This window comes from Rhizobium sp. GW821-FHT14E12 (assembly GCF_058803745.1).
The window spans coordinates 1,444,883-1,559,653 of the sequence record NZ_JBXAPH010000001.1; the positions used below are offsets into that span (position 1 = coordinate 1,444,883).

105 protein-coding genes and 1 tRNA gene (2 of these 106 only partly in view) are annotated in these 114,771 nt (G+C 60.8%); 53 read left to right on the top strand and 53 right to left on the bottom strand.

Translation table 11 applies throughout. The features are described from left to right. From hisN to AC1RO0_RS07150, 3 genes are all read right to left on the bottom strand, one after another. Positions 1–512 carry the 5' portion of a histidinol-phosphatase gene (hisN, locus tag AC1RO0_RS07140; protein ID WP_498592167.1) on the bottom strand. 262 nt of this gene lie to the left of the window's left edge, so 512 of the gene's 774 nt are visible here — the first part of the coding sequence; it begins with the start codon at positions 510–512; the stop codon falls past the left edge of the window. Positions 513–928: 416 nt separating this feature from the next. Further along, on the bottom strand, positions 929–1,579 hold the full coding sequence (locus AC1RO0_RS07145; protein ID WP_498592168.1) for a pyridoxamine 5'-phosphate oxidase family protein: 651 nt from the start codon (positions 1,577–1,579) through the stop codon (positions 929–931). Between the two features lie 433 nt (positions 1,580–2,012). After that, a complete protein-coding gene (locus AC1RO0_RS07150; RefSeq protein WP_498592169.1) occupies positions 2,013–2,897 on the bottom strand; it encodes an N-formylglutamate amidohydrolase in 885 nt (294 codons plus the stop codon). A gap of 285 nt (positions 2,898–3,182) precedes the next feature. On the opposite strand from AC1RO0_RS07150, the gene cpdR1 reads away from it, so the two are divergent. Both cpdR1 and AC1RO0_RS07160 read left to right on the top strand, forming a co-directional pair. Further along, the gene (cpdR1, locus tag AC1RO0_RS07155; RefSeq protein ID WP_004117561.1) at positions 3,183–3,545 is read left to right on the top strand and encodes a response regulator CpdR1; all 363 of its coding nucleotides are present in this window, start codon (positions 3,183–3,185) and stop codon (positions 3,543–3,545) included. 84 nt (positions 3,546–3,629) lie between these two features. Continuing rightward, positions 3,630–3,704 (top strand) — tRNA-Val (locus tag AC1RO0_RS07160). Between the two features lie 142 nt (positions 3,705–3,846). Here AC1RO0_RS07160 and AC1RO0_RS07165 read toward each other — a convergent pair. Continuing rightward, positions 3,847–4,158, bottom strand: a complete 312-nt coding sequence (locus AC1RO0_RS07165; protein WP_498592170.1) for a hypothetical protein — start codon at positions 4,156–4,158, stop codon at positions 3,847–3,849. A 216-nt stretch (positions 4,159–4,374) separates the two neighbouring features. Here AC1RO0_RS07165 and AC1RO0_RS07170 point away from each other — a divergent pair, with 216 nt between their 5' ends. Then, the gene (locus AC1RO0_RS07170; RefSeq protein ID WP_498592171.1) at positions 4,375–4,605 is read left to right on the top strand and encodes a hypothetical protein; all 231 of its coding nucleotides are present in this window, start codon (positions 4,375–4,377) and stop codon (positions 4,603–4,605) included. A 94-nt stretch (positions 4,606–4,699) separates the two neighbouring features. Next, positions 4,700–5,173 carry a hypothetical protein gene (locus tag AC1RO0_RS07175; RefSeq protein WP_498592172.1) on the top strand — a complete coding sequence of 158 codons (474 nt, stop codon included), beginning with the start codon at positions 4,700–4,702 and terminating at the stop codon, positions 5,171–5,173. Positions 5,174–5,256: 83 nt separating this feature from the next. Here the strand turns inward: AC1RO0_RS07175 and AC1RO0_RS07180 are convergent, their stop codons facing one another. After that, positions 5,257–5,505 (bottom strand): hypothetical protein, encoded by a 249-nt coding sequence (locus AC1RO0_RS07180; protein WP_498592173.1) that lies wholly within the window; start codon positions 5,503–5,505, stop codon positions 5,257–5,259. A gap of 394 nt (positions 5,506–5,899) precedes the next feature. On the opposite strand from AC1RO0_RS07180, the gene AC1RO0_RS07185 reads away from it, so the two are divergent. The 13 genes from AC1RO0_RS07185 (at position 5,900) to AC1RO0_RS07245 (ending at position 28,902) form a co-directional block, all read left to right on the top strand. After that, entirely contained in the window at positions 5,900–7,000 is a 1,101-nt protein-coding gene (locus tag AC1RO0_RS07185) for a DUF475 domain-containing protein (protein WP_498592174.1), read from the top strand. Positions 7,001–7,262: 262 nt separating this feature from the next. Next, the gene (locus AC1RO0_RS07190) at positions 7,263–8,690 is read left to right on the top strand and encodes a mannose-1-phosphate guanylyltransferase/mannose-6-phosphate isomerase (protein WP_498592175.1); all 1,428 of its coding nucleotides are present in this window, start codon (positions 7,263–7,265) and stop codon (positions 8,688–8,690) included. 180 nt (positions 8,691–8,870) lie between these two features. Then, positions 8,871–12,194: a transglutaminase family protein gene (locus AC1RO0_RS07195; RefSeq protein ID WP_498592176.1), complete on the top strand. Its 3,324-nt coding sequence runs from the start codon at positions 8,871–8,873 to the stop codon at positions 12,192–12,194. 13 nt (positions 12,195–12,207) lie between these two features. Continuing rightward, entirely contained in the window at positions 12,208–14,625 is a 2,418-nt protein-coding gene (locus tag AC1RO0_RS07200) for a circularly permuted type 2 ATP-grasp protein (RefSeq protein WP_498592177.1), read from the top strand. A 4-nt stretch (positions 14,626–14,629) separates the two neighbouring features. Continuing rightward, positions 14,630–15,514: a transglutaminase family protein gene (locus AC1RO0_RS07205; protein WP_498592178.1), complete on the top strand. Its 885-nt coding sequence runs from the start codon at positions 14,630–14,632 to the stop codon at positions 15,512–15,514. A gap of 105 nt (positions 15,515–15,619) precedes the next feature. After that, complete coding sequence (locus tag AC1RO0_RS07210; RefSeq protein ID WP_498592179.1) at positions 15,620–16,825, top strand: vWA domain-containing protein; 1,206 nt, start codon at positions 15,620–15,622, stop codon at positions 16,823–16,825. A gap of 290 nt (positions 16,826–17,115) precedes the next feature. Then, positions 17,116–19,578 (top strand): glycogen/starch/alpha-glucan phosphorylase, encoded by a 2,463-nt coding sequence (locus tag AC1RO0_RS07215; protein WP_498592180.1) that lies wholly within the window; start codon positions 17,116–17,118, stop codon positions 19,576–19,578. After that, on the top strand, positions 19,575–21,782 hold the full coding sequence (glgB, locus tag AC1RO0_RS07220) for a 1,4-alpha-glucan branching protein GlgB (protein ID WP_498592181.1): 2,208 nt from the start codon (positions 19,575–19,577) through the stop codon (positions 21,780–21,782). Before AC1RO0_RS07215 ends, glgB begins: the two co-directional genes overlap by 4 nt. Before the next feature lie 26 nt (positions 21,783–21,808). Then, positions 21,809–23,071 (top strand): glucose-1-phosphate adenylyltransferase, encoded by a 1,263-nt coding sequence (glgC, locus tag AC1RO0_RS07225; RefSeq protein ID WP_498592182.1) that lies wholly within the window; start codon positions 21,809–21,811, stop codon positions 23,069–23,071. 3 nt (positions 23,072–23,074) lie between these two features. Then, the gene (glgA, locus tag AC1RO0_RS07230) at positions 23,075–24,517 is read left to right on the top strand and encodes a glycogen synthase GlgA (RefSeq protein ID WP_498592183.1); all 1,443 of its coding nucleotides are present in this window, start codon (positions 23,075–23,077) and stop codon (positions 24,515–24,517) included. A 4-nt stretch (positions 24,518–24,521) separates the two neighbouring features. Then, entirely contained in the window at positions 24,522–26,150 is a 1,629-nt protein-coding gene (locus AC1RO0_RS07235) for an alpha-D-glucose phosphate-specific phosphoglucomutase (RefSeq protein ID WP_498592184.1), read from the top strand. Positions 26,151–26,372: 222 nt separating this feature from the next. Then, positions 26,373–28,346 carry a glycogen debranching protein GlgX gene (gene glgX / locus AC1RO0_RS07240; RefSeq protein WP_498592185.1) on the top strand — a complete coding sequence of 658 codons (1,974 nt, stop codon included), beginning with the start codon at positions 26,373–26,375 and terminating at the stop codon, positions 28,344–28,346. A gap of 67 nt (positions 28,347–28,413) precedes the next feature. Then, positions 28,414–28,902 (top strand): MaoC family dehydratase, encoded by a 489-nt coding sequence (locus tag AC1RO0_RS07245; protein WP_498592186.1) that lies wholly within the window; start codon positions 28,414–28,416, stop codon positions 28,900–28,902. Between the two features lie 492 nt (positions 28,903–29,394). On the opposite strand, the gene AC1RO0_RS07250 is transcribed toward AC1RO0_RS07245, so the two are convergent. From AC1RO0_RS07250 to AC1RO0_RS07280, 7 genes are all read right to left on the bottom strand, one after another. Beyond that, positions 29,395–29,943 carry a sarcosine oxidase subunit gamma gene (locus tag AC1RO0_RS07250; RefSeq protein WP_498592187.1) on the bottom strand — a complete coding sequence of 183 codons (549 nt, stop codon included), beginning with the start codon at positions 29,941–29,943 and terminating at the stop codon, positions 29,395–29,397. Then, on the bottom strand, positions 29,936–32,929 hold the full coding sequence (locus tag AC1RO0_RS07255; RefSeq protein ID WP_498592188.1) for a sarcosine oxidase subunit alpha: 2,994 nt from the start codon (positions 32,927–32,929) through the stop codon (positions 29,936–29,938). Before AC1RO0_RS07255 ends, AC1RO0_RS07250 begins: the two co-directional genes overlap by 8 nt. After that, complete coding sequence (locus AC1RO0_RS07260) at positions 32,926–33,291, bottom strand: sarcosine oxidase subunit delta (protein WP_498592189.1); 366 nt, start codon at positions 33,289–33,291, stop codon at positions 32,926–32,928. The genes AC1RO0_RS07255 and AC1RO0_RS07260 overlap by 4 nt, the downstream gene beginning before the upstream one ends. 16 nt (positions 33,292–33,307) lie before the next feature. Next, positions 33,308–33,703 carry a hypothetical protein gene (locus tag AC1RO0_RS07265; RefSeq protein ID WP_498592190.1) on the bottom strand — a complete coding sequence of 132 codons (396 nt, stop codon included), beginning with the start codon at positions 33,701–33,703 and terminating at the stop codon, positions 33,308–33,310. 29 nt (positions 33,704–33,732) lie between these two features. Next, positions 33,733–34,986, bottom strand: a complete 1,254-nt coding sequence (locus AC1RO0_RS07270) for a sarcosine oxidase subunit beta family protein (protein WP_371108885.1) — start codon at positions 34,984–34,986, stop codon at positions 33,733–33,735. 177 nt (positions 34,987–35,163) lie between these two features. Next, a complete protein-coding gene (locus AC1RO0_RS07275; RefSeq protein ID WP_498592191.1) occupies positions 35,164–35,571 on the bottom strand; it encodes a hypothetical protein in 408 nt (135 codons plus the stop codon). 16 nt (positions 35,572–35,587) lie between these two features. Continuing rightward, a complete protein-coding gene (locus tag AC1RO0_RS07280) occupies positions 35,588–35,866 on the bottom strand; it encodes a hypothetical protein (RefSeq protein ID WP_498592192.1) in 279 nt (92 codons plus the stop codon). A 350-nt stretch (positions 35,867–36,216) separates the two neighbouring features. On the opposite strand from AC1RO0_RS07280, the gene rpsU reads away from it, so the two are divergent. The 4 genes from rpsU (at position 36,217) to AC1RO0_RS07300 (ending at position 40,549) form a co-directional block, all read left to right on the top strand. Then, positions 36,217–36,429: a 30S ribosomal protein S21 gene (gene rpsU, locus AC1RO0_RS07285; protein ID WP_003585885.1), complete on the top strand. Its 213-nt coding sequence runs from the start codon at positions 36,217–36,219 to the stop codon at positions 36,427–36,429. Between the two features lie 138 nt (positions 36,430–36,567). Next, a complete protein-coding gene (locus tag AC1RO0_RS07290) occupies positions 36,568–37,443 on the top strand; it encodes a tetratricopeptide repeat protein (RefSeq protein ID WP_498592193.1) in 876 nt (291 codons plus the stop codon). 117 nt (positions 37,444–37,560) lie between these two features. Further along, positions 37,561–38,643 (top strand): NAD(P)/FAD-dependent oxidoreductase, encoded by a 1,083-nt coding sequence (locus tag AC1RO0_RS07295; protein WP_498592194.1) that lies wholly within the window; start codon positions 37,561–37,563, stop codon positions 38,641–38,643. Positions 38,644–38,887: 244 nt separating this feature from the next. Further along, positions 38,888–40,549, top strand: a complete 1,662-nt coding sequence (locus tag AC1RO0_RS07300) for a sensor histidine kinase (protein ID WP_498592195.1) — start codon at positions 38,888–38,890, stop codon at positions 40,547–40,549. Positions 40,550–40,558: 9 nt separating this feature from the next. Here AC1RO0_RS07300 and AC1RO0_RS07305 read toward each other — a convergent pair whose 3' ends face one another. From AC1RO0_RS07305 to AC1RO0_RS07340, 8 genes are all read right to left on the bottom strand, one after another. Then, entirely contained in the window at positions 40,559–40,984 is a 426-nt protein-coding gene (locus tag AC1RO0_RS07305; RefSeq protein WP_498592196.1) for a hypothetical protein, read from the bottom strand. Between the two features lie 14 nt (positions 40,985–40,998). After that, entirely contained in the window at positions 40,999–41,253 is a 255-nt protein-coding gene (locus AC1RO0_RS07310; RefSeq protein ID WP_498592197.1) for a type II toxin-antitoxin system prevent-host-death family antitoxin, read from the bottom strand. 71 nt (positions 41,254–41,324) lie between these two features. Continuing rightward, positions 41,325–42,719, bottom strand: coding sequence for an NAD(P)(+) transhydrogenase (Re/Si-specific) subunit beta (locus AC1RO0_RS07315; RefSeq protein WP_498592395.1), 1,395 nt, complete (start codon positions 42,717–42,719; stop codon positions 41,325–41,327). 10 nt (positions 42,720–42,729) lie between these two features. Beyond that, the gene (locus AC1RO0_RS07320; RefSeq protein WP_498592198.1) at positions 42,730–43,128 is read right to left on the bottom strand and encodes an NAD(P) transhydrogenase subunit alpha part 2; all 399 of its coding nucleotides are present in this window, start codon (positions 43,126–43,128) and stop codon (positions 42,730–42,732) included. Further along, on the bottom strand, positions 43,129–44,292 hold the full coding sequence (locus tag AC1RO0_RS07325; RefSeq protein ID WP_498592199.1) for a Re/Si-specific NAD(P)(+) transhydrogenase subunit alpha: 1,164 nt from the start codon (positions 44,290–44,292) through the stop codon (positions 43,129–43,131). 109 nt (positions 44,293–44,401) lie between these two features. Further along, the gene (locus AC1RO0_RS07330) at positions 44,402–44,626 is read right to left on the bottom strand and encodes an aa3-type cytochrome c oxidase subunit IV (protein ID WP_153364628.1); all 225 of its coding nucleotides are present in this window, start codon (positions 44,624–44,626) and stop codon (positions 44,402–44,404) included. A 234-nt stretch (positions 44,627–44,860) separates the two neighbouring features. Next, positions 44,861–47,164, bottom strand: a complete 2,304-nt coding sequence (locus AC1RO0_RS07335) for a putative bifunctional diguanylate cyclase/phosphodiesterase (protein ID WP_498592200.1) — start codon at positions 47,162–47,164, stop codon at positions 44,861–44,863. Positions 47,165–47,393: 229 nt separating this feature from the next. Further along, entirely contained in the window at positions 47,394–48,500 is a 1,107-nt protein-coding gene (locus AC1RO0_RS07340) for a TRAP transporter substrate-binding protein (protein WP_498592201.1), read from the bottom strand. 296 nt (positions 48,501–48,796) lie between these two features. Here AC1RO0_RS07340 and AC1RO0_RS07345 point away from each other — a divergent pair, with 296 nt between their 5' ends. Further along, positions 48,797–49,585: a gamma-glutamyl-gamma-aminobutyrate hydrolase family protein gene (locus AC1RO0_RS07345; RefSeq protein WP_498592202.1), complete on the top strand. Its 789-nt coding sequence runs from the start codon at positions 48,797–48,799 to the stop codon at positions 49,583–49,585. On the opposite strand, the gene AC1RO0_RS07350 is transcribed toward AC1RO0_RS07345, so the two are convergent. The 3 genes from AC1RO0_RS07350 to AC1RO0_RS07360 form a co-directional block, all read right to left on the bottom strand. Then, on the bottom strand, positions 49,586–50,554 hold the full coding sequence (locus tag AC1RO0_RS07350; RefSeq protein ID WP_498592203.1) for a 2-hydroxyacid dehydrogenase: 969 nt from the start codon (positions 50,552–50,554) through the stop codon (positions 49,586–49,588). It abuts the gene before it with no gap. Between the two features lie 31 nt (positions 50,555–50,585). After that, complete coding sequence (locus tag AC1RO0_RS07355) at positions 50,586–51,608, bottom strand: LacI family DNA-binding transcriptional regulator (RefSeq protein WP_498592204.1); 1,023 nt, start codon at positions 51,606–51,608, stop codon at positions 50,586–50,588. Positions 51,609–51,728: 120 nt separating this feature from the next. Next, positions 51,729–52,241 carry a MarR family winged helix-turn-helix transcriptional regulator gene (locus AC1RO0_RS07360; protein ID WP_007700891.1) on the bottom strand — a complete coding sequence of 171 codons (513 nt, stop codon included), beginning with the start codon at positions 52,239–52,241 and terminating at the stop codon, positions 51,729–51,731. 86 nt (positions 52,242–52,327) lie between these two features. Between AC1RO0_RS07360 and AC1RO0_RS07365 the strand changes: the two genes are divergently transcribed. The 6 genes from AC1RO0_RS07365 (at position 52,328) to AC1RO0_RS07390 (ending at position 59,681) form a co-directional block, all read left to right on the top strand. Continuing rightward, positions 52,328–53,119, top strand: coding sequence for a creatininase family protein (locus AC1RO0_RS07365; protein WP_498592205.1), 792 nt, complete (start codon positions 52,328–52,330; stop codon positions 53,117–53,119). A gap of 139 nt (positions 53,120–53,258) precedes the next feature. After that, a complete protein-coding gene (locus tag AC1RO0_RS07370; protein ID WP_498592206.1) occupies positions 53,259–54,365 on the top strand; it encodes a CobW family GTP-binding protein in 1,107 nt (368 codons plus the stop codon). After that, entirely contained in the window at positions 54,365–55,354 is a 990-nt protein-coding gene (locus tag AC1RO0_RS07375; RefSeq protein ID WP_498592207.1) for a WD40 repeat domain-containing protein, read from the top strand. The genes AC1RO0_RS07370 and AC1RO0_RS07375 overlap by 1 nt, the downstream gene beginning before the upstream one ends. Before the next feature lie 16 nt (positions 55,355–55,370). Next, the gene (cysE, locus tag AC1RO0_RS07380; protein WP_498592208.1) at positions 55,371–56,186 is read left to right on the top strand and encodes a serine O-acetyltransferase; all 816 of its coding nucleotides are present in this window, start codon (positions 55,371–55,373) and stop codon (positions 56,184–56,186) included. A gap of 463 nt (positions 56,187–56,649) precedes the next feature. Continuing rightward, complete coding sequence (locus AC1RO0_RS07385; protein WP_498592209.1) at positions 56,650–58,278, top strand: phospholipase C; 1,629 nt, start codon at positions 56,650–56,652, stop codon at positions 58,276–58,278. 20 nt (positions 58,279–58,298) lie between these two features. After that, positions 58,299–59,681 (top strand): cytochrome-c peroxidase, encoded by a 1,383-nt coding sequence (locus tag AC1RO0_RS07390; protein WP_498592210.1) that lies wholly within the window; start codon positions 58,299–58,301, stop codon positions 59,679–59,681. A 40-nt stretch (positions 59,682–59,721) separates the two neighbouring features. On the opposite strand, the gene AC1RO0_RS07395 is transcribed toward AC1RO0_RS07390, so the two are convergent. Further along, positions 59,722–60,312 carry a GNAT family N-acetyltransferase gene (locus tag AC1RO0_RS07395; RefSeq protein WP_498592211.1) on the bottom strand — a complete coding sequence of 197 codons (591 nt, stop codon included), beginning with the start codon at positions 60,310–60,312 and terminating at the stop codon, positions 59,722–59,724. Between the two features lie 168 nt (positions 60,313–60,480). After that, positions 60,481–61,614 carry an ornithine/lysine decarboxylase gene (gene odc2 / locus AC1RO0_RS07400; RefSeq protein WP_153364614.1) on the bottom strand — a complete coding sequence of 378 codons (1,134 nt, stop codon included), beginning with the start codon at positions 61,612–61,614 and terminating at the stop codon, positions 60,481–60,483. A gap of 531 nt (positions 61,615–62,145) precedes the next feature. On the opposite strand from odc2, the gene AC1RO0_RS07405 reads away from it, so the two are divergent. The 5 genes from AC1RO0_RS07405 to AC1RO0_RS07425 all read left to right on the top strand — a co-directional run bounded on the left by AC1RO0_RS07405 (position 62,146) and on the right by AC1RO0_RS07425 (position 66,900). After that, entirely contained in the window at positions 62,146–63,039 is an 894-nt protein-coding gene (locus AC1RO0_RS07405; RefSeq protein WP_498592212.1) for a LysR family transcriptional regulator, read from the top strand. Between the two features lie 189 nt (positions 63,040–63,228). Then, the gene (locus AC1RO0_RS07410) at positions 63,229–63,576 is read left to right on the top strand and encodes a YciI family protein (protein ID WP_498592213.1); all 348 of its coding nucleotides are present in this window, start codon (positions 63,229–63,231) and stop codon (positions 63,574–63,576) included. A 4-nt stretch (positions 63,577–63,580) separates the two neighbouring features. Continuing rightward, complete coding sequence (locus AC1RO0_RS07415; RefSeq protein ID WP_498592214.1) at positions 63,581–64,840, top strand: RNA polymerase sigma factor; 1,260 nt, start codon at positions 63,581–63,583, stop codon at positions 64,838–64,840. A gap of 282 nt (positions 64,841–65,122) precedes the next feature. Further along, positions 65,123–65,803 carry a DUF1007 family protein gene (locus AC1RO0_RS07420; RefSeq protein ID WP_498592215.1) on the top strand — a complete coding sequence of 227 codons (681 nt, stop codon included), beginning with the start codon at positions 65,123–65,125 and terminating at the stop codon, positions 65,801–65,803. Continuing rightward, a complete protein-coding gene (locus AC1RO0_RS07425; protein WP_498592216.1) occupies positions 65,797–66,900 on the top strand; it encodes a nickel/cobalt transporter in 1,104 nt (367 codons plus the stop codon). The genes AC1RO0_RS07420 and AC1RO0_RS07425 overlap by 7 nt, the downstream gene beginning before the upstream one ends. A 4-nt stretch (positions 66,901–66,904) precedes the next feature. Here AC1RO0_RS07425 and AC1RO0_RS07430 read toward each other — a convergent pair whose 3' ends face one another. The 3 genes from AC1RO0_RS07430 to AC1RO0_RS07440 all read right to left on the bottom strand — a co-directional run bounded on the left by AC1RO0_RS07430 (position 66,905) and on the right by AC1RO0_RS07440 (position 68,690). After that, entirely contained in the window at positions 66,905–67,147 is a 243-nt protein-coding gene (locus tag AC1RO0_RS07430) for a hypothetical protein (protein ID WP_498592217.1), read from the bottom strand. A 66-nt stretch (positions 67,148–67,213) separates the two neighbouring features. Beyond that, complete coding sequence (locus AC1RO0_RS07435; protein WP_498592218.1) at positions 67,214–67,921, bottom strand: tellurite resistance TerB family protein; 708 nt, start codon at positions 67,919–67,921, stop codon at positions 67,214–67,216. A gap of 130 nt (positions 67,922–68,051) precedes the next feature. Continuing rightward, positions 68,052–68,690 (bottom strand): 2-dehydro-3-deoxy-phosphogluconate aldolase, encoded by a 639-nt coding sequence (locus AC1RO0_RS07440; protein WP_498592219.1) that lies wholly within the window; start codon positions 68,688–68,690, stop codon positions 68,052–68,054. A gap of 160 nt (positions 68,691–68,850) precedes the next feature. Here AC1RO0_RS07440 and AC1RO0_RS07445 point away from each other — a divergent pair, with 160 nt between their 5' ends. From AC1RO0_RS07445 to trhO, 3 genes are all read left to right on the top strand, one after another. Next, positions 68,851–69,336, top strand: a complete 486-nt coding sequence (locus AC1RO0_RS07445; RefSeq protein ID WP_498592220.1) for a CYTH domain-containing protein — start codon at positions 68,851–68,853, stop codon at positions 69,334–69,336. Beyond that, the gene (locus AC1RO0_RS07450; protein WP_498592221.1) at positions 69,314–70,222 is read left to right on the top strand and encodes a CHAD domain-containing protein; all 909 of its coding nucleotides are present in this window, start codon (positions 69,314–69,316) and stop codon (positions 70,220–70,222) included. Before AC1RO0_RS07445 ends, AC1RO0_RS07450 begins: the two co-directional genes overlap by 23 nt. 236 nt (positions 70,223–70,458) lie before the next feature. Beyond that, a complete protein-coding gene (gene trhO / locus AC1RO0_RS07455; RefSeq protein ID WP_371108916.1) occupies positions 70,459–71,403 on the top strand; it encodes an oxygen-dependent tRNA uridine(34) hydroxylase TrhO in 945 nt (314 codons plus the stop codon). Positions 71,404–71,436: 33 nt separating this feature from the next. On the opposite strand, the gene AC1RO0_RS07460 is transcribed toward trhO, so the two are convergent. From AC1RO0_RS07460 to AC1RO0_RS07475, 4 genes are all read right to left on the bottom strand, one after another. Continuing rightward, entirely contained in the window at positions 71,437–73,653 is a 2,217-nt protein-coding gene (locus AC1RO0_RS07460) for a bifunctional diguanylate cyclase/phosphodiesterase (RefSeq protein ID WP_498592222.1), read from the bottom strand. Positions 73,654–73,760: 107 nt separating this feature from the next. Continuing rightward, entirely contained in the window at positions 73,761–74,306 is a 546-nt protein-coding gene (locus tag AC1RO0_RS07465) for an NADPH-dependent FMN reductase (protein WP_498592396.1), read from the bottom strand. Positions 74,307–74,474: 168 nt separating this feature from the next. After that, positions 74,475–75,848 carry a GH1 family beta-glucosidase gene (locus tag AC1RO0_RS07470; RefSeq protein WP_498592223.1) on the bottom strand — a complete coding sequence of 458 codons (1,374 nt, stop codon included), beginning with the start codon at positions 75,846–75,848 and terminating at the stop codon, positions 74,475–74,477. A gap of 39 nt (positions 75,849–75,887) precedes the next feature. Further along, entirely contained in the window at positions 75,888–76,139 is a 252-nt protein-coding gene (locus tag AC1RO0_RS07475) for a hypothetical protein (RefSeq protein WP_498592405.1), read from the bottom strand. On the opposite strand from AC1RO0_RS07475, the gene AC1RO0_RS07480 reads away from it, so the two are divergent. Then, a complete protein-coding gene (locus AC1RO0_RS07480; RefSeq protein ID WP_498592224.1) occupies positions 76,107–76,511 on the top strand; it encodes a DoxX family protein in 405 nt (134 codons plus the stop codon). The genes AC1RO0_RS07475 and AC1RO0_RS07480 overlap by 33 nt on opposite strands. 52 nt (positions 76,512–76,563) lie before the next feature. Here AC1RO0_RS07480 and AC1RO0_RS07485 read toward each other — a convergent pair whose 3' ends face one another. The 5 genes from AC1RO0_RS07485 to AC1RO0_RS07505 all read right to left on the bottom strand — a co-directional run bounded on the left by AC1RO0_RS07485 (position 76,564) and on the right by AC1RO0_RS07505 (position 82,866). Further along, positions 76,564–77,751, bottom strand: a complete 1,188-nt coding sequence (locus tag AC1RO0_RS07485; protein WP_498592225.1) for a Gfo/Idh/MocA family protein — start codon at positions 77,749–77,751, stop codon at positions 76,564–76,566. Positions 77,752–77,945: 194 nt separating this feature from the next. Continuing rightward, positions 77,946–78,998: a sugar phosphate isomerase/epimerase family protein gene (locus AC1RO0_RS07490; RefSeq protein WP_498592226.1), complete on the bottom strand. Its 1,053-nt coding sequence runs from the start codon at positions 78,996–78,998 to the stop codon at positions 77,946–77,948. Between the two features lie 260 nt (positions 78,999–79,258). Further along, the gene (locus AC1RO0_RS07495; RefSeq protein ID WP_498592227.1) at positions 79,259–80,206 is read right to left on the bottom strand and encodes a substrate-binding domain-containing protein; all 948 of its coding nucleotides are present in this window, start codon (positions 80,204–80,206) and stop codon (positions 79,259–79,261) included. Positions 80,207–80,271: 65 nt separating this feature from the next. Continuing rightward, positions 80,272–81,285 (bottom strand): ABC transporter permease, encoded by a 1,014-nt coding sequence (locus AC1RO0_RS07500; RefSeq protein WP_498592397.1) that lies wholly within the window; start codon positions 81,283–81,285, stop codon positions 80,272–80,274. 57 nt (positions 81,286–81,342) lie between these two features. Continuing rightward, complete coding sequence (locus AC1RO0_RS07505; RefSeq protein ID WP_498592228.1) at positions 81,343–82,866, bottom strand: sugar ABC transporter ATP-binding protein; 1,524 nt, start codon at positions 82,864–82,866, stop codon at positions 81,343–81,345. Between the two features lie 166 nt (positions 82,867–83,032). Between AC1RO0_RS07505 and AC1RO0_RS07510 the strand changes: the two genes are divergently transcribed. Both AC1RO0_RS07510 and AC1RO0_RS07515 read left to right on the top strand, forming a co-directional pair. Next, on the top strand, positions 83,033–84,058 hold the full coding sequence (locus AC1RO0_RS07510; RefSeq protein ID WP_498592229.1) for a LacI family DNA-binding transcriptional regulator: 1,026 nt from the start codon (positions 83,033–83,035) through the stop codon (positions 84,056–84,058). Between the two features lie 12 nt (positions 84,059–84,070). After that, positions 84,071–84,427 (top strand): VOC family protein, encoded by a 357-nt coding sequence (locus tag AC1RO0_RS07515; protein WP_498592230.1) that lies wholly within the window; start codon positions 84,071–84,073, stop codon positions 84,425–84,427. Between the two features lie 43 nt (positions 84,428–84,470). Here AC1RO0_RS07515 and xylA read toward each other — a convergent pair whose 3' ends face one another. The 5 genes from xylA to AC1RO0_RS07540 all read right to left on the bottom strand — a co-directional run bounded on the left by xylA (position 84,471) and on the right by AC1RO0_RS07540 (position 91,528). After that, the gene (xylA, locus tag AC1RO0_RS07520; RefSeq protein ID WP_498592231.1) at positions 84,471–85,781 is read right to left on the bottom strand and encodes a xylose isomerase; all 1,311 of its coding nucleotides are present in this window, start codon (positions 85,779–85,781) and stop codon (positions 84,471–84,473) included. 227 nt (positions 85,782–86,008) lie between these two features. Then, positions 86,009–87,466: a xylulokinase gene (xylB, locus tag AC1RO0_RS07525; protein WP_498592232.1), complete on the bottom strand. Its 1,458-nt coding sequence runs from the start codon at positions 87,464–87,466 to the stop codon at positions 86,009–86,011. Between the two features lie 39 nt (positions 87,467–87,505). Further along, a complete protein-coding gene (locus tag AC1RO0_RS07530) occupies positions 87,506–88,531 on the bottom strand; it encodes a LacI family DNA-binding transcriptional regulator (protein WP_498592233.1) in 1,026 nt (341 codons plus the stop codon). Between the two features lie 147 nt (positions 88,532–88,678). Further along, a complete protein-coding gene (locus AC1RO0_RS07535; protein WP_498592234.1) occupies positions 88,679–90,286 on the bottom strand; it encodes a DHA2 family efflux MFS transporter permease subunit in 1,608 nt (535 codons plus the stop codon). A gap of 18 nt (positions 90,287–90,304) precedes the next feature. Continuing rightward, on the bottom strand, positions 90,305–91,528 hold the full coding sequence (locus tag AC1RO0_RS07540) for an HlyD family secretion protein (RefSeq protein ID WP_498592235.1): 1,224 nt from the start codon (positions 91,526–91,528) through the stop codon (positions 90,305–90,307). 165 nt (positions 91,529–91,693) lie between these two features. Between AC1RO0_RS07540 and AC1RO0_RS07545 the strand changes: the two genes are divergently transcribed. The 3 genes from AC1RO0_RS07545 (at position 91,694) to AC1RO0_RS07555 (ending at position 94,196) form a co-directional block, all read left to right on the top strand. Further along, a complete protein-coding gene (locus AC1RO0_RS07545) occupies positions 91,694–92,374 on the top strand; it encodes a TetR/AcrR family transcriptional regulator C-terminal domain-containing protein (protein ID WP_498592236.1) in 681 nt (226 codons plus the stop codon). A 104-nt stretch (positions 92,375–92,478) separates the two neighbouring features. Beyond that, entirely contained in the window at positions 92,479–93,318 is an 840-nt protein-coding gene (locus tag AC1RO0_RS07550) for a GyrI-like domain-containing protein (RefSeq protein ID WP_498592237.1), read from the top strand. Between the two features lie 134 nt (positions 93,319–93,452). Then, on the top strand, positions 93,453–94,196 hold the full coding sequence (locus AC1RO0_RS07555; RefSeq protein ID WP_498592238.1) for a TerC family protein: 744 nt from the start codon (positions 93,453–93,455) through the stop codon (positions 94,194–94,196). Positions 94,197–94,230: 34 nt separating this feature from the next. Here the strand turns inward: AC1RO0_RS07555 and AC1RO0_RS07560 are convergent, their stop codons facing one another. Next, positions 94,231–94,641, bottom strand: coding sequence for a hypothetical protein (locus AC1RO0_RS07560; RefSeq protein ID WP_498592239.1), 411 nt, complete (start codon positions 94,639–94,641; stop codon positions 94,231–94,233). 349 nt (positions 94,642–94,990) lie between these two features. Between AC1RO0_RS07560 and gltX the strand changes: the two genes are divergently transcribed. Together gltX and lysS are read left to right on the top strand one after the other, a co-directional pair. Then, complete coding sequence (gltX, locus tag AC1RO0_RS07565) at positions 94,991–96,448, top strand: glutamate--tRNA ligase (protein ID WP_498592240.1); 1,458 nt, start codon at positions 94,991–94,993, stop codon at positions 96,446–96,448. Between the two features lie 15 nt (positions 96,449–96,463). Then, positions 96,464–97,960, top strand: a complete 1,497-nt coding sequence (lysS, locus tag AC1RO0_RS07570) for a lysine--tRNA ligase (RefSeq protein ID WP_498592241.1) — start codon at positions 96,464–96,466, stop codon at positions 97,958–97,960. Positions 97,961–98,041: 81 nt separating this feature from the next. Here lysS and AC1RO0_RS07575 read toward each other — a convergent pair whose 3' ends face one another. The 3 genes from AC1RO0_RS07575 to AC1RO0_RS07585 are packed head-to-tail and all read right to left on the bottom strand — an operon-like array spanning position 98,042 to position 101,110. Beyond that, on the bottom strand, positions 98,042–99,205 hold the full coding sequence (locus tag AC1RO0_RS07575) for a Gfo/Idh/MocA family protein (RefSeq protein WP_498592242.1): 1,164 nt from the start codon (positions 99,203–99,205) through the stop codon (positions 98,042–98,044). Between the two features lie 17 nt (positions 99,206–99,222). Then, positions 99,223–100,146, bottom strand: a complete 924-nt coding sequence (locus AC1RO0_RS07580) for a TIM barrel protein (protein WP_498592243.1) — start codon at positions 100,144–100,146, stop codon at positions 99,223–99,225. Between the two features lie 49 nt (positions 100,147–100,195). Then, positions 100,196–101,110: a sugar phosphate isomerase/epimerase family protein gene (locus tag AC1RO0_RS07585; protein ID WP_498592244.1), complete on the bottom strand. Its 915-nt coding sequence runs from the start codon at positions 101,108–101,110 to the stop codon at positions 100,196–100,198. Positions 101,111–101,316: 206 nt separating this feature from the next. Between AC1RO0_RS07585 and AC1RO0_RS07590 the strand changes: the two genes are divergently transcribed. Both AC1RO0_RS07590 and AC1RO0_RS07595 read left to right on the top strand, forming a co-directional pair. After that, positions 101,317–102,321 (top strand): LacI family DNA-binding transcriptional regulator, encoded by a 1,005-nt coding sequence (locus AC1RO0_RS07590; RefSeq protein WP_498592245.1) that lies wholly within the window; start codon positions 101,317–101,319, stop codon positions 102,319–102,321. A 99-nt stretch (positions 102,322–102,420) separates the two neighbouring features. Next, positions 102,421–102,699: a hypothetical protein gene (locus AC1RO0_RS07595; protein ID WP_371108940.1), complete on the top strand. Its 279-nt coding sequence runs from the start codon at positions 102,421–102,423 to the stop codon at positions 102,697–102,699. Between the two features lie 41 nt (positions 102,700–102,740). Here the strand turns inward: AC1RO0_RS07595 and AC1RO0_RS07600 are convergent, their stop codons facing one another. Beyond that, a complete protein-coding gene (locus AC1RO0_RS07600; protein ID WP_498592247.1) occupies positions 102,741–103,574 on the bottom strand; it encodes a hypothetical protein in 834 nt (277 codons plus the stop codon). Between the two features lie 194 nt (positions 103,575–103,768). On the opposite strand from AC1RO0_RS07600, the gene AC1RO0_RS07605 reads away from it, so the two are divergent. Next, complete coding sequence (locus tag AC1RO0_RS07605; protein ID WP_498592248.1) at positions 103,769–104,677, top strand: LysR family transcriptional regulator; 909 nt, start codon at positions 103,769–103,771, stop codon at positions 104,675–104,677. Between the two features lie 25 nt (positions 104,678–104,702). On the opposite strand, the gene AC1RO0_RS07610 is transcribed toward AC1RO0_RS07605, so the two are convergent. After that, positions 104,703–105,344 carry a dihydrofolate reductase family protein gene (locus AC1RO0_RS07610; protein WP_498592249.1) on the bottom strand — a complete coding sequence of 214 codons (642 nt, stop codon included), beginning with the start codon at positions 105,342–105,344 and terminating at the stop codon, positions 104,703–104,705. Positions 105,345–105,643: 299 nt separating this feature from the next. On the opposite strand from AC1RO0_RS07610, the gene AC1RO0_RS07615 reads away from it, so the two are divergent. The 5 genes from AC1RO0_RS07615 to AC1RO0_RS07635 all read left to right on the top strand — a co-directional run bounded on the left by AC1RO0_RS07615 (position 105,644) and on the right by AC1RO0_RS07635 (position 111,195). Beyond that, complete coding sequence (locus tag AC1RO0_RS07615; protein ID WP_498592250.1) at positions 105,644–106,804, top strand: ABC transporter substrate-binding protein; 1,161 nt, start codon at positions 105,644–105,646, stop codon at positions 106,802–106,804. A 197-nt stretch (positions 106,805–107,001) separates the two neighbouring features. Next, positions 107,002–107,988, top strand: a complete 987-nt coding sequence (locus AC1RO0_RS07620) for an ABC transporter ATP-binding protein (protein ID WP_498592251.1) — start codon at positions 107,002–107,004, stop codon at positions 107,986–107,988. Next, the gene (locus AC1RO0_RS07625) at positions 107,985–108,950 is read left to right on the top strand and encodes an ABC transporter permease (protein ID WP_498592252.1); all 966 of its coding nucleotides are present in this window, start codon (positions 107,985–107,987) and stop codon (positions 108,948–108,950) included. The genes AC1RO0_RS07620 and AC1RO0_RS07625 overlap by 4 nt, the downstream gene beginning before the upstream one ends. Beyond that, on the top strand, positions 108,940–109,755 hold the full coding sequence (locus AC1RO0_RS07630) for an ABC transporter permease (protein WP_007700687.1): 816 nt from the start codon (positions 108,940–108,942) through the stop codon (positions 109,753–109,755). The genes AC1RO0_RS07625 and AC1RO0_RS07630 overlap by 11 nt, the downstream gene beginning before the upstream one ends. Before the next feature lie 12 nt (positions 109,756–109,767). After that, entirely contained in the window at positions 109,768–111,195 is a 1,428-nt protein-coding gene (locus tag AC1RO0_RS07635) for a gamma-aminobutyraldehyde dehydrogenase (RefSeq protein ID WP_498592253.1), read from the top strand. A gap of 162 nt (positions 111,196–111,357) precedes the next feature. Here the strand turns inward: AC1RO0_RS07635 and AC1RO0_RS07640 are convergent, their stop codons facing one another. Both AC1RO0_RS07640 and AC1RO0_RS07645 read right to left on the bottom strand, forming a co-directional pair. Continuing rightward, on the bottom strand, positions 111,358–111,771 hold the full coding sequence (locus AC1RO0_RS07640) for a hypothetical protein (RefSeq protein WP_498592254.1): 414 nt from the start codon (positions 111,769–111,771) through the stop codon (positions 111,358–111,360). After that, complete coding sequence (locus AC1RO0_RS07645; RefSeq protein ID WP_498592255.1) at positions 111,764–112,012, bottom strand: type II toxin-antitoxin system prevent-host-death family antitoxin; 249 nt, start codon at positions 112,010–112,012, stop codon at positions 111,764–111,766. Before AC1RO0_RS07645 ends, AC1RO0_RS07640 begins: the two co-directional genes overlap by 8 nt. A gap of 186 nt (positions 112,013–112,198) precedes the next feature. Here AC1RO0_RS07645 and AC1RO0_RS07650 point away from each other — a divergent pair, with 186 nt between their 5' ends. Beyond that, positions 112,199–112,372: a DUF1328 domain-containing protein gene (locus AC1RO0_RS07650; protein ID WP_498592256.1), complete on the top strand. Its 174-nt coding sequence runs from the start codon at positions 112,199–112,201 to the stop codon at positions 112,370–112,372. Between the two features lie 27 nt (positions 112,373–112,399). Here AC1RO0_RS07650 and AC1RO0_RS07655 read toward each other — a convergent pair whose 3' ends face one another. The 3 genes from AC1RO0_RS07655 to AC1RO0_RS07665 form a co-directional block, all read right to left on the bottom strand. After that, positions 112,400–113,074, bottom strand: coding sequence for a DUF1345 domain-containing protein (locus AC1RO0_RS07655; RefSeq protein ID WP_498592257.1), 675 nt, complete (start codon positions 113,072–113,074; stop codon positions 112,400–112,402). A 109-nt stretch (positions 113,075–113,183) separates the two neighbouring features. Beyond that, positions 113,184–113,915, bottom strand: coding sequence for an SDR family oxidoreductase (locus tag AC1RO0_RS07660; RefSeq protein WP_498592258.1), 732 nt, complete (start codon positions 113,913–113,915; stop codon positions 113,184–113,186). 101 nt (positions 113,916–114,016) lie between these two features. Continuing rightward, on the bottom strand, positions 114,017–114,771 hold the 3' portion of the coding sequence (locus AC1RO0_RS07665; protein ID WP_498592398.1) for an extracellular solute-binding protein. Its footprint extends 379 nt past the window's final position; only the last 755 of its 1,134 coding nucleotides appear in the window; its start codon lies off the right edge, out of view; the stop codon is at positions 114,017–114,019.

Consider the following 114,771-nt stretch of genomic DNA (forward strand, 5'->3'; position numbering starts at 1 on the left):
TACCTCGCCAGCTCCTCGCCGACGAAGAGATGCGGCGACGTGGTGAAAAGAATGGCCTTCGACAGGCTGCCGCAATCGCGAACCTGTAGCCGCTTTTCGCCATCCGGACCGGAATAGGTCGAGCCGTTGCCATCGGCAAAATAGCGCTCGCCGGTAAACGGCTGGTCGATCATGCCCATGATGGCGCGGCCGTTTTTCTGCAGGCCGATCAGTGTTCCCCAGACGGGTACGCCCGAGATGAAGGCGCGCGTGCCGTCGATCGGGTCGATCACCCAGACATGCTCGCGGTCGAGGCCGACACTGCCGTGCTCCTCGCCCAGAATGCCATGATCGGGAAACTCCGCCTCGATCAATGTCCGGATTGCCACCTCGGCGGCCCGGTCACCCTCGGTCACCGGATCGAAGCCTTGGGCTTCCTTGTTGACCACATCGACGCCGGCACGAAAGCGCGGCAAGGTTTCGGCCTTGGCCGCTTCGGCCAGACGATAGAAGAACGAGCGATCAGGAAGCATGGTCGATCCGGATAAATGGCAGGGCGGGCGAAGTCATAGCGCATAAAGATCGGGAAGCAAACCAAATGCCGATGCAAGAGGCGGAATGCTCGCAGATCAAGCAGAAATTCCTAAATTGCCTAAATATCTTGCACTGCAATATTCTGCTTGACATTTGTGCAATGCGGTAGCATCATCCCCCTACAGTCTTCTGACTGTAAATACCCTCCTTGGGTGTTTCCTCCCTAGACTTAGCCGCGCCACAAGCGCGGTTCTTTTTTTGTCAGGATTATTGTTTCATTGGAATGACGCGGCAGACGCAGAGCCGATTTCTCCGGTGTGGGTGACTTCAAAGGTCCTGCGATATTCGGCCGATCACCAAACCCCCGCAAACCGCCTGCCTGGAATTTGCAAAGCGCGCCAAAGCACCGCTTACGCTAGTAGAGCGTCCTTTTGTAATCCTCCTCCAAGTCGTCATCCATTTTGCGTATCTCATCCTTGTCGCTTGGCGCACCGGTCGTTTCATCAAGAATGATCTTGACGAGCGACGGCATCTCGGTACGGCTTTGAAAATGATCCGGGCTCCACAACCGCGAGCGCCGAAATGCCTTGGCGCAATGCATGAAAACCTCAGCCACCTCGACGACAATTGCGAGCTTAGGGGCGCGATCATTGACGCTCATGCTTTTCAGCAGATCAGGGTCGTTCACCAGAGTAGCCCGCCCATTCACGCGCAATGTGTCGTCAAATCCTGGAATAACGAACATCAGCCCAACGCTCGGATTGGCTATGATATTGACCAGGGTATCAAGGCGGTTGTTGCCAGGTCGATCCGGTATCGCCAACGTGCGCTTATCGAGAATTTTGACGAAACCCACAGGGTCACCACGAGGACTGACATCCGCTTTTCCATCCAGATTTTGTGTGCCTATGCACAAGAATGGTGAACGCCTGATGAAGTCTTGTGCGTGCTCGCCGAGAGTGTCCTGACACTTCAAGATTGCCAGAGCGTGCGTGGCTTCAAATAGGCTTCGAAGAGACTGTTCATCTGCTATCACGAATTCTGGATTAAGCCTGAACTCCTCCATTATCTGGCCTCCCTAAGTTGCCTTGTTGGCTGAATCAGCCCTGCCTGAGCAGTCGGGTTTGAAGGTCAGCGCCTCACGTTCCTGCTCAGTGAAACGTCGCCTTCGGTACTGCAGATAGGTGCATGGTGTCATTTTGACGTACGTACATCAAAAATCATTATCGCAAGATCTCGACGTGATCAAGATGACCGAGCTTGTTTGGCTTCTAAAACAGGGCGCCCGCCGCAGCCGATAACGTTCATTATCAGCGCGGCAACACCTTCGGTTGTATACTTCGCGAAAATCCCGCAGCCCGTCCAAAACGCGGGCGGGGGTTCTGAAGGTTAGACTGTGCCCAGATTTTCGGACGGTCTGCCCGATTTCTGCACTCGCCTATATGCTGATTTTCTGTCTCGCTCGCCCATTTCGTCGGGTTCGGAGTGCGAAATACCCGCTACTCTGCCGCCAACGCCGGATCGCCGGCATAGGATTCCACATGCTCGGCGATGCGTTTCATGAACAGGGTGATGGCAGCGGCGACCTGATCGAAATCCGCACGCTTCTCCAGCGTCGTCTCATCGACATAGAGCGAGCGGTTGACCTCGATCTGCAAGGCGTGCAGCCCACGGGAGGGGCGGCCGTAATGCTCGGTGATGAAACCGCCGGCATAGGGCTTGTTGCGCACGGCGTTGAAGCCCATCTCCTCAAGGATCTGCATGGCGGCGCGCGACAGCTCCGCCGAGGCGCTGGTGCCGTACCTGTCACCCAGAATGAAATCGGGCCGCATATTGCTGCCTGCAATACGGATATTGCCCGGCATGGAATGGCAGTCGACCAGGACGCCGAAGCCGAACTGAACATGGGTGCGGGCAATCAGCCGCCGCAGCGTCGCATGATAGGGCTTGTAGATCGTGTCGATACGCCGGAGCGCCTCCTCGACGGGCACGCGACGGGCATAGATTTCCATGTTTTCGGCGACGATTCGCGGGATCGTGCCGAGACCGCCGGCCACCCGCAGCGAATTGACGTTGGCATAAGGCGGCAACGCGCCATCGAACATGCGCGGGTCGAGCTCATAAGGCTCGCGATTGACGTCGATATAGGCGCGGGGGAAATTGGCGAGCAGCAACGGCGCACCAAGAGCGCTCGCCGCCGAAAACAGCTCGTCGACGTAATGATCTTCCGAGCGGCGGATAGCGATGCCCTGCAAGCGAGACTGGGCAATGAAATCGGGCGGATAGATGCGGCCGCTATGGGGCGAACTATAGACAAAGGGAATTGTCTGGGAGACGGGCTCCAATACCTCAAAAATCTCGAAATTACGCATCTCTGCGGACATCAACATCTTTACCGTGTCTACAACCTGTCGCAATATCCATGTTGCCAGCTGCACGCCCGCAAGTCCATACTAACTTTAGCAAAATGGCCTTAATCCAACGCCATGAAAGCGGCGGACCCAGCGGCCCGATCCCATGCCCGCGCGAGACGGACTCCGGATGCAACCGCGCGGCAGCGAACGCGGATGATTATATCTCGCCCAACCATTCACGGCTTGTTTACGGCCACCGGCTACCTTACACGCTGGACAAGTCCAACAAGACAACAGTTGATTAGCGAACAGATGATGACCCAGAAGATACTTCTTGCCGAAGATGACAACGACATGCGTCGCTTCCTTGTGAAGGCACTGGAAAAGGCCGGTTACAAGGTCTTGTCCTTTGACAACGGAGCAAGCGCCTATGACCGGCTGCGCGAAGAACCATTTTCGCTGCTCCTGACCGATATCGTCATGCCGGAAATGGACGGCATCGAGCTGGCGCGTCGCGCCACCGAGCTCGATCCCGACCTTAAAGTGATGTTCATCACCGGTTTTGCCGCCGTGGCGCTGAACCCTGATTCGAAGGCGCCGAAGGATGCGAAGGTGCTTTCCAAGCCATTCCACCTGCGCGAACTCGTCGACGAAGTGAACAAACTCCTTGCCGCATAAGGCTTGCCGCGCGCGGCGTCATAAAATTGAAAAAAGCCTATTGACGGCTCCCAAGGTTTTATGATCTATGCGCCGCCATCGGATGGGCGTGTAGCTCAGCGGGAGAGCACTACGTTGACATCGTAGGGGTCACAGGTTCAATCCCTGTCACGCCCACCATCCTAATTCGCTGAAAAGCAAGGGCTTTCGGGAAACCGAAAGCCCTTTTTTCATACGACGCCAGCGTACCGAGCCACCCCTTCCTCCAGGCGAAAAGCACCCTTTCCAAAGTGTGGAAAAGACAGCCCGGCATGCTGCGGGATCAGCGGTCCAGGAAGTGCTGGAACACCGCCGACGTGGGATAGGCATAAGCGCCGCGATCCACGAAGCTGTGCCTGTACAGGCAATTTCTCAATGCCAGGATATACAGCGTGCTGTCCGGATCGGGCGATCCCCGACGCCAGGAATAGGCCTCCGGTTCGCAACGGTTCAGCGCCCTGTCATATCGCTCCAGAAGCACGGGATCGCTGTCGGCGCGGACGCCGCCATAATATGATTGATAGTTCGAGGGCGCTTCGCCTGCGGAGACGCAAGCCAAGCTCAATAGAGCTCCCAACGCTAACATCATTCTCATCTGCTTTGACCTCTCGCTCATGGCGCCTCGAATGCTCGATCGCGCAGCCTGAGAATAATGGTCTTTGCTTCAATATCCAATCACATGCTGATGTTCCGTATCCGAACCGCTTGCCGGCGGGCAGGATCCGCACAATTTCCACCCATGAGCGCTTGACTTCCGCTCGCGCTGTCACACTACTGTTATGCTAAGGCATTGATCGTACGGGAGGACGAGATGGCGGTCGTAAAGAAGCAGTTCTATAAAAATCACAAGCCCAACGGTGATGAGTATCTGTTCCACCTGGCCCGCGACACCGACAGCGGCGAGGTCTTCATCATCCGCCAATCCGATTATCTCGTCGATGGCGGCACCGAGAAGCAGATGACCCTCTATGACTTCCTGGCCGGCGGCGGCAATCGACAGAATGCGCTTCTGCAACTGATCGGAACACTTGTGCCGGAGTAATCCGGCGCCTCGCCCACGGTCGTATCTGAGCGCTGCGGGTTGACTGCCACATTTCGATCGGCAAACGTGTCCGGGCTTTAAAGGAGCCCGTAACATGCGATTCGCAGGCCTTGCCGTTGCTTTGACAGTCATGACCGTTGCCACGAGTGCCGGCGCGCAGAATTTTCCTGGCCCCGGCGTGGCTGTCATCGACGGCAAGTGCTCCAAGCTGGTTGTCGGCAAGCTCGACGCATCCAAAGGCTGCACGCCGCAGATCGCCAGCGTGACGGGACCGGACGGCTCCGTAACCTTTATCTTTTCGGCCGGCGGCAAGATGCTTGGCTTCCAGGGCGACGGGCGCGGGATCAAGCCCGGCGCGACCAAAGGAACGATAGAATTGCCGATCGAGGTCATCTCCACCGGCGCCGGCAACAAGATGGCCGGCCAGGTCGAGGCAAAAGGCGTCTGCACCTTCTCCAACCCCTATTCCGGTAAGCCTGTCGCGTTCCAATGCTCGGCGAAATCGACCGAACTGAGCTTTACCGGCAGCTTCGTGTCGAACGGCAAGCCGCCGCGCACCAAAAAGTAACCGATAGCTTCAGACCAGCCGAACGCATCCCTGTCGAGGAAGGGCGCCCGAAAGCACCCTTTCCAGATTTTACTGGCCAGATTTTACTGGGAGCCGCCTTTTTTCTTGCCCGCCTGATTGGCATCGCCCGGCGCTTCGCGCGAAAGATCCGCGCCGCTGACATGGGCCGGTACGTGGACATCGGCATGCGTCGTTGGCTGCAATGTCAGATCGACATTGTGGGGTGGCAGCACCTGCGCCTGGCGCAGGGCGTTCGGACGCGCGCGTTTCTGCCGTGCCGTCAGCTCCGGCCTTGGTTCCTTCGCTTTGGGATGGATGGGATGGGGGCTCATGGGAGGTTCTCCTTGTCCGCTGTTTTCTGTTCGGCAATGGACATAGCCGTGCCCACCTGAGAGCCAACGCCCCCTTCTCCGTTTGGTTCCGAAATTTCTGGATTATGGGAGGCAATAGCATCATGCCCCACACTCGCCCTTGACGTGCGCCGGAACATCACTAATTATCGGCAATGTTCCGCGCCTTCTGACATCGGTTGCGGACTGAATATGGTGCCGGGCCCCTCTGGCGAGAGTTTTTACGGCGCTCTCGCGATGTCGGTACCGCCTGCAGATGAGCCGGCGGATTTCTTTCCATGAATAGTTTGACCATGCCTTACCCGCATGCCGTCTTCGGCACGCGGCTGCGCCTTCGATCCGAATTTCTCCCCTCCGTTTGCAGCGAGGTGCGCCCATGACGCAGTCCACCTCCTCCAAATCAGTGCTCGGCTATTTCGGCTGGGCTTTCGCTGTTACAGCCGCCGGTCTCGCCCTCGGCGCACTGCTGGGCTGGAATGCGACCGGCACGTTCAGTGGCCTCGCGACAGCCTTCTTCATCTGCTCGGTGCTAGCCGTGCTGGAGATCTCGCTCTCCTTCGACAACGCCATCGTCAATGCCAACAAGCTGAAGGAGATGACGCCGCTCTGGCAGCATCGCTTCCTGACCTGGGGCATCGTCATCGCCGTCTTCGGCATGCGGATCGTCTTCCCGCTGGCGATCGTCGCCATCGCGGCTTGGATCAATCCCTGGGAAGCGCTGAAGCTCGCGGCCGCCGAGCCGGAGCAGTATGCGCGGATCATGCATGACGCACATCTGCCCATTGCCGCTTTCGGCGGCACCTTCCTGATGATGGTCGGCCTCACCTACTTCTTCAATCACGAGAAGGATGTGCACTGGATCGCCTTCGTGGAAAAGGCGATGGCGCGTTTCGCCACCATCAAGGGCATCGAGATCGCCTTCGTACTGATCCTCATTCTGGTTTTCTCCTCCCTGCTCGACGGTGAGGATTCAACGACGTTCCTCCATGCTTCCATCTACGGTCTCCTGACGTTCCTGCTGGTGGAAGTCCTGGCCGGCTTTCTCGACGCCTCGCAGAAGACGATGAGCACCGCCGCCAAGGGTGGTTTCGGCGCCTTCCTCTATCTCGAGGTTCTCGACGCCAGTTTCTCCTTCGACGGCGTCATCGGCGCCTTCGCGCTAACCCAGAATCTCTTCATCATCGCCATCGGCCTCGGCATCGGCGCCATGTATGTGCGCTCCATGACGATCATGCTGGTGGAAAAGGGCACGCTCGCCCACTACCGCTACCTGGAACACGGTGCCTTCTACGCGATCCTGATCCTATCGGTGATCATGTACGTCCAGACGCTCACCCATATTCCCGAGGTCATCACCGGCCTTGGCGGCGCCGCCCTGATCGGCATCTCGCTGTGGTCGTCGATCCGCTACAACAAGCGCAACGGCGTCGAGCATGGGCCTGCCCATGAAGAACCGGGCGACCGGGCCGAGGCGTAAAGGAAAATATATGACCGTTGCCGCCTTGTGCGGCAGCGGTCACCTCTCGCGGCAAGCGATCCGCCATACGGCTGCCTCCTTTTCGTCGAAACGTAAGCTCTCCGATGAGAGTCTATTAGAACTTCCACACTAAGATCGATGAAGTTCCCAGTCGACGGCAGATCGCAATGGCGATATGAGTTGTCGAAGGAATGACGTTGACAATCTCATAGGTTGCAAACCTTCGCGTAACGCTTGAACAAGTGTCTAGGAGAGAGAAAGAATGGCAGCGAAAATCGTCCCGGTGATCATGGCCGGAGGCAAGGGAACACGGTTATGGCCGCTGTCTCGCGCCTCGGCGCCAAAGCAATTCATCCAGTTCATCGGCGACAGGACGCTCTTTCAGAATACGCTGGAGCGCGTTTCCGATCCCGAGCTTTATGAAGCGCCGATCGTGCTCACCAACGAAGAATTCCGCTTCCTCGTCGCCGAGCAGGCGCGTGAACTCGGCCTGACACTGGCCGCCGTGTTGCTGGAGCCGGTTGCTCGCAACACCGCCGCCGCCGTCGCCGCCGCCGCCGCGCTCGTCACCGAGCTTTTCGGCAAAGACGCGACCATGCACGTCCTCGGCTCCGACTACGAGATCGATGCCAACGCGACCTATTACGATTGCGTCCGCATTGCCCGCGACACCGCGCTCCAGGGCAAGCTCGTCACCTTCGGCATTGCACCGACCGAACCGGCAACCGGCTATGGCTATATTGAAAGCGGCAAGGCGCTGCCGACAGGCGCCCATGTCGTCAAGCGCTTCGTCGAAAAGCCGGCCCTCGAAAAAGCCGAGGAGATGATCGCCAGCGGCGGGTTCTACTGGAACTCCGGCATGTTCATGTTCTCCGCCGCCCAGCTTCTGTCCGAAATCGGCGAATATGCGCCCGAAGTCGAAAAAGCAGCCAGCAAGGCGGTCTCCAAATCGAAGCGCGACCTCGACTTCACCCGCCTCGATGCCGAGGCCTTCGCAAAGAGCCCGGATATCTCCATCGACTATGCGCTGATGGAAAAGACGGCGAACGCAGCCGTCGTCCCCTCGCCCTTCACCTGGTCGGATCTCGGAAGCTGGGATTCGGTCTGGAAGGTCGGCAAGCAGGACGACAACGGCAATGTCGCGGCCGGCAGCACGACGCTGGTCAATACCAAGAACTCGCTCGTCATGACCCACGGCATCCACCTCGCCGTACAGGGGCTTGAGGACGTCGCGGTCATCGCCAGCGAAGATGCCGTCTATGTCGGTCATCTCAAGGACAGCCAGGAAGTCGGCAAGCTGGTCAAGCTACTGGCGGGCCACAAGACCACGGCGAAGCTCACCGAGACGCATCCGACGTCCTATCGCCCCTGGGGCGGTTATACCTCGGTGCTGAATGGCGAACGCTTCCAAGTGAAGCGCATCTTCGTGCTTCCCGGCAAGAAGCTGTCGCTGCAGAAGCATCACCACCGCTCCGAACACTGGATCGTCGTCAAGGGCACGGCTGAAGTGACGGTCGGCGAGAATGTACAGATGCTGCGCGAGAACGAGTCGGTCTACATCCCGCTCGGCGAAGTCCACCGCCTGTCCAACCCCGGCAAGATCCTGCTGGAGCTGATCGAGGTGCAGACGGGCTCCTATCTCGGCGAAGACGACATCATCCGTCTGGTCGATGAATTCGGCAGAAGCTAAGGTCTTTAATGGCAATGACTTCACGGCGGCGGGCGAAAGCTCGCCGCTTTTGCTTTGGCATTGTACGTGACAGCCCCGATTGACCGCCAAGACGCCTTGCATTCTCTCGCTGCATTGCACACACTGCCACCGGGAACAGCAACTGCCGCACAACGATGCGGGGCTAGGCAAAGAGACAATATGGCGATCAAAGCGAGCATCTATCATCTCACCCATTACAAATACGACAATCCGATCCGCCTTGGCCCCCAAGTCATTCGCCTGAAACCAGCCTCGCATTCCAAGACCCGCGTCCTCAGTCACTCCCTGAAGGTCACGCCCTCCAATCACTTCGTCAATCTGCAGCAGGACCCCTACGGCAATTATCTCGCCCGCTTCGTTTTCCCCGATCCGGTGACCGAGCTGAAGATCGAGGTCGATCTCGTTGCCGACATGACGGTCTACAATCCCTTCGATTTCTTCGTCGAGGAAGAGGCCACCAAATGGCCTTTCGACTATCCGGAGACCCTTCGCGAGGATCTGTCGATCTACATGAAGCCGGAGGTGCCGGGACCGCGCCTCGAAGCCTTCCTCGCCACGCTCGACCGCTCCGAGCAGCAGCCCACCGTCGATATGATCGTCGGCATCAATGCACGGCTGCAGCAGGAAATCGGCTACGTCATTCGCCTGGAAACCGGCGTGCAGACGCCGGAGGAAACGCTGGAGACCGCCAAAGGCTCCTGTCGCGACACGAGCTGGCTGCTCGTCCAGGTCCTTCGTCACCTGGGTCTCGCCACCCGCTTCGTCTCCGGCTATCTCATTCAGCTCACCCCGGACCTGAAGGCGCTCGACGGTCCCTCGGGCACGGAGGTCGACTTCACCGACCTGCATGCCTGGGTGGAAGTCTATCTTCCCGGCGCCGGCTGGGTCGGCCTGGACCCGACGTCCGGCTTGCTGACCGGCGAGAGCCATATTCCGCTCGCCGCTACGCCGCATTTTCGCAACGCCGCCCCGATCTCCGGCGGCTATTTCGGCGAAGCCAACACCGAATTCGACTTTGCGATGAAGGTCACCCGCGTCGCCGAGCATCCGCGCATCACCAAGCCTTTCTCCGATGAAAGCTGGGATGCCCTGAATGCACTTGGCGAAGAGGTCGATCGCATCCTGCAAAGCGACGACGTGCGCCTGACCATGGGCGGCGAACCCACCTTCATCTCGATCGACGACTTCGAAGCTGAAGAATGGAACACCGCCGCCGTCGGCCCGACCAAGCGCGACCGGGCCGATCAGCTGATCCGTCGCCTGCGCGATCGCTTCGCGCCCGGTGGCTTCCTGCACTACGGCCAGGGCAAATGGTATCCGGGCGAAAGCCTGCCGCGCTGGACCTTCTCGCTCTACTGGCGCAAGGACGGCAAGCCGGTCTGGCAGAACCCCGCTCTGATCGCGCAAGAGACGGCAAAGACCGGCGCAAGCGTAGAGGATGCCGGAAAGCTTCTGAGCGCAATTGCCAAGGAACTGGCGATCGAGCCCGAGATGGTGCTGCCGGCCTATGAAGACCCGGCCGAATGGATCATCAAGGAAGGCAGCCTGCCGGAAAACGTCGATCCGTCCAATTCGAAACTCAAGGACCCCGAGGAACGCAGCCGTATTGCCCGCGTCTTCGAACGCGGCCTGACAACGGCGACCGGCTATGTCCTTCCCGTACAAGCCTGGAATGCGCGGGCTTCAGCAACGCGTTGGATCAGTGAGAAATGGAGCACGCGCCGCGGCAAGATCTACCTGATGCCGGGTGACTCGCCGATCGGCTACCGCCTGCCGCTCGGCACCCTGCCCTATGTGCCGCCGTCGCGTTATCCCTATATCCACACCGTCGACCCCTCCATCCCGCGCACGCCCTTGCCCGATGTCATCGTGCCGGCCGGTCGCGCCATGCCGGAAGCGTCCTTCCAAGCCGGCGAAGGAGCGCAATCGCGCACCGAACAGACGCTTGGCGACATCAAAGGCGCGGTCCGCACGGCCATTTCGGTCGAGCCGCGCGACGGTCGGCTCTGCGTCTTCATGCCGCCGACCGAAGGGATCGAGCAGTATCTCGAACTTTTGGCCGCGGCGGAAAATGCTGCGGCGGAACTTGGACTGCCGGTGCATATCGAAGGCTATTCGCCACCCCAGGACGAGCGTATCAACGTCATCCGCGTCGCCCCCGATCCCGGCGTGATCGAGGTCAACATCCATCCGGCGTCGAACTGGCAGGACTGCGTCGACATCACCACGGCGGTTTATGAAGAGGCCCGGCTGACACGTCTCGGCACCGACAAGTTCCTGATCGACGGCCGCCACACCGGCACCGGCGGCGGCAACCATGTCGTTGTCGGCGGCGCCAATCCGGGCGACAGCCCTTTCCTGCGCCGGCCGGATCTGTTGAAGAGCCTGGTGCTGCATTGGCAGCGCCATCCGGCGCTCTCCTATCTCTTTTCCGGCCTGTTCATCGGCCCGACGAGCCAGGCCCCACGCTTCGATGAGGCGCGCCACGACAGCCTCTACGAGCTGGAAATCGCGATGGCCCAGGTGCCCGCACCCGGCCAGGGCATCCCGCCGCTACCCTGGCTCGTCGACCGCCTGTTCCGCAATCTGCTGACCGACGTTAGCGGCAACACCCACCGCTCGGAAATCTGCATCGACAAGCTGTTTTCGCCGGACGGCCCGACCGGCCGCCTGGGCCTGGTGGAATTCCGTGGCTTCGAAATGCCGCCGAATGCCCGCATGAGCCTTGCCCAGCAATTGCTGGTCCGCGCCCTCATCGCCCGCTTCTGGCGCAACCCGATCGACGGCAATTTCGTCCGTTGGGGCACGGCTTTGCATGACCGTTTCATGCTGCCGCATTATATCTGGCAGGATTTTCTCGACGTGCTTGCCGACCTCCGGCAAAACGGCTTCGACCTTCGTCCCGAATGGTTTCAGGCTCAGCTCGAATTCCGCTTCCCCTTCTGCGGCGAAGTCGAATACGAGGGCAGCAAGCTGGAACTGCGCCAGGCGCTCGAGCCCTGGCATGTCATGGGTGAAGAGGGCGCGGTCGGCGGCACCGTCCGTTATGTCGACTCATCGTTGGAACGGTTGCAGGTGCGGCTCGAAACCAACAATCCGGCGCGCTACACTGTCGCCTGCAACGGCCGCGCCATGCCGCTGACGCCGACGGGCGCCTCCGGCGTTTCGGTTGCCGGCGTCCGTTACAAGGCCTGGCATCCGGCATCCGGCCTGCATCCGGTTTTGCCGATCAATACGCCACTGACCTTCGACATTTATGATACATGGTCGAAACGTTCGATCGGTGGCTGCATCTACCATGTTGCCCATCCGGGCGGCCGGAATTATGACACCTTCCCCGTCAATGGCAACGAAGCCGAAGCGCGGCGCTTGGCGCGATTCGAGCCTTGGGGACATATGGCGGGCGATTATACTCTGCGGACGGAAACGGTGTCGGGCGAATTTCCGCTGACGCTTGATCTCAGGCGGCCGATAGGAGTTTGAAACAGGAATAAGCATGCGCAAAAAAACAGCGACGAAACGGCGTGATCCGGTAAAGGCTGGCATCGGCAACGATCCGGCCTTTGCCTATTCGGCCCTGCCTGGCGTCGCCGACGAGATGGTGGACAATACCGGAGCCGTGCGCCCGGTCTGGCAGAACCTGCTCGCAGCCCTCAGCCGCATGCCGGAACAGGAACTTCTGGAGCGCTTCGCCCGTGCCGACCGCTATCTGCGCGACGCAGGCGTCTTCTATCGGGCCTATGGAGCGAAGGGTCTCAGCGAACGCAACTGGCCGATTTCGCACATTCCCGTGCTGATCGATGAGCGTGAATGGCAGACGCTGTCGGAAGGTCTTTGTCAGCGCGCCGACCTGCTCGAAGAGGTCATCGCCGATATTTATGGCGACAACCGGCTGGTGCAGGAAGGCCTGCTGCCGCCGGCGCTGGTGGGCGGCAATCCGGAATTCCTGCGGCCGCTTGCCGGCATCAAGCCTGCTGGCGGGCACTATCTGCATTTCCTCGCCTTCGAGATCGGCCGTGGGCCTGACGGCAACTGGTGGGTGCTCGCCGACCGCGCCCAGGCGCCGTCTGGTGCCGGCTTCGCGCTGGAGACCCGTGTTGCCACCACCCGCGCCTTTTCCGACATCTACGCGGAAACCAAGGTGCATCGCCTCGCCTCCTTCTTCGGTGCCTTCCGCGATACGCTTCAGGGCGCAAAGCGCGGCGCGACGGATCGCATCGCCGTCCTGACGCCGGGGCCGGCCAACGAGACCTATTACGAACACGCCTATATCGCCCGCTATCTCGGCTTCATGCTGCTCGAGGGCGAGGATATCACCGTCGTCAACGATCAGCTCATGGTCCGCACAGTCGCGGGGTTGCGGCCGATCAGCGTGCTCTGGCGCCGCCTCGACGCCTCCTATGCGGACCCGCTGGAACTCAACCAGCAATCCCATATCGGCACGCCGGGCCTGGTGGAAGCGCTCAGGGCGCAAACCGTTACCATCGTCAACGGGCTCGGTTCCGGCATTCTCGAAACCCGCGCGCTGCTCGCCTTCATGCCTACCATCTGTCGGCATTTGCGCGGTGAAGAGCTGAAACTGCCATCGATCGCTACCTGGTGGTGCGGACAGAAGGCCGAGCGCGCCCATGTCGCCGCGCATATCGAGAAGATGGTGATCGGCCCGGCCTATTCCTGCATGCCCTTCTTCGATGACAACGGCCAATCCGTGCTCGGCTCGACGCTACGCACCACCGCCAAGGAATCGATTGCCGACTGGCTGGCGAAGGACGGCCAGAAGCTGGTCGGCCAGGAGGTCGTCACGCTCTCGACGACGCCCGCCTGGGTAAACGGCAAGCTGATCCCGCGGCCGATGAGCCTGCGCGTCTTTGCCGCCCGCACCGAAAAGGGCTGGCAGATCATGCCCGGCGGCTTTGCCCGCATCGGCAGCGGCGACGATGTCGCCGCCATCGCCATGCAGGCCGGCGGTTCGGCCGCCGACGTCTGGATCGTCTCCGACAAGCCGGTGGCACGACACACGCTGCTGCCCGCCGAAGAGACCTTTACCCGGAACATGCCCGGCAGCCTGCCGAGCCGCGCCGCCGACAACCTCTTCTGGCTTGGCCGCTATATCGAACGCGCCGAAGGGGCACTGCGCATCCTGCGCGCCTGGCACGCGCGCTTTGCCGAATCGGCCGATCCCACCCAGCCGCTGCTCGCCGATGTCAGCACCTATCTCGGGGCTGTCGATATCGATACCGAGGAGGCCGTGCCGGAAAGCCTGCTGCGCAACATCGAAAGTGCCGTCTATTCCGCCAGCAACATCCGCGACCGCTTCTCACCGGACGGCTGGCTGGCGCTGAACGATCTCGCCAAGACCGCCCGCCGCTTCCATGAAACGGTCAAGCCCGGCGACGACGCCAGCCATGCCATGACCATCCTTTTGCGCAAGCTCGCGGGCTTTGCCGGTCTCGTGCATGAAAACATGTACCGCTTCACCGGCTGGCGTTTCCTGTCGCTCGGCCGCTATATCGAGCGCGGACTGCACATGACGCGTCTGCTCGGCCACATGTCCGGGCCGGAAGCGCCCGACGGCGCGCTCGACATGCTGCTCGAAATCGGCGACAGCGTCATGACCCATCGCCGCCGCTACAATGTCAACACGGCGCGGCTGACAGTGACTGATCTCTTGGCGCTCGATCCGCTCAACCCGCGCTCGATCCTCTTCCAGATGAACGAGATCCACCGCGAGGTCGAGCAATTGCCGAACGCCTTCGTCAACGGCCAGATGTCGCCCTTCTACCGCGAAGCCATGCGGCTGCATTCGGGCCTGGCCGTCATGACCCCAGAAACAATGAACGACGAGGTCTATCAGCGGCTGGAACGGGAGCTGGAACGGCTCTCCGACCTTCTGGCCCAGACCTATCTCGGATGATGTGATGCTTTACGACCTGTCGCTGCACATGGGCTATATCTACGACGTGCCAGCGAGCGGCGCGCGCCATATCATGCGCCTGCTGCCGCTGTCGCTTGACAACCGCCAGCGCCTGATTGCCGGCTCGCTGAAAATCTCGCCGCAGCCAGACGAACAATCGAACTTCACCGATTTCTTCCAGCATCCCACGACCTCGATCCTGGTGCGCAATCACCACGAAAAGCTGGATATCCGCATGCAGGCGCGCGTACAGGTGGAAAGCCAGCCGGTTAGCGCCGACTTCTCCCCCGTGCTGGCCAAACTGCCGGACGAGATCAGCGACTGCTGGACGGTCGGCTCGTCCTCGCCGCACCATTTCCTCGGCACCAGCCCGCGCCTGCCGGAAACGCCCGAGATCGCCGACTATGCCCGGCAATGGGCGGCGACCAAGCTGACCGTGATGCAGATCGCCCATGCCGTCTGCACCCAGATCCACAAGGATTTCACCTATGACGCCAAGGCGACGACGGTGGAAACCACGCCGAAGGAGGCGTTTCGCCTGAAACGCGGCGTCTGTCAGGATTTCACGCATGTGATGATCATCGCGCTGCGCAGCCTCGGCATTCCCGCCGGCTATGTCAGCGGCTTCCTGCGCACCATCCCGCCGCCCGGCAAGGAGCGGCTGGAGGGAGCCGACGCCATGCATGCCTGGGTGCGCGTCTGGTGCGGCGAAACGGCGGGCTGGATCGAGCTCGACCCGACCAACAACATCCCCGCCGGCACCGACCATATCGTCGTCGCCTATGGCCGCGATTATTCCGACGTCGCCCCCGTCATCGGCGTGCTGAAAAGCTACGGCAGCCAGAAGACCGTCCAAGCCGTGGATGTTATTCCACTAAAGCAGCATTAATTACGCCAGTCGCTAAAAGTCGAACGATCATCTAAACGGCGAGCTTAGATTTCTCGCCGATATTTGCCGCCATTCTGAGGCTATTACTTCGTTGGGGCGAACGTGATGATCAATGGTTCGGGTAAATTTCGCAGTCTATTACAACTTATACACGATCGCGCGGGCAATTTCGGCATCCTGACCGCGATTGCCGTTCCGGTCGTGGCGGCGACGGCAGGCGTGGCTGTCGATGTCACCAACATGACCGTGTCCAACAGCCAGTTGCAGCAGGCGACCGATGCGGCCGCCCTTGCGACGGCGACGGCGCTTGCCAATGGTAACGCCACGACAAGCAATGCCCAGCAACTGGCGACCCAGTTCGTGACCGGGCAGATGTCGAACTATCTCGCCGGCGATACGAATACCGCCAATGCCTTGAAAGCCGGGACGACAGCCAACGTGACATCAGCCACAAACTCGTCCGGCGGCACCAGCTATACCGTCGCCGTCAATGCCTCCTACGGCATGTCGGTTAACGGCATGAGCCAGTTGCTGGGTATGAAGACAATGCAGGTCTCCGCTTCGAGTACATCGACCAGTGGGAGTGCGGCAGCGGCTAAGCAAATCGCACTTTCCATGGAGATTGCGCTCGATAAATCCGGATCCATGCTGCTGAACACCGATGTTATCGATACGAGTCAGAAGAGCTGCACCCAATATTACACCGAAGGCAATTACCTCTACCAATATCCGAAGGCAAAAAGCCCCTGCTATATTAAGAAAATAGCAGCTCTGAAGACTGCGGTCGGCACTCTGCTCGATCAATTGGATAGCGCCGATCCCAAGTCACAATATGTCCGTACGGCTGCCATTGCCTGGAGCAGCGAAGTCGACAGTTCCAGCGCTCTTGCGTGGGGAACAACAACAACGCGCTCCAATGTCATCAGCGGCTTGAACGCCAATGGCGGCACAGAGTCGAGCGCTCCAATGGCGCTGGCCTATAAGAACGTTTCGGCATCTTCGGAAGCAAACGCCCAAGCGGCGAAGGGCAACACGACTTTTCAGAAGATCATCGTCCTCATGACGGATGGTGAAAACAACGCGACTAGCTCCGACACAAAAACGTTGGCCACATGCAAGGCAGCTAAAGATGCTGGCGTCCTCATCTATTCCGTCGCCTTCATGGCACCAGATCGTGGGCAAACTCTGCTGAAGAACTGCGCCTCAAGCCCCAGCAACTATTTCGACGCACAACAAATGTCCGATCTCATCGCTGCCTTCAAATCCATCGGCGCGCAGACATCGAAGCAAATCACCCTTCTGACCAGATAAAGTCCGCCGCCGGACACACCGGCCACCCCACAAATACAAAAGCCGCTCCGAAGCAATCCGGGGCGGCTTTTTCTTGTCAATCAATCCGCCGATAAGAGCCGGAAAAACAACCGAAATCAAGTCTTTTCGCTACCTCGGGAAGGCTGGCCCGCTATTTTCACCTCCGCCCGAATTCACCTGTTGCAACAACTTTACATCGGTGCGTAAACTGCTAGTTAGACGAGATGGCAATTTGGTTTAGACAGGCGTAACATCCTGAATATAAATCACAAATGGCGAGAGTTGATAGTATGAATAGCTTGACGAAGGCCAATCTCCCCGCCCCAGCTCCCCGCAGTTCCCGCCCTGAAATCCTCGCAGAGGAAATCATCGAGCGCCTGACCTATCGCATCGGCAAGGACGCAAAAGTCGCCAAGCCGCATGATTGGCTGACGGCAACCATCCTCGTCATTCGCGACCGCGTCATCGACAAGTGGATGGAATCGACCCGCAGGGCCTACGAGACCAACGCCAAACGCGTCTATTATCTCTCGCTCGAATTCCTTATCGGCCGCCTGATGCGCGATGCGGTCTCCAACCTCGGCCTGATGGAAGAGATCACTAACGCGCTCACCTCGCTCGGCGTCGATATCCGCGTCATCGCCGGCCTGGAGCCCGATGCGGCGCTCGGCAATGGCGGCCTCGGTCGGCTCGCTGCCTGTTTTATGGAATCGATGGCGACCGTCGAGGTCCCAGCCTATGGTTACGGCATTCGCTACGTCCATGGTCTCTTCCGCCAGCAGATGGCCGACGGCTGGCAGGTCGAGCTGCCGGAAACCTGGCTCGCCCACGGCAACCCCTGGGAATTCGAGCGCCGGGAAAGCGCCTATGAAATCGGCTTCGGCGGCGCCGTCGAAACCGTCGGCGGTCACGACGACCAGCCCCGCTATGTCTGGAAGCCGGCCGAGCGCGTCATCGCCGCCGCCTTCGACACGCCCGTCGTCGGCTGGCGCGGCAACCGCGTCAACACGCTGCGCCTCTGGTCAGCGCAGCCGATCGACCCGATCCTGCTCGACGCCTTCAACGCCGGCGACCATATCGGCGCGCTTCGCGAAAGCAACAAGGCCGAAAGCCTGACCCGCGTCCTCTATCCGGCCGATGCGACGCCCGCCGGCCAGGAGCTGCGCCTGCGCCAGGAATTCTTCTTCTCCTCGGCTTCGCTGCAGGACATCCTGCGCCGCCATCTACAACAGTATGACGACCTGAATAATCTGGCCGACAAGGTCGCGATCCAGCTCAACGACACCCATCCAGCCGTCTCCATCTCCGAAATGATGCGCCTGCTGGTCGACGTGCACGGAATGGAATTCGAACAAGCCTGGGATATCACCCGCAATACCTTCGCCTACACCAACCACACGCTTCTGCCCGAGGCGCTGGAAAGCTGGCCGGTGCCGCTGTTCGAGCGGCTGCTGCCGCGGCACATGCAGATCATCTATACGATCAACGCCAAGATCCTGCTCGAGGCCCGCAAGACCCGCAATTTCAGCGACGGCGAAATCCGCTCGATCTCGCTGATCGACGAGAACGGCGACCGGCGCGTGCGCATGGGCAATCTCGCTTTCGTCGGCTCGCACTCGATCAACGGCGTCTCGGCGCTGCATACCGACCTGATGAAGGTCACGGTGTTTGCCGACCTGCACAAGCTCTATCCGGATCGCATCAACAACAAGACCAACGGCATCACGCCGCGCCGCTGGCTGATGCAGTGTAATCCGGGCCTGACCGGCCTCATCCGCGAGGCCATCGGCGACGAGTTCCTCGACGATGCCGAAAAACTGAAGCCACTCGACAAATTCGCCCGCGACAGCGCCTTCCAGGAGAAATTCGCCGCCATCAAACGCGCCAACAAGGTGCAGCTTTCCAATCTGGTCGCCAGCCGCATGGGTATCAAGCTCGATCCCAATGCGATGTTCGACATCCAGATCAAGCGCATCCATGAATACAAGCGCCAGCTTCTCAACATCATCGAGACCGTGGCGCTCTACGACCAAATCCGCTCGCATCCCGAGCTTGACTGGCAGCCGCGCGTAAAGCTGTTCGCCGGCAAGGCGGCGCCGAGCTATCACAACGCCAAGCTGATCATCAAGCTGATCAACGACGTTGCCCGCGTCATCAACAACGACCCGTCGGTGCGCGGCCTGCTGAAGGTCGTCTTCGTACCAAACTACAATGTCTCGCTCGCCGAAATCATGGTTCCGGCCGCCGACCTTTCCGAGCAAATCTCGACCGCCGGCATGGAAGCATCCGGTACAGGCAACATGAAATTCGGCCTCAACGGCGCGTTGACCATCGGCACGCTTGACGGCGCCAATGTCGAGATGCGCGACAATGTCGGCGAGGACAATATCGTCATCTTCGGCCTGACGGCCGATGAAGTCGCCAATCTGCGCAGCGACGGCCACGATCCGCGCGCCGTCATCGCGCGGTCGCGCGAGCTGGCGCAGGCACTCGATGCCATCGCCTCGGGCGTCTTCTCTCCGGACGATCGCACCCGCTATACCGGCCTGATTGACGGCATCTACGCTCACGACTGGTTCATGGTCGCCGCCGATTTCGACGCCTATGCCGCCGCACAGCGCGACGTCGATACGATCTGGGCCAAGCCCTCCGAATGGTACACCAAGACGATCAACAACACCGCTCGCATGGGCTGGTTCTCCTCCGATCGGACGATCCGTCAATATGCCAAGGAAATTTGGAGAGCCGGATGAAGAAGCCGAAAAGACCCGTTGACGGCGTAGCCTTGAGGGACATTTCGGCAGACGAGATTGCTGCAATTCTCGCAGGCACCCATTCCGATCCGTTCGCCGTGCTCGGCGTACACAAGACGGAAGACGGCTTCATTGCCCGTTGTTTCATTCTCGGCGCGGAAGCCGTCACCGCCATGGCGCTCGACGGCACCGTCATCGGCGAGCTGGATTGCCTCGACCCGGCCGGCTTCTTTGCCGGCAACGTTAAAATCACCAAGCTGCAGCCCGTCCGTTATCGCGCCCGGCGTGGCGACGTCGAATGGGCGGTGACGGACCCCTACAGCTTCGGCCCGGTCCTCGGTCCGATGGACGACTATTTCCTGCGTGAAGGCACGCATCTGCGCCTGTTCGACAAGATGGGCGCTCATCCCCTGAAGCACGAGGGCGTACAGGGCTTTCACTTCGCCGTCTGGGCGCCGAACGCACAGCGCGTCTCGGTGGTCGGCGATTTCAACGGCTGGGACGGCCGCCGCCATGTCATGCGCTTTCGCTCCGACGCCGGCATCTGGGAGATCTTCGCGCCGGATGTTCCGGCCGGCGTTGCCTACAAATTCGAAATCCGCGGCCATGACGGCGTGCTGCAGCCGCTGAAGGCCGACCCCTTCGCCCGTCGCAGCGAACTTCGCCCGAAGACCGCCTCGGTCACCGCCAACGAGATGACCCAGGTCTGGGAGGACACGGCCCATCGCGAGCATTGGGCAAGCGTCGATCAGCGCCGCCAGCCGATCTCGATCTATGAGGTGCATGCTGGCTCATGGCAGCGCCGCGACGACGGCACGATGCTGTCCTGGGATGAACTCGCCTCGCGCCTCATCCCCTATTGCGTCGATATGGGCTTCACCCATATCGAGCTCATGCCGATCACCGAGCATCCCTACGATCCGTCCTGGGGCTATCAGACCACCGGCCTCTATGCGCCGACGGCCCGCTTCGGCGAGCCGGAAGGTTTTGCCCGCTTCGTCAACGGCTGTCACAAGGTCGGCATCGGCGTCCTTCTCGATTGGGTGCCGGCGCATTTCCCGACGGATGAACACGGCCTGCGCCGGTTCGACGGCACGGCACTTTACGAGCATGAAGACCCGCGCAAGGGCTTTCATCCCGACTGGAACACGGCGATCTACAATTTCGGCCGCACCGAAGTTCTCGCCTACCTGCAAAACAACGCACTCTACTGGGCGGAGAAATTCCATCTCGACGGCGTGCGCGTCGATGCCGTCGCCTCGATGCTCTATCTCGACTATTCCCGCAAGCACGGCGAATGGATCCCTAACGAATATGGCGGCAACGAGAACCTGGAGGCCGTTCGCTTCCTGCAGTCGATGAACAGCAGGCTCTATGGCGCCCATCCAGGCGTCATGACCATCGCGGAGGAATCAACGTCGTGGCCGAAAGTCTCGCAGCCTGTCCACGAAGGCGGCCTAGGCTTCGGCTTCAAGTGGAACATGGGCTTCATGCACGACACGCTGAGCTATCTCGCCCGCGACCACGTTCACCGCAAGTATCACCACAACGAACTGACCTTCGGCCTGATCTACGCCTTCTCGGAAAACTTCGTCCTGCCGCTCTCCCATGACGAGGTGGTGCACGGCAAGGGGTCGCTGATCGCCAAGATGGCGGGCGACGACTGGCAGAAATTCGCCAATCTGCGCGCCTACTACGCCTTCATGTGGGGTTATCCCGGCAAGAAGCTGCTGTTCATGGGCCAGGAATTCGCACAGTGGAGCGAATGGAGCGAAGAACGCGCGCTGGACTGGAACCTGCTGCAATACCGCATGCATGAGGGCATGCGGCGCCTCGTGCGCGATCTCAACTTCACCTATCGCAGCAAGCCGGCCTTGCACGCCCGCGACTGCGAGGGCGAAGGTTTCGAATGGCTGATCGTCGACGATTTCGAAAACTCGGTCTTTGCCTGGCTGCGCAAGGCGCCCGGCGAAAAGCCGGTGGCGGTCATCACCAATTTCACGCCGGTCTACCGGGAGAATTACACTTTGCGCCTGCCGGCTGAGGGACGGTGGCGCGAAATACTGAATACCGATGCCGACATTTATGGCGGCAGCGGTAAGGGGAATGGCGGGCGCGTCCAGGCCGTCAGTGCGGGTGGCAGCATACATGCAACAATAACGCTGCCGCCGCTCGCAACCATCATGCTCGAACCGGAATTTTAAGACCATTACGGACAGGGAGGAATGAAATGGTAGAAAAACGCTTTCAGCCGCTGGCGCGCGACGCCATGGCCTACGTTCTTGCCGGGGGCCGTGGAAGCCGCCTGAAGGAACTAACCGACCGCCGCGCCAAGCCGGCCGTCTATTTCGGCGGCAAGACCCGCATCATCGATTTTGCGCTCTCCAACGCACTCAATTCCGGTATTCGGCGCATCGGCGTGGCGACCCAGTACAAGGCGCATTCGCTGATCCGTCACATGCAGCGCGGCTGGAACTTCTTCCGGCCGGAACGAAACGAAAGCTTCGATATCCTGCCCGCCTCCCAGCGCGTTTCCGAAACGCAATGGTATGAAGGCACGGCCGACGCCGTCTACCAGAACATCGACATCATCGAGCCCTACGGCCCGGAATACATGGTCATCCTTGCTGGCGACCACATCTACAAGATGGACTATGAGTGGATGCTGCAGCAGCACGTCGATTCCGGTGCCGAGGTCACCATCGGCTGCCTGGAAGTGCCGCGCATGGAGGCCGTCGGCTTCGGCGTCATGCATGTCGACGAGAAGGACCAAATCATCGACTTCGTCGAGAAGCCGGCCGATCCGCCGGGCATTCCCGGCAATCCGGATTTCGCGCTGGCGTCGATGGGCATCTATGTCTTCCACACGAAGTTCCTGATCGAATGCCTGAAGCGCGATGCGGCCGACCCGAACTCCAGCCGCGACTTCGGCAAGGACATCATCCCCTACATCGTCAAGAACGGCAAAGCCGTCGCCCACCGCTTCGCACAGTCCTGCGTCCGCTCCGATTTCGAGCGCGAAGCCTATTGGCGCGACGTCGGTACGATCGATGCCTATTGGCAGGCCAATATCGACCTGACCGCCGTGGTGCCCGAACTCGACATCTACGACAAGTCCTGGCCGATCTGGACCTACGCCGAACTCAGCCCGCCAGCCAAGTTCGTCCATGACGACGAGAACCGCCGCGGTTCGGCCGTCTCCTCCGTCGTTGCCGGCGATTGCATCATCTCCGGTGCGAGCCTGTCAAACAGCCTGCTGTTTACCGGCGTGCGCGCCAACTCCTATTCCAAGCTGGAAGGAGCCGTGGTGCTGCCAAGCGTCAAAGTCGGTCGTCATGCCCAGTTGAAGAATGTCGTCATCGACCATGGGGTCAACATTCCGGAAGGCCTGATCGTCGGCGAGGATCCCCTACTGGATGCCAAGCGTTTCCGCCGCACGGAAAGCGGTATCTGCCTGATCACGCAGACGATGATCGACAAGCTGGATATCTGACAGATGAAAGTTCTTTCGGTTTCATCCGAAGTCTTCCCCTTGATCAAGACAGGGGGCCTGGCCGATGTGGCCGGCGCCCTGCCTATTGCGCTGAAGCCGCATGGTGTCGAAACGAAGACCCTGATCCCCGGTTATCCCGCGGTCATGAAGGCCATCCGCAATCCGGTGGCCCGTCTCGAATTCGCCGACCTGCTCGGCGAAAAGGCCACGGTCTTCGAAGTCGAGCACAGCGGCATTTCCTTCCTGGTGCTCGACGCCCCGGCCTATTACAACCGCACCGGCGGCCCCTATGTCGATGCCACCGGCAAGGATTATCCCGACAACTGGCAGCGTTTTGCCGCCCTGTCGCTTGCCGGGGCGGAAATTGCCGCCGGCCAGATGCCCGGCTGGCAGCCGGATCTGGTGCATGTGCACGACTGGCAATCGGCCTTGGTGCCGGTCTACATGCGCTACTCTTCGACGCCGGAACTGCCGAGCGTGCTCACCATCCACAACATCGCCTTCCAGGGCCAGTTCGGTCCCAGCATCTTCCCCGGCCTGCGTCTGCCCCCACATGCCTACTCCGTGGAAGGCATCGAATATTACGGCGATATCGGTTTCCTCAAAGGCGGCTTGCAGACGGCCCACGCCCTGACCACTGTCAGCCCTTCCTATGCCGGGGAGATCCTGACGCCGGAATTCGGCATGGGGCTGGAAGGGGTTATCGCCAGCCGCGCCGCCAGCCTCCACGGAATCGTCAACGGCATCGACGATGGCATCTGGAACCCCGAAACGGATCCAATGATCGCCCGAACCTATGGCCCCTCGACGCTGAAGGACCGCGCCATCAATCGCAAGCAGGTCGTCGAACATTTCGGCCTTGATGACGATGACGGGCCGATTTTCTGTGTCGTCAGCCGGCTGACCTGGCAGAAGGGCATGGACCTGCTCGCCAGCATTTCCAGCGAGATCGTCGCCATGGGCGCCAAGCTCGCCATTCTCGGCGCCGGCGATGCAGCCCTCGAAGGGGCGCTCTTTGCCGCCGCCGGTCGCCATCGCGGCCGCGTCGGCGTTTCCGCCGGTTATAACGAGGCGATGTCGCATCTGATGCAGGCCGGCTGCGACGCAATCATCATTCCCTCCCGCTTCGAACCCTGTGGCCTCACGCAACTTTATGGTTTAAGATATGGCTGCCTGCCAATCGTCGCGCGCACCGGTGGTCTCAACGATACCATCATCGATGCCAACCATGCCGCGCTGCAGGCGAAGGTCGCAACCGGCATTCAATTTTCGCCCGTCACCGCCGAAGGACTACTGCAAGCCATCCACCGCGCCATATACCTTTTCCAGGACCGAAAGGTCTGGACGCAGATGCAAAAGCAGGGCATGAAATCCGACGTATCCTGGGGTAAGAGCGCAGAACGCTACGCGGCTCTCTACTCCAGACTTGTCTCGAGAGGCGCTTAACCCAATGATTAAAACCGTTACCACCACCCCCTTTGCCGATCAGAAGCCTGGTACGTCAGGCCTTCGGAAGAAGGTTCCGGTATTCCAGCAACCGAACTACGCCGAGAACTTCATCCAGTCGATCTTCGATTCGCTCGAAGGCTATCAGGGCAAGTGCCTGGTCATCGGCGGTGACGGGCGATACTACAATCGCGACGTCATCCAGAAGGCCATCAAGATGGCCGCCGCCAACGGCTTCGGCAAGGTAATGGTCGGCAAGGGCGGCATCCTCTCGACGCCCGCGGCCTCGCATATCATCCGCAAATACAAGGCCTTCGGCGGCATCATATTGTCGGCCAGCCACAATCCCGGCGGCCCGACCGAAGACTTCGGCATCAAGTACAACATCAGCAATGGCGGCCCGGCGCCGGAAAAGATCACCGACGCGATTTACGAGCGCTCCAAGGTCATCGATAGCTACAAGATCGCCGATTTCCCCGATATCAATCTCGATCGCATCGCCCGCGAGGATGTCGGCGGCATGATCGTCTCGGTCATCGACCCGGTCGAGGACTATGCGGCCCTCATGGAAGAGCTGTTCGATTTCGGCGCCATCCGTAACCTCATCAGCCTCGGCTTCCGCCTCAACTTCGACGCGATGAGCGCCGTGACCGGCCCCTATGCCAAGGAAATATTCGAAATCCGTCTCGGCGCGCCGGATGGCTCGGTGCGCAACTTCCTGCCGCTGCCCGATTTCGGCGGCCATCACCCCGACCCGAACCTCGTCCATTGTAAAGAGCTCTATGACGAGATGATGGGAGACGATGCGCCCGATTTCGGCGCGGCATCGGACGGCGACGGCGACCGCAATCTGATCATCGGCAAGGGCATCTATGTCACGCCCTCGGACAGCCTGGCAATCCTCGCCGCCAACGCCAATCTCGCGCCTGGTTATTCGAGCGGGCTTACCGGCATTGCCCGCTCCATGCCGACCAGCGGCGCTGCCGACCGTGTCGCTGAAAAGCGCGGCATCGGCATGTATGAAACCCCGACCGGCTGGAAATTCTTCGGCAACCTGCTCGACGCCGGCATGGCGACGATCTGTGGCGAGGAAAGCTCCGGCACCGGCTCGAATCACGTCCGCGAGAAGGATGGCCTCTGGGCCGTGCTGCTCTGGCTCAACATCCTCGCCGTGCGCGGCGAAAGTGTCATCGACATCGTCACCCAGCATTGGGCGACCTACGGCCGCAACTATTACTCGCGCCACGACTATGAAGGCGTCGACACCGATGCCGCAAACGGCCTGATCGATACGCTGCGCGAAAAGCTGCCGACTCTGCCGGGCACGAAGTTCGGCGATCTCACCGTTTCGGCAGCCGACGACTTCGCCTACCACGATCCGGTCGACAAGTCCGTCAGCCAGCATCAGGGCATCCGCATCCTGTTCGAGGGCGGCTCCCGCGTCGTCTTCCGCCTGTCCGGCACCGGCACGACGGGTGCGACCCTGCGCGTCTATATCGAGCGCTACGAGCCGGATTCGACCCGTCACAACATCGAGACGCAAGAAGCACTGGCCGACCTCATCGACGCCGCCCAGGCGATCGCCGACATCAAGGGCCGCACCGGCCGCGATGCGCCGACTGTGATTACCTAACGGCAGAAACCCTTCGCCCCGCAAATGCGGGGAGAAGGTGGCCAGGCGCCGCTGAACGAAGTGAGGCGGTGACTGGTCGGATGAGGGGCCTTCTCAAAATTCGCCGCGGCGGCACAGTTTGCCGAAGGCTCCGCCCCTCACCCTAGCCCTCTCCCCGCCCTTCGATAAACTCAGGAGCGGGGAGAGGGAACTATCTCGAGCCATCCGGAGAGCCCGCGAGACATGTCAGAGCCCGCCACCCGCTCCCTTGGCGCCACCCTCACCGACGACGGTGTCGAATTCGCAGTCTGGTCCAAGCATGCCGACAGGATCGAGCTTTGCCTGTTCGATGCAGAGGGTAAAAAGGAAGTTGCGCGCCTGCCGCTAACCCGGGAAGGCGAAGAGCACCGCTTGTTCGTCGAGGGCATCAAGGGCGGCACATGCTACGGCTTTCGCGCCCATGGCAGCTATGATCCAGACCAGGGCCTCTGGTTTGACCCGGCAAAGCTGCTGGTCGATCCCTATGCCAAGGAGCTCGATCGCCCTTTCCAATACGATCCGCGTCTCGGCACGTTCGGCGAGGATACGCAGGATCTCATGCCGAAGGCCATCGTCTCGCGCGATGTAGCGGTCAAACCGGCCAAGCCATTGTTCCAACCCGGCGGCCTGATCTACGAAATCGCCGTCAAACCTTTCACCATGCTGCATCCGGACGTGCCGGCGGAAAAGCGCGGCACGCTCGCCGCCCTCGCCCATCCCGCCGTCATCGCCCATTTGAAACGCCTGCATGTCGACGCCGTCGAGCTGATGCCGATCACTGCATGGATCGATGAGCGGCATCTGCCGCCGCTCGGCCTTACCAATGGCTGGGGCTACAATCCCGTCGCCTTCATGGCGCTCGACCCGCGTCTTGTACCCGGCGGCGTTACGGAATTGCGCGAGACCGTCGCCGCCCTCCACGCCGAGGGCATCGCCGTCATCCTCGATCTCGTCTTCAACCACACCGGCGAAAGCGACCGCCAAGGCCCGACGCTGTCGCTGCGCGGCCTCGACAACCCCACCTATTTCCGCCATCTGCCGGATCAGCCGGGCACGCTGGTCAACGACACCGGCACCGGCAATACCGTTGCCTGCGATCTGTCGGCAACGCGCCGGCTGATCATCGACAGCCTGCGCCATTTCGTGCTTCACGCCGGCATCGACGGCTTTCGCTTCGATCTCGCTACTGTCCTCGGCCGCACCTCCAAGGGTTTTGACCCTGAAAGCCTGACTCTGCGGTCGTTGTTTGCCGACGAGGTGCTTCAGGATCGCATCATGATCGCCGAGCCTTGGGATATCGGCCCCGGCGGCTACCAGCTCGGCAATTTTCCAGCGCCCTTCCTCGAATGGAACGACCGCGCCCGCGATGATCTCCGCTGCTTCTGGCGCGGCGATGACAGCAAGATCGGCGACCTCGCCACCATCCTTGCCGGTTCGTCCTCCGTCTTCGGCCGCGACGGCCGAACCCAGACCCGCAGCGTCAACTTCCTCGCCGCCCATGACGGCTTTACGCTGATGGACATCGTCTCCTACGCCCAGAAGCACAACGAGGCGAACGGCGAGAACAACCGCGACGGCCACAACGAAAACCTCTCCTGGAACAATGGCGTCGAAGGCAGGACGGACGATCCGGCCATCCTCGGCAAGCGCTGTACCGACATCGAAGCCATGCTCTCCACGCTCTTTGCCACGCGTGGCACGATCATGCTGACCGCCGGCGACGAAGGCGGCCGCACGCAGCGCGGCAACAACAATGCCTATTGCCAGGACAATGACATCACCTGGATGGATTGGGCAGCACTGGACGAGGAACTGATCGGCCACACGGCCTGGCTCGCCAGCCTCCGCCGCCGCTTCAGTGCTTTCAGTGATATGGAATTTTTCAACGGCAAGGGCGACGTGCTCTGGTTCTCCGCCGAGGGTACGGCGATGACGGTGTCCGACTGGGAAAGGCCGGATGCCGGCCTGCTCGGCATGGCGATCGAGACCGAGGATCGCGACAGCAGCAGGAAAACGCGTCTCGCAATACTGCTCAACCGCGGACATCAGGAACAGCGTTTCAAGCTGCCGGCGTCGGGCCAAGGTGGCTGGTCGCTACTAACCCCGAAAGGGGCGACGGCAGTTCAGAACGACATCATGGTATCGGCGCGCTCCGTCAGCTTCCTCATCGAAAACTGATTTCCTTGCACTTTCCGGTCTTCTTCGCCAGAAAGGGCAAAGAAGCAGTAGAACGGACGAGGACCCTATGCCCGACGATATTTCGCTTGTTGAGATCATGCAACGTGTCGGAACCGAACTCGGCATTTCCGACTGGATCACGGTCGACCAGACGATGATCGACACCTTTGCCGATGCGACGCACGACCATCAGTTCATCCATGTCGATCCCGAGCGCGCCAAGGCGGAAACGCCCTATGGCGGCACCATCGCCCATGGCTTTCTGACACTCTCGCTGCTCTCGGCCATGAACTACAGCGCGCTCCCCAAGATCCGCGAGGAGGTCATGGGCATCAATTACGGCTTCGAAAAGATCCGCTTCATGTCGCCGGTCAAATGCCGCGCCCGCGTGCGCGGCCGTTTCGTGCTTGCCGAAACTCGGCTGCGCGGCGCCAATATGCTGATGTTGACTTATGAGGTCAGCGTCGAGATCGAGAACGAGCGCAAGCCCGCGCTCACCGCGACCTGGACGACCCTCTCGCAATTCGACCCGAAGGATCGGCCGGAAGAGGCTTAGGGCTTCTTTGAATTGCTAGACATTTTTCTGAAGAACAAAATGACAAACGCGGTCACTGCGAACGATATATGAACTATATAAAAACTCAAATCCGGCTTTACGTACAGAAAACTTAGAGAAAATTCCTTATATACGATCTGCTCTATTATACGAAAAACTATCCAGCTCAAGCTTAGCCATAAACAGAGACTGCACATATAATCTAAGCTGAAATACTCACTTCGCGCCGAGGGCTTTGAGCTTTCCGGCGGCGTCCCTATTCCAGTCCATGACCTGGGGAATCGACTTCAAGGCTTTCTTTGTCAGAGCCCATGAGCACGAACCTTGTATCGCGCATCACAGCGCACTGATTGCCGGCGAGTATTTCGAGCCCGCTGATACAACGAGTATGCAACCGAAATTGATGGCAAACAAGATCGATTGCCATCAACTATCGACGACACATAACGAGCCGGTCCTTATAGGAGCTTTGCTCGCGAAGGCCTGTCGAACCTAAAGGCTCGCATCCTCCGCCGCTTCTCCGAGCAAGCCGAAAGCGTAGTCGGAGAAGGACCGCCAGACTTCGACGCGGAATGTCTCTTCGTCAAGCCGCAGCAGCACGATTTCCACCTTGCCGAACAGCGTTCGCGAGCAGGCGCCGACAGGAAACGCGACAAGCGACAGATCCTGCGGGCAACCGCCGGCAAGCGTCGCTTCCGCGCCGGGACCGGAGACGATGATCGCGGTGTTGCGATGCGAGACATCGGTTGCCGAATGCAGCACGCCGGCGGACGCCGCGAGAGCGACAAGCTCGGCGCCGCCATCGTCGATCACGAGCCATTCGTCCGGACCAAGCCAGAGGGCATAACGCCCATGACCGTGAGCCGACGTCTTCGGCTTGCGCGGCAATTTCACGCCGAGTGCCTTGGAGAGACCGGCAATCGAATCCTCGGGTGCGCGCAGCGCAATACGGCTGGCAGGAGCGGCTGGGGTCAGTCGGACGGTTCCGGAACCGCCGTGGCGGCCGGCAAGCGGCAGTTTACGGGTTGCGAGATCAGCCATTGATCCGGCCTCCTTCCTTGTCAAAGAACACCAGATCCGTCACCTCGACGGCAATCGTCTTGTCGGGCATCGGCACATACAGCGTCTTGCCCATGCGCTCGCGGCCACCGGCAACCAGCGCGAAGGCGATCGAACGGCCGAGATTTTCCGACCAATAGGCCGACGTGACGTGACCAAGCATGGTCATCGGCTTCTGCTCGTTCGGATCGGCGACGATCTGCGCGCCTTCCTCCAGCACCACCTTCGGGTCGCGGGTGACGAGGCCGACCAACTGCTTGCGGCCTTCCTTCACCAGATCGGGCCGCTTCAGGCCGCGAATGCCGACGAAATCGGTCTTCTTCTTGGACACGGCCCAGGAAAGCCCGGCGTCATCTGGTGTCACCGTGCCGTCCGTATCCTGGCCGACGATGATATAGCCCTTCTCGGCGCGCAGGACGTGCATGGTCTCGGTGCCGTAGGCGCAGGCGCCCAGCGGCTCGGCCCGCGCCCAGACGGCTTCCAGAACCGACTGACCGTAATCGGCCGGCACGTTGATTTCATAACCGACTTCGCCGGTAAAGGAGACGCGGAACAGCCGGGCCGGCACGCCGCAGACCTTGCACTCGGCAACGCTCATATGCGGGAAGGCTTCGTTGGACAGATCCTGCCCCTCGACGAGCGGCTCGATAATCTCGCGTGCCTTCGGTCCCTGTACGGCGATAACAGCCCATTGCTCCGTGGTCGACGTCAGCCACACCTTCAGATGCGGGAATTCGGTCTGGAGATAATCTTCCATATGGTGCAGCACGCGCGGCGCACCGCCGGTCGTGGTCGTCACATGGAAGCGGTCCTCGGCCAGACGCCCGACGACGCCGTCGTCATAGACGAAGCCATCCTCGCGCGTCATGATGCCGTAGCGGCAGCGGCCGGGCTTCAGCGTATCCCAGGCGTTGGTGTAGAGCAGGTTCAGGAACTGCGCCGCGTCCGGACCGACCACTTCGATCTTGCCGAGCGTCGAGGCATCGAACACGCCGGCCACTTCGCGCGCCGTGCGGCATTCGCGATCGACGGCCTGATGCATTGTCTCGCCGGCACGCGGATAAAACCAGGCGCGCTTCCAGTTGCCGACATCCTCAAAGATCGCGCCATGCGCTTCTTCCCAGGCATGCATCGGCGTCTTGCGCGCGGGGTCGAAGAAGGCACCGCGCGAATGGCTGATCAGCGTACCGTAGGTAACCGGCGTATAGGGCGCACGGAAGGTGGTGAGACCGACCTGCGGAATGTCCTTGCCGAGCATTTCGGCGGCAATCGCCAGACCGTGCATGTTGGAAAGCTTGCCCTGGTCGGAGGCCATGCCGTTGGTGGTGAAGCGCTTGATATGCTCGATGGAGTGCATGCCCTCGCGCACGGCAAGCCGGATATCCTTGGCGCAGACATCATGCTGGAAGTCGACAAAAGCCTTGGCGTTGGTGTCCGGCCCTGCCCCTTCGGCAGCGCCGATCATGCCGCCGGTCCATTCGAAGGCCTGTTCGGCATGGAGCGAAATCTTGCCCTCGCCGCTCGCTCCCGTCGCCCGCGCCATCAACTCGCCGGCGGCGAGCGATTCTTCGATTGCGGCCTGCAAGCCATCGGTGCCGTTGCAGGCGCCGACGGAGAGACAATCCTGAACATAGGTGCCCGGCAGGAAACGCTGCTTCTCGGCATCAAATTTCAGCTTGCCGCGCGACTGCGAGAACAGATGCACGGAAGGCGTCCAGCCGGAGGAGACGAGCAGCGCATCGATGGCGATCTTGCGCGAGCCCGAGCTGCCATTGCGCGCCACGGTCATCGAGGAGACGCGCAGCTTGCCGGCGGTGTCGATGACGGCATAGTCGCTCAACACTTCGATGCCGAGCCGCTTCGCCTCGGCGGCAACCGCTTCGCCCGGACGCACGCGGCTATCGACGATGACGGCGATGGAGACGCCAGCGCGCTTCAGGTCGAAGGCGGCTTCGTAGGCAGAGTCATGCGCCGTATAGACGCCGATCTTGGCACCGACTGCGACGCCGTAATGGTTGAGATAGGTGCGGGCCGCCGATGCCAGCATGATGCCCGGACGGTCGTTGTTCGGGAACACCATATGGCGCTCGATCGCGCCGGTCGCCAGGATGACGCGCTTGGCGCGCACCTGCCACAGCCGCTCGCGCGGCAGATCACGGCCGGGCTTGGCGAGATGATCGGTGACGCGTTCGGCAAGGCCGAAGAAATTGTGATTGTAGTAGCCAAACGCCGTCGTGCGGGTCAGCACCTCGACATTGTCCATCGACTTGAGCTTGGCGATAACGCCCTGCGCCCAGGCATAACCCTCGGCGCCGTCGATCTTGACGCTGGCGTCGAAGCGCAGCGCACCACCGGCTTCAGCCTGCTCGTCGCAGAGGATGACCTTGGCGCCGGCCTCGGCTGCGGCAAGCGCCGCCGAAAGGCCGGCAACACCGGCGCCGACCACCAGCACGTCGCAATGGGCGTAGCGGCTGGCGTAGTGATCGGGATCCTCTTCCGTCGGCGCAACGCCGAGACCGGCGGCACGGCGGATAAGCGGCTCGTAAATATGCTTCCAGGCCGCCTTCGGCCACATGAAGGTCTTGTAGTAGAAGCCGGCGGCGAAGAAGGACGACAGCAGATTATTGGCGCCGCCGACATCGAAGGCAAGCGACGGCCAGCGGTTCTGCGACTGCGCCTTCATGCCGTCGAAGACCTCCTGCACGCTGGCGCGCACATTGGGCTGGCGGCGGGCTGCATCGCGGGAAATATCGAGCAGCGCATTCGGCTCTTCGGCACCGGCCGAGAGGATGCCGCGCGGACGGTGATATTTGAACGAACGGCCGACGAGGTGAACACCATTGGCAAGCAGCGCCGAGGCGACGGTGTCGCCCTCCAGCGCCGTGTAGCTTTTGCCGTCAAAGGTGAAGCGGGCGGTTCTGGCCGGCGTCAGACGCCCCTTGCCCGCAATACGATTGGCGCCGCTCATTCCGCAGATCCCTCTTTTTGTGCCGTTTGTTCTTGTACGTTTTTATCCTGCGCCACCGGCTCGTTGGCCGCCGGCAGCAATGTCGAAAGATCCGGCTTCGGCTCGCCGGCCTTGTAGGTGAGATAGAAACGGTCGCTGACCGTATCGCGCGCCGCATTGAAGAAGCGGCCGCAGCCATGGATATGCCGCCAGCGCTCGAAGATCAGGCCCTTCGGATTGTCGCGCAGGAAGAAATATTGCTCGAATTCCTCGTCGGAAATCCCGGCAATGTTTTCCGGCCGCACGATATGCGCGTCGCCGGCATTGCGGAATTCCAGTTCCGAACGCTCTTCCTCGCAATAGGGGCAGTAAATCAGCAGCATCGTTTTCTACCTAATGTTAAAGCTCGGAACCGGAGATATTGGTGCCGGGAGGCTGGGCACAGAGCTGACGCCCCATGGTAATGAAGGGCGTGATCCGCACCACAAGCTCCTCCAGCGATCCATAGGGCTTCAGCACGTCGGTCATCCCCAGATTAATCATGCTCATGCCGAGCAGGTCGGTGTCGAGCGCAAAGGCCCTGGTCGCAGGCGGCGTCTTTTCCGGCACGAAGTAAACCGCCGGCTGGTTCAACACCTTGACACAGGCGAGGATGCCGTTCTCAGCCATGAACGGCCAATCCGCTTCCGTCTTCGCCTTGTGAATCTCCTGCGTACGCACGTCCTTCACGTCCGGAAAAAGGTCGCTCACCTCGGTCGCAGCCATGGCCCCGAACGGAATCGAAGCTCCGGCCATAACAGCTATCCCGTGCGCGACCGCCAGCATCAATGCGCCACGGCGGCAGCCGCCGCTTCATCGATCAAGCGACCGGTGCGGAAGCGATCCAGATTGAGCCCGGCATTGAACTTATGCGGTTCGTCGCGAGCGATCAGGTGCGCAAACAGGTTGGCCGAACCGGGCGTCGCCTTGAAGCCGCCTGTCCCCCAGCCACAGTTGACGTAGAGGCCCGGCACCGGCGTCTTCGACTGGATGGCCGAACGGTCCGGCGTGTTGTCGACGATACCGCCCCAGGAGCGCATCATCTTCACGCGCCGGAACATCGGGAACAGCTCGCAGATCGCATCCAGCGTATGGGTGATGATCTGCAACCCGCCGGTCTGGCTGTAGGAATTATACTGGTCCGTGCCGGCGCCGATGACGAGCTCGCCCTTGTCGGACTGCGAGATATAGGCATGCACCGTGTTCGACATGACGACGCAGGGGAAGATCGGCTTCAGCGGTTCGGAAACCAGCGCCTGTAGCGGGCTCGATTGCAACGGCACGCGCACGCCGGCCATCTGCATGACGACCGTCGTGTGGCCGGCCGCCGAAACGCCGATCTTCTTGGCACCGATAAAGCCGCGATTCGTGTCGACGCCGGTGACGCGCCCATCCGGTCCGCGCTGGATGCCGGTCACTTCGCAATTCTGGATGATGTGCACGCCGCGATCGGACGCCGCGCGGGCAAAGCCCCAGGCAACCGCATCGTGACGCGCCGTGCCGCCGCGACGCTGGAGAGCCGCGCCGTTGATCGGATAGCGAGCGCTGCCGGAAATATCGAGCGGCGGACAAAAAGCCTTGGCCTGCTCCGGCGTCAGCCATTCATTGTCGATGCCGTAGAGACGGTTGGCATGGATATGCCGTTTGAAGGATTGCTGGTCATGCACATTATGCGACAGCATCATCACGCCGCGCGGCGAGTACATGACATTGTAGTTGAGATCCTGGGAGAGCCCTTCCCAGAGCTTCATCGAATGCTCGTAGATGTGCATGCTCTCTTCATAGAGATAGTTCGAGCGGATGATGGTGGTGTTGCGGCCGGTATTGCCGCCGCCGAGCCAGCCCTTTTCGAGCACGGCGATATTGGTGATGCCGTGCTCCTTGGCGAGATAATACGCAGCACCCAGACCATGGCCGCCACCGCCGATGATGATGACGTCATACTCCTTGCGCGGCTCCGGCGAGGTCCATTGGGCCTCCCAGCCCTTGTGAGCCCGCATCGCTTCCCGTGCCACGGCAAAAACCGAGTATTTACGCATTCGCCCTCAACTCCTTCAGGCAACAAGCCCGTTTGATCGGCCATACAAATCGCAAATCGAAAACCGACACAACGGCTCTTTTGCGACGCATTCAGCACCGGCTTTCGACACGGTTAAAAAGAATGAGCAACAGCAAGACTGAACCATGCGAGGATTGCTGCTCCCGCATGACCGAATTCATGCCCGCTGAGGTACAAACCATGATGTTGCGTCACGCGTAAAAAGAAGACACGTGGCAAGCAGAGACAACGAGGTCGACAGAATTAGGAAAACGAGTTCCAAAACGGTTCCCTCGGCCTGCTCCTTAATACCGAAGCCGAAACCAATGATAAACATCATAGCGAATTGCGCGCCAAGCGTCATCCAGCGCGCCCAGTTCGCCCGTCTATGAACAACCAGCCAAACCCAGAAGATTTGAACACAAAGAAACATAATTTGTAAAAACGTGAAAGCGAACGGCGCTTCAACAAAATGACTGACCGTCTTATCCCAGTTCACCAGCTGATTGATAAAAATGATCGCCATCGCGGCATATGTGAATCGTTCGAAATATCGAATACTGGCCGGCATAGTCTGATCGTTCATAGTTCCCCTACCCATCCTACTTGCGCTGCAAATGGCAAATCTTCACCCGGCCACCATGGCCGTCTTTGCGCCAGACGCATCCTTCTATCTGCGGCTTATGGTTGTAAAGATAGATTCTTGCCCGATGCTTGCTGTCGAACCTCTGGTTCGAAAAGTCGTGGCCGCCGACGCGGACATTCTTGCCAAAACGGACTTCGCCGGCGGCAACTGGCGAAAGCGTCGCGGCCAGAACGGCACAGGTGAGCGCCAGCGCCGCAAACAGTCTTCCGGCGGGAAGGACGTTCGTGAATATCATGCCGCGATTCTCCTTTAACGCACGCCGGTACTGCCGGGATCAGACGGCCGCGGCAGCATATGGTAACAATGTGAAGCAGGACCTTCGCACAGGCATGTCAGTCTCGCAAAATATGACGAGGCGGCCCTTATTCGATAGCCGCAGCAACGCGATTGAGATATAGCGAGCCTGTCTCGCTTGGGGCAAATTGCTTTTTCCCCTGCTAATGCACGATCCGGCTAGACTTTGACAAAGCGATCTGATATCTCGCCAAACCAATCGCAAGGCTACGGCCGCGCGAACGTTATTTTTTTGCCTCCTGGCGCTGCCGTCGCCGCTGGCATCAACCAAACTAAAGGAACGTGATTCTCGTGCAGGTACTTGTCCGCGATAACAATGTCGACCAGGCTCTCCGCGCTCTCAAGAAGAAGATGCAGCGCGAAGGTATTTTCCGCGAAATGAAGATGCGCGACTACTACGAAAAGCCGTCGCAGAAGCGTGCTCGCGAAAAGGCTGAAGCCGTTCGTCGCGTTCGCAAGCTGGCCCGTAAGCGCGCACAGCGCGAAGGTCTGGTTGCACGGTAATCGTCGTTTTTTCGACGTTTTCAGATGCATGTTAGGCGGGGGCGAATCGTTCGCCGCCGCCTTTTTGATTTATTCTCCGTGCAAATCGGATTAAATCAGAACAGCCTGATATGACGCATGGCGAAAGCGAACCCGATAATGGCAATTACGACGTCCGACCAGTTCCGCACTTCGAACCTCACCTCCTTTGTTTCGAAGCGCGCTGCTGCCCTGCCAGCTTTGGCGCTTCTCGCTGCGATCGGCCTTTCCGGCTGCCAGACAGCCTCCACAGATACGGTGATCCGTATCGACAAGGCGCAGGGCTCCTCGGAAAACATTGCCTCGCTGACATCGGTCATCAGCGCCAATCCGCAGGATCCTGAAGGCTATAACGTTCGCGGCACCGCCTATGGCCGCGGCGGCGACTTCAACCGCGCCCTTGCGGACTTCAATCAGGCGATCCAGCTCAATCCGAAGTTCTATCAGGCCTACGCCAACCGCGCGCTCATCTACCGCAACATGGGCAAGCTGCCGGAAGCGGTCGCGGACTACAGTGCCGCATTGCAGATCAACGGCAATTACGATGTCGCCTATATCGGCCGTGGCAACCTTTATCGCCAGTCCGGCCGCGACAATGATGCCTTCAACGATTACTCCAAGGCGATCAGCCTCGGCACGACGGACGGCCGCGCCTATAATGGCCGCGGCGTGATCTTCCAGAAGCGCAATCAGCAGGACAAGGCGATCGACGATTTCTCGAAGGCGATCTCACTGTCGCCGAATTCGCCCGAGCCCTATAACAGCCGCGGCATCTCCTATCTCGCGCAGAAAGACGAAGACAACGCCTTCGCCGATTTCAACCACGCGATCGACCTCGACAACAAGGTTGCTGAATCCTGGGCCAACCAGGCGTTCGTCTACGAGCAGCGCGGCGATAAGGCCAAGGCCCGCCGTTCCTATCAGCACGCCGTCAACCTCGACCCGACCTACCAGCCTGCCAGGGATGGCCTGGCGCGTGTCGGCGCGGGCAGCTAAGATCGCTGCATATCATCGAAACAGTGGGCCGCCCGGCGATCATCCGCCCGGCGGCTTTTCTTTGCGCTGTCGAGCGCATAGTCTCGCACCGTCCCCAAACCGAACGAGACACACGACATGCCCTCTCCGCAAAAAATCATCGTGGTCGGCGCCGGCATCATCGGTGCATCCATCGCCTGGCATCTCCAGCGCAAGGGCGCTGATGTCACCGTGATCGCCAAGAAGGCCGGCGGCGAGGCGACGCCGAATTCCTTTGCCTGGATCAATGCGAGCTGGGGCAATCCTGAATTCTACTACCGCTTCCGCCGCCGCTCGATGGCCGAATGGTCACGGCTGGCGACCGACATTCCCGGTCTACCGCTCTCCTGGTGCGGAGGGCTCTGCTGGGACATGCCGGAGGCCAAGCTGGAAGCCTATCTCGCACAGCATCATGGCTGGGGTTATGACATACAGCCGGTCAACCGCGCGACGAGCGCCGCCATCGAACCCAACCTCATCGATCCGCCCACCTTTGCCGTGCATGTCGCCGAAGAAGGCGCCGTCGAACCCGTCGCCGCCGCCAATCTTCTGCTGGAAGACGCCGCCCGCAATGGCGCAACGCTGTCATACGGCACGGAAGTCACCCGGCTTTTGCAGGAGAACGGCAGAATCACCGGCGTCGAGACAACGGATGGCATACTACTCGCCGACCATGTCGTTCTTGCCGCCGGCGCCGGTATCCTTCCGCTTACCGCCGCCATCGGCATCGATGTGCCGCTCGAAACACCGCCGGGCCTGATCGCGCATTCGCGCCCTCACCCTCGGCTGCTGAATGGCCTCGTCATGGCACCGGAACTGCATATGCGACAGACGCAGGAGGGCCGAATCATCGCCGGCAGCGATTTCGGCGGCGGCGATCCCGGTGACGATCCTCGAAAGGCCGCTGAGGAGATTCTTGCCAAGGTCAGAGCCATGCTGCGTGGCAGCGACCAGCTCGAACTTGACTTTTACACGATCGGCTATCGCCCGAACCCAAAGGACGGCTTCCCGATCATCGGCGGCGTCGACGGCGCGCCGGGCCTCTATCTCGCCGTCCTGCATTCCGGCGTGACGCTGGCGCCGCTCGTCGGACTGCTTGCGGCGGAAGAGATCGTCGGCGGACATCCGGACACGCAGCTCGCTCCATTCCGCCTGTCGCGATTTACGAAGGCGGGCGAATGAGCTGTGCAATGATCGACGTCAAATCCACGCCGCGTGCATCCGAAGCGTCCGGCGTCACTTACGATTTAACGACGGTGACTTTTCGTATGTTGCAACAAAATTTACCGGGCCATAACATGACGCTTTCGAGAACATGCTGCTCGGACAAAAGCATTGGGGGCGCTCGGCATGATGACTGAAACCGCTATTTCCACTTTCGCAGACGCGCTCGAGTCCTATGGTGGTCCGATCGGTTGATCGCGTTATGAAAAAGCTGCATTTCCCAAGAGCTTCGATTGGAGCTTATCTGATCGCCATAGCGCTGGCGATTGCCTTGCCGATCCTTGCCTTCGTGGCACTCCTGCTGTTCCAGCTCGAAAATAACGAGCGCGACGTCTTGAAGCGCGACGCGGTTCAGGACGCACAGGCGCTGGGACGCACCATCGACCGGCAATTGCAGGATATGGCGACGACCCTGCGGCTGCTCTCCTCCTCGCCGGAGTTGGAACACAACGATATCACCACCTTCTTCTACCGGACGGAGACGGTGCTGCGCACCGATTCGCTGTTCGTCCTGCTCTTCGAAAAGGACGGCCAGATGCGACTGAATACGCGATGGCCGCTCAGCAGGCCGCTAGGCAAGACCGGCAATATGGCCGCCCTGCAATCGGCGCTCAATTCGGGACGCATCGAGGCGTCCGACGTCTTCGTCGGATCCAACGTTCACCGCTGGGTCTACAATGTCACCCTGCCGCTCGACCATTCGCCGGCCGGCGCCGCCCTGGCCATGACGCAGGACGCCGATGTTCTCGCCAAGCTCGTCACGACGGACGCCCTTGCCCCCGGCTGGTCGGCCGCCGTCATCGACAGTTCAGGCCATATCGTCGCCTCCAGCGGCCCCGCCAATCACTCTCCCGGCGATCCGTTCAACAAGGACATCCTGCCGAAGCTGATCGCTTCGAGCGGCGTCTATCAGGATGAAAAGATCCTGCCGCACTCCTTGCTCGGCTATGCGCAAATCCCCGGCTGGTCCTGGAAAGCCGTCGTGTGGGGACCTGTCGCCTCCGCTCAGGCGTCGCTGATGAGCACCTGGCGCTTCCTGATCTACGGTGGCGTCACCCTGCTCCTGGTCGCGCTGATTGCCGTCTATGCCTTGGCACGCCAAGTCCGCACCACCATACGCAGCATCGCCGACATGGCCGAACGCATGGGCCGCGGCGAGATCGTTTCGCCGGTCGAGACCAGCGTCGTCGAGGCCAATCAGGTCGCCATCGCGCTGTCCAACGCCTCCTTCGATCGCAGCGAGACGGAGGACCGGCTGCATTTCGTCATGCATGAGCTCGTCCACCGCACCAAGAACCTTTTGGCGCTCGCCCAGGCGATGACCCGCCAGCTCGCCCGGCAGACCGACAGCGTCGACACCTTTCAACGCGCCGTCGCCGACCGGCTGGAGGGGCTAGCACGTTCGATTGAGGTTCTCACCAGCGAACAATGGTCGGGCGTATCGCTGCGCCGGGTGATCGACATCCATCTCGCCACCTTTCTGCAGGCACCGCAGCAACTCGACATCACCGGTCAGGATTTTGTGCTGAAACCGGAAGCCGTGCAGAATCTCGGACTGGTCCTGCATGAACTGGCGACGAATTCGGTGAAGTACGGCGCCCTTTCCGCGCCCGAGGGCAAGATTGCTATCGAGTGGACGAATGTCGACGGTGATATCGGACCGATGATCCAGTTCACCTGGACGGAAAGCGGCGGCCCGCGCGTCAAGAAGCCAACCCTCACCGGCTTCGGCACCACGGTCACCAAGGCCCATGCGGCATCGGCCTTTGGCGGCAACGTCGAAATCGACTTCCGGCCAGAAGGCCTCGTCTGGGTGCTGAATGCGCTGCGGAGCACTATGGAGCGAGAACGCGAGCGGGCTTGAGGCCAGTGACTACTCGTCCCGCGGCGTGAACCGAAGTTTCTGAATTTTGTTTCTCTCCACAATCGCCGATCTTATTTTTTCAAAGAATGGCTCCGGCAGAAGACCGTAGTCGATACGGCCAGGCTGATCCAGTCGTTCCCGAAGATCGTAACCTGGCCAGATAAAACGGTTCAGCTCGGTAATGCGAACCCAATGCCTTTGATCGTCAAGACCGAGACGCCTGCAAATCTCCCGTGGAATCTCCACCGATGCGGTCGGATCAGAGCGCTCCGGCTCGGAATGGGTTATCGGCACGACGACGGTTTGAAAAAGACCGGCATTGCCGACCTTTGTCGCCAAGACGATTGCGCAGGGGCGATCCTTGGCAGCTTCGTAGATACCACGCTTCTGATCACTCCCCCAGAGGAACGCATAGCGAATGACGAGGCCGGGCATCGGCTCCGGATATTTCACCTGGGCACAACACCATATTGAGCGTTTTCGAGATCAGCTATCGTCTCGTCATCAAGCTCGCCGACAACAAGAACTTCTCGTTCCCTGCGCTTCAACAGCTCATAATGAGCCAATTCGCTGGCTGAGAGATAGCCGCCAACAACGCGGCCATGACTGGTGATCTCGATGACCTTACCGGAAATCGCTTCATCCTGATATTTCGCAAAACTGCGCGAAAACTCGGTCGCAGAAACTTTTAACGCCCCGGTCATATCGCGGCCTCCTTTTCAAATGTGTAAAATACGCATTTTACACATTTTGTCAAAGATGGCGTTCGTGACCTCTACTCATTCATCGCCTTGACGATCTCCTCCGTCACCTTCTTGGCATCGCCGAGCAGCATCATCGTGCCGTCCTTGTAGAACAACGTGTTGTCGATGCCGGCATAGCCGGAGCCGAGGGAGCGCTTGACGAAGAGGCAGGTCTTGGCCTTGTCGACGTCGAGGATCGGCATGCCGTAGATCGGTGAGGTCTTGTCGTCGCGCGCCGCCGGATTGGTGACGTCGTTGGCGCCGATGACATAGGCGACATCGGCCTGGGCGAGTTCCGAATTGATGTCCTCGAGCTCGAATACCTCGTCATAGGGAACATTGGCCTCGGCAAGCAGCACGTTCATGTGGCCGGGCATGCGGCCGGCAACCGGATGGATGGCATATTTCACGTCGACGCCATGCGCCTTCAAGCGATCGGCCATCTCGCGCAGCGCATGCTGGGCCTGCGCCACCGCCATGCCGTAACCCGGCACGATGATGACCTTCGAGGCATTCGCCATCAGATAGGCCGCATCCTCGGCCGAGCCGAGCTTCACCGTCTTGTCGCTGTTATCAGTGCCGCCGGCGGACGCCTCACCGCCGAAGCCACCGAGAATGACGGAGACGAAGGAGCGGTTCATGCCCTTGCACATGATGTAGGAGAGGATCGCACCCGAGGAGCCAACCAATGCGCCGGTGATGATCAGCGCCAGATTGCCGAGCGTGAAGCCGATACCGGCCGCCGCCCAGCCGGAATAGGAGTTCAGCATCGACACGACGACCGGCATGTCGGCGCCGCCGATCGGCACGATCAAAAGCACGCCAAGCGCCAGCGCCAGAACGACGATCGCCCAGAAATCGAAATGGCTTTCGCTGATCGCCAGGCCCACCATGAAAAACACGATCAACGCCAGCAGGGCTGCATTGATGAAGTGACGATAGGGCAGCAGGATCGGCTTGCCGGACATGCGCCCGTCGAGCTTCAGGAAGGCGATGATCGAACCGGTGAAAGTCAACGCGCCGATGGCAACGCCGATCGCCATTTCGATGCGTGCCTCGGTATGGATCGAGCCGATATTGCCGATGCCGAAGGAGGATGGCGTATAGAGCGCCGAGGCCGCAACCAGCACAGCCGCCAGACCGACCAGCGAATGGAAACCGGCAACGAGCTGCGGCATCGAGGTCATCGGGATGACACGGGCAATATAGGCCCCCGCCCCGCCGCCAATGGCCAGGCCGAGGACGATCAGCACCAGCCCGCCGAAGGACGGCGTCGCCAGGACCAGCGTCGTGGCGATGGCGATGCCCATGCCGATCATGCCGTAGAGATTGCCGCGCCGACTGGTGGCTGGATGCGACAGGCCGCGCAGCGCCAGAATGAACAGCACGCCGGAAACGAGATAGAGGAAAGCCGCGATATTGCTCAGCATGCCGCCCTCACTTGTCTTTTTTCTTGTACATCGCCAGCATGCGCTGGGTGACAAGGAAGCCGCCGACGATATTGACCGAAACGAGCACCAGCGCCACGAAGCCGAAGCCCGTCGCAAGCCCGCTGGCGGAAATGCCGACCGCCAGAAGCGCGCCGACGACGATGACCGAGGAGATGGCGTTCGTCACCGCCATCAGCGGCGTATGCAGGGCCGGCGTTACCGACCACACGACGTAATAACCGACGAAGATCGCCAGCACAAAGATCGCAAGCTGGAAGACGAAGGGATCGATCGCACCGCCGGATGCGGCGCTGATGGTCTCGGGGGCCTGCGCAGCAGCGGTCGTTACCGCGGTGACGGCGTCATTCAGTTGTTGGAGCGCCTGATCCATTGCTTGGCTGGCCATTTAGACATCTCCCTTGTTGACGGTCGGCTGATCCGGGTCGACGAAATTCGGGTGCACGACTTCGCCGCCATCGGTCAGCATCGTCGCCTTGATCAACTCGTCGGCGCGATTGAGCCCGAGGCTCTTGGTATCCTTGTCGACCATCGTCTCCAGGAAGGTGACGAGGTTCTTGGCGTAGAGAGCGGACGCGCTGGCCGCAACGCGGCCGGCCATGTTGGGATAACCAACCACCTTGACGCCTTCGACATCGGCCACGGTACCAAACTCGGCGCCCTCGATATTGCCGCCGCGCTCGACGGCGAGATCGACGGCAACGGCACCGGGCCGCATCGCCTTCAGCATCTCGCGGCTGACGAGCCGCGGCGCCGGACGGCCGGGAATCAGGGCCGTCGTGATGACGATATCCTGCTTGGAGATATGCTCGGCCACGAGGGCCGCCTGTTTGGCCTGATAGGCTGCCGACATCTCCTTGGCATAGCCGCCGGCGGTCTCCGCCGCCTTGAACTCTTCATCCTCGACGGCGATGAATTTCGCGCCGAGCGAGGCGACCTGTTCCTTGGCGGCCGGTCGCACGTCCGTCGCCGATACCTGCGCGCCGAGGCGCCTTGCTGTTGCGATCGCCTGCAGGCCGGCAACGCCGGCGCCCATGACGAAAACCTTCGCAGCCGGCACCGTGCCCGCCGCCGTCATCATCATCGGCAGCGCTCTGTCATAGACCGCAGCCGCCTCGATCACCGCCTGATAGCCGGCAAGGTTCGCCTGCGACGACAAAACATCCATCGACTGCGCGCGGGTGATGCGTGGCATCAGCTCCATGGCAAAACTCGTCAGCTCTGCCTTCGCCATCTCGACCAGCGCGGCCTCGTTGCCATAGGGGTCCATGATGGCGATAACAATCGCGCCACGCTTGTAGCCGGTGACCTCCTTGGGTGTCGGCCGCCTGACCTTGAGGATGACGTCGGCCCGCTTGGCATCCTTGATGGCGCCGATGCGCGCACCGATAGCCTCGTATTCGCTATCCGGAATGCGCGACAAGGCACCAGCACCCGCTTCGACTACGATATCGAAGCCGAGGCTTTTCATCTTCTTCACCGTTTCGACGGATGCCGCGACGCGCGTCTCATCCCCAACGGTCTCCTTGGCGACAAAAACCAGATTGCCCAACGACACCACCTCGCATCAAACGACAGCCCCGCTGGAGACAGCGGCGCACCAGCCTGCGAAATCAGGCCAAAATCTCAGGGAAAGCGCGGGCCGGACGGCCCGGCGTCGTTCAGCGCGCGAGAAAGACGCCAACGATTGAAAGAACCACGAAAATGAGAAACCCGCCGAACAGGCCGGCGTGACCGAAGAAACCCGCTGTCATCGCGATCAACAGCGCGGCGATGATCGCCGATCCGACCCTGGCGACCAAAAGGAACCCGTTATAGGTTTTCTCGTGCTCCTTGTAATCCATCGGAGCACCGGTTTCGATCGGTCCGGTATGATGTTCGGCCATGCAAAAAGTCTCCCCTCAATCCGCTCCCCGACAGGCCTTGCAACAGCTGCCGGCTGGAGTTCGCCCTCGAAAGCTGCGGCATCTCCCAATAAGGCACCGCAGCCAGATTTCCTCTACCGAGGCGTTACACAAAGCGAGAAAAAATGCAATGCACGAGAACGTCGCAGAGGTTCAATCTCCTTGTGCGACTACCCTTAGGGCGATCGGAAACAGATCGAAGACCTCCCGGCCGCCTCAGGCCGGGATATCCTGGCGCAGCGCCGGCCGATTGCGATCGAGACTGTCTATCATCTCGCCAATCCGTGCCGGCGACACCGGCATCGAAAACACATAGCCCTGGATCACATCGGCCAGGCCGCGCTCGTTGATCAGCGCCAATTGTTCCGGCGTCTCGACGCCTTCGACGACGACTTTCAGACCCAGAGCCCGTGAGAGATCGGCAATGCCGCACAGGAGCTTGAAACGGCGGCTGTCGCCGGTGATTTCGTGCACGAAGGAGCGATCGATCTTGACGATATCCACCGGCAGTGAATCGAGATAGCTGAGACTGGAAAACCCGGTCCCGAAATCATCGATGGCAATGGTGATGCCCTTGGCCCTGAGATCGGCGAGAACGGAACGAACGGTGGCAATCTCGTCCATTAGGCAGCTTTCGGTCACCTCCAGATGCAGACGCGACGGCTCCAGCCCCGATGCCTCCAACGCTTCCATAACGACAGCGACAATGTCATTGCCGCGCAAATCCTGCGCCGAGAGATTGACCGAGACAGAGAGAGACTGAGGCCAGCCGGCACAATCCCGGCAGGCCCGGTTGAGCATGAAGCGGGTGATGCCGGAAACGATCCCCATCTCCTCGGCAATCTGCACGAACATGTTGGGCGGGATAGACCCTTTTTCCGGATGAACCCAACGCGCCAGCGCTTCGCAACAATCGATGCGGCGGCCATCCGGGGTGAACATCGGCTGATAGACCGCATGCAGCTTGCCAGCCTCGATTGCCTCGCGCAGATCGGTCTTCAGCTTTTGCCGCTCGATGTAGCGAGCGTCCATTTCCTCTTCGAAAGCAGAGCAGCCGCCCTTCGTCCGCAACTTGGTGTCGAAGAGTGCCAGGTCGGCCTTGATCTGCCATTCTTCCGGACGGAACTCGCAGCTCGACATGGTCACGTAGCCACCGCTGAAGGAGATACGCAGGCTGTGATCATCCACCTCGTAAGTGCCCGCCATCGCCGCATGCAGCGCGGATATGCGGCCGTCCAGATCCTGGGTGCCGTCATCGTTCGGAAAGAACAGCACGAACTGGTCTCCAACGAGACGCGCGCAAAGCGCCCTATCGCCCGCCGTGTCCCTCAACCGCGCGGCGATGGCGACCAGCAGCCGGTCGCCGGTCACATGCCCCTTGAAATCATTGACGTGCTTGAAATCATCGACATCTAGAACCAGAAAGCCGATCCGGCCGTCGCCGGCATGCGCGGCCAGCTTCTCCTTCGTCAATTCGGCAAAGTATTCGCGGTTCGGCAGACCGGTCAGCGGATCGAAGCGCACCATATGCAGGATCTTGCGCTCGGCCCGGATACGCGCCGTGACGTCCTCAAAGATCAGGATGACGATACCATCGGCGCGACGGCTCGCCGAAAACTCCAGAAACAGGTCTTCGCCGAGCTCAATCAACGTGCGCGATAGCGAACCGCCGACAAGCTGCTCGATCTGCTGTTGGATCAGGCCGGGAAGAGAACCGTCGATGGAGGCGTGGCGCAGCCCATAGCGCAACATGGCATCGAAATCGCAATCCCTGAGCCGCTCGGGATCCGTCAGGTTCAGGAGTTCGCAAGCCTTTCGATTGACCACCAGGATGCGGTTTTCGGCATCCAGCATGAACAGGCCATGCGTCATGTTGTTGAGCGCTGTGTCGAACCGATCAGCGATCAGCGATATCTCGCGCGACGCTATGACATTCTTGTAGAGAAACTCACGCAGGCCGTTGGCCATCGAGCGGGTCGTCAGCCCGAAGGGCACCAGCATGATGGAAACGATTGCCATATAAAGCTGCCCCGACATCAGGCAGGCGACGATGATCGGCAGGCAGCACGCCATGGTCTGCAGGTCGATCGCCTTCCGCGAACCGTAGTTGCGGCCGAGGATCGACACCATCGACCCCATGGTCACCGCGATACAGATGAATTCCGCCAGCGGATTCTGGACGATCAGGATGGCATAACCGCTGGCAACACCGAGGATCAGCGTCGCTGCCGTCGCGCCGATCACATAACGCGTTTCCCAGCGCGCGATATCGGCGCGCGAAAGGGCGTTCTTATCGAGCGCGTCAAATTGCCGGAACGAGTGGATGCGGAAAGCGAAGACGATGGCCAAGGTAAGGCCGAAACCAAGATAGATGCCGGCGCCCGTGCTCAGGAAGACAATGCCATAGGCGAGGATATGAACGAATACCCCCGTAAGCAATGTGCTACGGTTTCCGAAAAGCGAACTGACGAACGACAGATAGACATCCGTCGGTACGATGTTCGGGTTTTGAGGCTTCATCCAGAGCTCCCCTGATGCGGCGCGAACTCTAGTTGAAACGTTTTAAAATTTGATTGCCCAGATCGCGCATATTTGGATGGATTTTCCAATCATGCGATAAATTACATCGATTTTTAGTGATATTTTGCACCACATTCGAGCAATAGATGCAACCATGCTCTACTTGGATTATAGTCTTTTCGTCATAAACCACTAAAATAGAAAATAACAATCAGCAAAGCATCCTCGGTCAAATCTTGCCTGCCCGCTGCTGGATCATCATGAACGTATCGAAAGTGTATTCCGAAAGTTGCATCCAGAGATAGGCATCTTTCTTGTAGGCAACCTGATCCTCATAGATCCGTTTGAAATAGTCATTCGATTTCGAAAGGTCGGCATAAATGCCGGTGGCCGCCTGGAAGCAGGCTTCGAGAATTTCCTGGCTGAAGGGGCGCAGCGTCACGCCCTGCTGGACGATATCCTTCAGGGCCTGCGGATTTTTCACGTCATATTTGGCCAGCATATTGGTGTTGGCAAAGGCGCAGGCATCCGCAAGGATGGCCTGGTAGTTCTTCGGCAGCGCGTTCCATTTTTCCAGATTGAAGAAAGCATGCACAACGGCGCCGCCTTCCCACCAGCCGGGATAGTAGTAATATTTGGCGATCTTCTGGAAGCCGAGTTTCAGGTCGTCATAGGGGCCAACCCACTCAGCGGCGTCGAGCGTGCCCTTGTCGAGCGCGTCGTAGATATCGCTGGCGGGGATATCCTGCTGCGGCACGACGCCGATCTTCTCGATCACCTTGCCGGCAAGGCCGGCAATACGCATCTTCAATCCCTTGAGGTCGTCCAGCGTATTGATTTCCTTACGGAACCAACCGCCCATCTGCACGCCGGTATTGCCGGCGGGCAGGCCAAGTATGCCCTGAGTGGCATAGAACTCGTTCATCAGCTTGTTGCCGTCGCCCTGATAAAACCAGGCATTGGTAAGCCGGGCATTGAGGCCAAAGGGCAGCGCCGTGCCGATGGCGTAGGTCGGGTCCTTGTTCCAGAAATAGTAGGAGCAGGTATGCGCCGCCTCGACAGTGCCGGCGCTCACCGCATCGGCCGCCTGCGCGCCGGGAACGATCGCTCCGGCCTCATAGGTCTGGATGACGAAATTGCCGTTGGTCGCATCCGAAACATGCTGCGCGATATCCTCCGCGCCGCCATAGATCGTATCCAGGCTCTTCGGAAACGACGACGTCATCCGCCAGGTGATCTTGGGATATTCCTGGGCAACGGCAGGACTGGCAAGCGCTGAGGCTGCTGCGCCCGCACCGACTGCTCCAGCCCGTCTGATGAACGAACGGCGATCCATTATAACCTCTCACACGGATGGCATTGCGGGAAATAGATTCTCCCGATCATGGCGCAAGCATTCGAGCTTAACCATGCCGCGTATTGTCTTTCAAGTTTGCTTTTGCACTGCATTATGGCGATTCCTGTACATCGTCATGACAAAGGGAAACAAAGCCCGGCCGCGGCCGTCCCGCGTTGCCGAATGCCTGCTCTTCGCGTAGATTTGCCGACAAGTTGGCCCATCGCGGCATCGACACCATATTCATTCGGGGTCTCGACCAGACCCGGCAGTTTTGCATGTTTCCGGAGCCTCGCATGTCCAGACCGATCATCGCCATTCCCGCCGATATCCGCGAATTCGACGGCGCAACCTGGCATGCGGTGCAACAGCAATATGTCCGCGCCGCCGTCAAAGCCTCCGGTCTGATGGCGCTAATAGTCCCGGCGATGGAAGACGGCAACGATATCGACGCAATCCTCGACCGCGTCGACGGGCTGTTGGTATCCGGCTCGGCTACGAACGTGCATCCGTCGCTCTATGGCAAGCAAGCCCACGAGAGCGACGGTCCTTTCGACCTGGCCCGCGACGCCACATCCTTGCCACTCATCCGCCGCGCCATTGAGCGCGCCATTCCCATGCTCGCCATCTGCCGTGGCATTCAGGAGCTGAACGTCGCGCTCGGCGGCACGCTTGCCAGCGAAATCCAGGAACAGCCAGGCATCTGGGATCACCGCAAGCCGCAAAATGTCGACCGAGACACGATGTATTCGATCCGCCAGAGCGTTTTCGTCAAGGAAGGTTCCTGCATTGCCGCCGTTGTTGGCCCGGGCGAAGTCCGCGTCAACTCGCTGCATCGCCAGGCGATCGCCGATACGGCGCCACGGCTGCAGGTGGAAGCTATCGCCGAGGACGGCACGATCGAAGCCGTTTCCGTCATCGACGCCAAGGCTTTCGCTGTCGGTGTGCAATGGCATCCGGAATATTGGGCGGAAACGGATTCGCCGTCGCACAAACTGTTTGTCGCCTTCGGCGATGCCGTGCGTGATTATGCGGCGGCCAAGGAACAGCCGATAGCTGCTCCCCGCCGCCAATCGGCGCTCTGATCAGCCCTTTGGCTTGACCGGGGTTTCCGGCACCGGCGTCAGTACCGCACCCTTGCCGAACCACTCGATGATGTTGTCCGCAACGAGATCGGCCATGGCATTGCGCGTCGGCACCGAGGCGGACGCCACATGCGGCAGCAGCGAGACGTTCGGCAGGGAGAGATAGCCTGCCGGAACATTCGGCTCGTCGTAGAAGACATCGAGGCCAGCAGCCCCGAGCGTGCCGTTTCCAAGGGCAGCGATCAGCGCGTCGTCATCCACCGACCAGCCGCGCCCGACATTGATGAACACGCCCTGCGGCCCGAGCGCCGACAGAATCTCGGCGTCGATGACCTTATGCGTCTCCGCCGTCTTCGGCACGATGGAAATCAACGTATCCACGGCCTCCGCCATCGCCTTCAGCGACGGATAATAATCATAGGCCAGTTCCGTGCGCGGTGTGCGGGTGTGATAGCCGATCTTCACCTTGAACGGCTCCAGACGCTTGGCGATCTCCTGGCCGATGCGACCAAGGCCATAAATACCGACGCGCCGCCCCTTCAACGAGAAAGGCGAAAGCGGGAAAGGCCCCTCCTTCGCCCAGCGGCCTTCCCGCAGCCAGGTTTCCGCCTGCGGAAACTGGCGCAACGTGTTCAAAAGCAGCGCCATCGCCGTATCGGCCACTTCGTCGTTCAACACATCGGGCGTATTGGTGACGACGACACCCTTCGCTGCCGCATGATTGACGTCGATACCATCATAGCCGACGCCGAAATTGGCGATGACCTCGATATTCGGGAAGGCGTCGATCCAGGCCGCGTTGAAACCACCCGCTACGGCAACACCGCGCACGCGCGCCGCAGTCCCGGCATCGACCTGGGGACTCTCGCTACGATCGGCGGCGATGACATCGAAATGCCCGCCAAGCCTTTCGAGGACGCGCGGATGTATCTTCCCCGGAACGAGGATGGCGGTGCGGTTATCGGACATGGATCTTTCCTCTTGAATATGTCGTGCGGCGCTATTGGCGGGCCTGATAGGGAGATGTCGACTGGCGAATACGCATTTCCGGCTTGATAAGATGGATACCATCCGGCTCATGGCTGCCCGCCAGCCTATCCAAAAGCGCGCGTGCTGCAAGCCTTCCAACTTCCGCCTGGCCGTTCCACACCGTCGTCAGCGCCGGCGTCGCGATCGCCGCCTCCTCCAGATCGTCATAGCCGGTAACCGAGATATCCTTACCCGGCACAAGGCCGGCGCGGGAAATGCCGTTCATCAGGCCGATGGCGACGAGATCGTTCCAGCAGACGGCCGCCGTCGGCTTCTGCGGCAACGACAGGAAATGCACCGCCGCCTCGAAACCGCCCTGCTTGGAACGGGCGCCGGGAATGCGAAGGTCCGGATCGACCTCGATGCCCGCCTTGCGCAGGGCATTGACATAACCCTGGTAACGATCGCGGCCGGTCGAGGTCTGGTCCGTTCCGCCGATCATCGCGATAGTGCGGTGGCCGAGGCTGATCAGGTGATTAGTGGCAAGCGAAATGCCGTAGCTGTCATCGCCGCGATAGGTCGGTAGATCCAGCCCTTCCATCGAGCGGGCAACAAGAATGGCCGGCATGCCGTTTTCTTCCGCCAGGTCGAAATCCTCCGCCGGAGTGCCGATCGCCGGCGACATGATGACGCCGTCGCCGCCAAGCTGCAGCAGGGTTTCGATGAAGGTTCGCTGCTTCTCGACCGAATCGTAGTGATTGGAGAGGATGAACGTGTGGCGGCTACGATCGAGCTCGCTTTCGATCGCCTTGAGGATCTCGCCGTAGAACGGGTTCATGATGTCGTGGACGACGACGCCGATGATCCCGGATCGCGATGTCCTGAGGCTGGCCGCGCGGCGATTATAGATATAACCCAGCGCCCGCGCCTGATCCTTGATCTTCTCACGCGTGTTGACCGCCACCAGCGGACTGTCGCGTAAGGCAAGAGATACGGTTGCCGTTGAAATACCCAGCGATTCCGCAATGGTAGATAGTTTTATCTTTTGCGCCATGCGCTCCCCTCCCCGTGAAACGCAGCCGAATATGCCATTCCGTCGTTTTACGATTCCGGAATTTAAAAACTTTAATTAAAAGCTTTAATCGGCCCGCGCAACTCGAATCCTCGGGAATTCTTAAAATTCCTCAGCATCCTCGTCGTGGTCGCCGATATGAAGGTTGCCCTCGATCGCCTTCAGCAGCCGCACCAGTGAACGGACATCCTTTTCCGAAAAGCCGCGCGTGGCGAGTTCGTCGCAGGCAGCAGCCGAGCTTTCGATCTCGCTGACGCTGTTGCGGCCCGCCTCGGTGAGATAGACCTTGGTCAACCGCGCATCCTCGGCGTCCGGCCGGCGCTCCAGGAAGCCCTGCGCTTCCATGCGGCCGATCGTGCGGGTCATGGTCGGCGCCTTGACGCCGAGCTTCTGCGCCAGCGTTCCCGCCGGCAGACCGTCGCTGGCCGCAAGCGCGAGGATAACGCCATCCTGGCCCGCATAGAGGCCGCTGGCCGTCAGGTTGCGCGTCAGAACCGTTCGCATGGACCGCGCCGCCTGCGTCAACGCCGGCGACAGATCAGCGAGCGTGTACTCGCTGTGATCCTTCTTTTTACCTGACTTACTTTTCTTGCCGTCCTTGTGCTTCTTACCCATTGTGATTCCGTTGCTCTTTCCGCCACTGCATCATCACGTTATGACATTGCCTAGGTTATTGACATAAACAAGAGGCACACCTGCAGATGGCACAGCCTTTGCCACGTTTCGATGACAATGATAGGACGTTGGCGCCTGCGGAAAGGGCAAACTGGATCGCCGTGCTGCCACTTGGCGCCCATGAGCAACACGGCCCCCATCTGCCGTTCGACACCGACACGCTGATCGCCGAAGGCATCGTTTCGCGTTTGAGTACCGCCCTACCGGCCGATTTGCCCGTCACTTTCTTAGCCGTGGAACCGGTCGGCTATTCCATCGAGCACATGGATGTCGCCGGCACAAAGACGCTCGACTTCGATGAAGCCGTCAATCGTTGGCTCGGCATTGCCGAGACCATGCATCATCTCGGCATCCGAAAATTCGTGATGCTGAACGCCCATGGCGGCAACTCGCCCCTGATGACCATCGTCGCGACCGAGGCGCGCGTCCGCTTCAACATGCTGGCGGTGGCGACCAGCTGGACGCGCTTCGGCGTGCCGGATGGCCTGATCGCGCCGGAGGACAAGGCCATCGATATCCACGGCGGCGACATCGAGACATCGGTGATGCTCGCGCTCTATCCAGAGATGGTCGACATGAGCAAGGCTGCGGATTTCCCCTCCCGGCAATCTGATTACACGCAGCACTTCAAGCACCTGCGGGCCTATGGACCACACGCATTCGGCTGGAAAATGTCGGATCTGAGCGCCGCCGGCGTGGCCGGTAATGCAGGCGCCGCAACGGCGGAAAAGGGCGAGCGGCTGATTGCGCATGCGGTACAGGGGCTGGTGGAGCTTTTGCGGGATGTCGATGCGTTTGATGTGGAGGCACTGACCTAAAACCCGACGGATCCGCTTACCCCAAACCTAATGTGATCTTATAACATACAAAAGCCTTTGAACTGCCGCCTTCAACTCCTTATATGGAACCCGATCATTTTCCGCCCCCTTGGGGGAAATCCCATATTTCGAGGCTCCCATGACCGAAACAGCCACGCAAAAGCCCATTCCCGTCACCGTTCTCACCGGCTATCTCGGCGCCGGCAAGACGACGCTGCTGAACCGCATCCTCTCCGAAAACCACGGCAAGAAATACGCCGTCATCGTCAATGAGTTCGGCGAGATCGGCATCGACAACGACCTGATCGTCGAGTCGGACGAAGAAATCTACGAGATGAACAATGGCTGCGTCTGCTGCACCGTGCGCGGCGACCTCATCCGCGTCGTCGAAGGCTTGATGCGCCGCCCCGGCCGTTTCGACGGTATCATTGTCGAGACCACCGGCCTTGCCGATCCGGTTCCCGTTGCCCAGACCTTCTTCATGGACGACGATGTCCGCGCCAAGACCGAACTCGATGCCGTGGTCGCGCTTGTCGACGCCAAGCATCTGCCGCTGCGCTTGAAGGATAGCCGCGAGGCCGAAGACCAGATCGCCTTTGCCGACGTCGTCGTCATCAACAAGTCGGATCTCGTGTCTTCGGAAGAACTGGCGCAGATCGAAGACATCGTCCGCGCCATCAACCCGGCCGCCCGCGTCTACAAGACCACCCGCTCCGGCGTCGATCTCGCCCGCGTCCTCAACCAGGGTGCCTTCAACCTCGAGCGTGCGCTCGAAAACGATCCGCATTTCCTCGACCAGGGCCATGACGATCATGTCTGCGGCCCGGATTGCGGCCATGACCATCACGACCATGATCACCATCATCATGATCATGACCACCACGATCATCGTCACCATGATCACGATCATGGCCATCATCACCATGCCCCTTCGCCCATTCATGACGTGACGGTGCAGTCGGTGTCGCTGCGCGGCGGCGAGATGAACCCGGATCGTTTCTTCCCGTGGATCCAGAAGGTCACCCAGACCGACGGCCCGAAGATCCTTCGCCTCAAGGGCATCATCGCCTTCAAGGACGACCCCGAGCGCTATGTCGTCCAAGGCGTGCACATGATCATCGAAGGCGACCACCAGCGCGCCTGGAAAGATGGCGAGAAGCATGAGAGCCGCCTGGTCTTCATTGGCCGCGAACTCGACCGCGAAAAGCTGGAAAAGAGCTTCAAGGCCTGCGAGGCGACTGCCTGATGCCGACTGTCGCTCCGCTTGATATCGACGGCCACGTTCTGGCCGTCGAATTTTTAGGGGATACCCCCGTCTTCGCCAGCGCCGCCGGCACGATCCATCGGCTGGAAGGCGGGGAAAAGGTAAGCGAAGCCCATCAGGGCATGCTCACCTGTATCCGTGATCCCCATAGCAACAGCCTGATTTCCGGCGGCGAGGACGGCAAGGTCCTGCGGATCGCAGCCGATGGCGGCGTGACCGTGCTTGCCGAAGCGCCGCGCAAATGGATCACCCAGCTTGCCGCCGGCCCACAAGGCGCGGTCGCCTATGCCTATGGAAAAAGCAGCTTCGTGCGGCTTGCCGACGGCTCGACCAAGGAATTCACCGAGGAGCGCACTGTCGAAGGCCTCGCCTTCGCGCCAAAGGGTCTGCGCATCGCAGCTGCCCGCTACAATGGCGTGTCGCTGCATTGGGTCGGCATGAGCGCGCAACCGGTCAATCTGGAATGGAAGGGCGCCCATACCGGCGTCACCTTCTCGCCGGACGGTCAGTTCGTCGTCACCACCATGCAGGAAAACGCCCTGCACGGCTGGAAGCTCGATAGCAAGCCGGGTGGCGAAGCCCGACATATGCGCATGACCGGCTATCCCGCCAAGGTGAAGTCGCTCTCCTGGTCCGCCAAGGGCAAGTGGCTCGCCTCGTCCGGTGCACCAGCGGCGATCGTCTGGCCGTTCCAGAGCAAGGACGGCCCGATGGGCAAGGCGCCGCAGGAGCTCGGCACCCGCGCCAACATCATGGCAACCTCAGTCAAGTTCCATCCGGTGGAAGACATCCTGGCGATCGGCTTCATCGACGGCATGATCCTTGCCGTGCGCATCGGCGACGCCAAGGAGGCACTCTTGCGCCGTCCGGGCAAAGGTGCGATCACCTCGATGAGCTGGAGCAAATCCGGCAAGCTGCTCGCCTTTGCCTCCGAGGCCGGCGATTGCGGCGTTGTTGATATTTCCGCCTGACGAGAAAGACAGGACTATGTCCCAGACAGGTACGGCAATTGCCGGACATTCCACTGCCGCACCGGGCAGCGTCTGGGATGTGATCCGCCATGAGGCCATCGATCTGGCCGGCCGCGAACCGACACTGAAGCCGCTGCTCGCAACGCAGATCATCGCCACCCAGTCGGATGCCGAAAGCCTCGCCAATGTCCTGGTCGCCAGACTTTCCGTCGCCAAGATCGAAACCGGCGATCTGTTCGCGCTGTTTCATGATGTGCTGACGCGCCACTCCGAGATCCTGCCGGCGACAGAGGCCGACCTCGTTGCCGTCCGCACCCGCGATCCCGCCTGCACGACCTATCTGCATGCGCTGCTCAATCTCAAGGGCTTCCACGCCTTGCAGACCCATCGCATCGCCCATGCGCTCTGGACGGAAGGCCGGCCGGAAATCGCCAGCTGGTTGTCCAACCTCGCTTCGCTGGTCTTCGGGCCGGACATCCATCCGGCGGCAAAGATCGGCTCGTCCATCATGCTCGACCACGGTTCCGGCATCGTCATCGGCGAGACCGCCGTCATCGAGGATGAAGTCTCGATCCTGCAGAACGTCACGCTCGGCGGCACCGGCAAGGAAACCGGTGACCGTCATCCGAAGATCCGCCATGGCGTGATGATCGGCGCCGGCGCAAAGATCCTCGGCAATATCGAAGTCGGCGCCTTCAGCAAGGTCGCGGCCGGCAGCGTCGTTGTGAAACCCGTGCCACCCCACTGCACCGTCGCCGGCGTCCCGGCCGTGGTCGTCCGCATCCACCCCGCCGACGAGATCCCGGCCGAGACGATGGATCAGAATATCTAACTTTCAGTCGATGGAGTACTGTGGCCACCTCATCCTTCGAGGCTCCGCCCCCTTCGACAGGCTCGGGGCGCTGCGCACCTCAGGATGAGGTGGAGTGAGCTCGTCGTAACACCAAGCAGAGACCGAACGAGCGAGCCCTTGCTGCGGCTGGGCACCAAAGGTTAGCCCTCACCCTGAGGTGGGAGCAAAACGACCCTCGAAGGGCGGGGCAGCTGGAGAGCGCCAATGTCACCCGTGACATAAGGTAGCAGGTCAATCCTGCCAATTTCACCGGCACACGACACCCTTTTTCATCCCAGTAAAATCAATCACTTGGCCGCATCCCTCATGGGCGACACCACCCTATCTGAGACACACCGTCACGGAACTGTCATGTACGCTTGATAGCCCGGCATGGCTCCCTCTGCCCCGGCGCGGCGCAACCAAGCGCCAGGGCAATGCCCCCACTCGAGAGGATATCACCATGACCCGTCTTTCGCGTCGCGCCGCCCTTGCTGCCGGCAGCGCGCTTACCCTTGTTTCGCTCTGTTCCACCGCGGGCGCCGCTGACACGGCACCGCCAACGAATACCGCCACGCCGATCAAGCATCTGGTCGTCATCTTCCAGGAAAATGTCTCCTTCGACCATTATTTCGCGACCTACCCCAAGGCCGCAAACGTCGCCGGAGAGCCGGAATTCAAGGCCACCGACAACACGCCGGCCGATATCAACACGCTCGCCAATGCCGGTCTCATCGACAATAATCCGAACAAGACCAATGCAGCCAATGGCGCCGACGCCGCTGCCCCCTTCCGCCTCGACCGCACGCAGGCGGCCACGCAGTCGCAGAACCACGGCTATACCGCCGAACAGGCGGCCTACAACAACTTCGCAATGGATCTTTTCCCCGCCAATACCGGCAAGGGCACCAAGGGTGCGGCCGGCGCATTCGGCACCAAGGGCCAAGTCATGGGCTATTATGACGGCAACACCGTCACCGCCATGTGGAACTATGCCCAGCACTATGCGCTGAACGACAATTCCTTCTCCACCAATTTCGGCCCGTCGACCCCCGGCGCGCTGAACCTGATCTCCGGCCAGACCAATGGCGTCATCCTGCCGCCCGGCTACACGCTGGAGAAGGACGGCACCTATTCCAAGGGCCGCATCGTGCCCGACGGCAATGGTGGCTGGACGGCCATCAGCGACTTCGACCCGACTGGCGACGTCTGTTCCGTCGGCCAGACCGCTTTGATGTATGGCAAGAACATCGGCGACATGCTGAACCAACACCAGATCACCTGGGGCCTCTTCGAAGGCGGCTTCGACCTGACCCAGACCAACGCTGACGGTACCACCGGCTGCAAGCGCGCTACGACCTCGACCGTCACCCGGGTCAGCTACGGCGACTACATTCCGCATCACCAGCCATTTCAGTACTATGCCTCGACGGCCAACCCGACGCATGCACGTCCGTCCTCGGTCGCCGCGATCGGCACCACCGACGCCGCCAATCATCAGTATGATGTGACCGACTTCTATGCCGCTCTGAAAAACGGCAGCATGCCGACCGTCAATTTCCTAAAGGCGCCCGCCTATCAGGACGGCCATGCCGGCTATTCTGATCCGCTCGACGAGCAGGAGTTCGTGACGCAGGTGGTCAACACCGTCCAGAACTCGCCGGACTGGAAGGACACCGCGATTATCCTCCTCTACGACGACTCGGACGGCTGGTATGATCACGCACACGCGGTCGTCAATCCGTCGAAACTCGGCATCAAGGGCTATGACGTGCTGAGCGGCGACAGCTGCTCGACCGGTACGCCGCTGCCGGGCCTTAGCGGCCAGCCGGCCCAAGGCCGCTGTGGCTACGGCACGCGCCAGCCGCTGCTGGTCATCTCGCCCTACGCCAAGTCCAACTTCGTCGACCATACGCTGACCGACCAGACCTCCGTCATGCGCTTCATCGAGGATAACTGGATGGGCGGCGCACGCCTCGGCGGCGGCTCGTTCGATGCCATCTCCGGCTCGCTGAACGCCATGTTCGACTGGTCGAAGGGCGATACGCCAAAGCTGATCCTCGACACGAAGACCGGCAACAGCGCGTCCTAAGCGAAGAAAGGAGACGGACGATGTCTCTGAAATCCAATCGCCGTCTCCTGCCGCTCATCGCACTCGCGGGCGTCTCGCTCGCGGGGGCGAGCATCGGCATGGCGAACCAGCCAGCCCCCGATGCCTCCTCGACCACGAATACCTATGAGGAGACGGCGCCACTGAGCGCCGTTGCCCAGCTCGGCAAGAAACTGTTCTACGATCCCTCGCTGTCCGGCGGCGGACAGATGTCCTGTTCCACCTGTCACGATCCGAACAATCACTATGCGCCGGCCAATGAGCTTTCCGTGCAGCTTGGCGGGGCACATCTCGACCAGCCGGGCATCCGCACCGTGCCAAGCCTCGCCTACAAGATGTCGACGCCCTCCTTCTCGATCGGTGAAAGTGCCGCCGACGAGGCGGCGGAAGCGGCCCCCATGACCGAGGCGTCCGGCGTGGCGCTCGCCAATACACCGGCAGTCGTTGCCGGGCCGCTGACCGCGCAAGCCGTCGTCAAGGCCGATGCCGCCGCCGCAAACCTGGTGCCGCAAGGCGGGATGTTCTGGGATGGCCGCGTCGATTCGCTGGAGGAGCAGGCGCTGCAACCGATGATCTCGCCCTTCGAAATGGCCAATGCCGACGTAGCCACCGTCTATGCGAAGCTGAAGCAGGGCTATGGCAAGGACATCGCCGCCCTCTTCGGCAACAACGTCCTCAACGATCGGGACATGGCGATTGCCGAAGTCGGCTTCGCGCTTGCCCGCTACCAAATCGAAGAGCCCTCCTTCCATCCCTATACCAGCAAGTACGACTATTATCTGCGCGGCAAGGCGACGCTCTCAGATGCGGAACAGCGCGGGCTGAAGCTGTTCGACGACGCCAACAAGGGCAATTGCGCCTCCTGCCATCTCGACAAGACGATGGGCGACGGGCAGATGCCGAACTTCACCGATTTCGAATTCGAGGCGCTGGGCGCGCCGCGCAATCCGGATATTCCGGCCAATGCCGATCCGCATTATTACGATACCGGCATCTGCGGCCCGCTGCGCAACGACACCTATTCCGCCCAGCCGCAGAATTGCGGGCTGTTCAAGACGCCAACACTGCGCAATGTCGCCAGCCGCCGCGTCTTCTTCCACAATGGCGTCTACCGCTCGCTGGAGGATGTCACCCGCTTTTACGTCAAGCGCGACACCAATCCGGAAGAGATCTACCCGAAGGATACCAGCGGACAAGTGCGGAAATTCAACGATTTACCGCAGCAATATCAGGCGAATATCGATGTCATCGACGCGCCGATGAACCGCAAGCGCGGTGATGCCCCGGCCTTGAACGACGCCGAGATCGCGGACGTCGTGGCGTTTCTGAAGACGCTGACGGATGGATATGATCCGGCAAAGGATGGGGTGAAGGCGGCAAAGTGAGATCGTGCCCTCGCCCCATCGGGGCGAAGGCAAATCAGCCTCAAGCGGCCTTTGCGACCGGCGGCTGGGCCAGTTTGCGGCCGCTGGCAATGATCATGCCGGCAGCGCCGGCAAGCCAGCCTTCCTTCAGCTCGAGCGCCAGGAAGCGGTCGCGCTGGAACGGCCCCGGCATGACGAGATGACGGGCCCTTTCGGCGAAGAAGCCGAAACGCTCGTAGTAAGGTGCATCGCCGACCAGCAGGATGGCGCCATGACCGCGCTTCTTGGCTTCGAGAATAGCCGCACGCATCAGCGCCGAGCCGATGCCCTTGCCTTCATGGGCGGCATCGACAGCCAGCGGGCCGAGCAGCAATGCTTCGACCGGACGGGTTTCGCGATCAACGCCTGCTTCGACGTTCCACAGACGAACCGTGCCGATGACATGGCCGGTGCGGTCGCGGGCGACAAGCGCCAGACCCTCGGCCGGAACGCGGCCGCGGCGGATCTTTTCGGACGACTTCTTGCGGCGGTCAGCACCCATGGCCTGATCGAGCAGATTTTCGCGAGCGACGACATCGCCTGCGTTTTCCAGGTCGAGCGTGAAAGTAGACGGCGCAAAGAATGCGCGGACAGAATCAAGAACAGCGGCCATCTCGGCCTCCCGTGCCCAATACCGTTATCAGCGGCGGTGACAAATAATTGTGAAGGTGCCGCCCCGGCTGATTACGGGGTCGGCGAAGTCGGACCTCAGCCTGAGCTGAGATTTTTCTTTGGCATGATCTTATCCGAAAACCGCTGCGCACTTTTCGGGATGCATGCCTTAGATGATGTAGGACTTCAGCGGGTCGAACCCGTTGAAGGCTACAGCCGAATAGGTCGTCGTATAGGCGCCGGTACCTTCGATCAGGACCTCGTCGCCAATGGTGAGCGTCACCGGCAGCGGATAGAGGTTCTTTTCATACAGCACGTCAGCCGAATCGCAGGTCGGGCCGGCGATAATGCAAGGTTCCATCTCGTCGCCGTCGCGCTCGGTGCGGATCGGGTAACGGATCGCCTCGTCCATGGTTTCAGCCAGACCGCCGAACTTGCCGATGTCGAGGAAAACCCAGCGAGCATCGTCATTGTCCGACTTCTTGGAAATCAGGACGACTTCCGCCTTGATCACACCGGCATTGCCGACCATGCCGCGGCCCGGCTCGATGATCGTGTGCGGGATCTGGTTGCCGAAATGGGCGCGCAGAGACGCAAAGATCGCCTTGCCATAGGCTTCAGCGGACGGAACGTCGCGCAGGTACTTGGTCGGGAAACCGCCGCCCATGTTGACCATCTGCAGGTGGATGCCCTGCTTGGCCAGCGAGACGAAGACGCGCTTGGCATCGGCAAGAGCAGCGTCCCAGGCATCGACCTTGGTCATCTGCGAGCCGACGTGGAAAGACACGCCGTAGGATTCCAGGCCCAGCTGATGGGCATAGACGAGAACGTCGACGGCCATCTGCGGAACGCAGCCGAACTTGCGCGACAGCGGCCATTCGGCGCCTTCGCCATCCGTCAGCACGCGGCAGAACACGCGAGCGCCGGGAGCGGCACGGGAGATCTTCTCGACTTCTTCGTGGCTGTCGACGGCGAAGAGGCTGATGCCGAGTGCATGTGCACGGGCGACATCGCGCTCCTTCTTGATCGTGTTGCCAAAGGAGATGCGGGCAGGCGTCGCACCGGCGTCGAGCGCCATTTCGATTTCAGCGACGGACGCGCAATCGAAGTTGGAGCCGAGGCTTGCGAGCAGGCGCAGCACTTCCGGAGCCGGGTTGGCCTTGACGGCATAATAGATGGCGCTGTCCGGCATGGCGTGACGGAAGGCACGGAAATTGTCGCGGACGACGTCGAGGTCAACCACAAGGCAGGGACCGTCAGGACGTCGGGTAGCGAGAAAGTCGCGGATACGTTGCGTGGTCATGTCAATTCCCTTCTCAATTCCAATAGCTCCGGGAAAGACCCAGAGGACAAAGGGCAACGCTCATTCGCTAGGTACCAGCCGGTGGAGACCCCGGAACCGTGCAAACGCGCGAAGCGCAGATGATGAACCAGTGCCACGAAAGCGGCGCTAATTCGGCTTTGTCTGCCATGGATTGGAGGGAATATCCCAACCGCACTTCCGGCAATGAAGGTGTGCCTCTTCAGTAACCCCGGCTGATGGAAAGCCGGGAGAGAACAAAAAGGCCCGCACCGTCGTTGCTTTAGATGTCCTCGCATTTTTCGGTTGGCCGAAATAGCGACTGGAGGGGTTAGTTCCAGGTACCTTACCGATTTTCTCACCACATCGAGGATCGGCGGACACCCACGGGCACGTGCGACTTTGGGCTGAGGGGGAGATAAGAATATTCGCCGTCATAATCAAGAATTTTTTTCGTTGGCGGCCTAAAAAAATAATTGAACAAGTCAGCGCGTTTTGTTCAACATCTTGCAACAGTTAACGGGAGGCATCGCCATGGACACTTTGACCCGGATTCGCGCCTTCATCGACGTGGTCGAAGCGGAAGGGTTTTCGGCCGCCGCCCGCAAGACCGGCCGCTCCAAGGCGCTGCTGTCCAAATATGTCCGGGAACTGGAAGACGATCTCGGCGCGCTGCTGCTCAACCGCACCACGCGGCAATTCTCGATGACCGAGGCGGGTCATACCTATTATCGCACCGCATCCGACATCTTGAAGGAAATCGACAATCTTGCCGACCTGGTGCGCGAGAACAACCAGCAGCTCAAGGGCCGGCTGCGCGTCTCCGTGCCGCGCACCTTCGTCGATGCCGATGTCGGGCAGTCGCTGATCGACTTCGCCAAGGAAAATCCCGACCTCTCGCTGGAGATCGCCGCCGACGACCGCTTCGTCGATCTAATCGAAGAGGGCTTCGATGTCGCCGTACGTGTCACCAAGCTCGAGGATTCCGGCATGATCGCCCGCAAGATCTCGGATTTCCGCGTTCATCTCTGCGCGACCCAGGAATTTCTCGACCGCTATCCGGCGCTGGAGCATCCGAGCGATCTTGCGCATGTGCCTTTCATCATCGACACCAACACCCGCTCGCAAGGCACGATGCGCTTCGTCGATGCCGACAGCACCACCTTCAATGTCGCGATCAGCGGCACGCTCGAAGTCAACAGCCCGCATGCGACGCTGCGTGCGGCGCTCGCCGGCCTCGGCATCGCCATTGTCCCGGATTTCATCGGCCGCAGGGCGATCGAGAGCGGGCAATTATTGACACTGTTCAACGATTATCTTCCGACCGACCGCGGCATCTACGCCGTCTATCCGCACCGCCGCTATCTCCCAGCCAAGGTGCGCATCTTCGTCGACTACCTCCATAACTGGTTCCGCAAGCACGGCTGAGCGCTCCAGCTATCAAAACCAGCGAGGCTTGCGGCTGATTGCCCATGTCCCGCATGGCCATTGGAGGAAATGTGTCCAACTCTGTCTCGGTTGAAATTTCTCCCCGCACCCTGTCAAAATCGCACCGGTTCAAACGTCACTGCTGCAGCGGGCATTAAAGCTCCGCGTAACGCGAGAAAGGAACGCGTCATGCAATATATGCTGTTGGTGTATTGGAACGAAGCCGAACACAAGAATGCTAAAAAAGAACAGAAGGCCGAGACGTTTGCGGCCTACGCGGCCTACACGGAAGTGTTGAAAAAGGCAGGAGCGTTCCTGGCAGGCAGTGGATTGCAGGATTCCTCGATGGCAACCGTGGTGCGTGCGCCGGATGGCAAGCCCTCGGTTCTCAACGGCCCCTATATCGAGAGCAAGGAGCAGTTGGGCGGCTATTATCTCATCGAGGCGGCTGATCTCGACAGCGCCGTCGTCTGGGCGGCCCGGTGTCCGGGCGCTCAGCATGACACGGTAGAGGTTCGTCCTCTCATGGTCTATTGATGCCATGTCGCGAGAGGACGACCAGCCTGCGGTCAAAGCTGCCGAGGCGGTTGCGCGCCGAAGCTACGGCAAACTGGTCGCCATTCTCGCGGCGCGCACGCGCGATGTGGCCGGCGCCGAAGACGCCTTGTCGGAGGCCTTTGCCTCCGCTCTGGCCGATTGGCCAGTCAAAGGCGCACCCCTAAGTCCCGAAGCTTGGCTGCTTGCCGTTGCGCGACGCAAGATGATCGATGCCATCAGGCGCGGACGGGTCAGCGCCGACGCCTCCGAACATCTTCGGCTCATGACTGAGGAGTTGGAGGCAACCGCGAGCCAGGCGCCAGAAATTCCGGACGAACGCCTTGCTTTGATATTCGCTTGCGCGCACCCGGCAATAGAGCCTGGAATCAGGGCGCCGCTGATCCTGCAGACGATCCTCGGGTTTGACGCTCAGACGATCGGTTCCGCCTTCCTGGTTTCGCCGGCGGCAATGGGTCAACGACTGGCGCGGGCCAAAAACAGGATTCGACACACCAAGATTCCTTTGCGCGTGCCTGACAGGGCAGACATGCGCGCGCGCCTGGCGGCAGTCCTGGAGGCGATTTACGCGGCCTATACGGAAGGCTGGAGTGATCCTTTCGGCACCGATGCGAGCCTGCGCAACCTGGCTGAGGAGGCGATTTGGCTTGGCCGGCTGATTGTCGCGCTCTTGCCAAAGGAGGCCGAAGCGCTCGGCCTGCTTGCGCTGATGCTCTATTCACATGCGCGGCTTGGCGCCCGGCGCAGCTCGGCCGGCGAATTCGTACCGCTGGCCGATCAGGATCCTGCTCTATGGAACGAAGGGTTGATCGACGAAGCTGAGGGACTGCTCATTCGCGCCAGTACGTTCGACGCCTTTGACCGCTATCAATTGGAAGCGGCGATCCAATCGGCTCATGTCGCACGACGCCGAACAGGCACGACTGATTGGCCGGCGATCGAGCGCCTCTACGATGGCCTTTGCGCAATGACCGGCTCGCCAGTGGCGGCAATTAATCGCGCGATCGCCGTGGCGCAGACACACGGTCCCGCCGCAGGGCTGGCGGCGCTGCCGGCGCTGGACCCCGGCAGCCGCCTCATCGAGTATCAACCCTATTGGGCGGCGCGAGCCGAACTTCATACGAGAGCAGGGGAAATGGCGAAAGCACGCGAGGCCTATGACCAAGCGATTGCGCTGGAAATAGACCCTGCCGTCCGCCATTTCTTGCAAAAGCGGCGGGCGGAAAGCCTGGCGCCCCCTTACTAAGCTCGGTGTTCGCTTTAGGCCGACACCACTCCCCCAGAGGACGCGTCAGGCAAAAGACAGTTCGTGACAAAACAAACTTGCTTTGAGTTACCCCAATTCTTACCCACTCGTCAGGTTAGCGAAGCGTTGGCGCATTTGTTTTTCGCAAAATGGATCAGTTCTTCTTGGCACGTATTGCGAGATCAAATACTTGAGTGATTCGCCTTGACCTGGTTTTGATACTAGGTCCGCCGGGCGGTCCCAATTCCGTCTCATTTCCTGACCAGAAGTTGAAGTGAATCAATGCTCACGAAGCACATCGGACGCATGAGAAAATCCATCCTCGTCAAAGTCACCCTCCTGTCCGGAGGCCTGTTGCTCGCGCCCGTCGCGGCGTCGGCACATCCGCATATTTTCGTCGAGGCGCGTCTGGAAGTGCTGGCGGGCAAGGACGGCAATGTGCAGGAGCTGCGCAATGTCTGGCGCTTCGACGCGGTGTTCTCTTCCTCGGTGCTGATGGATTTCGACAAAAACACCAATCTGAAGCTCGATCCGGACGAACTCAAGGAAGTCGGCAAGACAGTGCGCGATTCACTGGCCGACTACGATTATTACACAAACCTGTCGCTCAACGGCAAACCCGTCAAGGTCAACAAGCCCGACATCATCAATGTCGACTATCAGGATGGGCAGCTCCTGATGTTCTTCGCCGTCAAGCCGTCCGAGCCGATGCCGCTGAAGGGCAACAAGCTCAGCTTCGGCATTTACGACCCGACACTCTACACCTCGATCGACTTCCCCACGGACAATGAACTGGTGACGGAGGGTGATGCCTTCAAAGCCTGCAAACAGCAGGTCGTGCGCCCCAATCCCGACGAAGTCATCGCCGAGAACAAGACGACCCTGACGGACGCCTTCTTCAACGATCCGACGGGAACGACGATGTCGAAACTCTTTGCAACGCGGATAGACGTCCAATGCTGATATCGCGGATATGGAGGCTGGTTCCGGCTGTAGCGTTCGCCTTTCTGGCGGCGGCGAGCCTTGCCCATGCCACCGGTTCTCCGCTCGGCATTGGCACGGCAGAGCCCAGCTTCCAGCCTATGGGCGGACCGCTGGCGCCCATCTTTCTCTATGTGAACTACGAGCAGCAGGCCTTCTACCGGGCGCTCACCAAATCGATCGAGGCGATGCGCGAGGATCCCTGGCAGCTCTGGACGCTGATCGGCCTCTCCTTCGCCTACGGCATCTTTCACGCCGCCGGCCCCGGCCATGGCAAGGCGGTCATCTCCTCCTATATGGTCGCCAATGAGATCGAGCTGAAGCGCGGTATCGTCATCTCGTTCATCTCGGCCCTCATCCAGGGCCTGGTTGCCGTCCTCGTCGTTGCTGTAGCTTATTTCGTCCTGCGCGGCTCGGGCATCACCATGACCATGGCCACCAACGCGATGGAGATCACCAGCTTCGTCATGGTGATCCTGTTCGGCGGCTGGCTGCTGTTCCGCAAGCTGCGCTCGATGTATCAGAGCCGCCCACAGCGCCAGGAGGTGCAGCTCGCGACGTCGGCAGGCCCGATCAGCATGTCGCTCTTCGCGGACGAACCGGGATCTGCCAAAAAGCTCTCCCGTCTCAGCGCCGCGCCGCAAACGGCCAGCCAGTATCAATGCTACGATCCCGCGCATGATCTGGACAACGGCATGGTCTGCGAGACCTGCGGCCATTCGCACCTGCCCGATCCGAAAATGCTGTCGAACGAGAAATTCAGCGTCCGCGAGGCTTGGTCGGCAATCATCACCGTCGGCCTGCGCCCCTGCTCCGGCGCGCTGCTGGTCATGACCTTCTCGATGCTGAATGGACTTTATCTCGGCGGACTTTTGTCCGTCCTTGCCATGTCGATCGGCACGGCGCTGACCGTCTCGCTGCTCGCCATCATCGCTGTCTTCGCCAAGGGCGCGGCGGTACATTTCACCGGGCGTGGTTCGAAGCTCTCGGCATGGGTCGGCAATGGCATAGAGATTTGCGGGGCGCTGCTGGTAATCTGCACCGGCGTCGTGCTGCTCGGCGCCTCGCTGCAAACCTGATCGATTACAGGTCCCGGCGCCGCTGGTAGCGGGCTCTCAGCCAGAAGACCAGGAAAAAGGCCAGGATGACGAGGACGCCGAAGCCGGTGCCGAGCCAGGGCGAGATATCGCCGAGCCGAACGATGACTTCCGGCATGAAGTACAAGAGCGCCATGGCGACCAGCAGGATGATGGCGGCGGCGATGGCCGGTGAGCGGGTTTCGCTGTTCTTATCCGTCAAGATGACCAATCCCTCGCGCATCGCCATTTATTGTCCGGCGAAGGCTTAGGCCAGCCGCCTGTGAAAGGCAACCGGCCCATCCTACGCAAACGATCAGATTTTGGCGGCCCCAACGGTCGCATCAATATGATCGACCAGAGCATCGGCAAGCCCGAGCCGGCCCGCCAGCTGATCGAGATAACCGCGCTCGGCGCGCGAATCCGGCTCGATCGCCAGGCGTGATGCGGCATAAAGCTGCACGCGCTGCTCCTCGGTCTGAGCCGATCCGACGATGGCGTCGAGATCGACGGGGTTGGCAAGCTCGCGCTCGAAAAACGCTTCCGCTTCCGAGCCGACACCCGCCTGCTGCACCTTGCCGAGGATCTGCTGCCGCTCCGCGTCGTCGATATGCCCGTCGGCGCGCGCAGCGGCGATCATGGCGCGAACCAGGGAGAGAGCAAAATCATTGCTGGTGACCGCCGGCGCGGTGCTGAAGCCGGAATTGGACGGCGGTGGCAGGAATTGCGGCTCTGCCTGCTGGGCGGGCTGCGGTGCCGGTTGCGGCGTATTGCCGGACTGATAATTCTTATAGGCTTGATAGCCGAGCCCAGCGATGGCGGCGAGCCCCCCGAGCACCAGCGTATTGCCGGCAACCTGGCGTCCGGTCTTGGTTCCGAGCAGCACGCCGGCGATGGCGCTGGTCGCCATTGGATTGTCTCTGGCGAGATTGATGGCCTGCGTCGCCTTGTCTTTCACGCTTCCTTGCAGTCCTGGTACCTGCGTCCCCAGAAATTGGTCCAAAAGCTTGCGGGCGTCGATCATATGGGTGGTCCTCCGTCCTTGTGATGGCCAGAGTGAGATAGGAATTGCTGCCGCAAATACAAATCCGCCACATGCAAAAAGGGCGCGCATGGAGCCCATGCACGCCCTTCGAGCAAAGTTTTTACGAAGTTCAGCCCTTCAGCGCAGCCGCCTCGGCAGCGAGCTTGGTGATCCCGGCCCAATCACCGGCGGCGACCAGCTCCTTCGGCGCAACCCAGGAGCCGCCGACGCAGATGACATTCGGCAGCGACAGGTAATCAAGGGCATTCTTCAGCGAAATGCCGCCGGTCGGGCAGAACAGCGTACCGGCGAGCGGCGAGGACAAAGCCTTCAGATAGGCGGCGCCGCCGGCCTGTTCGGCCGGGAAGAACTTCAGAACCTTATAGCCCTCTTCGCGCAGCGCCATGACCTCGCTCGCGGTCGCCGCACCCGGCAGCAACGGCACGTCGGAGGTGCGGGCAACATCCAGCAGCTCCTGCGTCGTGCCGGGGCTGACGATGAACTTGGAACCGGCCTCGATGGCGGCGTCCCACTGGGCAACATTCAGGATCGTGCCAGCGCCAACCTCGGCGCCTTCGACCTCTTCTGCGACGGCGCGGATGGCATCGAGCGCGCCGGCTGTGCGCAGCGTGATCTCGATGGCCTTCAGGCCGCCGGCGACAAGCGCGCGGGCGAGCGGCACCGCCGACTTCGCATCCTCAACGACGAGGACGGGAACGACGGGCTGCAGTTTCAGGATGGAAAGAAGCTTTTCGGTTTTCTCGCCCATGGTCGGCGCGCTCCCTTAAAACGATTGAAATCGGGTCCTCGAATAGCCTTCCCGAGGGGCCTTGTCGAGACAAAAGCTAAGTTTGGATGCAACGGGTAGGAAAACCCGAAAACTTCCGTTAGTCTATCTGGATATGATGCTGACGGAGCATGTCGAGCATATGGCAAAAGAGATCGAGCGAAAGTTTCTGGTCCGTGGAGATCGCTGGCGCGAGCTTGCTTCCGAGAAGCTCATCCTGCGGCAAGCCTATGTCGCCACCATGGATGATCGTTCCGTACGGGTACGGCTGACCAACGACACCATCGCGACCTTGACGATGAAGATCGGCAAGGCGATGACGCGTGACGAGTTCGAATATGAGATCCCTGTCGGCGACGCCGAAGAGCTGCTCGGTAATGCCATCGGCCTCGTCATCGAGAAAACCCGCTATAAGGTGCCTCACAAGGGTTTCGTCTGGGAAGTCGACGTCTTTCGCGGCGTGCATCGCGGCCTGGTGGTCGCCGAGGTCGAGCTGGAGAACGAAAGCGACGATCCGGAATTGCCGGATTGGATCGGCCGCGAGGTGACCGGCGAATATCGCTATTCCAACCAGGCGCTCGCGACGCAGTTCGAACAGGAATACGATGAGTTATCGCATTCGGCCTGACAAGGCCTTCGATGACGAAGTCTACGCCGTCGCGGCGCAGCAGCTCGGCAAGGCGATCGCGGCACTGACCGATCGGCCGCAAGGATTGCACGAGGCGGTGCATCGGGCACGCAAGCATATCAAGCGGGTGCGTGCACTCTACCGGCTTATCGCCCGGCGAGCACCGGAGTTCCAGCGACGGGAAAACGACAGGCTGCGGGAGATGGCGCGGACGCTCTCCGGTGTTCGCGACGCCACCGCCCTGATCGAGGCCAGCCACTATCTGCACGAAACGGCGACCACCAAAGACGAGATCAAGGCGCTTGCCCGCATCACGAAGGTGCTCACAGCGCGGCGCGATCGCTTGTCGGAGGCCGAAACCGATCTTGAGGACAAGGCGAAGGCAGCGATTGCCACCTGCCACGATGCACTGGGGGCGCTGAAAGCCGCTTCGTTCGACAGCGGCCGACGAGAGACCGCCCGCCTCTTTCAAAAGAGCTGGCAAAGGACCGGCCGCAAGGCAAAGCAGGCACTCTCCGAATGCCATGCCGAAGCCCATGCCGACCAGTTCCATGACCTGCGCAAACGCAGCCAGGATTGCTGGATGCATCATGCATTGCTGCGCGATGTCTGGCCCGCAGCGATGCACGCGAAACAACTCGAAGCCAAAGCGCTGGTCGATATACTCGGCCGTTATCTCGATCTGTCGATGCTATCGGACGTCACCGACCGCGAACCGCATCTCTTCGACAGTAGCGACGACCGCGCACGCCTGCTGGAGGCCATCATCTCCCGCCAGCAAACCGCCCGTCAGGAAGCGCTCGCCAAAGCCCGCTGGGTCTTCGCCGACGAGCCGGAACGCGAGGCGCGGACGATCAAGCGGCTGTGGCTGGAGGCGGGAGATTGAGGCTGGCGAGAGTTGGAGGCCCCACCCGCCCCCGTGCTTCGAGACGGCCCTGCGGTCCTCCTCAGCATAAGGGCTGATCTTTTTCACCGGGCCTGTCGCCACGTTTGTTGCCCCGAGCGCGAAAGTCACTCCACCCTCATCCTGAGCCCGTCGAAGGACGAGGATGGCCCGATGGGGAAACCTCGAGATTAAGAATCCCGATTGCCTGACGGCGCACAAAATTGTATTTCCCCGGCATGACGGACATTCTTTCGACCTCACGACACGAGGCAGGTGGCGCATTTCTCGTTGCGGCCCTTTATCATTTCGTTTCCATCCCGCGCTTCGAAAGCCTGCGGGAGCCCTTGCTTGCGCTCTGCGAGGCGAACGGAGTCAAGGGGACGCTGCTACTCGCCCATGAGGGCATCAACGGCACCATCGCCGGCACGGATGCGGGCATCGGCGCGGTGCTCTCCTTCCTGCGCGCCCAGCCGGAATTTGCCGGCCTGGAGCACAAGGAAAGCCGGGCGTCGAAAATGCCATTCGTGCGTATGAAGGTGAAGCTGAAGAAAGAGATCGTCACCATGGGAGTCGAGAATATCGACCCCACCAAGGTCGTCGGCACCTATGTCGCGCCCAAGGACTGGAACGCGCTGATCTCCGACCCCGACACCATCGTCATCGACACGCGCAACGATTACGAGACCGCAATCGGTCTGTTCAAGGGCGCGGTCGATCCGAAGACCAAGACCTTCCGCGAATTTCCGGAATGGGTCCGCCAGAACGAGGGCCTGCACAACAAGCCGAAGATCGCCATGTATTGCACCGGCGGCATCCGCTGCGAAAAGGCGACCGCCTTCATGAAGGAACAAGGTTTCGACGAGGTCTTTCATTTGAAGGGCGGCATCCTGAAATATCTCGAGGAAGTGCCCGCCGAGGAAAGCCTGTGGGAAGGCGCCTGCTTCGTCTTCGACGAGCGCGTCTCCGTCGAGCATGGTCTGAAGGAAGGCAATCACAAGCTCTGCCATGCCTGCCGCCAGCCGATCACAGCGGAAGAGATCACTTCGCCCTTCTATGAAGCCGGCGTTTCGTGCAGCCATTGCTATCACGAGCGCAGCGAGGAAGATCGCGAACGTTACCGCGAGCGCCAGCGCCAGATCGCTCTCGCCCGCAAGCGCGGCCACGAGCATATCGGCGGCTGATTTTCGAGAAAATCTGTGAAAAGCTGAGCTGTTCTAGGCGGCGGTATCGCGTTCCCTGTCCGGGACACAGGCCGTTTGCGCCGCCAAGCGCCTGCTGATTTCGGCTTCCGGCATCGGCTTGCCGAAGAAATAACCCTGCAGCTCGTCGCAGCCGAAGAGTTTCAACGCCATCCCCTGCTCTTCCGTCTCGATGCCTTCCGCCGTCACCGGCAAATCGAGCGAACGCGCCAGCGCCACCGTCGCCTGCAGCATGTCGCGAGAGCGGCTGTCCGTCAGCACATCCATGGTCAGCGACCGGTCGATCTTGATGCGGTCGAAACCGAATTGGCGGAGATAGCCGATCGAGGAGAAGCCGGAGCCGAAGTCATCCAGCGCCACCTTGACGCCGAGCCTCTTCAGCCGCTCGATCGACTGGCGGGTGCGCTCCGGATTCTGGATCATGTAGCCCTCGGTGATCTCCAGCGTGACGCGCTCGGCTTCGATCTCCGCATCCTTCAGGACGTGCCGCACATAGTCGGTGAAGGCGGGATTGCGGAATTGCCCCGGTGAAACATTGACGGCAATCCGCAGATCCGGCCATTGCCGTGCCGCGGCACAAGCCTTGCGGAGCACGAGCAGCCCCAGCGCCTCGATCAGGCCGCTGGTTTCAGCAATGGGAATGAAAGCATCCGGCGAGACCGGCCCGTGACCGGGTCTGTTCCAGCGCACCAGCGCTTCGACACCAGTAATCTCATGGCTCACCGCATCGACCAGCGGCTGATAGGCAACGGTCAGCTCTTGTCTGTCGATGGCATTGCGCAGATCGAGCTCCAGCGCGTTGCGCTCCTCGCGATCGGTATCCATGGCCGTCTCGTAGCAGATCATGCGGGCACGGCCGGCTTCCTTGGCCTTGTACATGGCGAGATCGGCGCGGCGCACCAGTTCCTCGCGGTCGATCCGGCCCTCCGGCGAGCTGGCAATACCGATGCTGGCGCCGACGACGATCACGCGACGGCCGATCTCCAGCGGCTCGGAAAAGAAATCCAGCACCTGTTCGGCAAGTCGTAGCGCCGGCGCGTGGTTCAGCTCCTTGGACGGAAACGCAATCGCGAACTCGTCGCCGCCGAGCCGCGACAGCGTCGCGTTCGGCGGGATCAGCACATTCAGCCCAGCAGCGACGGAGCGGATCAACTGATCGCCGGTGCCGTGGCCATAGGCGTCGTTGATCTCCTTGAAGCCGTCGAGGTCGAGATAGAGCAGAAGCACATTGCTGCCGTCGGCGCGGGCGCTGTCGACCAGCCGATCGACATCAAGGCGCAGCCCTTCGCGATTGAGAAGACCGCTCAGGCGGTCGCGCAGCGAACCCTGGCGCGCCAACACCTCCTCCGCCCGCAGCCGGCGCCCCGCCAGCGATCCCAGGATCAGCAGTACCAGGAAGAACATGCCGACGAGGCCGAGAGCGCCGAGCACAAGCGGACGCGCTTGCTGGTAGCTCGTGTCGCCCGGTCCGCGCGAATTCCAGACCAATCGCCCGAGCGACTTGCCGAGCGGATCGACGATCGAAACGGCGTAGCGTGCCTGGGTGTCCGGCGGCACCAGGCGCAGCCCGCTGATGATATAGGTATGGGAGAGCATCTTAAGCTTGGCGGCATCGAGATGCCGGGCAAAGATCAGGTAGCGACGCTTGCCCTCTGGCACGGGGATGCGGCCGGATGTCTCGCGGATCGTCGCCACGCCGACAGCCGCGATACCCCTTGAGGTCGTCACATAGCCGCTCGCCTCCGGCTCGCCGGTTATCCTCATCTTGCGCACCTGATCAACGAGAGCCCAGATCGAGGCATCGAAGAAATTCCCCGCCCCCTCGGCCATCGGCTTTCCGTCCCGATAGGCAATGATCGGCTTGTTGGCGTCATCGACCACCAGCGCCGTATCGAACAGGGTGCCATCGGAGGTCATTTCGCCATAATTGCCGATGATCCATTCCTGGCCGTCTTCCGCATAGACATGTTCGGCGGCGGCGTCCCGCGCCGCGTAATCATGCAGCGTCGCGTCGAGCTGGCCTTCGAAGGTCTTCAGTGCCCCCGCCGTGGTTTCCCACGAGCGTTCGTCGTCCAGCTTGTTGGAATAATCCGCAACGCGGCTGATCGCCGTCAGCACCATCAGCGTGACCACGGTGACGACCAGGGCGAATGAAAACAAAACGGCCGTCACGATGGAATGACGACCGAGCTGCTTGCTCCGCCCGAATGACCTGAAAACTGCTCCCAACATGCTTCTCCTTGCGTGGCGAAGTCTGCCGTCAGGTCTTCAAGAAACGGTTAAAGCGAGCCTATGATTCTTACAGGAAAGGGTTGTATTTTTATCGCCATGGTGGTCGATCAAGCAGCGGCGAGGATCGCCTGCGCAAAACGATCAAGAGCAGCTCCGAGTGCGCCGCTTTTCTGCGCCTCTACAAGGATCGCCGCCTGCGCCTCATCGCTCTTGCCAGCAAGCGAAACGCGCAAAAAAGCTTCCGGCACGATGCGGAGCGACATGGTTTGCAGCACGTCCGTTAGTTGCTCCAGCACAAGATCGCCGCGATGCGAGGCATGCGCGAACATCAGCGGCTTGAACGGCACCTCATCGCGCGACACCAGCCAATCCAGCGCATTCTTGAACCCGCCGGGAATGCCATGGGCATATTCCGGGCATGAGACAATCAGCCCGTCGGCATCGCGGATCTTCTCCGCAAAAGCTGCGACAATGGCAGGTGTCCCGTCGCCCTCGTCATCCGGATTGAAGATCGGCAGCTCACCGATGAAATCGCAGATCTCGATGGAAACGCCATCGGGCGATGCCCCGCGCAAAGCCTCCAGCAGCCTGCGGCTGGTCGAAGCCTGCCGTAAGCTGCCGCAGAGAGCATAGAGGGAGAGCGAATGCCGGATCATATTTGAGATTTATCAGGCACCGTCGATTCGGGCGATAGCCACCCTCCCCTCGATGGCGAGGGTCGGACCAAAGGTCCGGGGTGGGGTGACCATTGCGGGTACCGAGCGCCACCCCCACCCGCCGCTTTGCGGCGACCTCCTCCTCAAGAGGGAGGTAGAACCATGTCAATCCGCCTTGTGGTTCCCCTTCGGGAACTGAGCGGCGAGCTCTCTATACCATTTGCCGCTCTTCTTCACCGTGCGTACCTGCGTCTCGTAATCGACATGCACGAGGCCGAAACGCATGCGGTATCCCTCAGCCCATTCGAAATTGTCCATCAGGCTCCAGGCGAAATAACCGCGCATCGGATAGCCGTCCTTGATCAGGTCGGCGACGATGCCGAGATGCTCGACGTAGTAATCGAGACGTGGCTGATCATCGACCTCGCCGTTGACGATTCCCATGTTGTAGCAGGCACCGTTCTCGGTGATGTAGCATTCCGGCAGCTCATAGCGCTTGTTGAGATCCTCGACGACGTGCTTCAAGCCCGGCGCATAGATTTCCCAGCCGATGTCGGTCTTTGCGGCGCTGACCGGCGGTGCTTCCTTCGTCCAGGGGAAATCACCGCTCTTCGTCGCATCGTCGAAAACACGGTTCGGTGTGTAGTAGTTCAAGCCCCACCAATCGAGCTTCTGGTTGATGGTCTTCAGATCGCCATCCTCGACCTTGGGCATCCGGTCGCCGAGCGCCTCGACGAATTCCTTCGGATATTCGCCCTTGAAGATCGGATCGAAGAAGGCGCCGTTGTGGAACTGATGGGCGCGCTCGACCGCAGCCTTGTCCTCGGTGCTGTCCGAGGCCGGCAGGATCGAGGCGGCGTTCAGCACGATGCCGACAGGCACCTTCGGCGCTTCTGCGCGGATCGCCTCGACGGCAAGACCGTGCGCGAGGTTCATATAGTGCATGGCGTAAAGCGCCGCCTGCATGTTGCGTTCGCCCGGCGCATGGATGCCGTAGAGGTGGCTCAGCCAGACGATGCACCAGGGCTCGTTGAAGGTGGCGACGGAATCGAGACGGTCGCCTAGGCGGGCCATGACGGTCTTGGCATAACGCTGGAAGGCATGCGCCGTCGACCGCGCCGTCCAGCCGCCGTCACCGGCGAGCGTCAGCGGCAGGTCCCAGTGATAGAGCGTCGCGAAGGTCTTGATGCCGCGCGCCTTGCAGCCGTCGACTAGACGATCGTAGAAATCGAGACCGGCTTCGTTCACCGGGCCAGTGCCGTCGGGGATGATGCGCGGCCAGGCGATCGAGAAGCGATAGGCCTCGACGCCCATATCCTTGATCAGGTCGAGATCCTGTTCGAGCCGATTGTAGTGATCGCAGGCGACATCGCCGTTATCGCGGTGATAGACGTGGCCGGGCATGTTGGCAAAGGCATCCCAGATCGACGGCTTGCGGCCATCTGCCTTGGTGGCGCCTTCGATCTGGAAGGCCGCGGTGGCAACGCCAAAGGTGAAATCGCCGGGGAAGCGGTCTGCAAGAAGCTTCGGATCGATCATGATGAAAATCCCGTCTGTTGTGGCTTCGTTGACGGCGGTTTAGCCAAGCCGAATGGCAAAGTACAGCGTCGGCCGAAGAAAAACTGCAACGTTGCAGCCAATGAAATTGAGCCGGCTACCGGCCTCCCGCAACCATCGGTCGGCTATCTCCGCATACACTTCAGCGTGGCCGATAACGCCAATGTCAACAGTCGTGACTTGTCTTTCCGGCTTCGACCAATTGGAAGTAGCAAACATATCCCATGTGAAAGGAATCAAATGCTTCCAGCGATCCATACCTTGCAGCCCCATCTGCTGAGCCTCCTGCGCATCGTCTCCTCGCTCGTGCTGTTCAGCTATGGAACACAGAAGATCCTGCATTTTCCGGCAGCTGCAAACGTGCCGGCCACAGGCTCCCTGCCCTGGATTGCTGGCCTGCTCGAACTCACTCTCGGCTTCCTTGTTCTGATCGGCTTCCAGACGCGCATTGCCGCCTTCGTACTATCGGGCCTGATGGCTTTCGCCTATTTCATGCGCCATGCGCCGCAGAGCTTTTACCCGGCGCAGAATGGCGGCGTCTCGGCGATCCTGTTTTGCTTCATCTTTCTCTATCTGGTCGGCGCAGGCGCCGGACCCTTCAGCATCGACGCGCTGACCAAGCGTAAGCAAGCGGTCACTGCTTGAACGAAGATCTGTCCCGAGGCAGCGACCTGCGCTGCCTCGGAATGTCTCGGTCTTAGACCTTGACCCAGGCGCCGTTGCGCTTCGAGGAAGCAACGCAGGCCTCGACGAAAGCAACACCCTTCACGCCGTCATCGACGGTCGGATAAATGACGGCCGGATCGACCGCCACGCCCTTCTTTGCGGCGTTGATGGCACGCGCGGCTTCGGTGTAGATCGTCGCGAAGGCTTCCAGATAACCTTCCGGGTGACCCGACGGGATGCGCGAGACGCGGGCAGCCGCAGCGCCCGAACCAGCGCCATTGCGGGTGATCAGCCGCTTCTGTTCGCCGAATGGCGTGTACCAAAGATAGTTGGGGTCAGCCTGCGTCCATTCGATGCCGCCCTTGGTGCCGTAGACCCTGAGCTTCAGGCCGTTCTCATGACCCGGCGCCACCTGGCTGCACCAGAGCATGCCCTTGGCCGGCTTTTCCGAACCCTTGGCCTTGAAGCGCAACAGCAGATGGGCGTTATCATCAAGACGGCGGCCTTCGACGAAGCTGTCGAGATCGGCGGCGAGGCTGTCCAGTTCCAGACCGGTGACGAAGGAGGCGAGATTATAGGCATGCGTGCCGATATCGCCGGTCGAGCCGCCAGCGCCGGATTGCGACGGGTCGGTCCGCCACGCTGCCTGCTTCTGTCCGGATTGCTCGATATTTTCCGTCAGCCAATCCTGCGGATATTCCGCCTGCACGATGCGGATATCGCCGAGCTCACCATTGGCGATCATCTCGCGCGCCTGCCGGATCATCGGATAGCCGGTGTAGTTATGCGTCAGGATGAACAGCGCACCGCTTTCATCCGCCACCTTCTTCAGCTTCTTGGCATCGGCGAGATTGGAGGTCAGCGGCTTGTCGCAGATGACGTGGATGCCACGGCGGAGAAATTCCTTGGCGGCGTCATAGTGCACATGGTTCGGCGTGACGATCGAAACAGCCTCGATGCCGTTCTTCAGCTTGGCTTCACGGATCGCCATGTCGCGGTAGCTGGCATAGGTGCGGGAGGGATCGAGACCGAGATCGCGGCCCGAGGCCGCTGCCTTTTCCGGCGAGGACGACAGCGCGCCGGCGACAAGATCGAACTGGTCGTCAATGCGTGCGGCGATGCGGTGCACCGCACCGATAAAGGCGCCAGCGCCTCCGCCCACCATGCCAAGCCGAATGCGCGGCTCGCGCGTCTGTTCCGATGATCCTTCGATTGCCATAGGTTCCTCCTGGGAAATTTGAATTGAACTTCCCTTCTCCCCAGCGGGGAAAAGGTGGCCCGAAGGGTCGGATGAGGGGGAATCTCAGCAGACACTGCCTTTCGCTTGTCGCTCAAGGCACTCGTCGCGACGCTCCTCGTCCCCCTCATCTGTCCTTCGGACATCTTCTCTCCGCTGGGGAGAAGAGAGAGTGTTTACAGCCCCAGCATGCGCCGGTTGGCAGCCTGATCCGTGCCGCTGCCGGCAAAGTCGTCGAAGGCCTTTTCGGTGACGCGGATGATGTGCGACTTGACGAATTCGGCGCCCTCGCGCGCGCCGTCTTCGGGATGCTTCAGCGCGCATTCCCATTCGACCACGGCCCAGCCATCAAAATTGTTGGCCGTCATCTTCGAGAACACCGCGCCGAAATCGACCTGGCCGTCGCCGAGCGAACGGAAGCGGCCGGCGCGCTCGACCCAGCCCTGATAGCCGCCATAGACACCCTGCCGACCCGTCGGATTGAATTCCGCGTCCTTGACGTGGAACATCTTGATCCGGTCCTTGTAGATGTCGATGTTGTCGAGATAATCGAGGCACTGCAGGACGTAGTGCGAGGGGTCATAGAGCATATTGGCGCGCGGATGGTTCTTCACGCGCTCGAGGAACATCTCGAAGGTGATGCCGTCATGCAGGTCTTCGCCCGGATGGATCTCGTAGCAGACATCGACGCCATTTTCGTCGGCATGATTGAGGATCGGCGTCCAGCGGCGGGCAAGTTCGTCGAAGGCCGTTTCGACCAGTCCGGCCGGACGCTGCGGCCACGGATAGATGAACGGCCAGGCGAGGGCGCCGGAGAAGGTCGCATGCGCCTTGATGCCGAGATGCTTCGACGCCGTCAGCGCCATCTTTACTTGCTCGACGGCCCATTCTTGCCGCGCCTTCGGATTGCCGCGCACTTCCGGCGCCGCGAAACCGTCGAAGGCCTCGTCATAGGCCGGATGAACGGCGACGAGCTGGCCCTGCAGATGGGTCGAAAGCTCGGTGACCTCGACGCCGTTGGCACGGGCAACGCCGGCGAATTCGTCGCAATAATCCTTGGAAGAAGCCGCCTTCCTCAGGTCGATGAGCTCGCCCGCCCAGGTCGGCACCTGCACGCCGACATAGCCGGCATCGGCCGCCCATTTCGTGATTGAATCCCATGAGTTGAACGGCGCTGTGTCGCCTGCAAATTGTCCGAGAAACAGGCCGGGGCCTTTGATCGTCTTCATGCGTAATTCCTCCCTGATCGCGTTCTGTAAACGTTTCCGATCCATTTTAACGCCCAGTTCCAGATGAACAAGGCGCAATTTCCTCGAAAAACAATAGGGCCGTCCGGCCGAAAGTCGAATGCATCGCGACCTAATCATGGCCCGTCGCAGACGGCAAGAGGTACGTGCCGCAAAAATCGTCGCGCCGCGCTAAACTCTTTGGCGGAACGCATAAAAAACGCCCGCCGGAACCGGCGGGCGCATCTGTCCAAATCAGCCGATCAGAACGGCGAATCGGGGAAGTAGAAATCCTTGGCATTGTCCTTGGTGACCAGGGTCGCGTCCAGGATATAGGTGCCACGAACCGGGACCTGATCGTAGAAGTGAGCAGCGGTCAATTCCATGGCAGTGCCGACCATCGCCGGCGGATAGAGCACATCGACCGGGATCAGCTTGTCGCCATCCATGACCTTCTTGATCATATCCTTCGAGCCGGCGCCGGCCACGACATACTTGATGTCGGTGCGCTTGGCCTGCTCGATCGCCTGCAATACGCCGACGGCCATATCGTCATCCTGGCACCAGACGACGTCGATCTTCGGGAACTTCGTCAGATAGTCCTGCATGACCTTGAAGGCGTCGTCGCGGTTCCAGTTGCCATACTGGCGGTCGAGTACCTTGACGTTCGAGCCGGCGATGCCCTTGTCGAAACCGTCCTGGCGCTGCTGATCGATCGGGATCGGCAGCCCGCGGATAATGACGACCTGCGCATCCGGCGTCGTCGCCTTGATATATTCGCCTGCAGTCTGGCCGAGCGCCGGATTATTACCGGCGACATAGAGGTCGCGCACGGAATTGTCGTTGTTGCTCGGCGCACGGTCGACGAGCGTCACGAACTTGCCCTTGTCCTTGACTTCCTTGATGGCGTTGACCAGCGGATCCGGGTCAGACGGCAGGATCACGAGGGCGTCGATGCCCTGGGTCTCGAGGTCCTGCACCGCATTGGCCTGGCTTGCCGCATCCGGAGACGTCTTGACGATGACGGTGAGCCCCGGATGCTCCGCCATCAACAGCTTGGCGACGCGCTCGGCATGAAAGACGACGCCCGAGGTCCAGCCATGGTCGGCGGCTGGAATGGAAACGCCGATGGTTACCTTCTTGTCCTCGGCATGCACCGTGCCGGCCAGAGCCGCCATCACGATCGCCAAACCAAATAGTCTTTTACGCATGTTTTATCCTCCCAGATAGAGACAGGGCCTTGTCATAAGAACCGGGCGCCCCCTGACCCGGTTATTCACGATTTGCGCGCAAGCGAACGCTGAACCAGCATGGCGATGATGATGATCGCGCCCTGGATGGCGCTCAGCAGATACTCGCTGATGAAATTGGACAGCAGCATGATGTTGCCGACGAGTTCGAGAATGAACGCCCCACAGATCGTGCCCCATACCCTGCCCGCACCGCCCTTCAACGCCGTACCGCCGACGACGACGGCGGTGATCGCCTGAAGCTCCCAGAGAATGCCCGTCGTTGCCGATGTCGAACCAAGCCGCGGCACATAGAGAAGCACGGCAATCGCCACACACAGGCCCTGGATGACGAAAGCGACCGTGCGGACGCGATTGACCGCCACACCGGAATAACGCGCAACGTCACGATTGGAGCCGACAGCGATGACATGCCGCCCGTAGCGGGTGCGATAGAGAATGAAGGCCGCAACACAGGTGACGGCAAGGATGACTACGATCGGAATCGGCACACCGAGCACGGAGCCGTAATAGGCGGGCTTGTAGAGCGCCTGCACCTCGGCCGAGCGCAGGGTGATCGCGCCGCCCTGCGACAACCATGTCGTCAAGCCGCGATAGACACCCATGGTGCCCAAGGTCGCGATGAACGGCTCGATCTTGCCCATGGTCGTGATGAGACCATTGGCGAGGCCGCACAGGACACCGGCGACGATCGCGAACAACGCAGCGGCCGCCAGCATCAGGGTTGGATCTGCAATGACGCCCGAGTTCATCAGGAGGATCATCAGGCTGGCGACGAAGGCGACCATCGCACCGACCGACAAATCGAGATCGCCCGCCGAGATGACGAAAGTCGCTCCCACGGCGATGATCGCGATAAAGGCGCATCTCGTCGCGACATTGGTAAGATTGGTCATGCCGATGAAATTCGGATTGACCAAGGCGCCGACGATCAAAAGCAGCAACAGCGCTGCAAACGGTGCCACGGCCCGCAGATCGACATCCCGCCAGGACCGACCCCGTCGGCCGGTCTTCTCGCTGCTATCCTCGCCAACACTCATATCCAAAACCAACCTCCCGCCCCATTATTCCTGGGAATTCGCCCGTATTTTGCCGCCTCAGGCAGCAGTCTTTTTCTTCAGGCCGGCCGCGTAGCGCATGATCTCCTGCTCGGAGATCTCCTCGCCTTCGAGCACGCCGACGATCCGGCCTTCGCGCATCACGGCAACCCGCGTGCACAGCCCTATGACCTCAGGCATCTCCGAGGAGACCACGATGATCGAGTGGCCGTCGCGCGCCAGCGCCGAAATGAAATGATAGATCTGCTGCTTCGTGCCGACGTCGATGCCGCGGGTCGGCTCGTCGATGATGATGATCTGCGGCTCGGTCTCCATGACCTTTGCCAGAAGCAATTTCTGCTGATTGCCGCCCGACATGCGGCCGGCGACGATATTGCCGTCACGCACGCGGATATCGAAACGGCGGCGTGCTCGCGCCAAGGCATTCGCTTCGCTTGCAGCGCTGAGATAGCCGAACTTGCCGTGCCGATCGAGGGATTGCAGGGTAAGGTTTGCCGTCATCCCCGAATTCAGAAGCAGGCCCTTGGATTTCCGATCCTTGGTCATATAGGCAAGGCCGGAGCCGATCGCGGCGTGAACATCATGCGCCGGCACGGATTGCCCGTTGACGATGACGTCGCCGGCAAGGCGCGAGCGCAGACCGACGATGGCCTCCATCAGCTCGGTGCGCCCGGAGCCGATCATACCGGAAAAACCGAGGATCTCGCCCTTGCGCAGCTCGAAGCTGGCGTCACGAACATAGCCCGTCGATACGGATTTCACGGCGAGCACGACTTCTTCATCGACATCGGGCTCATGCTTGGCGGGATAGAGGCTGGATAGCTCGCGCCCGACCATCAGCTGGGCAATCGATTCACCGTCAAGCAGCGACGTCGGCGATGTCTTCACCCATTGGCCGTCGCGCAGCACCGTGACCCGGTCCGTCAGCTCCATGACCTCGTCGAGCTTGTGGGAGACGAACACGAAGCTCGTCCCCTGGTCGCGCAGCTTGCGCACCTGCTTGAACAGGAAATTGGTTTCCTCCCGCGACAGCACGGCGGTCGGTTCGTCCATAAAGACGATCCGCGCGTCGCGGCTGATCGCCTTGGCGATCTCGACCATCTGCTTGTCGGCGATGGAAAGCGTGCCGATCATGGCATTCTCGTCGACATGCGAACCGAGCAGATCGAGGACGCGCCGCGTTTCCGCCCGCATATGCTTGCGGTCAAGCACGCCGAAACGCGTAACCTCGCGGCCGAGAAACAGGCTCTCGGTGACGGTCAGATGTTCGGCAAGATTGAATTCCTGATGGATGATGACGATGCCGAGCGCTTCGGCGGCGCCATTCGGCGGCAGCTTCACCGGCTTGCCGTCGAGCAGGATCTCGCCGGAGCTTGGCTGCTCGAAACCGGAGAGAACCTTGACGAGCGTCGACTTGCCGGCGCCGTTCTCACCCATGAGTGCATGGATCTCGCCGGCCCGTAGATCGAAATTGACGCTGAACAGAACCTGCACGCCACTGAAGGACTTGCAAATCCTCCTCGCGGACAGCACCACAGCGCCGTCGACGGCCTCCGAACCCATCACTTCCTCCCTGTGGCTCCACCCACTTTCCATGCTATGTAAACCTTTACATATGGAGTGTAAAGGTTTACATCGTTGGTTATTGCACAAATCTTCAAGGTCGCCTTTGACCTCCACCGAAGTCTGTGTAGTGTCCGGTCCGAGACGAGACCCAAGGCAGAGCGCAGTGTCGAATTCCACGCCCGCAACCATCGAAGACGTCGCCCGAATTGCCAATGTTTCGATCGCCACAGTCTCCCGGGCCATCCATATGCCGGAGAAGGTCGCAAATTCGACGCGGCTGAAGGTCAATCAAGCGATTGCGATCACCGGCTATACGACCAACGCCATGGCGCGCAGCCTGCGGCTCGGCCGTTCCAATATGATTCTGGTCGTTGCCCCTGATATCGGCGATCCCAATTTCTCCAATATTCTCATTGGACTGGAAAACGAGGCACGGTCGCACGGCTACGGCATCCTGATCGGCCATACGCAGAACGATGCCCAGCGCGGGCTGGAATATCTGAAATTCCTGAATTCCAACCAGGCAGCGGGGCTGATCCTGTTCACCGGCATCCTGCCCTTCGGACACCAGACGATGACGGCGCGACTGCCGCCAAGCGTCGGCGTCTTCGAGCCGGTTTTCAACGGCGGCATTCCCTATGTCGGGGTGGACGATATCGCCGGAGCCCGCAAGGCCGTCGACCTCTTGATTGCCGAGGGCCACCGCAAGATTGCCTTCATCGGCGACTCCCGCACCCGCCTCGCCTATAGCCGGCGGCGCATGGGCTATGAGGCCGGGATGGACGCCGCCGAAATCGGCACCGAACTCCGCATCGTCTTCGAAGGCGACGGCACTATCGAGAGCGGACGGCTGGCCGTCGAGCAGCTTTTCATGCGCGACACGCTGCCGTCGGCCTTCATGTGCGTCAACGATCAGACTGCGATCGGCGTCATGATCGGGCTGAAGGCACGCGGCTATGATATCCCTGGGGATTTCTCAGTGACCGGCTTCGACGACGTGCCGCAGGCCGTGTTCATGTCGCCATCGCTGACGACGATCAGGCAACCGCGCACCGCCATCGGCAAGCAGGCCATGGCGCTCCTGCTCGAACTCCTGTCGGACGGCGAGCCTCCCGAGGCGGAAATCCTGCTGCTGCCCGATCTCGTGGTGCGTAACTCGGTCTCGGCACCGTCACGCAGCCGGCGATAGGGGTATGTAGCGATGCCGCTCGGCAGGATCACCCTTTATGTCCGCGATGTCGAAGCGACGATCAGCTTTTACGAGAAGCATTTTGGCTTCAAGCCGCTCCGGCTCGAAGGCGATCGGATTGTCGAGCTGCTAGCGCAGGATGGTGGCGCCAATCTGATGATCTATCCGGCAGCAAAGGCTCAAAAGATGGGCCAGGTGCTGGTGAAACTGGGCTTCGACGTGGAAGATGTCGAAGCATTCCGCGCCAAATGCGCTGCCGAGGGACTTGAATTCGGACCTTTGCATCAGGCTGACGGCTATGTGTTCGCCAATGCCAAGGACCCCTCTGGAAACCCCATAGCGATTTCCAGCCGCGCATTCAGGCGGTAGCTCGGGAGGCGATGAGCACCGCCTCCCGCATGTCGTCGATCCATCAAACGTAACGGTTGACGATGTTTTCCAGCAGTTCCTGCTTACCGGACTTCGGCTGCGGGTTGATGTCCTTGGCCTCGACCCACTGTGCGATCTGGTCGAGCGAGTATTCGCCGCGGAGCAGCTTCTGGCTTTCTGCCGAATCCCAGCCGGCGTAACGGTTGGCGAGCGGCTGCGACAGGGCCTTGTCCTCGATCATCTTGGCGGCTGCCTTCAGACCACGGGCGCAGCAATCCATGCCACCGATATGGCCGATCAGCAGGTCTGCCGGATCGAGCGACTGACGGCGCAGCTTCGAGTCGAAGTTGGTGCCGCCGCTGGTGAAGCCGCCGCCTGCCAGGACCTGGTAATAGGCCAGCGACATTTCCGGAACATTGTTCGGGAACTGGTCGGTATCCCAGCCGGACTGGTAGTCGTTGCGGTTCATGTCGATCGAGCCGAAGATACCGAGTGCGTTGGCAAGCGCCAGCTCGTGCTCGAAGGAATGGCCGGCAAGGATCGCGTGGCCCTGCTCGATGTTGAGTTTCACTTCGTTTTCGAGGCCGTTCTTCTTCAGGAAGCCGTAGACGGTCGCGACGTCGTAGTCGTACTGATGCTTGGTCGGCTCCTGCGGCTTCGGCTCGATCAGGATCGCGCCCTTGAAGCCGATCTTGTGCTTGTACTCGACCACGAGATTGAGGAAGCGGCCCATCTGGTCGAGTTCGCGCTTCAGGTCGGTGTTGAGCAGGGTTTCATAGCCTTCGCGGCCGCCCCAGAGAACGTAATTCTCGCCACCGAGCTTATGCGTCGCGTCCATGCAGGTCTTCACAGTCGCGGCCGAGAAAGCGAAGACATCCGGATCCGGATTGGTCGCAGCACCCGACATGAAGCGGCGGTTGGAGAAGAGGTTCGCCGTGCCCCACAACAGCTTGACGCCGGTATCGGCCTGCTTCTGCGCGAAATAGTCGACGATCTCATTGAGGTTCTTGGTGTTCTCGGCGAAATTCTTGCCTTCCGGGCGCACGTCGGCGTCGTGGAAGCAGTAATAGGGCGAGCCAAGCAGGGTGAAGAATTCGAAGGCGACGTCGGCCTTCAGCTTGGCGGCTTCCATCGTCTCGTTGAACCAGGGACGCAGGAAGGTCTGTCCGCCGAAGGGGTCGCCACCCGGCCAGGTGAAAGTGTGCCAGTAGGCGACGGCAAACCGCAGATGGTCTTCCATGCGCTTGCCGAGAACCACTTCATCCTTGTTGTAGTGGCGGAAGGCCAGCGGATTGGTGCTGTCAGGGCCTTCGTATTTAACCTTGGCGATATCGCCGAAAAATCCGGTGTTCATGTCCTGTCTCCTCAGAGTTTTGAGTATTTCAGTATTGTTATTCATTCCGTGCAGCCCTGCCCCTCACCCTAGCCCTCTCCCCGCAAGCGGGGAGAGGGGACGACCTCTGTACCCTCTCCTAAACCGGTGATGAGAGGGACGGTGATGGTGCGTCTATCCCCTTCTCCCCGTCAAAACGGGGAGAAGGTGCCCGACAGGGCGGATGAGGGGCTTTAGGCCACGATATTTCAATGCGCGCTCAGCGGCTTAATCGCCGGATAGAGCGCGCGGTAACGCTTGTAAGCATCCTCGTAAGCGCCGGTCAGCGCGGTAACCGGCTCGATCGTGCCGGCCGTTTCCGGAGTCGAGCATACGGCGACCGGATCGGCACCCGTCGCCGCGATCAGGCCAAGACGGGCAGCACCAAAGGCTGCGCCGAAATCGCCGTCGGCCGGCAGGTCGACAGGAACGCCCAGTGCTGTCGCGATCGAGGCCAGCCAGTAGCGCGAGCGCGAACCGCCGCCGATGGCCGTGACGCGAGCAATGTCGGTGCCGGCCGAGCGCAATGCTTCGAGATTGTCCCGGATGGCGAAGCTGACGCCTTCCAGCACCGCCTGCGTCAGCACGGCGCGGCCGCTCTCATGGCCAAGACCAATGAAGGCGCCGCGGATGGTCGCGTCATTGTGCGGCGTGCGCTCGCCCGAGAGATAGGGAAGGAAGGTGACGCTCGACGGCGCCTTCAGCGCCTCGCCCAGCTCACCGGTAAGATCGGCGGCGGATTTGCCGGTGACGCCCGAATGCCAGTTCAGCGCGTCGGTCGCCGACAGGATGACACCCATCTGGTGCCAGGTGTTCGGTAGCGCGTGGCAGAAGGCATGCACGGCGCTTTCCGGCTTCGGCAGGTAGGATCCATTGGCGGCAAAGAGCACGCCCGAGGTCCCGAGCGAAACGAAGGCGGCGCCATGGCTAACCGTGCCCATGCCGCAGGCGGAAGCGGCGTTATCACCAGCGCCGCCAGCCACGACGACGTCGCCGGCAATACCCCATTTCGAGGCCAGTTCGCCGCGCAACTTGCCAGCGGCGTCCGTGCCCTCGACCAGGGTCGGCATCTGCTTTTCATCGAGATCGGTCGCGGCCAGCAGCTCGGACGACCATTTGCGCTTGCCGGTGTCGAGCCAGGAGGTGCCGGCGGAATCCGACATTTCCGAAATGTGTTCACCCGTCAGCCACAGGCGCAGATAGTCCTTCGGCAACAGTACCCAGCGCACCTTGGCAAAAACATCCGGCTCATGCTTGGCGACCCAGGCGAGCTTCGGCGCGGTGAAGCCGGGAAAGACGATATTGCCGGTGAGCGCCCGGAAACGCGGATCGGCGTCGAGGGCCGCGGCTTCATGATAGCTGCGCGTATCGTTCCAGAGGATGCAGGGCCGCAGCACCTTGTCGTCGGCATCGAGCAGCGTCGCGCCATGCATCTGGCCGGAAAGCCCGATGCCGCGCACGGCTGCCAGCTCCTTCGGATGCGATGCCCTCAGACCGGCGACCGCCTCTTCGGTGGCGCGGATCCAGTGCGACGGCTCCTGCTCCGACCAGCCCGGATGCGGACGCGACACGTCGAGCCCGCCATTGGCCGAGCCGATGATCTTCTGGTCACCGTCGATCAGCATCGCCTTGACGCCGGACGTTCCGAGATCGAGACCCAAATACATTTGATAATACTCCCTAGAGTCCGCCGCTGGTCTTGATGATCAAGGCAGATTGTCCTTCACGAAAATGTCGAGGCGTATGCGCTCCTGGCCGGCAATGAAGCCCTGGCCGTCCGCCGTCGCCTTCAGGACGCGGATGGCGCTGCGCACCTCATGGCCGGCATCCTGGTTGAGCACGGCATCGATCGTGCCATCCTGCAGCGCCGCGCGCGTATGCTCGGTGAGTTCATGCGCCACCACCGTCAGGCCACGCCCCTGCCCGGTCGCCTTCAGCGCCCTGATCAGGCCGCGATTACCGGCACCGAGACTGTAGACACCGATGATCTCCTTGCTGCCCGCAAGCGCCTTAGAGACCAGCCCGCTGGTGATCTCCGGATCGTCGCGGCCTTCAAGCACTGGCAGCAGCCGCAATTGCGGAAACTCCGCCGCCATCACAGCGGCAAATCCTTCGAGACGCTCGCGATGGTCGCGCACCAGCATGGAACCGGCAAGCACGGTGATGTCACCTTGGCGTCCACCAAGAAACCGGCCAAGCAACCGGGCTGCCGTCCGGCCGGCGGCAATATTGTCGACGCCGGCATAGTGATGCCGCGCGGAACCGGTGAGATCGGAAACGAGGGTGACGACGGGAATGCGCGCATCCACCAGCCGGTCAACGGCGGCGCGCACCTCCGGCGCATCGGTCGCCACCAGCGCCACGCCGGCAACATCCTGCCCTCGCAACGCATCGAGTGCGGCCACCAGCGCCGGCGGATCGAAGGCAGGCACTTCGACAATACGGATCTCAGTGCGCTCGAGAGACGAACGCGTCATCGCCTGGCGCACCTCGGCGTAAAGGCCGTGCATGAAGGAATTATCGCCGGTTGGCAGGATGAAGACCAGCGGATAGACACGACCCTTGGCAAGATTGGCCGCCGCCACGTCGCGCACATAGCCGATGTCGCGGATCGCCGCTTCCACCTTCTCGCGCGTGACGATGCGCACGCCCGGGCGCTGGTTCAGCACCCGATCCACGGTCGCAAGGCTGACACCCGCGGCAGCGGCGATATCGTACACAGTGGGTCTCATCAGCTCCTCCTGACGAGATGCTTAACGCCATTTTTGATGTACGTAAATCAGAAATTTTTTTGCCCTGATATTTTCCTGTCGATCGCCACAACGAAAAAGGGCTCCTCGATGTGAGGAGCCCATTCATTGCAAGAAGGCAAGACGAGATCAATGGCCTCCGCCACCGCCGCCACCCGCCGCCTTCGGCTTGCTCAGCATCAGTACGCCGAGGATCATCGCCAGGAACAGGATCGTCAGCATCAGGAAGATATCGCTGAAGGACATGATCATCGCCTGCTGCGTCGTCATATTGACCATCTGCCTGAGCGCGGCCTGCTGGCCGTCCAGGCCCGAGGCGGTGAAGCTGGTGGCCATATTGTTCAACTGGGCCACAGCCGCCTGGTTGCCCCATTGGATGTTGTCGCGCAGATTGAAGTAATGCAGATCCTGGCGGTTCGTCAGAAGCGTGTTGATGATGGCAAGGCCGACGGCGCCGCCGAGGTTACGCGTCAGGTTGAACAGGCCGGATGCGCCCCGCATGCGAGCGGGCGGCATGGTTCCGAGCGCAATATTGTTGATCGGCACCATGCAGAGCATCAGCCCGAAGCCGCGCAGGATCTGCGGGATCAGCAGCTCGTAGAAATCCCAATCCGTCGTCAGATGCATCATGATGTAGGTGCCGGCCGAGAAGCTGGTGAAACCGATGACCATCATGATGCGCAGATCGAGCTTGCTCGACAGGAAACCGGCAAGCGGCGCCGTGAAGAACATCGTCAGGCCCGACACGAACATCGTCTCGCCGATCTGCAGCGAATCGTAACCACGAATGCGAGCGAGATAGAGCGGATAGATATAGGTCAGGCCATAAAGACCGATGCCCATCACGAAGGAGAACACCGAGCCGAAGGAGAAGTTCTTGTTGGCGAAAGCCTTGAGGTCCACCACCGGGAAATCCACCGAGAAAGCACGGTAGAAGAAGATGACCGCGCCGATGCCGGAGGCGATGGCCGCAATGGTGATGTAGCTGTCGTTGAACCAGTCGTTGGTGTTGCCTTCTTCCAGCACATATTCCAGCGCGCCAAGGAAGACGCCCATGGAGATCAGCCCCCACCAGTCAAACTTCTTCATCAACGACAGCTCGGGCTTGTCGAAGTCGATGTAGTTCCAGGTGACGATGGCAACGACGATGCCCGGCGGAATGTTGACCAGGAACAGCCAGTGCCAGGAGAAGGCATTCGAAAGATAGCCACCGACGGTCGGGCCGATGGTCGGCGCCAGCGTCGCGATCAGGCCGATGATCGGCGAGACGATATTGCGCTTCGACGGCGGGAAAATGGTAAACGCGGCCGCAAAGACCGAGGGGATCATACCGCCGCCAATGAAGCCCTGCAGCGCGCGATAGACGATCATCTGGTCGATATTGGTGGCGGTTGCCGCGAGCGCGCTGGCCATGGTGAAACCAGCCGCGGAGATCGCGAAGAGGTAACGCGTCGAGATGATGCGCGCCAGCGTTCCCGACAATGGGATCATGATGACTTCGGCGATCAGATAGGCGGTCTGCACCCAGCCGATTTCATCCGAGCCGGCGCTAAGGCCGGCCTGGATTTCGCTGAGCGATGCCGAAACGATCTGAATGTCGAGGATCGACATGAACATGCCGAGCACCATCGCAAGAAAGGCGATGAGCTTCTTTGGGTCCATGCGTTCGTCCGCCGGAGAAACGGCGGGCGCCGGCGCCCGCGGAGGGGCGCCTGCGGTAGTGCTGGCCGACGACATGATATGTCTCTCCCGAGCTTACTTCTTGTCCGGCGCCGTGCGGGTGTCGACATCGACAACGACACTCAGGCCGGCGCGCAGGCGACCGCTATCGAGCGCATCCTGCGGCAGGGCAATGCGAACCGGCACGCGCTGGATGATCTTGGTAAAGTTGCCCGTCGCGTTTTCCGGCGGCAGCAGCGAGAAGACCGAGCCGGACGCCGGCGAAATCGACTCGACCGTGCCGACGATCGGATGATCGCTATAGGCGTCCACCTGGACGTTGACCTTCGAGCCGGGAACCAGATGCTGGATCTGCGTTTCCTTGAAGTTGGCGTCGATGTAGAGCTGGCGGGTCGGAACGATCGCCATCAGCTTCTGGCCGGGAGAGACGAGATCGCCTTCCTGCACGGACCGGTTACCGACGACGCCGTCATAGGGCGCCTTCAGGACCGTGAAGGAGAGATCGCGGGCAGCCTTGTCACGGGCGGCTTCGAGACCCTTGATGGTGCTCTCGGCCTGGGTGCGCTGCGCCTGCAGCAAGTTGATATTGGCCTGGGCCGACGCGATGGCGGCGTCGCCACCGACGAGATTGGCCTTGGCCTGGTCAAGCGCGATATTGGCGCTGTCGAGCGAAGCTGTGGTGCCGACCGACTTCGCCTGAAGTTCGGCGGCGCGGGTCTGGGTGATCTGCGCACCCCGTACGGTTGCCTCGAGAGCGACCTTCTGGGCCTGCGACTGGGCAAGGGTCGCCTGACCGGCTGCAATCTGCGCGTCGATCGTGTGCAGCGACAGCTGCTCGGTGACGAGCGAGGCCTGCGCCTGTTCCAGCGCCAGTCTGTAGTCGCCGTCGTCGAGCGTGGCGAGCACGTCGCCCGTCTTGACCTGCTGGTTGGCGACGACATTCACCTTGGCGACATAGCCGGTGACCTTCGGCTGGATGGTCGCGATGTCGCCTTCGATATAGGCGTCGTCGGTGGAAACCATGAAGCGGCCCGTCGTCCACCAGTCATAACCGTACCAGCCGCCGCCGACGAGCGCCAGAACGACGATGATAGGCATAACCAGGCTGCGCCGCTTCTTCTCGGCGGGCGGTGGGGCCACCTCTGCCGGAGATGCTGGCGCAGCCTGGGCGGGGGCTGGATTGCCGCGTGTTTCCGCGGCGGGAGCTTCGGCGGATACGCCAGCTTCCGTTGCTTCCATTTCGGTATCAGCGGCATCGTTGACGATGCGCGCTACGTTGTTACCATGACTAGACGACATTGCCCTACCACCGGAAAATCTGGGTAAAATAATCGAACTGAACGGTTCGGTTCAGTTGACATAGATCGTTTTCCACTCCATATCAAGTGGCATCGAACCACTGAGTTCGATTTATTTGGCGAATCTGATTAAGGTTCTCCAAAAATGATCGAGTGTAAGGAGACCATGAAGCACGAACCGCAAAATGTCGCCGTCTTGAACGCACCCGCATCCGGTGGACGATGGGCCGCCGGTGAAGATCCGGTCAAGCGCCAGCAAATTCTGGAGGGCGCCAAGCGCGTCTTCATGAAAATGGGGTTCGATGCCGCGAGCATGAACGACGTCACGCGCGAAGCTGGCGTCTCCAAGGGTACGCTCTACGTCTACTTCGCCAACAAGGAAGACCTGTTCTCCGCCATTGTGAACAGCGAACGCGCGCATTTCGTCGAAATCGTGCGCGCAGCACTCGCCGAGGATACCGACATCGCGTCGAGTCTCCTTGAGTTCGGCAAGGTGTTTGCGACGCACGTCACATCCGACAAGATCATCAGCGCCATGCGAACCGTCATCGGGGTACGCGAGCGCATGCCGTCTCTCTGTCAACGCTTCTTCACCGGCCCGGATAACCTGCGTACCGTGTTGCGTAGCTATCTGGAGCGCAAGGCCGAGGCAGGCAGCGTCGAGATCGAGGATTTCGACATGGCCGCGCGCCAGTTTCTCGAAATGGCCAGCGGCGGCTATTTCAAGCTAAGGCTGTTCGGCGACATGGAAGCGCCTCCTTCCAAGGAGGAGATCGACTATGTCGTGCGCGGCGCCGTGCGTGTCTTCCTGGCCGCCTATGGTTCCAAACAGAAAGATTGCGCCTGACGGCCAGCCGAGGGCTCGCAGGTCTTGCCATCAACTCCGCAATCGCGATCAAATCCCATCGCCGGTCAACGCCTAACAATGGGCCGGCAACCAGGGAGTTAGACATGAGCGCGATCGGACGAGCGATTTGGTTCATCGAAAGCCATTTTTCCTCCGATATCTCACTCGACGAGATCGCCGACACGGCCGGCCTGTCGCGTTACCATCTGTCGCGCGTCTTTGGACTGACCACCGGCCATTCGATCAGCGGCTATATCCGGGGCCGGCGCCTTAGCGGAGCCGCGCTTGCGCTGATCGACAGCTCATCGACCATTCTCCAGGTTGCCCTCGATGCGGGCTACGGCTCGCATGAGGCTTTCACCCGTGCCTTCCGCGAACAATTCGGCATGACGCCGGATGGCTTGCGCAAACAAGGGCACGCCAGAAACCTTACCTTACTGGAGCCGATCAGAATGGACGACACCCACCTCCCCAAGCTCGACGCGCCGCGTTTCGAGACCCGCCCCGCAATGCTGCTCGCCGGCCTTGCGGAAACCTATACCCACGAGGCCACGCAGGGGATCCCCTCGCTTTGGCAGAAGTTCAACCAGCATTTCGGCCACATCCCCGGCCAGGTCGGCAATGTCGCCTATGGCGTCTGCACCCAGGCTGAAGGCGAGACCGAAAGCTTCCGCTATATGTCCGCCGCCGAGATCAGCGCGGCCGACGACCTGCCGGAGGGTTTTGCGACCCTGAAGCTGCCGCAGCAGCGCTACGCGGTCTTCACGCATCGCGGCCACATCTCCGGTATCTCCGCCACCGTGCACCAGATCTTCGGTGACTGGCTGCCACAATCCGGTCACCAGCACGCCAGCCTGCCCGACATGATGGAGCGCTACGACGACCGTTTCGACCCTCAAACCGGCATGGGCGTGACGGAGATCTGGATACCCCTGAAAGCATAGAAGCAGCTGCGGCGTCTACTAAAACGGCGCCGCCGCTTGCACCTGTGAATTCGCTCCTTACATTACCGACGATTATTGAAGAGCCGGAGCTGGGGGTCAGCGTTCGGTGAACGCTGACCAAAGGGAAATCGTTAATGGACATTGTTGGCTTGATGCAGGATCCGAGCGCATGGGTTGCGCTGATCACGCTTGTCGTCATGGAGGTGGTCCTCGGTATCGACAACCTCATCTTCATTTCGATCCTGACCAACAAGCTGCCGCCGGAACACCGCGAGAAGGCACGTAAGATCGGTATCGGCCTCGCGCTCATCATGCGCCTCGCCCTGCTCGGCACCGTCGCCTGGATCGTGCAGCTGACGACGCCGGTCTTCGAACTTTTCGGCCACGGCTATTCGTGGAAAGACATGATCCTGATCGGCGGCGGCCTCTTCCTGGTCTGGAAGGCCACGAAGGAAATCCATCACAATGTCGATCCCGCCGAACACGGTGAGGACTTCATCGCCAAGTCGACGACATCGACCTTTGCCGCCGCCATTGGCCAGATCCTGCTGCTCGACCTCGTCTTCTCGGTCGACAGCATCATCACCGCCGTCGGCATGACGCCGCATCTGCCGATCATGTTCGTTGCCGTCATCGCCGCCGTTACCGTCATGCTGGTGGCCGCCAACCCGCTTGCCAATTTCATCGAGAAGAACCCCACCATCGTCATGCTGGCGCTGGCCTTCCTGCTGATGATCGGCACGACGCTGATTGCCGAAGGCATGGGCTTCCACGTTCCCAAGGGCTACGTCTATACCGCCATGGCCTTCTCGGCCGCCGTCGAAGTGCTGAACATGGTGGTGCGCAACAAGCGGAAAAAGGTGGCGGGCGGGCATTGAGGAAAAGGTCCGCACCCGCAAATGGGTGCGGCGCTCACTCCTCGACGTGGACGTCGACCCATTCGCCGATGTTGCCCCGACCGTAAATCTCGACCCTGATCCATACGTTGCCGCGAACGATGTCGTTTGCGGCGGCGTCGGTGATAGCGCCACTTGCAAGCATCGCCTCCAGGCGCTGGCGGTTGGCGGGGTCCGAAAAGAAATTGTCACCCTGGTCGCCCCGGTCGCGGCGTCTATAGGCATGGTAGTTCGCGCGGTCCTGCCGGATGATCTGCCAGGGCTGCGTCAGGCGTTCTCCCTTGGAATTATAAAGGTCGTCGGAGCCGATATAGGCCCGATAGCTGTTGAGAAGACGGGCCGAACCATCATGCGTGATCGTCGATTGGGCGGCGGCAGGACTGAGCATGGTTCCGACGAATAAAAAGCTCAAAATGAATTTCTTCATCGCTTTCTCCCAGTGGTGAATTGAGGACCCATTCTGCCACTGTCGCAGAAATTGCAAATAAAAATAATATGTCCGCCTTTCTATTCCGGTTTTTCCGAATGGAAATAGGCGAAGACATGGTGATGGCCGAAGCCACGGGACGACACCGCGCGTGCGTCCGCACCGTGTCGGGACGCACTTTCCCTTGACGTCATCCATTGAATATGGCCTAAGGCCACCCAAACGGAAAACGCGGAATTGAAGCGGCAAGACGCCCTTTTCCGGCCGGTTTCCTGATCCAGATAAACATTTCCAGCCGGGCAGCGCTTATCCCACGCAGCGGCCTGGCTTTTTCTGACGGGCAAACAAAATGACCACTTCAGGCGTTCGCGTCCGCATCGCACCCTCCCCGACCGGCGAGCCCCATGTCGGCACCGCCTATATTGCGCTGTTCAATTATCTCTTCGCCAAGAAGCATGGCGGCGAGTTCATCCTGCGCATCGAAGACACCGACGCGACGCGCTCGACGCCGGAATTCGAGACCAAGGTGCTCGATGCGCTGAAGTGGTGCGGCCTCGAATGGTCGGAAGGTCCCGATATCGGCGGCCCCTACGGCCCCTATCGCCAGAGTGACCGCAAGGACCTCTACAAGCCCTATGTCGAGAAGATCGTCGATGCCGGTCACGGCTTTCGCTGCTTCTGCACGCCCGAGCGTCTGGAACAGATGCGCGCCGCCCAGCGCGCCGCCGGCCTGCCGCCGAAGTATGACGGGCTCTGTTTGAACCTTTCGGCCGAGGAAGTCTCCACGCGCGTTGCCGCCGGCGAGCCGCATGTCGTGCGTATGAAGATCCCGACCGAAGGTTCCTGCAAGTTCCATGACGGCGTCTATGGCGACGTCGAAATCCCGTGGGATGCCGTGGACATGCAGGTTCTGCTCAAGGCCGACGGCATGCCAACTTACCACATGGCCAACGTCGTCGACGACCATCTGATGAAGATCACCCATGTGGCGCGCGGCGAGGAATGGCTCGCCTCGGTTCCGAAACACATCCTGATCTACCGCTATCTCGGCCTCGAACCACCGGTCTTCATGCACCTGTCGCTGATGCGCAACGCCGACAAGTCGAAACTGTCGAAGCGCAAGAACCCGACCTCGATCTCCTATTACACCGCTCTCGGCTATATCCCCGAAGCGCTGATGAATTTCCTCGGCTTGTTCTTCATCCAGATTGCAGAAGGTGACGAGCTGCTGACCATGGACGAGCTGGCGGCAAAGTTCGATCCGGAAAACCTCTCCAAGGCCGGCGCGATCTTCGATATCCAGAAGCTCGACTGGCTGAACGGCCGCTGGATCCGCGAAAAGCTCTCGGAAGAAGAATTCCAGCAGCGGGTGCTGACCTGGGCGATGGAAAACAGCCGCCTGCAGGAAGGCCTGAAGCTGTCGCAGTCGCGCATCTCCAAGCTTGGCGAGCTGCCGGATCTCACCGGCTTCCTGTTCAAGTCCGACCTCAATCTCGATCCCTCGGCCTTTGCCAAGATCAAGTCGACGCCGGAAGAGCTGCTGGACATCTTGAACACGGTGCAGCCGGACCTCGAAAAGATCCTCGAATGGAATGTCGAGACGATCGAAGCCGAACTGCGCGCCATCGCCGACCGCATGGGCAAGAAGCTGAAGGTCATCGTCGCGCCGCTTTTCGTCGCCGTATCGGGCTCCTCGCGCTCGCTGCCGCTTTTCGATAGCATGGCGATCCTTGGCCGCTCCGTCGTGCGCCAGCGGCTGAAACTTGCCGCCCAGACCGTTGCGACCCTCGTCGGCCCGAAGAACTGAACCGGACGTAGAACCATGAACGACAAGACCGAAACATCAGCCCTCTCCTCCGACGCAACGGAAGTTCGCGCCCAGAAGCTCAAGCTGCTGCGCGAAAAGATCGGCGACGTCTATCCGGCGCATTTTCACCGGACGCTGACCAATGCCGAGCTGACGGCGAAATATGAAGGCCTGGAGCCGGACATCGAAACGACCGATGTCGTCACTGTTGCCGGCCGCGTCTACTCGTCGCGCAATTCCGGCATGTTCATGGATATCCATGACGCCTCGGGCAAGATCCAGATCTTCAGCCACAAGGACGTCACCGGCGAAGAGGCCCGCGCCCTGCTACCGATGATCGATATCGGCGACATCATCGGCATCACCGGTATCGTCCGCCGCACCAAGCGCGGCGAGCTGACGATCAACGCGCAGCAGATCACCATGCTGACCAAGTCGCTGCTGCCGATGCCCGAGAAGTGGCACGGCCTCTCCGATATCGAGCTGCGCTACCGCAAGCGCCATCTCGATATCATGACCAACGAGGAATCGAAGCTCCGCTTCCAGCAGCGCAGCCGCATCGTCTCCGGTATCCGTCGCTTCATGGAAGAAGACGGCTTCATGGAAGTCGAGACGCCGATGCTGCATTCGGTCTATGGCGGCGCCACCGCCGAGCCGTTCAAGACGCATCACAACACGCTGAAGCTCGACATGTATCTGCGCATCGCGCCGGAACTGTTCCTGAAGCGCACACTGGTTTCGGGCCTCACCGACAAGGTGTTCGAAATCAACCGCAACTTCCGCAACGAAGGCGTCTCCACCCGGCACAATCCCGAATTCACCATGATGGAGTGCTACTGGGCCTACGCCGACTACGAGGACATCATGGACCTCGTCGAGCGCCTGTTCTCGACGCTCGCCATGTCGATCCACGGCAGCACCGAATTCGCCTTCGGCGACAAGCAGATCTCCTTCAAGGGTCCGTTCCGCCGCGTGCCGATGCCCGACGCCGTCAAGGAAGCAACCGGCATCGACTTCCTGGCGATCAAGACCGACGAGGAAGCCCGCGCCGCCTCCAAGGCCGCTGGCTTCGCCGTCGAGAAGGACGCCACCTGGGGCGAATGCCTCGCCTTCATTTTCGAAGAAAAGGTCGAGGGCACGCTGATCCAGCCATCGCACGTCACGCATTTCCCGAAGGACATCTCGCCCTTCGCCAAGGAAGTGCCGGGCGAGCCGCGCCTCGTCGAGCGCTTCGAGACCTATTGCAATGCCTGGGAACTCGGCAACGCCTTCTCGGAACTCAACGATCCGGAAGAGCAGCGCGCCCGCATGGTCGAGCAGCTCGAACAGGCACATGCGCGCGGCGAGAAGCAGAAGGAACTGGACGAGGAATTCCTCGACGCCATCGACCAGGGCATGCCGCCCGCCGGCGGCCTCGGCATCGGTGTCGACCGCCTGATCATGCTGCTCACCAACTCCCCGTCGATCCGCGACATCATCCTGTTCCCGGCACGGCGCGCCAAGGCGGACTGAGCCGGCTTCGCCAAGACAGCTTGAGAAAAAACAAAGGCCGCCATGGTTACCCTGGCGGCCTTTGTCGTTCATTTGATAGCGTTATTCGTAGTCTACCCAGACGGCGCCGGCATCAGCGGAGCGCACGCAATTCTCGACCCATCGCACGCCCTCAAGGCCGGCATGGACATCGGGGAAACCGAGCTCCTCCATTCCGGCTGGCGCGAGACCGCGCTGTCCGTCGATGGCAAAGCCGAAACGGCGGTAAAGATTGGCCCAGGCTTCGAACAGGCCTTCCGGATGGCCGCCGCCGATGCGGTCGTCGATCCGGGCCTCCGGATAAAGATAATCCATGCCCCGTTCAAGGACACGCACCGGCTCGCCCTGGATCTCATAGGAAAGCTGGTTGGGGCGCTCATCCCACCACTCAATGCTCGCCTTCGATCCGACGATGCGGACCTTCTGGCCATGCATGGAGCCGGCATTGACGGCGCTCGACCAGACGGTCGCGAGCGCGCCGTTGTCATATTCCATCAGGGTCACGGCATTGTCCTCAAGCGGCGCCCGGCTTTTGACGAAGCTCTGGCGTGTGCACATCAAGCGCTTGATCTTCAAATGCGGCAGGATGACTTCCGAGATATAGAGCGGATGCGTCCCGACATCGCCGAGCACATAGCTCGGACCCGCGAATTTGGGATCGACGCGCCAGCGCGTGGACGGGTTAAGCTCCTCCACAGCCGCACTATGGAAACCATGGGCAAACTGCAGGTTGACGATGCGGATTTCCCCAAGATCGCCGTTCCTCACCATAGCCCGCGCCTGCTCGATCATCTGGTGCCCAGCATAGCCATAAGTGACACCGACGATGCGGTTCCGCGCCTGCGAAAGCGCCTTCAGCTCTTCGGCCTCGGCAACGGTGAAACAAAGCGGCTTCTCGCAGACGACATGCAGATCATGCTCCAGCGCCGCCTTGCAAATGGCGAAATGGGTGTTGTTCGGGGTCGCGATCGAGACGGCTTCGATGCCATCTGGCCGCTTGGCCTCCGCCGCAAACATGGCTAGGTAGTCCGGATAGCTGCGCGCCTCGTCGAGCCCGAGCTCCACACCGAAGGCACGACCGCGCGCCGGATCGATATCGAAGGCGCCGGCCACGAGTTCGAATATGCTATCCCTGAGTGCCGCGGAGCGATGGATATAGCCGATCTGGCTGCCGCGCCCACCCCCGACCATGCCCCAGCGGATCGGCTTTCTCTTCATTCCTGACATTACGCTATTCCCTGTTCCTAGAAGCCGACCGACCGCAGATAATCGCGGCTTTCCTTCACATCCTCGAGACTTCCCGCCACGCTCAGCGGATCGCGCTCCTGCTCGACGGTGATGAAGCCGTGATAGCCGATCTCGTCGAGCGCCCGCTTCACTGCGGGATAATCGATGGTGCCCCGGCCGATCGGGCACATGACGCCCTGGGCGCAAGCCTCGAAGAAACGGATCTTCTCGCCGAGCACGCGCTCGAACACCGCCTGGTCGATATCCTTGAAATGGACGTAGTCGAGCCGGTCCGCGTAATGGCGCAGCGTCTCCACGGGATCCATGCCGGCATAATAGGTGTGGCCGGTATCGAGGCAGAAGCCGGCCGTCTCCGCCGGTACGTCGGTCGCGATCCGCTCGATCTCGTCGGCGAACTCGATATAGCCGCCGGCATGCGGATGGATGACGGCGCGGACGCCGTATTTATCCCGAGCAAGCTCGGCGATGGCCTTGATGTTGGCGACCATGCCGGCCCAGTCGTTGTCGGTGAGCCGTGGCGCGCGGTCGGAATGACCGGCGGCGTAATCCCTCTCGTCATGACCCCAATCCATGACAGTGAGATAGGGCGTCTTGAACCGCTGGCCGTCAACCTGCTCCGGCTGCGGCAGCCTGGTGATCATCGCACAGATCTCGTCCGTCTGGCGGAGCAGGTTCTGGCGATTGTCCGGAGACACGAGATCGTCGAAGATCGTGCCGGCGACGATGAAGAGATTGCGCTCCGAGAGTGCCTCGGCGACCCGCTGGTGGTCGAGCGGCACATAGCCGTACGGCCCAAGCTCAAGGCCACCATAACCGGCGGCGGCGGCTTCGTCAAAGACGCGCTCCCAGGCGGGCAGGTTCGGATTTTTGACATCGTCCACGCCCCAGCAGCATGGAGCGGTCGTAATCGTGATGGTCACGCGGTCATTCCCTGTCTGATATCGGTAAGGTCGAATGGCGGGCCGGTGATCAGGCGCGCTTTGCCGGCCAGTATTTGTCGACGTACTTCTGGATTTCCGAACGCATGAACTTTCCGGAAGCGTCAGCCCGCTCTTCCCAGCCGAAGACGCAGGCCGTGACGATGCCATCAAAGCCGACCGCGGCCAGTGACGAGAAGAAGGCATCCCAGTCGATCTCGCCCTGGTACATGTCCATATGCTGGTGGATCGTCACCTTCGCGCCCGGCGGATTGACGATGTAGCGCAGGCCGGAAGAGGCCTTGTGGTTATAGGTGTCGGCCACATGCACATGGTTGATCAGCGGACCCGCATCGCGGATCATCTTCGCCATGTCGTCGCCGAAGTAGAAGGTGTGCGGCGCGCAATAGAGAAACTTCACTCTGTCCGAACCGATCGTCTTCAGCATGTCGATGGCCGGATGCAGCGTCTCGCACCAGTCTTCCGGATGCGGCTCCATGTTGAGGGTAACGCCTTCCTTTTCGAAGACCGGAACGAGTTCCTCGATCGAGCGCCACCAGGCGGCTTCACTGTGTTCATGGGTATGCATGCCGCCGCAGCAATTGGAGCGGTGGCTCCGGTCCGGCGAAGGGCCGCGGCCGAATTCCGAGTTCATCGTGTCGCAATCCATCTCGACGGCGATTCGGATCGCTTCCTTCCAATAGCTGACCGCCGCCTGCCGCTCATCTTCGTGCGGGCTTGCCCAGCGATACATCGGCAGGAGCGATGCGAGCTTGACGCCGTGGTCCTTCAGCGCCGACTTGAATTCGGCGATGCGCTCCTTGTGCGCACGCGGCCGCACCCACCAGGGAAGGAAGTCGTCGCGCGGCGACAATTCGATATGGTCATAGCCAAGCTCCGCCGCCTTGCGGCAAAGCTGATCGAGCGGCAGGTGCCGGTGCATATGCGGGTCGAGTGCGATCTTCATGGGGCTCCTCCGTCATCCGGCGTAACCCTGAGTAGGCCAGTGGATGATCTTTCGTCTGGATCGTTTTGGGATTCGGTTTTCCTCCCGAATTGCCCGAAGGATAGGCCCGCACTGTGCCGGCTCTCCAATCCTTCCTTGATCAAATTTGATCATTGGCGTAGGGCAGCATGAATGCAGGGCCGAACTGGTGCGGCCGGAGGAGTGGGATGACGAAGGTCACCTTGAAGGATGTCGCGGAAGAGGCCGGCGTCGGCACGGCCACGGTCGAGCGCGTCGTCAATGGCCGTGGCGGCGTCCGGCCCGAAACCGTGGAAAAGGTGTTTCTCGCCGCCAAGAGGCTGAACTACCGGCACGCGCTGTCGAACGCCCATCGCGGCCTGATCCGCATCGAGGTGATCCTGGTGCGGCCGGAAACCAGCTTCTATTCGCGAATGAACCAGGCCTTCGAACGCATCGCCGCCTCGCTCGACCATGGCATCGTCGTTCACCGCACCTTTGCCCGGGAAAATGACCCGGCGGACTTCGCCCACTATATCGCCAATCCGAAAGTGCGCAGATCCGCGCTGATCGTCGTTGCGCCCGACCATCCGGACGTGGTCACCAGTGTCAGACAAGCGCGCGACCTCGGGATTCCCGTCGTCCAGATCATGACCCGCCCGGCACCGGAGCTGCCCTATGTCGGGATCGACAACTACGCCGCCGGCCGCACCGCCGCCTACTATATGTCACGCATGCTGACCGGACAGACGGGCACCTTCGTCGCGCTCTGTCACAGCGGCGCCTACGAGAACCACAAGGAGCGCATTCGCGGGTTTTCCGTCTATCTCGCCGAACAGGGCTCGAACGCCCACGCCTTCACCGAGGTGATGTTCGACCTCGACGACGAGCACAATGCCATGGAGCTGCTGCGCAACGCCCTCACCCGTGACCCGGCCATCATCGGCGTCTACAGCGCCGGCGGCGACAATGTCGCCGTCGCATCCGTTCTCCAGCAAAACCGGCAGCGAGGGATCTTCTGGGTCGGCCATGAACTGACCGAGCAGACACGCGGCTATCTGCGCCAGGGCATCCTCTCGATCGTGCTGGATCAGGCGCCGGAGATCCAGGCGCGCCGGTCGATCGACCTGACGTTGAAGACATTGGGCCTGATCGATGTCGAGGTCAGCGCGGAGCCCGTGCGCTTTCTCACCGTAACCTCGGAGAACCTCTGAACCAATCGCGGTTGCGGGTGGTCATTGCCACCAGATGGCGTATAAGTCCCGCCAACCGCGGCGACATCTTCGCCGCCCGCAAATCAAAGGTGCCAATCCATGACCGACAACACGACCGCAGATACCGACAACGAACAGCAGCGGCTGGCCGATCTTGCCGAGATCGGCGATGTCGATCTGTCTCAATTCGCACCAGGGACCTTCGGTTGCCACGAGGCGATGCACACGGCCTCGCTCATGCTCGATATGACCGACGATCACCTGCTGCAACACCCCGCCATCCTCGCCGATCCGGAATTCTACCGCCTCGCCAGCAATGTTCACGAGGCGCTGTTCGCGCTGTACCAGGCCATCGGCGAGAAGCATCTGGCGGACTGAGGATGCCTATCCCCGGTCCAGCGGCATGAGGCTAGTTTGGATCAGTTGGTCACCGGCGACGGCCGGCTGCTGGCGCCCGTCATTGTCGGGTCGAGACCCAGCGGCGGTGCCGCCTTCGGGTCGGTGGCATCGACGCCGATAAATTCGTCGCCTCTGTCTGTCTCGGGCGGCACGTTGCCGGTCGTCGCGGGCTCGTGGGGCTTAGGCGGAGCATGGGCGGCTTCCTTCGCTGCCGCCTTTTCTTCCGCCGCCACTGCTGCCTTACGCTTATCCGTCTTGGCGTCGCCCTTGTCGTTCTCGGCAGCCAGCGGATTGTCGCAATCGCTGTAGTCTTTCAGCTCGGCCAGTGTCTCGTCGATATCGGTGGGCAGCATATTGATCTGCTCGCCGTAGAACAGGCCCTGGGCGCTTGCATCCCCATTGTAATAACGCGCCGTGACCGGCGCCTCGACAGTGCCGCCCACAACCTTATCGGGATGCGGAACATAGACGACATCGGCGCCCAGCGCCCGTCCGCGAATATCGGATCGTAATGTCGGCCCGTTCTTGTCGAGAACCACCACCTGGACGAGATCCGGCTTCTGCTCCTCATAGACGGCCTTGGCGACGCGAAGCGCCGTTCTGACGCGCGTCAGGCCATCGGTCGGGTCGGTGCGGATGTATTTGCGCACCCAGAAGCGGTTTTCCTTGCGGATGGTGATGAGGCTGACGTCGCTGCATTGCAGGCCATTTGGAGAGGCCGAGACAAAACCCCGGAGCTTGTCCTTGCCCAGATAAAGCGCGAAAGCGCCGGAGGAGCCTATCAACAAGGCCACTCCGCCGATAAGGACGACAAGCTTCCGGGGTGACCGGAACATATGCAGTAAGGCGCTCACGCCAACTGCTCCAGCATAAAGCACTCCAACGCGACAAGGTGATCGATCCTCACGTTAGGGATGCGGTGTTTCGGAATGCTTAAAACAGAGATGAAACTTGTGTCGCTCTCGCTGCTTTTACCAAAAAAGGTCCAGATTTTTCAGGCCGATGTCGGTTCTTGCCTTGCACCGCGCGGCCATGCTCTAAACGGGACATGGCGTTCACCTTGAGACAGCTTCAATACTTCGTCGCCGTGGCGGAACAGGGCTCGGTCACCCGCGCCGCGCAGAACCTGTCGATCTCGCAATCCTCGGTCACCGAAGCCCTGAAAGAACTGGAAAGCGATCTCGGCGTCGAGCTATTCGACCGCCATCCGCGCGGGCTCTCCATCACCCATAACGGCCACCAGTTCCTGCGCCACGCGACGAAGATCCTCGCGACGGTTTCCGACGCCCGCACCAGTTTTTCCGGCCAGCAGAATGCGACCGGCGGCACGCTGAACATCGGCGTCACCTCGCTCGTCGCCGGCTATGTGCTATCCGACCTGCTGGCACGCTATCGCCGCGTCTGCCCCGGCGTCGAGGTCAGTGCCATCGAGGACAATGGCGGCTATCTCGAACATCTTCTGGTCGGTGGCGAGCTCGACGTCGCGGTCATGGTCATTTCCAATCTGCGCGACCGCATGGCATTGCAGGCCGAAATCATCGAGACATCACCCTATCGCCTCTGGCTGCCCATGGGCCACCCCCTCGTCTCCGCCGACATCATCAGCGTCGCCGACATCACCCGCGAACCGCTGATCATGCTGACCATTGACGAGATCGAGGAAAACACCGGCAAACTGCTCTCCGCACTCGGCGCTCGCCCGCATGTTGCCTTCCGCACGCGCTCCGTCGAAGCCGTGCGCAGCCTGGTCGCCACCGGTGCAGGCGTGGCGCTACTGCCGGACCTCGTCTATCGCCCTTGGTCGCTGGAAGGCGACCGCATCGAGAGCCGCGACGTCTCCGGCTCGCTGCCAGTCGTCCAGGTCGGCATGGTCTGGCGCAAGGGCTCCAGCCTGCCGCAGGCCGCCCGCGATTTCGTCGGCGTCGCCGAAAGCATGCGCTCGGGGCGGCAGCGATAGCGCCGTAGCCTCTCAATCTCCAACTCTACTTCGCGAGAACAATATGCGTGGCTCGCTCTGTCGGAACATGTTCGATTGTCCGGTATCCCAGAGCGTGAAGATCAATGCCGCTAAAGAGCGGTTCTCCCTGGCCGAGCACAGTGGGAGCAAGAGCAAGGTGAATTTCATCGACGTGGCCGGCTTGAACGTATTGCCTCACGGTGTCGGCACCGCCGCCAATCTTGATGTCCTTTGCGCCTGCCGCTTCGCGCGCCTTTTGCAACGCCTCCTCAATACCATCAGTGACAAAATGAAATGTCGTTCCACCGAGCATCTCGATTGATGGTCTGGGATAATGTGTCAGTATGAAAGTCGGTGCGTGATAAGGCGGATTGTCACCCCACCAGCCTTTCCACTGATCGTCCGGCCATTCCCCACGAATAGGCCCGAACATGTTACGGCCGAGAATGAAGGCGCCGAACCCTTCCATTGCGCGTTGGCCGAACCGGTCATCAAGGCCCGTTTCTCCGTCGTCTTTTCCGAGCATCTGGCGAAACGCCCGCGTCGGGAAAAACCACTGAAAAAGTTCCTCGCCTCGCAAACCAAGCGGCCGATCTAAACTCTGATCGATGCCCGCAGCGAAACCATCAAGCGAGACACCGAACCCGGCAACTTTTACTTTAGTCATTCGTACCTCCGTCCGTGCCGGCTCTACAGGGCAGAGATCCGCGCCGGCGCATTGCGGTTAACTCCGTTCAGTAGGACGATTGGCGTTGTCGGGAGTCGACAACTCATTTTAATTTTTTTCGATCATCTCGAATGGATGGAGAACGCCCGTTCCCTCTCCAGCCACATGATCGACTTTCTGAAATCGGAATTTCCGATATCGCCTTTCTGATAAATGAATTTGCGAATGCGGCAAAATCGGGTCACCTTTTCTTCCGGGAACAAGACGTCACAAATTGGCTCAAAAACCGGGAGACTCCGATGAAGCATTTGCTGAAATCATGCACTGCTGCACTCGCATGCCTAAGTTTCGCCACCCAAGTCATCGCCGCCGAGCCGCTGAAGACGCTCGGCAAGGGCGAAGGCGCCGTCAGCATCGTTGCCTGGGCCGGCTATATTGAGCGCGGTGAGAGCGACAAGAATTACGACTGGGTGACCGGCTTCGAGAAGGAGACCGGCTGCAAGGTCAGCGTCAAGACTGCGGCCACCTCGGATGAAATGGTGGCGCTGATGAACGAAGGTGGCTTTGACCTCGTCACAGCCTCGGGCGATGCCTCGCTGCGCCTCGTTGCCGGCAAGCGTGTTCAGCCGATCAACACGGATCTGATCCCGAGCTGGAAGACCCTCGACACGCGCCTGCAGAACGCGCCATGGCACACTGTCAACGGCGTCCACTACGGCGTTCCCTATCTCTGGGGGCCGAACGTGCTGATGTACAATACCGATGCCTTCAAGGATCAGGCGCCGAAGAGCTGGAACGTCGTCTTCGAGGAAATGACCCTGCCCGATGGCAAGTCCAACAAAGGCCGTGTCCAGGCCTATGACGGCCCGATCTACATCGCCGACGCCGCTCTTTATCTGATGGCCCACAAGCCGGAACTCGGCATCAAGGACCCCTACGAGCTCAACGAAGACCAGTACAAGGCCGCTCTCGAACTATTGCGCGGCCAGCGCAAGCTCGTCAGCCGCTACTGGCATGACGCGATGATCCAGACGGACGACTTCAAGAACGAAGGCGTCGTCGCCTCCGGTTCCTGGCCGTTCCAGGTCAACCTGCTGCAGGCCGACAAACAGAAGATCGCCTCGACTTTCCCCGACGAAGGCGCGACCGGATGGGCCGATACCACCATGCTGCATGTCGACAGCGAGCATCCGAACTGCGCCTATATGTGGATGGAACATTCGCTTCAGGCCAAGGTCCAGGGTGACGCCGCCGCCTGGTTCGGCGCGGTCCCCTCGGTTCCCGCCGCCTGCAAGGGCAATGAACTGCTCACCGACAGCGGTTGCGCCACCAACGGCTACGATTACTTCGACAAGATCAAGTTCTGGAAAACCCCGGTCGCCAAGTGCACGAGCGAGAGCGAATGCGTGCCTTACCATCGCTGGGTTTCCGACTATATCGGCGTGATTGGCGGACGATGATAGGAACTCTCCTTCTCCCCTCGGGGAGAAGGTGGCCCGAAGGGTCGGATGAGGGGGGGGGTGCGGCATAGAAGGAATTGCCTTTCGCTTGCCGCTCAAAGCCCGCTTCGCTCCGCTCTTCGGCCCCCTCATCCGCCCTGTCGGGCACCTTCTCCCCGCTGGGGAGAAGGGGAAAACCAGTATCTCCGGAGCACCCCATGACCGCTGTTCGTTTCCAGCAGGTATCGCGGCATTTCGGCCAGGTCCGCGCCGTCGATCACGTCGATCTGGCGATCGCGCCCGGCGAATTCTTCGCCATGCTCGGCCCCTCCGGCTCCGGCAAGACCACCTGCCTGAGATTGATCGCCGGCTTCGAGCAGCCGACCGGCGGCCATATCGAGATTTTCGGTGAGACCGCTGAAGGCGTGCCGCCCTATCGGCGCAACGTCAACACCGTGTTTCAGGACTATGCCTTGTTTCCGCACCTAAACATCCTCGACAACGTCGCCTACGGGCTGATGGTCAAGGGTATCGGCAAGGCCGAGCGGTGGAAGGCTGCCGAACAGGCGCTGGAAATGGTGAAGCTGCCGGGCTACGGCGCCCGCCGCCCCGGCCAGCTCTCCGGCGGCCAGCGCCAGCGCGTGGCGCTCGCCCGCGCACTCGTCAACAAGCCAAAGGTCCTTCTTCTCGACGAGCCGCTTGGCGCTCTGGACCTGAAGCTGCGTGAACAGATGCAGGAGGAGCTGAAGAGCCTGCAACGGGCACTCGGCATCACCTTCGTCTTCGTCACTCATGATCAGGGCGAGGCGCTGTCCATGGCCGACCGCGTCGCCGTCTTCAACAACGGCAAGATCGTACAGGAAGGCACGCCACACGACATCTATCAACGGCCGAAAACCCGCTTCGTCGCTGATTTCGTTGGCTCATCCAACGTCATCGCGCCCGAGACGATGTCATCGCTTGGCGGCGAACGCCGCTGGGCGAGCTTGCGGCCCGAGGCAATCCGCCTTGGCGACAGTGCCGGCCTTGCCGCCACTGTCCAGGCGACCAGCTTCCTCGGCGCCGCTACCCGCCTCTCCGTCGAAGCCCATGGCACACGGCTGCACGTCACCCTGCCGGCCGGCCAGCCGATCCCGGAAACCGGCGCATCGATCCGCCTCGCATGGGCACCCGCCGACGTGCACTATATGGACGACGCCGCATGACGATGGCGAGCATCACCACGGCTGCACCCGCCTCGATCCTGCCAAGTCGCGGCGGGTTCTTCGGCCGCCTCTCGGACCTCTTCTGGCGCCACCCGAAACTCTTCCTCTTCCTGATGCTGACGCCGCCGCTCCTCTGGCTCGGCATCATCTATATCGGCGCGCTGATCGCGCTGCTGCTGCAGAGCTTCTTCTCGATCGACGACTTCTCCGGAATGGTGAACTACGAATTCACGCTCGCGACCTATGCGCAACTTCTGAATTCCGCCAATTTCGACATCATCGTCCGCACCGTCGTCATGGCGGCGCTGGTGACCATCGCCTCCGCCTTCGTCGCCTTCCCCATCGCCTATTACGCGGCGCGTTATGCGCAGGGAAAATGGAAAGCGCTGTTCTATCTCGGCGTCATGCTGCCGCTCTGGTCAAGCTATCTGGTCAAGGTCTATGCCTGGAAGCTGATCCTTGCCAAGGAAGGCATCCTCACCTGGCTTTTCGGCAAGCTCTATCTCGGCTGGCTGCTCGACGGCGTGCTTGCTTTGCCCATCATTGGCGGCAACTCGCTGTCGGTGAGCTATATCGGCACCTTCCTGGTCTTCGTCTATATCTGGCTGCCTTACATGATCCTGCCGACGCAGGCCGCGCTTGAACGCGTGCCCACCAATCTGCTCGAAGCCTCCTCCGATCTCGGCGCTATGCCGAACCAGACCTTTCGCACCGTGCTGCTGCCGCTGGCGCTGCCCGGTATCGTCGCCGGCTCGATCTTCACCTTCTCGCTGACGCTCGGCGACTACATCATCCCGCAGATCATCGGCTCCTCGCGCCTCTTCATCGGCCAGGCCGTCTATGCGCAGCAGGGCACCGCCGGCAACGTGCCGCTCGCCGCCGCCTTCTCGGTCGTACCGATCATCATCATGGCCATCTATCTCTGGATTGCCAAGAAACAGGGGGCCTTCGATGCGCTCTGATCGCGGCCAACGCGCCTCCCTGCCCCTGAAGACCGCCGCCGGCTGCGGCCTGCTCTTCCTGCATCTGCCGATCCTGCTGATCTTCGTCTATGCCTTCACGACGGAAGAGAAGAGCTATCAGTGGCCGCCGCCGGGCTTCACGCTGCAATGGTTCGGCATTGCCTGGAACCGGCCGGATGTCTGGTCGTCGCTGGCGCTGTCGGTACAGGTAGCAACCATCGCGACCGCCATTGCCCTGGTACTCGGCACGCTTTGCGCCGCCGCCGTCAGCCAGACGAAATTCTTCGGCCGTGAGGCGATCTCGCTGCTGGTCATCCTGCCGATTGCGCTGCCCGGTATCATCACCGGCATCGCGCTGCGCTCGGCCTTCAGCCTGTTCGATATTCCCTTCTCGGTCTGGACCATCGTTCTTGGCCACGCCACCTTTTGCGTCGTCGTGGTCTATAACAACGCCGTCGCCCGCTTCCGCCGCACCTCCGGTTCGCTGATCGAGGCCTCGATGGACCTTGGCGCCGATGGTTTCCAGACCTTCCGCCATGTCATCCTGCCGAATATCGGCACGGCGCTGCTGGCCGGCGGCATGCTCGCCTTCGCACTGTCCTTCGATGAAGTCATCGTCACCACCTTCACCGGCGGCCAGCAGATGACCTTGCCGATCTGGATGCTGCAGGAGCTCATTCGCCCGCGCCAGCGCCCCGTTACCAATGTCGTCGCCATGGTCGTGGTGCTCGTCACCTTCCTGCCGATCCTGGCAGCCTATTATCTTACCCGCGACGGCGACCAGATCGCCGGCGGCGGCAAATAAAGGGAGATTATTATGGACATCCAAATGCTGATCGGCTCCCGCTTCGAGGCCGGCACGGAGACGGAAGAGCATATCCTCAACCCGAAGACCGGCGAGACCGTGCTCGACCTGCCCGAGGCATCACTCGGCCAGATCGACGCCGCCGTCGATGCCGCCGAAAAGGCATTCACAAGCTGGTCGCAAACCACGCCTGGCCAACGCTCCGCCTATCTCCTGAAGATCGCCGATGCCATCGAGAAGGATGCCGAGGGTTTTGCGGCGCTGGAAGCGCTCAACTGCGGCAAGCCGATCAATGCCGTGCTTAACGATGAAATCCCCGCCATCGTCGATTGTTATCGCTTCTTTGCCGGCGCGGTGCGCAATCTGCATGGCCCGGTCGCCGGCGAATATCTGCCCGGCCATACCTCAATGATCCGCCGCGACCCGATCGGCATCGTCGGCTCGATTGCACCCTGGAACTATCCACTGATGATGATGGCCTGGAAGCTGGCGCCGGCGATTGCCGGCGGCAACACCGTCGTCTTCAAGCCCTCCGAACAGACGCCGCTGACGGCGCTGAAAATGGCGAAGCTGCTGGCGGACATCCTGCCCGAAGGCGTCGTCAACGTCATCCTCGGCCGCGGCGAAAGCGTCGGCAACGCGCTGATCAACCATCCGAAGATTGGCATGGTGTCCATTACCGGCGATGTCGCCACCGGCAAGAAGGTGTTGCAAGCTGCTGCCAAGACGGTGAAGCGCACGCATCTCGAACTTGGCGGCAAGGCCCCGGTCATCATCTTCGACGACGCCGATATCGACGCTGTCGTCGCCGGCATCCGCACCTTCGGTTATTACAATGCCGGCCAGGACTGCACCGCCGCCTGCCGCATCTATGCCGACGCCAAGGTCTACGACAATTTCGTCGCCGACCTCACCTCCGCCGTCTCCAGCATCAAGTTCAACCTGGCCGATGACACCGAAAACGAAATCGGTCCGCTGATCTCCAAGCGCCAGCGCGACCGCGTGGAAAGCTTCGTCACCCGCGCCGCCGAACACAAGCACATGGAGATCACCACGGGCGGCAAAACCTCCGGCGACCGAGGCTTCTTCTACGCCCCCACCATCGTTGCCGGCGCGACGCAGGATGACGAGATTGTTCGCCGCGAAGTCTTCGGCCCCGTCGTCTCCGTCACCCGCTTCACCAATCCCGACGACGCCGTCGCCTGGGCCAATGACAGCGACTACGGCCTCGCCTCCTCCGTCTGGACCAAGGACATCAGCCGCGGCATGCAGACCGCCGCCCGCCTGCAATATGGCTGCACCTGGATCAACACCCACTTCATGCTGGTCAACGAGATGCCGCATGGTGGGCTGAAGCAATCCGGCTACGGCAAGGACATGTCAGTCTATGCTCTGGAGGACTATACCGCCGTGCGGCATGTGATGATCAATCATGGGTGAGAGGAGCGGTTCGGCGCAGCCGAAGCAATCGACCCAGTGAGTCGATTGCAGCGCCGAACGCCCTGAGCCATGCGAAGGGCCGGCTGGTGCGGCACATCGGGAGCGCACACACAGGTCTGATGTTCCTCAGTTCTGCATTCCTTCACTGACGTCGCGTAGGGATTAATCTCTACGCGGCACGGCCTTCGTGCGGCGCTCTCTGGCAGCCTGCGTGAAGGCACGAAGCGCCTTTTGCTGGAAGGCAGCACTGAAGCTGCCGAGACGACCGTTCGGATCGAAATAGAAAGATCCCTCCAACAAGTCATGATTGTATTCGTCAAGCATGACGCAGAGCGGCATGTCGTCGAGACCGGCCCTGCGTCGCTCGATCTGCGGCACTTCCAGCGCCAAGCGATCGGCTGCGGGCGGGCTGGAGGTAATCGGCAGGATGAAAAGATTGGTCTTGCCGTCCTTGTCCGTGACGACGGCGACCAATGAGACTGGGCGGGACTTACGCCCTTCAGTCTCGCGGGCCTCATGCTGCCAGCGCCAGAGATAATCGTAGCGCCAGATGTCCCCCGCCGTGGGCTTAGTCACGCTTCCTATCCTCGTCTTCGCTGCTCAAGGCGCTTTCGAGCAGAGCCAAATGCTCAGCAGGCATTTCCTCGACAGCATAGCTACGGCGCGGATCATTGCCGAAGCGCGCCTCATAGGCCTCGATGCTCATCAGCACGTACCGTGTCTTGCGATGCTTCGTAATTGAAACAGGCTCCTGACTGGCGGCGGCAAGCACATCGCCCAGGCTCTGCTTCAGTTCCGTGGATGCATAGGACTTCATCAGGCAACCTCCAATCGTCTATTTTAGACAAAATAGACGATTTAGATCATATAGACAATATTGATAGGAAACCGACCAAACTCCATCGGATGGAGTGCCGATTGATAACCTGAGTTATCCAGCCACACCGGAACAATTTCCCCTTTCATGCGTCTCCACTGAACGCAACGCAGAGGAGATTTTCAAATGCTGAAATGGGCCATTATATTTTTCGTGATTTCCCTGATCGCCGGCTTTTTCGGCTTTTCCGGCGTTTCCGCCGCAACGGCGACGATTGCACGCGTACTCTTCGCGATCTTCCTGATCGTCTTCCTGGTGTTCCTGATTCTGGCCGTCATAGCCGGTAACGTCGTACTGTGACAATCGGTAATACCTTGCAGGGGCGAGCTATACCAGGCTCGCCCCGACATTGATGGCAAGCGCCAGGATCGTCGTGTTGAACAGGAACGACAGGATGGAATGCAGCAGCACCAGCTTGCGCATGCTGACCGAGGAAACGCCGATATCGGCGGTCTGGGAGGCGACACCGATGGTGAAGGAGAAATAGAGGAAATCCCAATAGATCGGCTCCTCCACCGGCGCGGCGAACACCAGTCCCTCCCCCTTGCCCGGGCCGCCATAAAAGCGGTGCGCGTAGTGGATGGTGAAAAGAATGTGCAGGAATGCCCAGGAGATCAGGATCGTTACGATCGCCATCCCCACGCGGAAAGCTGCGACCTCGGGCGGTGCATCCTTGATGCCGAGCAGATCCAGGGCGATGCCGCCAATGCTGGCAACCGCCGCGGCGATCGACAGAAACAGCAGCAATGCATCCGAGAAATCAAGATCGGCGGAACGCTTGCGGATAAGACGCGCATCGGCCGTCAGCATGCGATAGAGGCTGAACACGATATAGATGATGGCTGTCGCATTCCAAGCGATGAGCATATTGCCCGCGTTCACTGTGCGCGAGGTCAAAAGCAGGAAAACCGCCACGCCGATCGCAATGGCGATGAGGATCACCTGATGCTTGCGCAGCAGCACGAGGCCTCTGGAACGATGCAGCTGTCCGTCCACACCCATGCCGTTCTCCCGATTGCAAATCGTCTCTCAGACATCGATTCGCCGATGAGAGTGGCAAATAAAAGGAGGCCCCGCAATGCGGAGCCTCCGATCCGAAGGAAGATGGCGTTCAGGCCGTCCAGCCGCCGTCGATGACATGGGTCTGGCCCGTGGTGAAGCCCGCCTCGTCGCCGGCGAGATAGGTTACCAGCGCGGCGATTTCCTCGGCATTGGCAATCCGACCCATCGGCTGGCGACCGATGAAATCGGCCATCGCCTTTTCGTAATCGCCGGTGGCGCGCAGGCGATCATGCAGCGAGGGGCTGTCGACCGTGCCAGGGCAAATGGCATTGGCGCGGATGCCCTTGGAGACGAAATCGGCGGCGATCGACTTGGTAAGCCCGATGACGGCGGCCTTGGAGGCGCAATAAGCAAAGCGGTTCGGCACGCCCTTCACGCTGGAGGCGACTGACGCCATGTTGACGATCGAGCCCTTGCCCTTTTCCAGCATGCCCGGCAGGAAGGTGCGGCAGGTCGTATACATCGCCTTGGCATTGAGGTTGAAGGAGAAATCCCAGTCCTTTTCCTCACAATCGAGAATGGTGCCGGCATGCACAAAGCCGGCGCAATTGAAGAGCACGTCGATCGGTCCGATTTCGCTTGCGTAAGCCTTGACCGCGGCGCTATCGAGCACGTCCAAAACATGCGTGCTGGCGCCTTGCAGCGTCGAGAGCGTCTGCTCGTTGATGTCGGTGGCATAGACATGCGCGCCGAGCGAGATGAAGCGCTCCGCCGTCGCCCGGCCGATGCCCTGACCCGCCGCCGTGATGACGACCTTCTTGCCTTCCAATCCGTGACCCATAATCCTGATCCTTTCCTCCATGGCTTGATTCCGATCCGGAGAACCCCAAGGCCATCTCCGGATAAGAACAAGCAAAAACAGACAGCTAGAGCCGTTCCACTCTAGCCTTCAAACGATTGCGCGAAGCGCCGGTTGAGTTTGTCGATGAGGACTGTATGCCGCTCGGCGGTGCGCAGTCCATGGGTAATCATCTCCGAAGCCTCACTTTGAAACGCCATGTAGCCATCATGACGCGGCCGCACGTAGGAACCCTCCAGCGTGGCCCGCGTATTGCGATAGAAATCGAGCGCCGGCGCGTTGACGGCATCGCTGACCCAGGCATTCGCGTGCCCCGGCTGGCCGTTACTCCCGGCATAGAGACCCGCCTGCACCGGTCCGCCGGCGATCCAGCGCGCAAAAGCTTTGGCTTCCTCCGGCGCCCGCGTCGCGGCCGAAACGGCGATCCCCGTGCCGCCAAGCGCTGAACCATCCGGCGCGCGGCCGTCGATCACCGGCATATCGGCAAAGGCGATACGCGCCGGTCGGAATCCGGCGAAGGAATAGCTGACATAGCCGTATATGAAGGGGGAGACATCATAGGGGCAATCCGGCTCGCCCATGAGATCGAACACGGCGATCGGGTCCATGTCATAGCATCGGGCATTCATGCCACTGAGGATCCGCGCCAGCCAGTCGAGTACGACTTCGCCATCCGCCCTGGCGATAAATTCCGGCCCTTCGATACTGCAAGGCGTGCCGAGATGCGCCGCGAGGGTGAAGAAGGTCATCAGCACATGCGGCGAGCGCATCGGCAGGATCGCCCTGCCCTTCTCGGCCAGTGAAATGATCTCGGCAAGATCGGTGACCGGCCCGCTCA

Coding starts and splice junctions, on each gene's coding strand:
- AC1RO0_RS07290 (WP_498592193.1), top strand. CDS start 36,568: ATGGCAATTACGACGTCCGACCAGTTCCGCACTTCGAACCTCACCTCC.
- AC1RO0_RS07260 (WP_498592189.1), bottom strand. CDS start 33,291: ATGCTGCTGATTTACTGCCCCTATTGCGAGGAAGAGCGTTCGGAACTG.
- AC1RO0_RS07490 (WP_498592226.1), bottom strand. CDS start 78,998: ATGAAGACGATCAAAGGCCCCGGCCTGTTTCTCGGACAATTTGCAGGC.
- lysS (WP_498592241.1), top strand. CDS start 96,464: ATGAACGACAAGACCGAAACATCAGCCCTCTCCTCCGACGCAACGGAA.
- AC1RO0_RS07210 (WP_498592179.1), top strand. CDS start 15,620: ATGATCAATGGTTCGGGTAAATTTCGCAGTCTATTACAACTTATACAC.
- AC1RO0_RS07655 (WP_498592257.1), bottom strand. CDS start 113,074: ATGGGTGTGGACGGACAGCTGCATCGTTCCAGAGGCCTCGTGCTGCTG.
- AC1RO0_RS07535 (WP_498592234.1), bottom strand. CDS start 90,286: ATGTCGTCGGCCAGCACTACCGCAGGCGCCCCTCCGCGGGCGCCGGCG.
- AC1RO0_RS07605 (WP_498592248.1), top strand. CDS start 103,769: ATGGCGTTCACCTTGAGACAGCTTCAATACTTCGTCGCCGTGGCGGAA.
- AC1RO0_RS07280 (WP_498592192.1), bottom strand. CDS start 35,866: ATGATATTCACGAACGTCCTTCCCGCCGGAAGACTGTTTGCGGCGCTG.
- AC1RO0_RS07300 (WP_498592195.1), top strand. CDS start 38,888: ATGAAAAAGCTGCATTTCCCAAGAGCTTCGATTGGAGCTTATCTGATC.
- AC1RO0_RS07255 (WP_498592188.1), bottom strand. CDS start 32,929: ATGAGCGGCGCCAATCGTATTGCGGGCAAGGGGCGTCTGACGCCGGCC.
- AC1RO0_RS07310 (WP_498592197.1), bottom strand. CDS start 41,253: ATGACCGGGGCGTTAAAAGTTTCTGCGACCGAGTTTTCGCGCAGTTTT.
- AC1RO0_RS07250 (WP_498592187.1), bottom strand. CDS start 29,943: ATGGCTGATCTCGCAACCCGTAAACTGCCGCTTGCCGGCCGCCACGGC.
- AC1RO0_RS07390 (WP_498592210.1), top strand. CDS start 58,299: ATGTCTCTGAAATCCAATCGCCGTCTCCTGCCGCTCATCGCACTCGCG.
- AC1RO0_RS07470 (WP_498592223.1), bottom strand. CDS start 75,848: ATGATCGATCCGAAGCTTCTTGCAGACCGCTTCCCCGGCGATTTCACC.
- AC1RO0_RS07370 (WP_498592206.1), top strand. CDS start 53,259: ATGACCGAAACAGCCACGCAAAAGCCCATTCCCGTCACCGTTCTCACC.
- AC1RO0_RS07550 (WP_498592237.1), top strand. CDS start 92,479: ATGAGCGCGATCGGACGAGCGATTTGGTTCATCGAAAGCCATTTTTCC.
- AC1RO0_RS07530 (WP_498592233.1), bottom strand. CDS start 88,531: ATGAGACCCACTGTGTACGATATCGCCGCTGCCGCGGGTGTCAGCCTT.
- AC1RO0_RS07170 (WP_498592171.1), top strand. CDS start 4,375: ATGGCGGTCGTAAAGAAGCAGTTCTATAAAAATCACAAGCCCAACGGT.
- AC1RO0_RS07270 (WP_371108885.1), bottom strand. CDS start 34,986: ATGCGTAAATACTCGGTTTTTGCCGTGGCACGGGAAGCGATGCGGGCT.
- AC1RO0_RS07205 (WP_498592178.1), top strand. CDS start 14,630: ATGCTTTACGACCTGTCGCTGCACATGGGCTATATCTACGACGTGCCA.
- AC1RO0_RS07180 (WP_498592173.1), bottom strand. CDS start 5,505: ATGAGCCCCCATCCCATCCATCCCAAAGCGAAGGAACCAAGGCCGGAG.
- AC1RO0_RS07200 (WP_498592177.1), top strand. CDS start 12,208: ATGCGCAAAAAAACAGCGACGAAACGGCGTGATCCGGTAAAGGCTGGC.
- glgB (WP_498592181.1), top strand. CDS start 19,575: ATGAAGAAGCCGAAAAGACCCGTTGACGGCGTAGCCTTGAGGGACATT.
- AC1RO0_RS07495 (WP_498592227.1), bottom strand. CDS start 80,206: ATGCGTAAAAGACTATTTGGTTTGGCGATCGTGATGGCGGCTCTGGCC.
- AC1RO0_RS07590 (WP_498592245.1), top strand. CDS start 101,317: ATGACGAAGGTCACCTTGAAGGATGTCGCGGAAGAGGCCGGCGTCGGC.
- AC1RO0_RS07350 (WP_498592203.1), bottom strand. CDS start 50,554: ATGTCCGATAACCGCACCGCCATCCTCGTTCCGGGGAAGATACATCCG.
- cpdR1 (WP_004117561.1), top strand. CDS start 3,183: ATGACCCAGAAGATACTTCTTGCCGAAGATGACAACGACATGCGTCGC.
- AC1RO0_RS07585 (WP_498592244.1), bottom strand. CDS start 101,110: ATGAAGATCGCACTCGACCCGCATATGCACCGGCACCTGCCGCTCGAT.
- AC1RO0_RS07195 (WP_498592176.1), top strand. CDS start 8,871: ATGGCGATCAAAGCGAGCATCTATCATCTCACCCATTACAAATACGAC.
- glgC (WP_498592182.1), top strand. CDS start 21,809: ATGGTAGAAAAACGCTTTCAGCCGCTGGCGCGCGACGCCATGGCCTAC.
- AC1RO0_RS07450 (WP_498592221.1), top strand. CDS start 69,314: ATGAGTTATCGCATTCGGCCTGACAAGGCCTTCGATGACGAAGTCTAC.
- AC1RO0_RS07545 (WP_498592236.1), top strand. CDS start 91,694: ATGAAGCACGAACCGCAAAATGTCGCCGTCTTGAACGCACCCGCATCC.
- AC1RO0_RS07410 (WP_498592213.1), top strand. CDS start 63,229: ATGCAATATATGCTGTTGGTGTATTGGAACGAAGCCGAACACAAGAAT.
- AC1RO0_RS07295 (WP_498592194.1), top strand. CDS start 37,561: ATGCCCTCTCCGCAAAAAATCATCGTGGTCGGCGCCGGCATCATCGGT.
- AC1RO0_RS07235 (WP_498592184.1), top strand. CDS start 24,522: ATGATTAAAACCGTTACCACCACCCCCTTTGCCGATCAGAAGCCTGGT.
- gltX (WP_498592240.1), top strand. CDS start 94,991: ATGACCACTTCAGGCGTTCGCGTCCGCATCGCACCCTCCCCGACCGGC.
- AC1RO0_RS07330 (WP_153364628.1), bottom strand. CDS start 44,626: ATGGCCGAACATCATACCGGACCGATCGAAACCGGTGCTCCGATGGAT.
- AC1RO0_RS07215 (WP_498592180.1), top strand. CDS start 17,116: ATGAATAGCTTGACGAAGGCCAATCTCCCCGCCCCAGCTCCCCGCAGT.
- AC1RO0_RS07615 (WP_498592250.1), top strand. CDS start 105,644: ATGAAGCATTTGCTGAAATCATGCACTGCTGCACTCGCATGCCTAAGT.
- AC1RO0_RS07175 (WP_498592172.1), top strand. CDS start 4,700: ATGCGATTCGCAGGCCTTGCCGTTGCTTTGACAGTCATGACCGTTGCC.
- AC1RO0_RS07630 (WP_007700687.1), top strand. CDS start 108,940: ATGCGCTCTGATCGCGGCCAACGCGCCTCCCTGCCCCTGAAGACCGCC.
- AC1RO0_RS07275 (WP_498592191.1), bottom strand. CDS start 35,571: ATGAACGATCAGACTATGCCGGCCAGTATTCGATATTTCGAACGATTC.
- AC1RO0_RS07340 (WP_498592201.1), bottom strand. CDS start 48,500: ATGGATCGCCGTTCGTTCATCAGACGGGCTGGAGCAGTCGGTGCGGGC.
- AC1RO0_RS07440 (WP_498592219.1), bottom strand. CDS start 68,690: ATGGGCGAGAAAACCGAAAAGCTTCTTTCCATCCTGAAACTGCAGCCC.
- AC1RO0_RS07515 (WP_498592230.1), top strand. CDS start 84,071: ATGCCGCTCGGCAGGATCACCCTTTATGTCCGCGATGTCGAAGCGACG.
- trhO (WP_371108916.1), top strand. CDS start 70,459: ATGACGGACATTCTTTCGACCTCACGACACGAGGCAGGTGGCGCATTT.
- AC1RO0_RS07610 (WP_498592249.1), bottom strand. CDS start 105,344: ATGACTAAAGTAAAAGTTGCCGGGTTCGGTGTCTCGCTTGATGGTTTC.
- cysE (WP_498592208.1), top strand. CDS start 55,371: ATGTCCCAGACAGGTACGGCAATTGCCGGACATTCCACTGCCGCACCG.
- AC1RO0_RS07185 (WP_498592174.1), top strand. CDS start 5,900: ATGACGCAGTCCACCTCCTCCAAATCAGTGCTCGGCTATTTCGGCTGG.
- AC1RO0_RS07415 (WP_498592214.1), top strand. CDS start 63,581: ATGTCGCGAGAGGACGACCAGCCTGCGGTCAAAGCTGCCGAGGCGGTT.
- AC1RO0_RS07505 (WP_498592228.1), bottom strand. CDS start 82,866: ATGGGTTCGGAGGCCGTCGACGGCGCTGTGGTGCTGTCCGCGAGGAGG.
- xylA (WP_498592231.1), bottom strand. CDS start 85,781: ATGAACACCGGATTTTTCGGCGATATCGCCAAGGTTAAATACGAAGGC.
- AC1RO0_RS07365 (WP_498592205.1), top strand. CDS start 52,328: ATGGCACAGCCTTTGCCACGTTTCGATGACAATGATAGGACGTTGGCG.
- AC1RO0_RS07650 (WP_498592256.1), top strand. CDS start 112,199: ATGCTGAAATGGGCCATTATATTTTTCGTGATTTCCCTGATCGCCGGC.
- AC1RO0_RS07405 (WP_498592212.1), top strand. CDS start 62,146: ATGGACACTTTGACCCGGATTCGCGCCTTCATCGACGTGGTCGAAGCG.
- AC1RO0_RS07445 (WP_498592220.1), top strand. CDS start 68,851: ATGGCAAAAGAGATCGAGCGAAAGTTTCTGGTCCGTGGAGATCGCTGG.
- AC1RO0_RS07345 (WP_498592202.1), top strand. CDS start 48,797: ATGTCCAGACCGATCATCGCCATTCCCGCCGATATCCGCGAATTCGAC.
- AC1RO0_RS07335 (WP_498592200.1), bottom strand. CDS start 47,164: ATGAAGCCTCAAAACCCGAACATCGTACCGACGGATGTCTATCTGTCG.
- AC1RO0_RS07645 (WP_498592255.1), bottom strand. CDS start 112,012: ATGAAGTCCTATGCATCCACGGAACTGAAGCAGAGCCTGGGCGATGTG.
- AC1RO0_RS07660 (WP_498592258.1), bottom strand. CDS start 113,915: ATGGGTCACGGATTGGAAGGCAAGAAGGTCGTCATCACGGCGGCGGGT.
- AC1RO0_RS07480 (WP_498592224.1), top strand. CDS start 76,107: ATGCTTCCAGCGATCCATACCTTGCAGCCCCATCTGCTGAGCCTCCTG.
- AC1RO0_RS07635 (WP_498592253.1), top strand. CDS start 109,768: ATGGACATCCAAATGCTGATCGGCTCCCGCTTCGAGGCCGGCACGGAG.
- xylB (WP_498592232.1), bottom strand. CDS start 87,466: ATGTATTTGGGTCTCGATCTCGGAACGTCCGGCGTCAAGGCGATGCTG.
- AC1RO0_RS07475 (WP_498592405.1), bottom strand. CDS start 76,139: ATGGGGCTGCAAGGTATGGATCGCTGGAAGCATTTGATTCCTTTCACA.
- glgA (WP_498592183.1), top strand. CDS start 23,075: ATGAAAGTTCTTTCGGTTTCATCCGAAGTCTTCCCCTTGATCAAGACA.
- odc2 (WP_153364614.1), bottom strand. CDS start 61,614: ATGACCACGCAACGTATCCGCGACTTTCTCGCTACCCGACGTCCTGAC.
- AC1RO0_RS07375 (WP_498592207.1), top strand. CDS start 54,365: ATGCCGACTGTCGCTCCGCTTGATATCGACGGCCACGTTCTGGCCGTC.
- glgX (WP_498592185.1), top strand. CDS start 26,373: ATGTCAGAGCCCGCCACCCGCTCCCTTGGCGCCACCCTCACCGACGAC.
- AC1RO0_RS07360 (WP_007700891.1), bottom strand. CDS start 52,241: ATGGGTAAGAAGCACAAGGACGGCAAGAAAAGTAAGTCAGGTAAAAAG.
- AC1RO0_RS07150 (WP_498592169.1), bottom strand. CDS start 2,897: ATGTCCGCAGAGATGCGTAATTTCGAGATTTTTGAGGTATTGGAGCCC.
- AC1RO0_RS07575 (WP_498592242.1), bottom strand. CDS start 99,205: ATGTCAGGAATGAAGAGAAAGCCGATCCGCTGGGGCATGGTCGGGGGT.
- AC1RO0_RS07145 (WP_498592168.1), bottom strand. CDS start 1,579: ATGGAGGAGTTCAGGCTTAATCCAGAATTCGTGATAGCAGATGAACAG.
- AC1RO0_RS07395 (WP_498592211.1), bottom strand. CDS start 60,312: ATGGCCGCTGTTCTTGATTCTGTCCGCGCATTCTTTGCGCCGTCTACT.
- AC1RO0_RS07245 (WP_498592186.1), top strand. CDS start 28,414: ATGCCCGACGATATTTCGCTTGTTGAGATCATGCAACGTGTCGGAACC.
- AC1RO0_RS07305 (WP_498592196.1), bottom strand. CDS start 40,984: ATGCCCGGCCTCGTCATTCGCTATGCGTTCCTCTGGGGGAGTGATCAG.
- AC1RO0_RS07460 (WP_498592222.1), bottom strand. CDS start 73,653: ATGTTGGGAGCAGTTTTCAGGTCATTCGGGCGGAGCAAGCAGCTCGGT.
- AC1RO0_RS07625 (WP_498592252.1), top strand. CDS start 107,985: ATGACGATGGCGAGCATCACCACGGCTGCACCCGCCTCGATCCTGCCA.
- AC1RO0_RS07165 (WP_498592170.1), bottom strand. CDS start 4,158: ATGAGAATGATGTTAGCGTTGGGAGCTCTATTGAGCTTGGCTTGCGTC.
- AC1RO0_RS07320 (WP_498592198.1), bottom strand. CDS start 43,128: ATGGCCAGCCAAGCAATGGATCAGGCGCTCCAACAACTGAATGACGCC.
- AC1RO0_RS07485 (WP_498592225.1), bottom strand. CDS start 77,751: ATGGCAATCGAAGGATCATCGGAACAGACGCGCGAGCCGCGCATTCGG.
- AC1RO0_RS07435 (WP_498592218.1), bottom strand. CDS start 67,921: ATGATCGACGCCCGCAAGCTTTTGGACCAATTTCTGGGGACGCAGGTA.
- AC1RO0_RS07355 (WP_498592204.1), bottom strand. CDS start 51,608: ATGGCGCAAAAGATAAAACTATCTACCATTGCGGAATCGCTGGGTATT.
- AC1RO0_RS07595 (WP_371108940.1), top strand. CDS start 102,421: ATGACCGACAACACGACCGCAGATACCGACAACGAACAGCAGCGGCTG.
- AC1RO0_RS07420 (WP_498592215.1), top strand. CDS start 65,123: ATGCTCACGAAGCACATCGGACGCATGAGAAAATCCATCCTCGTCAAA.
- AC1RO0_RS07190 (WP_498592175.1), top strand. CDS start 7,263: ATGGCAGCGAAAATCGTCCCGGTGATCATGGCCGGAGGCAAGGGAACA.
- AC1RO0_RS07425 (WP_498592216.1), top strand. CDS start 65,797: ATGCTGATATCGCGGATATGGAGGCTGGTTCCGGCTGTAGCGTTCGCC.
- AC1RO0_RS07265 (WP_498592190.1), bottom strand. CDS start 33,703: ATGGCCGGAGCTTCGATTCCGTTCGGGGCCATGGCTGCGACCGAGGTG.
- AC1RO0_RS07540 (WP_498592235.1), bottom strand. CDS start 91,528: ATGTCGTCTAGTCATGGTAACAACGTAGCGCGCATCGTCAACGATGCC.
- AC1RO0_RS07385 (WP_498592209.1), top strand. CDS start 56,650: ATGACCCGTCTTTCGCGTCGCGCCGCCCTTGCTGCCGGCAGCGCGCTT.
- AC1RO0_RS07430 (WP_498592217.1), bottom strand. CDS start 67,147: ATGGCGATGCGCGAGGGATTGGTCATCTTGACGGATAAGAACAGCGAA.
- AC1RO0_RS07560 (WP_498592239.1), bottom strand. CDS start 94,641: ATGAAGAAATTCATTTTGAGCTTTTTATTCGTCGGAACCATGCTCAGT.
- AC1RO0_RS07555 (WP_498592238.1), top strand. CDS start 93,453: ATGGACATTGTTGGCTTGATGCAGGATCCGAGCGCATGGGTTGCGCTG.
- AC1RO0_RS07620 (WP_498592251.1), top strand. CDS start 107,002: ATGACCGCTGTTCGTTTCCAGCAGGTATCGCGGCATTTCGGCCAGGTC.
- AC1RO0_RS07500 (WP_498592397.1), bottom strand. CDS start 81,285: ATGAGTGTTGGCGAGGATAGCAGCGAGAAGACCGGCCGACGGGGTCGG.